Source organism: Candidatus Saccharibacteria bacterium (genome assembly GCA_016700015.1).
Lineage (GTDB): Bacteria > Patescibacteriota > Saccharimonadia > Saccharimonadales > Saccharimonadaceae > Saccharimonas.
On sequence record CP064995.1, the window covers coordinates 857,363 to 972,705 of the forward strand.

Consider the following 115,343-nt stretch of genomic DNA (forward strand, 5'->3'; position numbering starts at 1 on the left):
TATTCAAGAACAGACCGCAAAGGGTAAGGTTTCGCCTGCCGACCTCGCTACGATGGACGCCGTCGCAATTGGACGCTTTATCAGCTCTATCAAGCACAACCGTCGAGCCGGCAGCACCAATGACGCCGGTATAGCCGTAAACGACCTTGGTCCCACCTATCTCGAAGAGGTGGCGAAGTTAGTCGAGAGCGCCCACGATGCCCTGACCGATGATCGTCTAAAGGGTACGGTAAAGGGCAACGCCAAGATACAGCTCTACAAACTTGAGCACGCCTACCGTACGCTACCAAAGAACACTCTGGGCGATATTGATCTAAGTGGTCTCAGCCTCCACCAAATCCAGAGCCTGTTGCCATAGGCGCTATTGACAAATATAACCATATGGTGTATAATGAAATTATAACCATACTCGTGTAGTAAATTACAAAGGAGAATGCATAATTATTATGGTAAAACGTGATCCATCACCACGAAAAGGTAACTTTATGAGTCGCCGCGGCTTCTTAGAGGTAGGCACACTCCTCGGCATTACGGCACTCGTATCTGCCTGTAGTCCCTCGGGCGATAAACAAGGCCCAACCCCAGCGCCAACAACCAGCTCAGCTGATAAAACTCCTGGAACAACCTCTGTGGCTACAGAATCAGGAACAAAGACTCCTGAAACAGGTGCTCGTGCAGTTCGCAATGCGACGATAGACAAGCTTGAACATAGCGACCTCTACGCTTCACTTAGTCCCGAAATGAAAAATAAATTCCAGTATCTTCACGATATGGATCTTACTCACTTTGAGCAGCAGCCCCTACAAGATCGCCTAGCCTATGCTCAGTTTGTGTACGATACATACCATGACATGATGAAAGCGCAGGTCATTGCGCGTAAGGGCACCTGGGAAGAACATAGTACTAACCCTGATTCATGGTACGAACCAACCATTCCTTCCGCAGATGATACCGCCAAGAAAATAGTGGTTCAGCATTCCGACACGATGGCAACGTGTGTCTATGCAATCGCTCAAGCAAGTAATGGTCCTTCCAGCCCAAGGGTTGAATCCAAAGTTCTAGACGCTCAAAAATGTTCCGTACTCTTCAATGCAGACCCATCTATGCCTCAATACCGCAGATTTGTTAATGAAATCGCTAGCCAGGCAGATGTTACTAAAGATAATGATGGCTACATCGCACTCTCACCTGATGATGGTTTCAAAACCGCCAAAGTCGTTAGTGGTATGCCAACGATGGAAGTCCGGATGGACTACCTTGCTGCAGGCACTACTGCAACACACAGGAAAGTTTTCTTCGAATTTACTGACCTGCTTGGTGCCAAGCGCGGCACATGGTCAAGTACTAAAATCGTATAGTTAGTCATCCATGTAATAAAGCGACTGCTCAACAGAGTGGTCACTTTATTTTTACGGCATTCTGGTGTTAAATGATAAACGTAAGTATGATAGGTATTCGACTGCGAGCATGGGCATTAGCCGTAATACTTGTTGCATCAATTGTAGCTGGTCTGTTGAATAGTACATCGGTTTCGGCAGCAGGCGAGAAATACCAGTATGACCTGTTAGAGCGAAGCAAAGCATACGTTTGGGGAAGCTGGTTAGTAGCTTGCTATACAGGTATGTCGGGGTTTGATATGAGCTCTAGTGGCGCAGGAGATGGTACGATTTATGCAAAACTTACCGGTAAGTCATTCAATCTAAACCCTATCCTCAGCCCCGATATCATAACGCCAAACTGTAACGATAGCAACAAGATCAAGCAAGCACTCGACTATTTTGGCATCAGCACTTACGACTTTATCTGTGATATCCTCGGTGGTCAGCGCCACAACGGAGCTGACTGTAAAGACACGGGCAGTACTGCAGACTGGACAATACCTACACCTGATGGGACTAAGGTAAAAAATGGAATGGTATCAAAAGTTGGCTTTGATGTGTTTAACGTAATTGATGCGCAGCGTTATGTGTTTTTCCGTCAAACGTTTATTGCTGGCTGCGAGGTAAAAGATCCTGCCGGCACAGCTTTGAGTGCAATTACCAACCCCAGCGACGCCGCCGTTGGAGATTTGCGCTACCAAATAAAATCTCCAAATGCCGATGCAAGCGCACTTGAACCATATGTTTTTAATACAGGCAAGGGTGGTAAGGTAAATATATCGTTTGTTGCAAAGACCAATCCAGTAGGGTTTAGTAGTGAGTATAATTGTGAGACCTTGGCTAAGAATGCCAATGACTACGCCGATGCGTATCTTAAGTTTTTAAAAACATTACCTACTTGTGATAATCAATATCAGAGAGATGGTGTAGACGTAATCGCCGCTTGTCAGTACGGATTCAGCCAAAAAGGTTCAGGCGACCCCATCCAAATATGTGCCACTAAGTATCCGGCCCCAGATGGTCCTGGCGGTCCCAGCTATAGCCGTGATCCGCGACAAAAAGCATTTTATGATGCTTGTTATTGGGGAGCAACGAGTGCTTATGCGGCCAGCCTTAGTGGTGCTGTGACGCTACAAGATGGCGCGAAGGGTAATCAGGGCAATGTAGCTGCTAAGTCAACCTGCGGTATCACCGGTGTCGGCTGGATTATTTGCCCTGTTATGACATTTCTTTCGGAAGTAATGGACAACACCTTCAAGTTCCTCGCCGATAGTTTCTTGTCGACAGACCCAGAGGTGTTTAAAATTGGTTCGCCCACGCAAAAAGCCTGGTCAATATTTCTAAGCTACGCCAATGTTGGTTTTGTCATTGCTTTTATGATTATTATTTATTCGCAGATCACAAGTGCCGGTATTAGCAATTACGGTATCAAGAAAATGCTGCCAAAACTAATTGTTAGTGCAATATTGGTCAATATTTCGTATTATTTATGCCAAGCGGCGATCGATCTGAGTAATGTGCTTGGCTATAGTATTATGAATTTATTTAGTGCTATTGCAAAAGACCCGTCAATCGCTAGTTCGACTGCTGCTACGCTTAACTGGAATGGTACAATTACCGCTATTTTGGCTGGTGGTGCTGCCATAGGATTGCTCGTTGCTGTCGGCGGTACATTTTTACTGGCAGCACTTTTAGCTGCCGCAACAGTGGTACTTATTTTACTGGCGCGCAAGGCACTTCTTATTTTGCTTGTTGTGCTGGCGCCGCTAGCGTTTGTCGCCTATTTATTACCAAACACTTCGAGCTTATTCACAAAATGGCGCAAAATGTTCACTTCGCTACTGCTTGTTTTTCCGATCGTCGCCTTACTGTTTGGTGCTAGCAAGCTTGCAGCTGCAATTATATCTTCGTCCGACCCAAGCAATACTGTGGCTCAGCTGATGGCGCTCGCCATAGCCGTGATTCCGTTGTTTGCAGTAGTGCCACTTCTTAAAGGCGCAGTGAATGCCATTCCGGTAGTTGGTAGCAAATTGCAGGGCTGGGGAAACAAGGCAACTGGACGAGCTAGTGCTGCCGGGAAAAAGGGGCTGGGTGATGCCTATCAAAACTCAACGCTCGGTCGCTATAACAAATATAAAGCTGGGGAAAAATCAAAACGAAACTCTCTAATACAGGCCGGGGTCTATAAAGGGAAGGGTGGTGTATTCAACCCCCGCAATCTACGCTCTAAATCCAGGAATCGATTTAATAACTCTTGGGTAAGTGGTGGTTTCGGTGACAAAACTGCTGCTGCAGGAGCGGCGGCGGCAAGCAAAATCGAGCAAGAAGAGGTTGATAACGAAGTAACAAAAATGGGTAAGAGCTTTAATGGTCCAGATCAAGAGCTCAAGGAGGCTACCGATGCTTACAATGCGGCGCTTCATTCGGGAGATGTAGTGCGTGCACGTGCAGCACAAAAAATATTGCTTAGTAAGGGGTCTGCGGGCGTACAGGCAATCCGGGATGTTGTAGGTGGAAAGAAAGACTCAGCAGGCAACGAAATATACAAAGGACTAAGTGGTATAAAGAATGGTGCCGTCTCATACGCTCGAAGCGACCTAGCTTCTGCTGGCATAAAAGGGAAAGATGCTGGCTTAAATACCTGGAGCTACGACGATAAGAATCGAGATCTGGCAGATGTTGATGCTAGTGCCAGTACGTATACTGGGCTTACCGATAGTGAACTTGCCGGCCAAAGTGCAGCTGTTCTACGAGCAGCGGTGGCCGCAGGGCACATTGACCGTGCGCGCCGAGATGCAATGCTTGCAAACCAAACAATTGAGGCGCAGTTGTCTGAAGACAAGAAGGCCATACTACGATAATGAGGGTGTTTATGGTATATGGCAGTCTATAAAGTAGCCCAAGACGTAGAAGCCGACGACAAGCTCATTGGCCCGTTTAGCTTTCGGCAATTTGTATACCTGATTATTGTTGCGCTGGCGATTGCTCTTGCGTGGGGGCTCAGTCGGCTGTTCATCGGGCTTATTGTTATACCCATGCCGATTATTCTGTTTTTCGGCGCACTGGCGTTACCGCTACGCAAAGATCAGCCAATGGAGATCTATATGGCGGCCATCGTATCGTTTTATCTGAAGCCACGCAGGCGCCTGTGGATACCAGATGGAGTTGAGTCCCTAGTTGAAATTACTGCACCAAAAGTCATCGAAGTGCAGCGTGTAAAGGACATTTCACAAACAGAGGCCGAGCGCCGGCTCGGCTATCTGGCCGATATTGCCGATACCCAGGGATGGGCCGTGCGGCATGTGGCACAACCGGCGGGCAGTTCTATGGTAACTGACGCTTTCTACGCCGCCCAGCAGACCGAGGACATTCTCGACGAAAGCGGCGGACTAGCTTCGAGTATCGACACTATGATGGCACACGCCGACGAGCGTCATCGCCAAGAAGTTGTCGAACGCATGAAAAACCCAGCCCCCACTGCTCCGCAACCAGCCCCAGTTGTTGACCCTATGGCTACTACTCCCATACCCGCAACCAGTGCGATGAATGATCCGCTAGCAGCTCAGTATGCTACTAGTTTTAGTTCTCCTGTCGCTCAACAGCCCACCGCCGATGACATAGCAGCCCTTCAATACAATCCGTATCCGACAGAAATTCACCAGATGGTTATCAATCCACTCGAACCAGCTGAGGCACTCGTAGCGTCAGCGCCAACCGTGCCCATACAACAGCCAAACAATAACACGACAAGCACTAGCGAAACTACTGTCTCACCTGATATAATTAATCTTGCAACTAATCCCGATTTATCTATCGAGACAATTTCGCGTGAAGCGGCGAGGATCCAGAAAAAAGCCGACGAAGACGCAGGTGAAGAGGTCTTTATCTCACTCCACTAGTTTCGACGATAGGTTGGCATAAGGGAGTGGGGAGTGCCACCAAACAATCAAATGCCTGTTAATCAGCCACCGCAAGTTCCAGCGCCCGCCGCTGGTGGTTTTGGTGGGGCTACAGCAACGAGTCCCGACGCCAAACAGCCCGAGAAAAAGGCTGCTAGTACACAGAATAGTCTGTTATTGTCTGAGCTTCGTGACGGTATGATTATTATGGCCGACGGAACATTCCGAGCGGTAATCGCCTGTAAATCGATTAACTTCGATCTTATGAGTAGTCGCGAACGCGAAGGTGTAGAATTTAGTTACCAGAACTTCTTGAACGCTTTGTATTTCCCAATCCAAATTTTCATCCGGAGTCAGCGCGTCGATATTGGCCCGTATCTTGATCGGCTCGAAGAAATCCGTCGCAACCAAGATAATATGTTGCTCAATGTCCTGATGGATGACTATATTCAGTTTATCGACGTACTGTCGCAAGAAGCCAATATTATGGATAAAAGTTTTTTCATTGTCGTACCATATTTTCCGGCCGGTGACGTGAACAATGTTGTCGACCAAGGGAAGGGATTCTTTAGTAAAATCTTGGGGGGTGGAACACGGCAAACGCAAGTGACCCGTATCGACAAAGTGACGTATGAGAAGGCAAAAGAAGAAATTCGCAACCGTGTCGATAGTGTGATCAGTGGGCTCACTCAGGTTGGTGTGCAGGCAGTGCAGTTGACTACCAAAGAGCTCGGCGAGCTGTATTATAATGTGTATAACCCTGATACCGCGGTGCGCGAACCACTTGGCGACTTTGACAGTATCACGAGTACCTATGTTCGCAAAGGTGGAGCACCACTAGCAGCACCAACAGCTGCACCCGCAACCCCCATACTACCGCCAGCGCAAACGGGGGGACAGTAATATGGCAAAGAAGCTCGATCCAGTCGATATCGCCGCCGCCCAGCGCGCTCGTGAACAGGCCGAGGTAGAGCAGGCTTTCCTAAAAGGAATGACCACGCTACGCGACCTGATTGCACCTAGCAGCCTCGAAATTCACAGTAGTCACTTCCGGCTCGGTACTAAGTATGGTCGCACCCTGTATATCTATGGCTACCCCCGTGAACTGTACACCGGCTGGCTGAGTGGGCTCATCAATATTGATCAAGTGCTCGATATCAGTATGTTCGTTTACCCAGTCGAGACCGAAGTTGTGCTCAATAATCTCCGTAAAAAGGTGACGCAGCTCGAAGCTGATATGTCAATTAGTGGTGAAAAAGGGAAAACACGCGATCCGGCCCGTGAAGCGGCCCTCGCTGACGCCGAAGAACTCCGCGACCAACTACAGGTAGGAGCCGAGCGATTCTTCCGCTACGGACTCTATGTCACCATATATGGCGAAAGCCTCGAGGAGCTCGGGTTTGTGCAGCACAGCCTCGAAACATTGTTCGGTCAGCAGCTTGTCTACAGTAAGGTTGCGAGTAGTCAGCAAGAACAGGGTCTTAACAGTACTGTGCCACAAATGACCGATCAGCTGCAAATTCGTCGCAACATGAACACTGGCGCTATTAGTACAAGTTTTCCGTTTACGAGCGCTGACCTAACACAAGAAAAGGGTGTGTTGTACGGCATCAATATGCACAACAATGGTCTCGTCATCTTCGATCGCTATAGCTTGGAAAATGCCAATATGGTGGTATTTGCCAAGTCGGGTGCTGGTAAATCATTTGCTGTTAAGCTCGAAGCGCTTCGCAGTATGATGACAGGTGCCGATATTTTGATCATCGACCCAGAAAACGAGTACCAAAAACTAAGTGACGCGGTTGGCGGAAGCTATATTCGTCTTAGCCTAAGTAGTGATACTCGTATCAACCCGTTTGATTTGCCGCGAGTTATTGACAGCGAAGAGGCTGAAGATGCGCTCCGTGCTAATCTTGTCACACTACACGGACTACTAAGACTGATGCTCGGTGGCACCATGGCGGGCGGGCAAGCCATCGGGGCTTTATCACCAGCCGAAGAAGCCGATCTCGATCAAGGACTGATTGACACCTATGCCAGAGCTGGTATCACCAGTGATCCACTAACGCATAATTCTAAACCGCCGACCATTGGCGACCTGTATGACACCCTGCTTCATATGGGTGGCACCGGCCCGGCACTTGCACAACGACTGCGCAAATACACTAGCGGCACCTTTGCAGGCATTTTCAGCCAACAAAGTAATATTGATATCAACAACAACATGGTCGTGTTCAATATTCGTGATCTTGAGGACGAGCTTCGCCCGGTAGCGATGTATATCGTACTGTCACATATTTGGAACATTACTCGCACACAACAGAAGAAACGAATGCTTATTGTTGATGAAGCGTGGCAGTTGATGAAATATGACGATAGTGCAAACTTTTTGTTTAGTCTTGCGAAAAGAGCTCGTAAGTACTACTTAGGCCTCACCACCATCACTCAAGATGTAGAAGATTTTATGGGGAGTAAAATGGGGCGGGCAATTGTTGCTAACTCCAGTATGCAGCTACTGCTCAAACAGTCGAGTAGTGCTGTCGATGTACTTGGTGACGTGTTTAAACTCACCGAAGAAGAACGTAAACGACTATCAAACTTTCCTGTAGGGCAGGGGCTGTTCTTTGCGGGGCAAAACCATGTACATGTGCAGATTATTGCCAGCGAAACCGAAACTGGACTCATTACCACCAACCCGCAGTCCGCACTCCAACAACAAATCCAGCCAAGTAACCAACCACCACAGGGGTAATAGGAGTATACTGATAACATGCCCGTAAAGGTTGACGATCCCACTGATATCCAAAGCGCCTACGACGATTTCGGTGCTTCTTCGCTTCACAAAGCCGAGACGAGTGGGGCGCTCGACGGGTCACACGACGCAATTCCGGGTTACGACCGCTCGTCTGACGGCTTAGATGACTTAGAAAGCCAATTTGGCAACGAGTCTGAGGCAGCTACAGTACGCGATGCTGAGTCGGAAACTTCTGGTGCTTGGCAAAACAATGTCCAAGAATCTCCGCAGAAAAGTGGTGGTAACCGGCTTGTTAGTGGCCTCAAAAAGAGCGGGCCAATTGGTGGTATTGTTGGTGTTTTAATCGCGCTTTCTTCACTAGTGAGCTTTTTTGGCGGGCCCGGACTATTACTTGTTCATATTGCCGAAATCATTACCGAGAAAACTAATCTTCAGCTCGCCTCACTCGAAAAACGAAAGACACTTCTGCTTGAAGCTAAAATTAACAATACTACTGCCGGTTTCTGTAAAGGCGCTGTTAGCGTGCGTTGTAAGTTTGGTACTATGTCTGACGCTAATATACGAGCGTTCAAAAATGCTGGTATCGAAGTGGTCACTGACGGTAAATCAGTAATCGGTCGAAATAAAGTGTCTCATATGATATTTACCGATGCTGGTGGTAATAAGGTCCGGATCGATCCAAAAGACTTTAGTAAGTTTTCGCGTACTAATGCTACGTTCAGCCGTGCCCTCTTGACGGCGTATAACAGTAATTTTTTTGGTCTACACGACAAAGTACTACACAAATCACTCTCACGCAGTAAGACGTCAAAAGCCAGCCCGTTTGAAGGGATTAAGGGTGAAGACGAAGAAGCAAACAAGTCTCGCCTAAAAAAGTTGATTGATATTACCCGCTACGGCATAAGTTTCACAAAAAGATCTACGGTGAAACAGCCTGATAGTTGTGACGCAAAATGTGTCGAGGATACAAAAAAGCAAAACGCGAGTATTAATGCCGAAAATAGCCTTGGCACCAGTGCAGAAGATGTGGCTAAAAACAATCTCAAGGCGGTACAACCAAATGGCTTTAAAGCCGTCGTGGGCGCGGTCAATGCATTCAGTGTGCTCGATAACGTTTGCATGATTCCAACTATGGCAAATGCCATCGGTATGGGAGCTAAGGTTATTCGGTCTCAACAAGAAATTCGCTTTGCAATGACGTTTCTGGCAGTCGCAAGTATGATTAAGGCAAATAAAGCAGTTCCTGGTGATGTGAGTTTCCAGGCAACACTGCTGACTAAAACGGTAAGTTATAGCAATGGAACAAAATCACTTCCTTGGGACAGCTCGACCGCCTGGAAGCATGTCGCCTACGGTGACAAGGGTATTGGTAAAGACGCAACACCGTTTCTTGTTGGTGGTGGACTGGGTGGGGAGTTTAGCGGCGTAGCAAGCGGTGTGCTAAAAGCAATAGGGGGCGGTGATGCAAAACGCGGTAAGACCGCGTGTAATATAGCTGGTAATGCAATCACACAAACAGTTGGTACTGCAATTTCATTCATCCCCGGTGTTGGACAGGCCATCAAAGGCGGTGCGGCCGCCGCCAAACTCGCAATAACGCAACTACTCAAGGTACTTCTCAGGGACGTTGTCAAGGGTGCGGCCGAAGGTGCCGCAATGGACTACGTACTAGGCTTTCTCATCGCTATCGCGACCGACATGGTCGCAGGTATTATTATTGACGAGAATACCATTGGCGATGCAGCTGGCAGCGCATTTACTATTGGAGCAGCAGATATGCTTAGCCAGACAGCCGGGTTTGGTGGGAATGGCGTGTTAAGTCCTGCTCAGGCAGTGGTTTACAACGACCTTAATAACCAGATTGTCGCACAGTATAAAGACGTCGAGCGCGCTACCAAAAGTCCATTCGACGTCAATAGTACCGCGACATTTATGGGCTCTCTTTATACCGGTCTCATGCCCTACCTTGGTCGTTCTAGCTCTATGACCGGGGCAATATCGTCAGCTGGGGCAATTGTCACTTCGACATTTGGCAATTTATTCGGATCGACAAAAGCTTCTGCGCTATCAGAAAGTGACTATACCCAGTGTGAAGACTATGAATATCGCGATCTCAACGTCGCAACTTCGGCAACCTGTGTTGTCCAACGTGGTATTCCTGTCAAGTACCTAGACATTGGTCCTGAACAAGTTAATGAGGAATTAATTGCAAAAAATCACATCAACCCTGAATCGCTTGAGCCGGTGAGTGATCAATATATGAAGTGGGTGCAGGCATGTACAACAGGGGCTATCGTTGAAGATGATACCTGTATGTATGGGGGGAGTGATGAGCGACTCAAGGCACTGTTTAGCCTCCATTTTGTCGACCTTCGCGTACAGGATGTACTCGAAAATGGTACTGAAGATACATCTGATTTAAGTGGTGTTAGCACCCCCCAGTCAAGCTCTGTAATCCCTGCGTCTGGCAATGATCAGGAACTTGCCAAGCAAATTCTTGCTAACAAAAGTATCACCATATCGTCTAAGTATCGATACCAGTTCGAAGCATACGCCCGGGGAGAATTCGGATGTCGTATTGATTCCGGTATCCTGAAATTAATCGCAAGTCTCGGTACCACACGATCAATATACATCTCATCACTTAACAGGCTATGTACTAATACCTTCACTACATCGACTAGCCTCCACTGGGTAAACGGTGGTGGTAGTGCTGTTGACATTGCAATTGTGGATGGCGCAGCTTCAACTGGCGCAAGACCTGCAGATATTAAAGTTTACCAAGATGCACTTACAATCTTGCCAGATAAAAAATTGCAACTTGGACAGGTTGACTGCCGTGCTGCAGACGCTGTCATCATCCCACCTGGTAATAGATCCATACAAATTTCCGACACATGTAACCATGTTCATATCGGTATTTACCCTAACTAGAAATATTATGAAAATACTCGCAATTAACCAAACTATTTACACGAAACACTCTTACACAGTTAGTGTGGTTAGGTGTATCGTACTCAAATCTAACCACATCAATTTACGTCGGGTTATGTGTGTTAGCCTTAGTATCGTCCTTTCTATCGTGACATCAATCATGCCACTTCAAGTCGCCCGCGTATATGCACAATCAGACACTTGTGATTTGAAGGGTACAAAGGAAGATAAAGAAGCTTGTTATAAATTCTATAGCGACAATAATATCCTTTATTACGATCCCTATGCGCAGCGGTGTAGTATGGGTGGTACAAATGAGTCGATAACAGCGGGTAAAATTACCGGCACACAGGAGACTTTTGTCAAAGCATATGTCGACGCAGCTTACGCGGTTGGGCCAGCGCAGGGGATACCCTGGGAGATTATTCTTGCACAGGGCGGTCATGAGTCTGGATGGGGGGGATCGAAGCTCACCACCCAGGCAAATAACTTCTTTGGCATAAAGGCGAGTAGTGGGTGGACAGGCCAAACTATTACAATGCCGACGAAAGAGTTCGTCAACGGCACATGGATAACTGTCAATGCAAGTTTTCGTGCTTACCCAGATGCACAGGCAGGATTTGCTGGATATGCTGACTTTATTCACAGTAATTCACGGTATGCTCCGGCACTGGCTTATCCTAATAATCCAGATGAGTATATACGAGCAGTTGCTAAAGCGGGCTATGCAACAGACCCAGCCTATGTCACAAGTGTTATTCGAGCAAAAGAAGCCGTTATTAAAATTCTAGGCTCCGACTACGGCACTAAATACCAAAAATCGTCAGATGTTACACCAACTGTAACACCAGCCGTAGGCAGTACCGCTTCGCAGCCTAGTGCAACCGATGGATTATCTGCTTGCCAATGCCCCACATCTGTGACAAACAATAGTACAAATATTGGAGTGGGCGAGGGGTCACTTGTTGGCAATAATGATGCGGAGAAGGCGTTTAATTTTTTCTTGAGTAAGGGGATTAGTAAGGGTGGGTCAGCGGGAATTGTTGGTAACTTGATGCGTGAGACAGGCGGAGATACCTACACGCTCAATACAAGAGCGAGTAATGGGAGTCACTGGGGAATTGTGCAATGGGATAGCGGAAGATGGAGTAACCTCAAGAACTTTGCCTCTTCAACCAATGCCGATATCTACTCACTCAGCGTCCAACTTGCATTCGCGTGGAAAGAAATGTCAGAAAGTAGTACCTACCGCAGCGTAATACCCCTACTAAAATCGGCACTCAATACACCAGAGGGAGCCGCCCAGGCGGCTGTCGATTACAGTCGCATTGTTGAAGTTAGCGGCGAGTACAGCCTCACCGGTCCGCGTGCGACGAATGCTCAGCGTGCACTCGTCGACTTTCAAGACAACGAAGCGCCTGGTGCTAATTCAACATCCGGTAGCTGTGGCAGTGCGCTTGATTCTGGGTACAAGAACCCCTATCGAGATGTAGCTGGCCTTTGGTCTATGCGCATAGACCAAGGGATCGACATGGGAGGGGAGGGGCCGATTTATGCAGTAGGGCCAGGTGTCGTAGAAGTAGTAAGAAAAAACAAGGCCGAAAGCGGTTGGCCTGGCACTCCTGGTTCATTCATGACATACAAACTAACAGCCGGTCCTGCCGCTGGTAAATCAATATTCTTTGCAGAGAACTGCGTCATTACGGTTAATGTAGGAGATATAGTTGATGCAAATACAAAGATTTGTGATCTACACGGTATGTTTACCGCATGGTCAGAGAGTGGCTGGGCGGTCAATGGGCGTACGGCTGCAAAAGTCGTTGGCGGTGGCTACTCGGAAGGACAAAGAACTGCAATGGGACAGAATTTCTCAGACTTTATGAAAAGCATAGGGGGACCCGAAGGCACGATCGGCGGGCGACCACTCACCGGTACGGTACCATCTGATTATCCATCATGGAAATAAGGAGGAGTTGATATGGAAGACATACTAGCATCATTACGCTCAGACCGTCGTATACGTATTGGGTTAGTAGTAATTTTATTGGTCATTGCTTTCTTTACTTTCCTAAGAATCTCAGGCTATGGCTATGTGAGTATTAAATCCGACAATGGGGTGTTATTGAGTGCAATGCCAAGCGGAGGTGTAATCAGCGTCCTACAGGGGACCGGATCAATCTCTGGTTTCATACCCACCGGCTCATACACCATCAGCGCATCAAAGTACACTAATACGCAACAGAAGGTCTATGTAGTAAAACCTTTTTTCAACTCTGAAATAAGACTTGAAGTACCTGAAAATGTCACGGTTAAACCAGTACCCGTAGCACCGATTGAAGTGCAAAACGGAGGTTTTTCTAATACAACGGTTAAATATCTTGGTATAAACGGCAGTATATCGATATTAAGTAATGATACAAGCATAGTCCCCGTAAGTATCGAACCAAATCTTACATTTGATTCTGGCTATTGGGCTGATAGCGACCACGCAATCTTCCGCCAACCAGATACGTTATCATTCTACTACTACAACGGGAAAGAAATTATTAAAATAGAGCCACCTACAACTTTCAAATTCGATGCAAATACTCTATACACAATTGACACGAACGGTCGTATACTCTTTGCTGATAGGGGCACAATCTATACTACATCTAATATCGGAAAAACATACAGGAAAGTATATAGAAGCGACAGTAGTAGCATTACTATTAGTTCAACAAAAAATGGTGATTACATCGCCATCCTCGAAAGTAGCCCAGAGCAACGAGATGGCGTGTCTAAAGAAGAACCAAAGTTAGTTATTATCACACTTGACGGCAAAAAGATTGCTACTAAGCAAGATGTCGATGCGTATGAGATCGTCCTCTCGCCCGATGGATCTAAGATCGCGATATCTGGTGACTCAATGAATGAAGTGTTACGTATACCAGACATGTCAACCATCCTCGTTCTACCGGCAGGTAATACAAATCAGTTAACATGGAAAAATTCGTCACTACTTGTATATAACGATCAGCGCAATATATGGGCGCTAGATATAGAAAAAGGACAATCACGGCTAGTAAGCACCGTGCCATCTGGTCAATCTATTTCATATATCGGCCTTGGACAGGACGATATCTATTTCAATTCTCGAGTATCCGGTGATCTATACCAGCTTTCAAAAATATCTTTATCTAGCCCAAAACCAAAGAACGATATTGTTTATCGACTTGCACGTTTTCTTCCAACCGTCATAGATAGTGCATGCTTCATTACATACAGCAATGTTACCCAACCAAGAGTATCTATTAGTGGTATCAACGACAATCCAGTTAGCAACTGTTTGGACGAATCAAAGCAATATCTGCAAACAAATGGTATAGATTTGAATCAGGTTGAATTAGTAGTGGAATAGAGTGTAATTGTTTTAGTCGCACGATGCTTATTAGTTGAGGAAATAATAACTTGGTTATGAACAAAGAACCTAAGAAGATTTTTTTGTCTTGCAGTATCAAGTTCACCAAATACATCATCGAGTAGTACAAGTGGATATATGTCAGTGTGACGATGAACAATACTCGCTTCAATATATTTTAAAGCCAAGACAATAGTACGAACCTCGCCACGCGAGGCAGTGTCCGAGGCATGGCTTGTATTGAGTTCAATCATAAAATCATGGCGATGAGGCCCAACCGATGTTGTACCTAATAAGTGATCGCGAGCAAAATTTGCTTCGTATTGCGCAAGTAGCGTAGGGGCAGCCAATACAACATGAGTATAGCTTGCACCAAGTATGTCGCTGCCACCAGCAATTTGTCGGTAATAGCTCGTTAGCTGCTGGTTAATGATCCCAACAAAATTGTGACGTGCCGCTATGATCTGCGCACCAGTTTGACTGAGAATGATATCCCAAGAAAATAACATGTCTTGGCTAACATCGGGTCGCTTGAGTAATTTATTTCGCTGTAACAACGCACGTTCATAGCGGCGAAGATTTGCTGTATAGGTGGTGTCATATTGGCCAATGACTGTATCGAGATATTTGCGGCGGCGGGCCGGAGAGCCGCCAATGAGGCGCAAGTCATCAGGGGTAAAAAGTATAATCGGGAATTTATATTTTACCGGTAGACGCAGCGACTTCTTACCATCGACAATAAATTGTTTTATCGACTTATCACTCCTATTATCAAAGAGTATAGTGCGCCTAACCATATCGTCAGCAGTGTCAACCCGGTACCATTGATGACGAGTATTTAATATATTTTCGTCACTACCGCGAAACGAAACGCCACGATATGTCTCATAAATTGCTTCTAGTAGTGCAGTTTTTCCACTGCCGTTTTTTCCATATATCAGCGTTGTCGTAGGAGAAAAATCACAGATAAAGCTATCGTGGTTACGAAAATTCTGTACCCGCAATGTTTTCAACTTCATTCTATACTACCTAGCTTTTGAGCGGCATTATAATGTGTATGTAATTCGGTTTCTTTGCACTCACGCTAAGTACAGTAGGCGAAAGCTTGCCGCTAAATCGAAATTCTACCGTGTCACCATCGAGCACACTAAGCGCTTCGCTAATATAGCGTGAATTAAGTGTCACCTGGCCGTCGCTTGTTATGACCGCCTTTGCACTACTGGTATTTTCACCAAGCTCACTAGCAATGGAATGAACTCTGACCTCCTGGGCTTCGGCACTTGCAGTGATAGTAATACTACCGCCAGATTCACGCGCAAAAAGTCCGGCTATTTTTACCACGCGCGTTAATTCTTCGGTACCGATAGTAATGGTTGTTTCTGACTCTTTGGGAATAAGCTGGTGATAGTCAGGATAGTTACCATCAATCAGGCGACTCGTAATCTCTGCTTCTCCAACCCGAAAACGCACCTGGGTATTATCGAAAAGTACTTCAACTTCGTCGACCGTATCGCTCAGTGTACGAAGCACTTCCTGAAGACTTGATGAAGGGACGATTGCAGCAATTTGACTCTTCGTTGCAAGGAGTTTTCGTTCTGCAAGTCGATACCCATCAGTAGCCGCAAGGTAGAGCGAGCCGTCAACTGAATGCCAGTAGACACCAGTTAGGACCGGGCGCGTCGCGTCACTACTACTAGTTATAATAGTTTGATTGACTGCTTGCTTAAAGTCGGTAGCTGCAATAGTGTAACTAACCGATTCTGTTTCATCGATTGCTGGTAGTTCGGGAAACTCATCAGCCTCAATACCGTGAATAACCGAGTTATAACTACCAGAGCTGATTGTCATATGCGCACCTTTCGCAGATAGGTTGACTGTGCCTTTTGGTAGACTACTAACAAATTCACTAGCCAGTCGTGCTGGAATAGTCACCGATCCTTGCTTGGCTACTTTTGCACCAATATGATACGTACTAGCAATCTCAAGGTTTGTTGCCGCTACGAGTAGGCGATTACCTTCTGTACGAAGCAGGATATTGCTAAGAATCGGTAAACCTGTCTTATTACTAGCGACTCGGCCAACTGCCGTCAGTGCACGAGCGAGATTTTCTTGTGTTACAGAAAGTTCCATTGTAATTATAAAATCCTTTCTAACCAAAGGTGGTTATTATTATAGGTGCTGTGGAAAGTGGGTAAAAGTGATAGCGGAACAGGGGTGGGCTAGCTAGACTAACTGTGGAAAAAAGTGGTGATGAACCAGGGAATAGTATGTGGAGAAGATTGCCAGTTCTCCACATAACACTAGGCAGAATGTCTTTATGTACACAGTGGGTTGATAGCTGAACACATTTTTTACCTAACCAAGACCACAAGTTTTCCAGAGATTGTACACAGGTGAGAGGGAAATTATACATATAGCTTCTCTCTTATCTCTGCGACTTGTTCGCGGATGAGGAAATCTAGTTTGATTGATTTCTCGATTTTCTCGACAGAGTGAATTGCGGTGGTGTGGTCTTTGCGACCAAGTTCACTGGCGATTCTTGGAAAGCTAAGGTGAAGTTCGCTACGCAGTAGATACATGGCAACTTGGCGGGGAACAACGATATGTTTATCGCGTTTACTACCGCAAATTTCTTTACTATCAATCTGGAAGTGTCTGGCGGTTTTTTCAATAATCTGTCGGGGGGTAATATGTTGAGGTCGACTATGGCGAACAATACCAATTAGGCCTTCAGCCGTATGGACATCAGGCGAGATGCCGCGCATCTCCGCATAGGCAAGGAGTTGATTGAGAGCGCCTTCGAGCTCGCGAATATTTGTCTTGATATTTTTGGCGAGGTATTCGACTGTTTCACGTTCGAGTGATACACCAGACTGTGCCGCTTTTGTCTCGACAATAGCGCACCGTGTCTCAAAATCAGGCATCTGGATATCGATCGCCATACCCCACTCAAACCGACTACGAAGACGCTCGGTGAGAGTTGGAATGCTTCGCGGCGGCTTGTCGCTACCAATGATGATAGCTTTATTTGCTTGATGAAGCGCATTGAATGTATGGAAGAATTCTTCCTGAGTCTTCTCTTTACCAGCGATAAACTGCATATCATCGACAATGAGGACATCGACATTACGATAGCGGTCACTAAAACCAGTCTTTTTGAAACGAATACTATCTAAAAATTCTTTTACAAATGTTTCACTACTTATATAGGCGACTTTTGTAGTAGGACTCTTGGCGATGATTTCATTGCCAACGGCTTGTATGAGATGAGTCTTACCTAGTCCCACACCACCGTAGATGAACAGAGGATTATATTTGATGCCAGGATTAGCAGCTACCGCCTGACAAGCAGTATAGGCGAGATCATTACTGCCGCCAACAATAAAGTTTTTAAATGTATAACGAGGGTTAAGTGTTGTAGCCGGGGTTTTTGTGTTGGTACGGTTCTGAGTGATAGGGGTGATAAGTTCGTCGGCGGCTGTTGTGCCGGTCGTCTCACGGCTAATCACCCGTTTTTTTGCAGTCTTTACTTCATAGCGAATCATTTCAACACTCACGCCATTCCTTTTTAGGATATCGCGAATTTGCTGGTCAAACTTAACTTCAAATTGACGCTTGGCAAAGATATTGGCTACGCCAACGGTGATTGAAGAAGCATCCTGATCAACAATGTCGGTGTTCTTAAACCAGGTTTCAAAATTACCGTGCGAAACAGAGAGCTCTATTTCACCCAAGACACTCTGCCATAGCACATTATGCATCCCCTAGTTCTCCCTCATGTTTTGATGTCTAACTACCTATTATTGTACCGGAGTAAAATGTTTTCCACAACCAGCCGAGTGTTGTGGATTTTTTTTCGTGCTAGCAAATAACCCACGGGGGAGAGTTTATCCACAACTACGTACTACCCCTGTTTTTTCTGTGGATATAAATCGATAAAATGTGGAAAAGTAGTATAGGAAGGATACATTCTTGTAAATCAGGCAAGAAATATTGATTAAAGTGAGCTATAGAGGTATAATACTAAAGATATGCCAAAACGAACCTACCAACCACACACACGTCACCGTGCTAAAACCCACGGTTTTCGCGCTCGTGTTGCGACAAAGGCGGGCCGCGCTGTACTCAAGCGACGACGCGCAAAAGGTCGCGCTAAAGTTGCGATTTAACGGTTAACCGCCCCAAGAGTCGGGGCGGTTTTGTTATACTAGAACAATGATTGCCAAGCACCTCCGTTTCCATGGGTATGGAAGCCTTCGCTACCTTTATAAAAACGCCGATGCGGCTCGGTCGCACTATTTTATTGTTAAAGCAATTGCTAATCCTCATCGCAAATCATCACGTCTTGCAGTGGTAGTGAGTAAAAAAGTACACAAGAGTGCCTTTGGCCGAAATCGTATTCGTCGACGTCTTTATGAGGTGCTTCGCCAAGAGCTACCATCTATTACGACGGCACATGATATTGCGGTGATTGTGACAAGCGCTGAAGTCCTATCAGCTGAACACAAGGAACTGGTAACTGTACTCCACGAACTCTTGCAGCGAAGCCGTGTTATCACCTAGTGTGTCGGTGCAAGAGGTGGTATAATAACAGAAAGTCTAGGAGTTTTTGTAATGTTTGATACACTGATTGTTCACCCTATTTTCAACGCATTAATGCTACTCTATAGCATCATTCCTGGCGGTGATTTTGGTATCGCGATCATCCTTTTTACTATCATAGTACGCACACTTATGTATCCGCTTGTGCGCAGTCAGTTGCATCAGACAAAAATGATGCGCAAAATGCAGCCTGAACTGAAAAAAATTAAAGCTGCTGCGGGTGGCAATAAGCAACTTGAAGCATCGCAGCAAATGGAACTATACAAAAAATATGGTATTAACCCGTTCCGGTCGATTTTAATCCTATTAGTTCAGTTACCGATTTTTATTGGACTCTACATGGTTATTCAAGTCATCACAATGCACCGTGATCAAGTGGCGAAAAATATGTATGACGGACTAGAGTCTATACCCGCTATTCAACAAATTATTTCTGATCCGAATAATTTTAATCATTCAATGCTTGGATTTATCGACATCACTAAAACTGCTTTTAGTAGTCAAGGTGTTGATATCGCATTGCTGGTGCTAGCGATTATCGCTGCAGTGACACAATATATTATGACCAAACAGACCTCGCCAACCGGTAAGTCAAGTAAGCGGTTTAGGGATATTATGGCCGATACTGCCGCCGGTAAAGAAGCTGACCCCAGCGAGATGAGTGCTGCGATGATGGCAAATATGATGAAGATTATGCCAATTATGATGTTCTTCATTATGGTAAGCCTACCGGGTGCGCTAGCACTCTACTACACTGTTTCCAACCTTGTTGCGGTTGCGCAACAACACTACCTACTTGGTAAAGATAGTGAAGAACTTGAAGGGATCGCCGGAGAAACAATACCAGGAAAGACCCCGAAGACATCACCTGTCCCGAGTGGGGTAGCGCGAGCTAAAAAGGCCCAGCAAGGCAACATCACCCGTATCAAAGCCAAAGATAACCGCAAGGTGAAAGGTAGGTAAGTATGAACCAACAAGAATCAATTGAATTTGCACGCAAGTTTCTACAAGACATCGTATCGTTTTTCGGCGAGAATATTGAAGTTACCGCAACAAACGAAGAAGACATCATCGAACTCCACGTTGAGTCAAGTGACTTAAATAGTATATTGATTGGTCGTAATGCCGAAACGCTGCGCAGCCTGCAGTTTGTTATTAGTACGGCGCTACGGAACCAGGGGGCTAGCCTAGTGCGAGTCAATGTCGATGTTGCCGACTATAAAAAGCAGCGTGAAGAAAAAATTGCCGAAAAAGCTCGTGGCTGGATCGAGGAGGTTCGTGCAACTGGTGATAGCCATATTGCTCGTATTAATGCCGCCGACCGTCGCATCGTCCACCGTGTTGCTCAGGAGTATTCCGATATTCAGACTTTCAGTGAAGGCGAAGGTCGCGAACGTCATATTATCATTGCTCAGAAGAGTTCATAGCAGCATTAATTATGACGCAGCGCGTCAAGGTAGGCGGCGTGCGTTTGTTCAGCTGTTCGTCGCCACGAATATTTTTTTACCTGACTATATCCGCGCGCCACTAACTGTGAGCGAAGTTTTTTATTAGAAATAATTTGTTGCAGCGAATGGACGATGTCGTCGATACTATAAGGGTCAAAATAGAGTGCGGCATCGCCAAGAATTTCAGGAATACAAGTTGCGTTACTCGCGACGACCGGGGCACCATGGGCCATAGCCTCAAGGCCTGGTAGGCCGAACCCTTCCATAAGGCTAGGGAAGCAATAGGCCTCGCAGTGCTGGTAAAGCCAGTCGCGCTGCTCATCAGACACATAATCTGTAAAATGAATATTCTTATACCCCTGCTTTTCAAAGTAATTTCGGTTTGCCTTCGCATCGTCCTTTAGTCGCCCGGCAAGTACAAGCCCGAGGTGAGGATAAGCAGCTAGTAATTTTTGATGAGCTGCAGCGAGGCGACGAATATTCTTGTAGTCAGGCTGCTGACCAACATACAGCAGGAAGTGCTTGTAGGGCAGGGGGTATGGTTCGGCTTGAGTAGGGGTAATGTCGGCCGCTTCATAGGTTACGGTAATTTTTGTGGGCGATACGTGACTAAACTGCAACAAGTCTTGTTTCGTATACTCAGAAGGGACAAGTAAAGCAGTGTTTTTACGAGCTACATAGAAAAACACAAGGCGACCAACAAGCTGTTTTATATGGTAGACAATCCAATTTTTATCACTGTTCCATGTTTTTAGGAGGGTGAGATCGTGGAATGTAGTGATAGTTTTACCTCGGTAAAGAACCGGCTGTTGTGGCATACAAAAATGCACAAGGTCTGGCTCGAGTCGTTCGAGAAATTTTTTGAAACCGAACTGTTCGTTGAATGAATAATTAGCATAATCAGCCGCTTGAAGGGTGAAGTTTTTGGCGGTTGGCTGCCAAAATGACATGTCTTTAGATGGTACAAGTACCGTGTAGTGATTGTCGTGATCGATTGTTTGTAGATAGGTAAGTAGCCGCTCGATATAGCGGCCAGTCGAACTGTTGATAATCCGTGCATCGATAACAATATGCATATTGCTAGTATACGGTATTATAATAGATACCATGAAACAGCAAAGTGAAAAAAAGGAACCATCTTTGTCGGTTAAGGCTATTGCTGCCGTAGAGCTGGGTAAGACCACCCCTTTCCGTGTCTTTATATGGCGGCTACGGCGCGGGTTGCGCGATGCGCTTGGCGGAAAAGATTTATTGATTGTTGAGTCGGAAGCACAGAATGCTCGCTATAAGGCACGTGAAGTATACCGAAGTGTTAGTGCCTTTATGGCGAAGAACTTTCCTAAGCTGGTCGTCGATACTCCTATAGAGATAGCGCGCAAAATGGTGCATGACCGGATAAAGGAGCTTGGCTATTATATCGTTGAAGAAGATTTGAAAAAGCCGTGGGGTGCATACTACCGTATGGCAAGTGATGATGCCGAGCGTTTTGTTCAGGAATTTTTCCCAGGGCTTAGTCTTGTTGAAGCTAAACTTGGCCGCAAAGATGTCGAGCTGAGCCCAAAGTTCCTACTAGTGGCACCAGGGCATCGGCTTAGTTGGCAGTACCATAGTCGGCGAGCGGAACGCTGGCGATTTTTGACCGCTGGCGCCTATTATCGTAGCCATGATGACGCTATGCCTGACATACTGATTCATGGCAGGGCTGGACAAGTCGTGCAGTTTGATGCGGGGGAGCGACACCGCCTTTGCTCGGAGCCCTATAGTAAAAACTACACACTGGTAGCTGAAATTTGGCAGCACACTGACAATAGGCATCACTCAGATGAAAACGACATTATACGTCTACAAGACGACTATAAACGTTAGTGTTTTCTAAACACTAATTTTGCATAGAAAATATAATTCCAAACTAGTGATACACAGGTAGCGAGGAGTTTTGCTAACAACAGCCCCGTATCTGTATGTCCAGTTAGTACTGAGAATGCTGGCAGACTAAGTTGAATGACCACTGTTTGCAATACCCATAGCCCAAATAGTGTCACAATAACAAAAAGTAGCATTTCGCGCACAATATTGGCGCCGCTCGACTTGAACGTATAGCGCCTATTAGCAAAAAAACTGAAACTAAAAGCAGCGCTTGTCGAAATGATATTAGCAAGCCCAACTGGTAAGCCAAGGAATTTTAAGATAAATAACACGCCAAAATCAATGGCGGTATTGATGATACCCACCAGCCCAAAACGTCCTATCTGGCGGCTATTTTTTGTCACGAACAGCCTCGTGATACTCTTCGACGAGGTAGAGCGGCCGGTTCTTGGTTTCGTTAAATATCCGGCCAACGTATTCGCCAATAATGCCAATACTCAGTAGCTGCACGCCGCCCATGAACAATATAACTGCCATAGTCGAAGCGTAGCCGGGTACTGTTGGTACACCAAAAAGGGGCCGTAGTAGCAGATAAATAATATACACAAACGCAATCAATGAGATAATTGCTCCAATGAACGACGAAATCCGTAGCGGTGCAGTAGTAAAGCTGGTGATACCATCGATAGCCAAATTGATGAGTTTGGCGTAATTCCATTTTGTTTCGCCAGCCGCCCGCGGGTCGCGGTCGTAGAGAATTTCCTTTTTCTTATATCCTATCCAACTGAACATACCTTTCGTATAACGCTCGCTCTCTCGGAATGAGCGTAACGCCTCGATGCAGCGGCGGTCGAGAAGGCGAAAGTCACCAGTATCGACCTGTATCGGGATGCGGGTACTTGATTGAAGAATTTTGTAATACCACCTACTAGTTTGCTTTTTTAGTATACTCTCGCCCGCCCGGCTACGACGACGCGCAAAGACATCATCATAGCCCTGCTCCCAATACTCAATCATTTGGGGTATGAGCTCTGGTGGGTCTTGCAAATCAGCGTCGATGATCACAGCAGCATCACCCTTGACGAAGTCGAAGCCAGCACACATCGCGACTTCTTTGCCAAAGTTGCGGCTGAAGTTGACGTAACTAATACGTTTGTCGCTAGCGGCGTATTTTTTAATCAGTTCAAGTGTGTTGTCGCGGCTACCATCATTGATAAATAGAAATTCAAAATCATAACTACTATTTTCGTGAGCGAGCTTGCCAAGCCGCTCCATCAGCATTGGCAACACTTCTTCTTCGTTGTAGGCAGGAATAAGGATAGAAATAAGCTTTTTCATTACGATCTATTATAGCGCTATTTTACCTTTGCGATAAGCTCGGTAATGCTTTTGGCGGTGTGACAGCCCTGTTCGGCCAGATAGGCAGTTTTGGCGGCAGCAGTTTCGAGCTTGTTGGTGCCTAGGATCGCACCGGCGTGACCCATTTGCACCCCAGCTGGGGCCGAGTGACCGGCGATATAGGCATAGACGGGCTTGCTGACATGCTCGCGAATATAGTCGGCAGCAGCAATTTCTTCAGTACCCCCGATTTCGCCGATCATGATGATGCGCGTGATGGCGGGGTCGTTTTCGAACAGTTCGAGACATTCCGTGAACCCAGTGCCACGTACCATGTCGCCGCCGATGCCAATGATGTATTTTTGGCCGAGCCCGTGGCGTGTCAGTAAATCCATGGCTTCGTAGGTGAGCGTACCGCTACGGCTGACGACGGCCGTGTCGCCCTGGCTTGCCAGCGCGGCCGGTATGATGCCGAGCAAATTGCTGCCCGGCACTAGCACGCCCGGGCAGTTGGGGCCAATGAGCGTCGACCGACTTCCCTCTAGTTTTTTTCGCACGGCCAACATATCGTGTACCGGGATGCCTTCGGTAATACAAACGATCAGCGGCACCTCGGCGTCAATTGCTTCAAATATCGCTGCTTTAGCATGAGCGGCTGGGACAAACACGACACTTATATCGACAAGCATGTCGCGCTGAATGTCGACTATGCGAGCGTACACTGGAATCGTGTCATCGAACAATGTACCAGCTCTAGTAGGCGACGTGCCGGCGACAATAGGCGTGCCGTAGGCAATCATGTTGCGGGTATGAAAGGCGCCGTGGGTGCCGGTGATACCCTGTACAATGACGTTTTTACCGGTAAACACGGTAGGGCTCATGATTTCATTGCCTCCAAGCAACCTTCGAGGGTAGCGTATAGCGTGAGCTGCTCGGCAGCTAATAGTTCGGCGGCTTCCTGGCTGCGGTTACCGCTTAGTCGTATATAGAGCGCGGGTAACTCTGGCAGCTGGCGCTTTGCTTCAATAATCGCCTGCGCCACCGTGTCGCAGCGCACAATTCCGCCGAAAATGTTGATAATGATTGCGCTGACGTGCGGGAACTGAGTGATGCGCCGAAAGCTTTCGACTACTTTTTCAGTTGTGGCGCCGCCGCCAATATCGAGGAAGTTGGCGGGGGTGAGCCCGGCGTCTTTAACAGCATCGACGGTGGCCATCGCCAGGCCCGCGCCATTGGCAATCGTCGCCACGGTCCCTTCGTGGTTCAGTGTCACAAAATTAGAGTCGGCCGGTTTGTCCTCAAAGTCCCAATCCAGGTGCCGGAACATAGCCGCATCATCGAGTAGCATTTTGCAGTCGCCCGCCACCAGCTTGCCATCGTCCGTTAGGACCAAGGGGTTGATTTCGAGCAGAGTCGCATCGTTAGTAACAAAACAGCTATAAAGCTCCTCCACCATAGTTTGCAACACAAACGATTTCTCGGGCAGTTCTAAGTAGTCGGCGAGGCTGTCGCCAACCCCTTCGCAATTATCGTCATCAAGCTTGCGGCGAAAGAATTCGTCTGTCTGGTGCGACTCAACTTCCACGCCGCCCTCGCGATGTGCTACTAGTTCAATGGTGCCTTGCTCACGATTGATGACAAGCGACAAATAGTATTCGTGTTTAATAACGAGCAACTCCTCAATTAATAGTGAGCGCGGGCGGTAGCCCTTAATCTCAAGTTCGAAAATCTCATTGACCACTCGGTGAAGCTCATTTTCATTCTTTACTACCCTTACTCCACCCGCCTTGCCGCGCCCACCGACGGGTACTTGGGATTTCATCACCGCAGGTAGGCTAATTGTACTAAGATTACGACTCGCCACCACAACAATTCCGTTTGGAACCTTTATTCCCGCTGCTCCAAGTAGATTTTTGGCTTCGTATTCGAGTAGTTTCACTAGCTCTTCCCTGTAAATAGTTTCCTAAATTTCCGCAGACCAGTTTGTTCGGGCGGGATATCGTGCAGAATAATGCTGTCTATGTAGTCATCGCTAACCCGGCGCGATTTCTGAATTCGCCAGCGCTCTTTGAACATATGCGGGATGAGTGTCCAGCTAAGCAGGAAGCCTTTTACTGCCGGCCCGCCCCGTCCTTTTACGACGGCGTGGCCGAGGATTAAAAAGTAAGCGAGAACGAACCGAGGGTATATGTGGAGGCAAAGGTAGAGGGGCACGTTTTTTGTCAGCAGCATCGGCAGGTTTTTAAACGTTTGGGTAGTCGCAAGACCAGGCACCTTATTGGTACTGGCACTGATTTTATGATACGCAACTGCTTTAGGAGTGTAGCGAACCTTGTAACCTGCAAGTTGAGCCCGAAAACTCAGGTCGACATCTTCAAAATACATAAAGTATTTCTCATCAAAAAGCCCAATATCGCGCAGCATACTAGCCCGCGCAACAAACCCCCCGCCGGTCGAACCAAATATGCATTCGGCATCTTTTGGTGCATCTACTAGCTTAGTATTGCGTCCGCGCGGACCAGGGATACCCCAAGTAGTGTAGAAATCACCCGTACTATCAACATGCTCATGGTCGCTTCGGGCTAGAATGCCAGTTACAATACCCGCTTCTGGCAGCTGTCCGAGCTCTCTAATCAATGAATCCGTCCAGGCTTTATCGGCGACTGCATCGGGGTTGAGCGTACCAATGAATTGGTACCCCGCCTCTAGCGCAGCAGTAAAACCAAGGTTGTTTCCCCCAGTGTATCCATCGTTTTTCGGGCTTTCGATGAGCCGTAAGTGGTCGGTATCCTTGGTTACGATATATTGTCGAATTTGTTCTACCGAATTGTCGCTTGAGGCATTGTCAACGATAAATATATCTGGCTTAATCGACTCCTGTGTAAGCAGCGAATCAACGCAGCGGAGAGAATCTTCGGCGCAGTTCCAATTGAGAACAATAATTGCAAGTCTGTTTTTCGTCACCTTCTTATCATATAATGGACCCTATAGATATGAAACTATCCAATATTGCGAGTAGGAAAAATCGGATCCTATTGCGTGAGCTTGTTGTAACTGACTTCAAGTTACGCTATCAGGGATCGGTACTTGGGTATGCATGGAGTGTGCTAAAGCCACTATTTCTTTTCGTGATTCTTTACATTGTATTCGAGAAGTTTCTTCGCCTTGGTAGAGATATCGAACACTTTCCAGTATACCTTTTGTTGGGTGTGGTTTTGTGGGGATTCTTCACAGAGGCGACTATTCAGGGTTTGCAATCTATCGTGTCGAGGGGCGACCTTATACGGAAGATTAATTTTCCAAAGTATATCATTGTGATATCGGGCACGGTTTCAGCGCTCATAAACCTCGCTATCAATATGATAGTGGTCTTTATATTCAGTTTACTGAATGGCGTAGTGATTACTTTTGACGCACTGCTCGTATTTCCGCTACTAATAGAGCTTTATGTTTTCTCCCTCGGAATAGCCTTCTTTTTAGCAGCGATAAACACAAAATATCGCGATGTCGGTTATCTATGGGAGATATTTCTACAGGCGGCATTCTATGCAACACCCGTGCTATATCCTTTACAGATGGTTATTAAAGAGGCGCCGGCAGCAGCGGGTTGGATTATGCTAAACCCTGTCGCGCAAGTTATCCAAGATGTCCGACATGTGCTTGTGACAAATCAAGCAGTAACGCTTTATCAAGTTGTGGCCGACTGGCGTATCGCGATTCCCTTCATCCTAATTGGCGGCGTAGTCATGATGGCCTCATACTACTTCAGGTCTACTCAAAAGTATTTTGCGGAGATGATCTAGATGCAAACAAAGCAGGCTGCACTAGAGGTTCAGAATCTTAAGAAGTCTTTTAAGATTCCCCTAGAAGCAACTAGTGGATTAAAGCAGAAATTGATAAATACCATGAGAGGACGTAAGGGCTATCGGGTTTTTACGCCACTGGATGGAATATCTTTTGAGATTGAGAAAGGCGACTTTTTCGGCATAGTTGGGCGAAACGGGTCTGGTAAAAGTACGCTACTAAAGACGATAGCGGGCATTTATACACCGAATGAGGGAAGTGTAAGTATCACAGGGAGCCTGATCCCGTTTATTGAACTAGGGGTTGGTTTCAACCCGGAGTTAACCGGCAGGGAAAACGTATTCCTAAATGGGGCGCTCCTCGGCTTTAGTCGCAGCGACATGCTAGATATGTATGACGACATTGTTGAATTTGCTGAACTGCACGATTTTATGGATGAGAGGCTAAAGAACTATTCAAGCGGTATGCAAGTTCGACTTGCGTTCTCTATAGCTATTAAGGCTGAGGCGGACATATTGTTACTCGATGAGGTATTGGCTGTTGGTGATGCGGCATTTCAAAGGAAGTGCTACGACTACTTCATGTCACTGAAGGGAAAAAAGCAGACAGTAGTACTGGTTACCCACGATATGAATGCGGTTAGGAGATACTGCGATAAGGCAATTATGCTTGAGAAGGGTAAGATAGTAAAAATAGGCAATGTTGATGATGTTGCGCAAGAATATCAAAAATTATTCATGCAAGCCGACGAATCAACTGTTGAGCAATCGAAAGATATATGGGGAGAGGGAGGTCTGAGGCTGTATAATGCCGAGGTAAAGGTGGGTACAGAACGAGTTACGATCAAAACCACATATATGGCAAACAAGAACCTACCGCCGCCCGTGTATGGCATTACTTTGTATAATAATGCTGGAACAAACGTTCTTGAAGCAAATACGTTAAAGGAAAATATAAAGACCAAGCCAATACAAAAGGGTGATAAAGTGAGTTTAGAGTGGGAATTTCAGAATATCTTATCAGATGGTAGCTATAATATTAGTGTTGCCTGCTGTGATCTATCTGTTACACGCTACTACCAGTGGGTAAATAAAGCGGTCTCATTTAGCGTAAAGAAACACGAAATAACAGGCGGGGTGGTGGACCCGCAGATATCAGTTGTAATGAATGAGGTGATAACATAATGCCAAAAAGCAACAACACACTAGTAAACGATTATGAGCGCATGGTGCCAGAGTTCCATAAAGACAAGCTGATATATGCGGAACACGTCACTCGCTATATTGCCGCAAAGCAAGTTGTATCGGGTAAAACAGTACTCGATATCGCAAGTGGCTCCGGGTATGGTACTCAAATGCTGGCTGAAACCGCCAAGTTCGTGTACGGTGTTGATATCAATAAAAATGCGATAGGCTATGCACAGGAGTATTTTAGCGGTAAGAATATTGAATACCGCCTAGGTGATGGTGAGAGTATTCCTCTGGATGACGACAGTGTGGATATTGTAGTGACGTTTGAGACGATTGAGCATATAAAAAACTATAGGAAGTTTCTCGACGAGGTTCGTCGGATACTTAAGCCTGACGGCTTATTGCTGATATCTACACCGAATGATGTTGAATTTGCCGAGGGTAACCACTTTCATCTACATGAATTTAAATATGATGAGCTAGTGAAGCTCCTCAAGCAATACTACAAAAACATTGATTCATACTTCCAATCGACATGGAAATATGTTGCCGTTGGTTCCGAGCATGACCTTGGCAGTGACACTGCGACGAAGGTGCTTAATCTTACTAAGAAAACGCGAGATCAGCACCTCTACTTCTACCTACTTTGTAGTAATCGTGAAATTACGGAGACTGTCGAATATATCGCCGCGGTAGGTGAGCACTATAGTGATAGAGAGCTGCAGACCAAAGATTATAAACAGTGGAAGCAAAAAAAGAAGCTTGAAGAAGAGAATAGCGAACTGAAGTTGCTTGTTGCCGACAAGAGTCGACACGTAGAAGAGTTAAAAAATGTTAATAAGGAAAAGGACAGAAGAATAGCCGAGATTACTGGGTCGAGGGGCTACCGGTTGCTCAATAAGGTTCGTACAGTCAAGCATCGCGTCACAAAATCTCCACACAGTCCACGCTAGATTGCGATTCTTCCTTCAAGCCTTCCATTTGTAATGTAATGCAGATAGTATGGCTTTAGATTGTTGCCAAATGCAGCCTGAAGATCGGGATAGCGCGCCCTATAGATAAAAACATTGAAAGTAAGACTTGCCACCCTTCCCTCACTCATCCCGTAATTAACAAAATGGCTTAGAGAGCCGCTATCATTGAGCGTTGTGCCAAAAGCCGCCATCAGATCGGCATTATAGTGTGAGTATGTGTCGAAGGAGTAGACGGGTGAATAATCGATACCCGTTAGCTTTGTTATACCACCGAGCGTATCGTTATTACCACTACGACCCTCTCGCCTGCAATTCGTAATGTAATGTAGGTAGTATGCGCGGATATTTGCTCCAAATGCCAGCCGTAGATCGTAGTAGCTAGCGCGGTATTTTGTGACATTAAATGCACTGTTTGCTTGTCTACCCTCGATGATACCCTGTCCAACAAAATGCTTTATCGCTCCCACATCGTTATCTGCATATGCTTGAGCCAGATCTGGGTAAAGAGAGAGGTATGATGCGAAGTCATATACCGATGAATAGTCAACGCCACCATACTTCGTTACGGGTGTCATCTGCACGTTGCCTGTAGTAATCCGTCCCTCATTCTTACCGAATAGACTGAAATGAACATAGTACGCAGGCAAGTTTGATTCATAAATAAGACGCAGGTCAGCATTGGCATTACGGTAACTATTTATATTGAAGTTTGCTGACCCTATTCGTCCTTCGCGCATGCCGTAAGTAATAAAATGCTGAAAGGCATAAGCGGCGTTACCGCCCGTTGCCTGCATAACATCAGGATTATTTTCTAAGTAGAAGGTTGCGTCGAAGACTGGTGAATAATCGACACCATTATGCATTGCTCCTATTGTTGTGCCAAACCAGTTAGTAAAATATAGCCAAAAGTTTCGATTACCATAGGCACTACAGTAGTCACCCGTTCCATACCCAGCATTTAACGCTGCCGCATTTGGTTGATACGGTGTGTAGTCGTATAGCGCAGCAGTTGACCAGTTCTGAATGTTGACCGTGGAGCCACCGCAGGCTGCATTGGGATTCCACTGAATATAGTTAGCACCCTTTATATATGGTGAGTACCAGCTAGGGCTCTGGTCGATAACCGACCTAAAAAGTCTAGCAGCCCAGGTCACTTGATTTGTAAAACCGCGGTATGAAGAGTCGCATACGCCAGGCGTGCTATCTGGACAGCCATATCCAGTGGCGGATCTATACTGCCAATCTAGCGGCCAGGTGTCGGTGATGAGACCAGACTCCTTCTGTAATAGAACGAGGAATACCTGTGGATTGATTTGGTACTGCTGAGACACATCGTATAATATTTGCGCGCTTGACTTGCTGTTTTCAGAAAAATTTTTCAAACATATATACGGTGGTGATTGCCAGCCTCGCGATGATGCATACTGTGCGTGTGTTAGGTCTGGCCTCCCAAAGTCTGAAGCGGGGAGGGTGCCATCCGTATCACAGATAGGAACTTTGCTGTTAAGAAAATCTTGGATTTGGGTGACGTTCATAGTGGAGCTATTGGTAAATATAACATCGTCGATTATTCTGCCCGGATCGAACGCGATAGCATTTGCCTGTCCCGATACGGATGCCGAAGCTAGTGTCGCGAAGACCAAGGCGGCCAACATTTTTCTCATCACAGTGTAGCCTCAGCTGTTGCCGAGCCGTAAGCACCGGCGCTTTTGACACTAATAGTGATGGTCCACTTACCCGAGGATAGTTCAGATAGTGGCACGTTAAAGCCCTTACAAGTAGAGGTTGATGACATTGCCTGGATTCCTGTCGAACCACGGTATGTTTTCCCGTCTGGGCCATTCATATTTAATACGCAGGTTCCTTCTGTCGCTATAATACCGATTGTAGTACGGATTAGTACCGTATCGCCCGGCTGAATAGCCGTTATGACAACGGGGATACTACCATCATTTGAGTCACCAGGAGTCGAGGTGCTCTTGTTCACAACTTCCTCCTTTGCCAAACTGCCCGTGCTTTGTTGGCTATTACTCGGAGAGTCAAGGGCTGTATTATTGGTCTCGGACGTCTCTCGCTGTTGATTGAATGGTAGGAGCTTGGCTGAATAGGCGTAAGTAGCCAGGGTGCACCCAACCAAAACAATCAAAACAAAGACCACTGTTTGTCTTCTGTGTGGGAATTCTCTCTTTTTTAGCTGTATCATGTTGGTTTATCGGATTTTAGTACTAGTAGTATTTAACCATAATCCACATGAAAAATGCAATATCGCAGCACATGTCTTGGATTACTTACAAGTATAGCCTAGACTTGTACGCCAAAACTGTCACTATTTAGACTGGCCCTGATAGATCACTAGCCCAAAACTATGTTAAAATATAAGGTGTTATGCACGAAAAAATTGTAAAGCTTAAAAACCGGATTGTTCCCATTATTGATCATGTACCATATGCACGAAAACTTACCTATCCAACATACCAATTGACAAAACAGCTATACAAGCGGGTGACTGGTAGGCCAAGGCATCTCATTGAGAACAATGCTACTGACGATACGACCGTACCACAGCACTATCTCAACGTAAATCTTGCAGAGAGAGCGGCTGAGCACCAAGCGAGAGTTAATAATCGAAAAATACTTTATTATGAAGCCGAGGCAGAAGGCTCGTATACACCAGCCAAGGGCGACCCTAGGCTAATTGCGGTGTATCTGCCCCAATTTCATAAGATACCGTTGAATGAGATCTCGTGGGGCAAGGGCTTCACTGAATGGACCAACGTTGCTTCTGCAGCCGCAGGCTTCGTTGGGCAACAACAGCCGATACTACCAGCGGATCTGGGGTTCTATGACCTTGATCGACCGGCAAAGATTAAAGAACAGATAGATCTTGCTAAGAAATATGGTATTCATGGCTTCATGTTTTACTACTACTGGTTCAGCGGAGAAAAGATACTGAACAATCCAATAGATACCTTTCTAGAAAATAAAGATTGGGATTTTAATTTAATGATCTGTTGGGCTAACGAGAACTGGACAAAACGCTGGGACGGTATGGACAACGAAATCATCATAGGTCAAAAATATAATGACGATGATCCGCTGAAGTTCATTCAAGACGTCGCTCCGATACTGAGCGACCCAAGATACATCACTATTGATGGTGAAAGGCCAATCCTGGCAGTGTACAGGCCGTCTACCATCTCGAACATTGATGAATATGCAAAGATTTGGAGAGATTACTTCAGAGATAAATTTAACAAGGAGCTCTTCCTTATCGTCGGCAATAATCACACCGACGGTGATCCACGTGAATACGGATTTGATGCGCTATACGATTTTTCTCCGGGCTCTGTAATATGGGGCGGGGCAGCATCGGAGTATGCAAATGTTAAAGAAGTCAACTATGAACCATTAAAACTCGATCCAAATTTCTACGGTTCACTGGTTGACTACCGGGATATCGCGCTTGATGACAGACTGGACGCTATAGATAGATACTCATTTCCAACATTCCAGGCAGTTTTACCTCATTGGGATAACCATGCGAGAAAGAAGGGTAGGCATACCCACGCACTTATTAATTCGACGCCGGAGGTATATGCTACGTGGCTTGATCGGGTTTTAAGCAAGATGGTGAAGAAACAAAAAGCACCACTCGTGTTTCTTAACGCATGGAACGAATGGGCAGAGGGGGCGATGCTTGAGCCAACTCTTCATCTGGGACACGCGAACCTATTAAGGACAGCCGAGGTGTTATCGAAGTATAGTGGCAATAGGGCTAATCGTATAACTTTTCCAGAGATGGGACTACAAAGGAAAGATTCTGTAAGAATCGCGGTTGTTTTACATCTCTTTTATCCGGAACTTTGGGAAACACTTACAAGTGACCTACGATATATTTCCGAGGAGTTTGATATTTTTGTTACCGTCCCCGAGAAACATAAAAACATCAGGCTCGAATACAATGATCACAAAGTGACAGTTATTACTGTTCCAAACTGGGGAAGAGATGTCCTGCCGTTTCTCCATGTTCTGAGAAAAGTACGAGCAGCCGGCTACGAGTTCATACTCAAGCTACATAGTAAAAAATCAAAACAAATACCGCGCACCAGCGCCTCCTATTGGCTAAATACGACAATAGCGGCACTACTGCCGGGTAGCCAAGGCGTTGACAACATACTTAAGAAAATGAGTAAATCAAGAATTAAGATTATTGGGGTCAAGGAGTTCGCGGTGAGGATGTCACTAGGGGGCGAGCCCACTCTTAAAAAGCGACTACAACAGTATTATCCGAAAGAAGCAGCAAAAAAAATTAGCAAAGATATTGATCAGTACATGTTCAGTGCAGGATCTATGTTCTGGGCGCGCGTAGATGCATTTGATGACATACTTAGCCGGCACATCGTCGCCGATGATTTTGAGCTTGAGTACGGGCAGGTATGGCAGACCAGGGCGCACTTCCTTGAAAGAGACATTTGGGTAAATATTGCATTCCACTTCGGCAAAGATGCTGTTGCATTCGCATCGGTCGATGGTAAGTTGCGTGCCGCACCATACCTTCTAAAAGAGGCGAGGGGTGACCTGGAGTTTCCGCAAGTTCTGCGCGAGCTAAGCATCAACAGTGGGCCTGCCGTAGCAGCGAAAATTGAGAGTCGCGTGTCCATTATTATTACAAACTATAACTATGGCAAGCACATAGGAAGCGCAATAAAGAGTGCGCTTCGACAGACACATAAGAAAATAGATATTCTCATCGTCGATGACGGCTCAACAGACGGTATCTCAGAAAAAGTAATTGCTAGATATGAGAGTAGATATCCCTCAAGGGTGACCGCCCACCTATTACCCCACCAGGGTGTTGTGGCAACTAGGAACTATGGTCTCAACAATGCTAGCGGCGACTACATCATTTTTCTGGATGCTGACGATATCTTACCAAAAGACTATGTAAAAAATATGCTCGAGGAAGCAACCTATGGGAATTTTGATGTTGTCTATGCAGATATGCACAACTTCGGAGCGAACTACAAAATACAGTTCATGCCAGAATTTAACAAAGCACAGATGTTGAAGAGCAATATTGTTAACATGTCGGCTATGGTCCGAAGAAGTGTGATCGGAGATCAGCGCTTCGATGAATATTTGAGTGAAAGAAAGTTCGAAGACTGGGATTTCTTCCTTGGGTTGCTATTGTCAGGTGCCACATTCAGTAAAGCGCATACTACAAATCTAAAATATCGCGTCCACCAAGGACAAAGAAACCATAATCTCAATAGGGACAAAAAGTTTTGGGACGAGGCGGCCAAGACAACCGATTATATACGGCAAAAATACCGAAAACTCTATCCGCACGAAAATATACCCGGATAAGCAATAGTGAAGAAAACCTACAGATATATGTCATCCTCCGTGTTGGTTCTTGCATCGACTATTTCACTATGGTTCTTCATAGCAAACATTCAACAGCTGCAGCCGGCGTCATATGTGTTCGTTTTATGCATCTTGTACGCTATATACCTGCTACTTAAAAATAGCACTAACGTAACGTATTTAATAAAAGTGAGTGTAAAAAAGTTGACAACACGGAAGCATTTTGGGATTGTTTTAGTGGCGCTAACTGTAATTGCCGGACTGCTATCAAGGCTCTACTTCTACTTTAAGTTTTCTTATAATCCTATTTCCGATCCAATGACGTTCTATGACACGGCAAGAGCTATTGCTGCTGGCCAGAGCGTACATGGTGATGGGTATGTCGCACAGTTTCCATACCTTGCAGCTTACAATAACCTTCTCGGCGTGGCCATGAAGATCATTCCAGACCCATGGCTCGCGACGATACTTCTAAACACCCTATTTGATGTGCTGGCAGCGGGTATTATATATATCCTACTTAGAAAAATCTTAAGATCCGGATCTAATATACCTTTAATCATTTTTATAATATGGATACTAAATCCAGCAAACGTACTGTATTCTTTACTATCCATACCTGTGATAGTCGTTAATTTCTTGATTGTAGCGGCGATATTAGTCGCACATAACTTATTGCGATATGCGCTAGAGTCGAATACAAAATGCACACTGCTGTACTCTGTGCTTTTTGGGTTATTAATTGGGTACGGTAACAGCTTTAGACCCATATTTGTTGTTGCAATAGTCGCTGTCGCATTGGTATATGTCATGAGCTTTATGCGAAGGGGTGGATCTGTCAGATTACTTAAGCTACCTACCGTGAGCTTACTAATAGTGTTGGCGATATTCTTAGGCGCTCAGAAAATTAACACGAATATTGTCTCTAACCAGATCGGTATACAGGTTGCAGAGAATCCCAGCGGTGTCAGTCTATATGTCGGTTCAAGCTGGGAGACTACCGGCCAGTGGAAGCCATACATGAATAGTGAAATGATTGAGATTTGCAAAGAAAGCTTTGCTAATCTCAAGTATGAAGAGTGTCACGCAAAGCTAAGACAGGTGGCTGTCGAGCGATATAAAAATTTGGGAGTGATAAACCTTGGCTTTCTATTTATTAGCAAGCTATACCACCAAGCGGAGCTGCAAAACTATATCTATAACGCGTATCAATCTATTGACGGTTACGAAAAATCTACGACAGCTAAACTCATGAATTTTCTCTTGGTGATGTATGTCACTGTGCTTTTTCTGCTTAGTACAGCCTCGCTATATTGGCTCTCTCGGTGCACACCACACGATTTCGCAACGCACTCAACGGTGATATTCTTGGCACTTACATTGATTGGCTGGTTTCTATCCTTTATGGTAATGGAATCGGCGCCCCGGTACTCGACTATCCTGTACCCAATATTTATGGTGTTTTTAGCAATTGCACTAGATAACAGTAGCAGGCTAAAATGGATCAATAGATAGTCCTATCACTAAAATGCAACAGTAATCGGAGAATTCATATGAAGACAGTAGAGTATGCCACTATGGCAGAACGTGAGCAGACATATTGGTGGCACCTTGGCCGACTACAGATCATCAGTTCCTATATGTCTAAGGTCGTAAAAGATAAATCAATCCGCAAGATTGTCAATGTCGGCTGTGGGACTGGCGGTACCGTCGATATGCTTGAAAGCTTTGGTGTTGTAGACAATGTTGATATCTCAGATGAGGCAATACGCTTTATGAAAAATCGTGGGTACACTAGACTTACTAAGGTCGACAGTACCAAACTCCCATTTAAAAGCAAGTCTTATGACATTGTCGGAGCCTTTGACGTTCTTGAGCATATTGACGACCATGACAGGGCTCTTGGGGAGTGGGCTCGTATACTGAAAGATGATGGCGCAATAGTCCTCACCGTACCTGCATATCAATGGTTATGGACCGACCACGATGTTTCCTTACATCACAAGCGCCGGTATACCATAAAGAGTCTATGTGATGTTGCAACACAGGCAGGTTTAACCTGCGAAAGTAAGTCGTATGCTATTGTATTCTCATTGCCACTCGTGGTGGGCTTTCGCTTTCTTAATAAAGCCCTAGGACGTAAGGGAGACTCTGAAACATCATATGTTCCGTTGCCAAAGTGGGTTAATGCACTGTTCACCAACCTCCTGTATGTGGAAGCAAAAATACACAGAGTGATGGCGCTTCCGTTTGGGACATCGATTATTGTTATATTAAGAAAATCAACAATGTAATAAACATTAGCTCAAATGGCTAATGTATCAGTTTACCATACCCAGATTTCATCAAACCCAACGCCTGTTCGTACAATTGTTCTTCCGTAATAAAGCCTTGTTCGAAAGCTACTTTTTCGGGGCTGCCGATGATTTGGCCGGTACGGCGCTGGATGACGCGTACATAGTCGGCGGCGTCGGTGAGACTGTCGATGGTGCCGGTGTCGAGCCAGACGTCGCCGGCTGCTAGGGAGACGACTTTTAGCTTCCCACGCTTCAAATACTCCTCATTGATTGAGGTAATCTCAAGTTCGCCCCGTTCGCTCGGCTGGATGTTTTTCGCAATTTCTACGACATCGTTGTCGTAGAAATAAAGCCCTACGACTGCATAGTTTGACTTCGGATTCGCCGGTTTTTCTTCGATAGACACAGCATTTCGGCTCTCGTCGAACTCCACCACGCCATAGCGCTCTGGGTCACTGACTTCATAGGCAAACACAATGCCGCCTTCGGGATTAGTACACTGTTTAAGTGAAGCATCAAGCTCGTTGCCATGAAAAATATTGTCTCCGAGCACAAGTGCGACTTTATCGTCACCGATGAACTTTTCGCCGATGATGAATGCCTGCGCGAGCCCATCAGGACTGGGCTGTACCTCGTATTGCAAGTTGATGCCCCACTGGGAACCATCACCCAGCAAGCGCTGGAAGCCAGCCTGATCTTCGGGCGTCGTGATGATGAGCGTGTCGCGAATGCCCGCTTGCATGAGCGTCGTGAGGGGGTAGTAAATCATCGGTTTGTCATAGACGGGCATTAGCTGTTTGCTGATAGCCTTTGTAATTGGCCAAAGCCGCGTGCCTGATCCACCGGCGAGTATAATTCCTTTCACTGCTGTTTCCTCCTCAAATCCAATAGGATAACTGTGTGGTTCATATTCATTTTTCCCACCCCGAACTGTTTCGGGTCGTCTCATGGTTCCTCGCTTTATCTGTTACTAGTATATCATCTCATTCATGTGCCTAGTCGTCGTATAATTGAACGTATGGAATATTGCACGCATTGTAGCGGAAAGCTGACAAAGCATTCAGAGACATCATATGAATGTGGCGCTTGCAGCCACAGACACTACCGCAACCCAGTTGCAACGGTTGGGATTGCACTCCACAAAGGTGGCGGCGTGATTGTTTGTAGCCGGCGTAAATACGAGCCTTTCAAGGGGCGACTAGACTGTATAGGCGGATTTGTGGACTATGGTGAAAACAACGAACAAGCGCTTGAACGAGAGCTAAAAGAAGAGGTTAGTGTCGGATTAAATGACTTAAGTAGGATCCGCTACCTTAATAGTGTTCATGCAATCTATCCGTGGATGGGTAAGGAAGTGTCACTTGTTTGCGCGTTATTTATCGCGGACATAAAACCAGGTGTGAAGTTGGTGGCGGGAGATGATGTAGCAGCACTCGAGGAGTTTGATTTACATCAGACTCTTCGCAAAGAAGACTTCGAAGACGACTGGATGTATGTTCTATTGAGTGCGGCTAAAGCGTATCTAAATATTTCTTAAGCTCGTCACGCCAATCTGTAGGGATAAAGCCGGTTGCTTGGATTTTCGTAAGGTCGAGCTCGCTATGGGCTGGCCGAGGGGAGCTGAGTTTACCAGCAAAATACTCCTCGGCAGTCGTGTTACCTACCGTCAAATCGTCACGTCCAAGCAATGTGTATATTTCGCGAGCGATATCTGCCCAGTTAACCACACCGCCGCTATTGCTGAGGTTGTAGGTGCCATAGGGAGCCTGCGTGTCGACGAGGTGTTTGATACCGGCAGCAAGTGTAGGGGTAAACGTGAGCCTGCCAAATTGATCGGCAACGACATTGGGGCTGATATTGCGTTCGGCGAGACCAGCGATCGAGCGGACGAAGTTGTTGCCTTTACCAACCACCCAACTTGTACGCACAATGTAATGGCGCGGGGCAGTAGCTGCGGCTACATCACCGGCGGCTTTGGACTGCGCGTACACACCGAGCGGGCTAAATGGTTCGTCTTCACGGTGAGGGCTGACGGTACCATCGAACACATATTCCGATGAAACATGAACTAACGTAATGCCATATTCGGTGGCGATACGGGCAAGGTTGCCAACCGCGCGTGCGTTGACTGCCCAGGCGTCGCGGCGGCCTTCGGGTGTTTCGGCGGCATCGACAGCTGTGTAGGCAGCAGCATTCAATATTTGCCCGTAATCACGCCAGCGTCGCGCTGATCGTAGAGCTGCTTCATCAGAGATATCAAGCATGTCTCGGTCGACACAGTCAGCTTCTGGGTAGAGCGCGCGAAGCGCTCGACCAAGCTGCCCATTCGCACCGGTGACCATTACCTTCTTTGGCTTGAGCGGTGTGACTGATTTGAGTAGTGGGTGAGCTTTGTCTTTGTCGGACATCTCGGCTTTGTCAAGAGCTATCGGCCACGTAATGCCAAGCTCGGGATCAGCAAGATTGACGAATGCGTAGTCGGCATCGGGCGACCAATGGTCGTTAACGAGGTACATATACACCGTATTGTCTTTAAGCGCCTGGAAGCCATTAGCAACACCACGGGGAACAAAAATAGCTCGCGACGGGTCCATCTCGAGCGTATATACTTTGCCATAAGTAGCGCTACCTTCGCGTAGGTCGCACCAGGCGCCAAAGATTTTGCCATGACCGATGGAGACAAACTTATCCCATGGTTCGGCATGGAGACCCCGGGTGACACCTGCCTCAGCATTGAAGCTTACATTGTTTTGCACCGGTCCGAAATCGAGTAGCCCGCACCTGAGCATCTTTTCGCGCTGCCAGTTCTCTTTGAACCAGCCTCGACTGTCACCGTGGACAGGTAGGTCGTACCACACCAGCCCATCGATAGATGTTTTGTGGGCTTCGAGGTTCTTACTGAACTCGAGAGTTTGCGATTGTTTTTCTACCATAATTTATTGTCCCTGCTTCGCGTAATTCGCCTCAGTTGCTGCTTTGTCGGCGGTCCACCAGTCGCGATTGTTAGTATACCACCGAATAGTAGCGAGCAGGCCTTTGCGCATCCCACTCGTGTCGGTGTATTGTGGTCGCCAACCAAGTTCCTGACGCAGCTTGCTGGAGTCCATAGCATAGCGCATATCGTGGCCCGGCCTGTCATTAACGTGCTCGTACCAATCAGACGGTTTGTCCATGAGCTCGCAAATCATTTCGATAACCGCTTTGTTGTTAAGGTGGTCGTTGTCGGCACCAATAATGTAGGTTTCACCCAGACGGCCTTTGTCGAGTATCAGATGAACGGCGGAGTTGTGGTCATCGACATGAATCCAATCGCGGACCTGCTCGCCAGTACCATAGAGTTTTGGTTTGATGTCAGATAAGATGTTGGTAATCTGACGCGGGATGAACTTTTCGATATGTTGATAGGGGCCATAGTTATTGCTGCAGTTACTGATAGTGGCCTTGACACCGAAGCTCCGTATCCAGGCGCGTACCAGGTGGTCGCTGCTGGCTTTGCTGGCAGAGTAGGGGCTAGAAGGGTCGTAGGCGGTCTGCTCGTTGAACTTATTTGGGTCATCGAGTTCGAGATCACCAAATACTTCATCAGTACTTACGTGGTGGAGGCGCTTGTCGTGTGCGCGCACGGCCTCGAGAATGGTGTAGGTTCCAATAATGTTACTTTGAATGAACGGCCACGGGTCGCGGAGGCTGTTATCGTTGTGACTTTCAGCGGCAAAGTGAACGACTACGTCGGTATCGCGAACGAGCCGGTCCATCAGTTCTTTATCGCATATGTCACCAGTAATGAACTGTATCTTGTCGAGCACAGTCTCTAGGTTGGCGCTGTTGCCGGCGTAGGTGAGCTTGTCTACTACTGACACCTCGTACTCAGGATGATGGGCAAGGGTATAGCGCACGAAGTTTGCTCCAATGAACCCCGCTCCACCCGTAACAAGTAGTTTAGTCATAGAGTATATTATATGACCAACCCTCTCGCTACGTCTATTGTAGAAAGCGACAGAATCAACAAATGTAAATAGCACAACAGAGTATAATAGAAAAAGCTAAACAAATAGGAGGAATATGAAAGTAGTTATTGTGAGTGGGTATTTCAACCCACTTCATGGTGGACACATCGACATGATTGAGGCTGCGGCAGCGCTTGGGGATTGGCTGATTGTTATCGTGAACAACGACACGCAGCAGTTGCTGAAAAAGGTAAGATTATCCTTGATGAGAAAAATCGCCTTCGACTGATGCGTGCGATCAAAGGTGTGGACCAGGTAGTGTTGTCGATCGACCAAGACCCGCCCGTCATCAATACGCTCGAGATGATCGCCAAGCAACATCCGGGTGATGAACTACTGTTTGCCAATGGCGGTGATCGTTCAAGCGGCAAGGTTGTTCCCGAGACGGAAATTTGTGAAAAATACAACATAAAAATGGTATTTGATGCCGGCGGCGATTCAAAGAGTGATTCATCGACACGTATCAATCAAGCAACTGGTCACGAACAAGAATAAATAGTTGTAATTTATACATTTTGTCAAAAATTAATATTTTCACGCTATGATAAAAGCATAGGCGCACTCTTTTGCGCCACATAGCGAAAGGAAAACTCAAACTATGTGCGGAATCGTTGGCTATATTGGCAGTAAAAAGGCTCAACCAATACTACTGGCTGGGCTCAAGCGCCTTGGAATATCGTGGCTACGACAGTGCCGGCGTGGTGACACTAGACAGCAAAGGCAGGGCTACGCTACTGCGTGCCAAGGGCAAAGTGGCAGAGCTGGACGCAAAAGTAGCGGAACACAAGACTCAGTGACATGGTGGGCATCGGTCACACACGCTGGGCAACTCACGGCGCACCGAGTAAACGCAATGCCCATCCGCATGCTGCGGGCGATCTACACCTGGTGCACAATGGCATTATCGAAAATTATCTTGAACTGAAAAGCACGTTGCAAAAACGCGGGTATGATTTCAAAAGCGATACCGACACCGAAGTGCTTGTTGCATTGATTGATTCGCTGTATCAAAAAAACCAGAATTTGCTCGAAGCGGTGAGCGGGGCGCTGCAACTGGTGGTAGGTGCCTATGGTATTGCCGTAGTGAGTGATAAAAACCCTGACGAAATTGTGGTGGCGCGTAAAGGCAGCCCACTCATAGTAGGCCTCGGCGAAGGCGAAGTATTTGTGGCAAGTGACGCCAGTGCCCTCGTAGGATATACCGACAAAGTACTGTATTTGCACGACGGCGAGATTGGTGTGTGCACACGCGAGGGTGTGCAGCTCTATGACACTGAGGCGCATGCAGTGCCTGCTGAGGTTGAAAAGCTCGAACTCGATCTAGAAGCAATTCAGAAAAAAGGCTTTGCCCACTTCTTGCTGAAAGAGATATTTGAGCAGCCAGAGAGTTTGCGGGCTACGCTCAGTGGGCGTGTCGATGCCGATACCTTGCGTGCCAAACTTGGCGGCATCAATATGACCGACGCCGAACTACGTGCAGTGAAGCATGTCATGGTGATTGGTTGTGGCACTGCCTACTATGCCGGGCTGATGGCCGGTTACTTTATTGAACAATTTACTACTGATGTTGTGATGAGCTCGCATGTTGCGAGCGAGCTACGGTATCGATCGTTTGCCGTACCAGATAACACGATTGCATTGATTGTCAGCCAAAGTGGCGAAACGGCTGACACCCTTGCCTGTTTGCAAGAACTGAAGCGTCGCGGCGTACGCTGTCTTGGTGTGGTAAATGTTGTGGGTAGCACGATTGCGCGCGAAGTTGATGGTGGCGTGTATGTACATGTTGGTGCCGAGATAAGTGTAGCGAGTACCAAAGCGTTTACGTCGCAAGTTGTCGCGATGACGATCTTTGGGCTTATGCTGGCGCAGGCTAAGGGCACGAGTTTGCAACAGCTCAGCGATTATATAAACGAGCTTGCACTACTACCAAGCGAAATCGAAAAGACACTTGAAAAGCAGCAAGCGACCGTGAAGAAACTCGCGAAAAAATACGCTCACTACGATCATGCGCTCTATGTGGGGCGCGACACACTCTATCCGATTGCGCTCGAAGGCGCGTTGAAGCTAAAAGAAGTCAGCTATATTCACGCTGAGGGTTACGCTGCGGGCGAACTGAAACATGGACCGATCGCACTGATCGACGACAGATTCTTTGAAGTTTGCTACTTGCAGGATAACTGGCTGTACGAGAAGACTCAAAGTAACCTGATAGAAATGAACGCTCGCGGTGCGCATGCTATTGTCATTACCGATACCGACAAGCGTGTGTCTGCAGAAGTGGTGGTACGAGTGTCGACCAAACTTAAACTACTTACACCCCTAGTATTCAACGTAGTGTCTCAGCTTTTTGCCTATCATATGGCCGCACAACGTGGTAATGATGTCGACCAGCCCCGCAACCTAGCGAAAAGCGTGACAGTAGAGTAAGTCTGGCACTATTGCTAACGCTTTTTCACTGAACTACACTTAAACTAGGAGTGTAGAACCATGAATAAAGATTTGGAAGAAAGTATCGATAGCGCAGTTGATGCGATTGATGAGAAGGAAGTTGCAGAAGAGGAAACGCCAGACGCCGACACTTCGCCTAAAGCAGATGACGATGCGAAGCCAGTCGATGGTGCCTTAAAGTTTGGCGATAAGTCAACGCGCCGTTTGCGCAAAAAACGACTTATCGTAGCTGGCGTAGTAGTAGCGGCGGTTATAGCATTGTTCTCGGTTGTGCCGTTTCTGCGCTATGGTGTAGCAGGTATGGTGGTAAGCAAGCAGGTGGTACTAACCGTGCTCGACACGGCAACGCAAAAACCAGTCAGCGACGCCATGGTATCGCTTGGGCGGTTTGACGGCGTGAGTGATGGCAAGGGTAAAGTGGTTATTAACGGTGTACCGGTGGGAGAATATACACTGGTGATTGAGAAGAAAAACTATGAGACGCTAAAAAGCAGCCACATAGTTCCCATATTCATGCTGGCAAAAAATACTTCCCTCAGCATGAAAGCTACCGGGCGAACTGTTACGATGACAGTGACGAATAGTCTGACTGGCAAGCCGATTGCAGGGGCGAGAGTGGATATAGAAGGCTCGACGGCCGCTAGCGATGACAAGGGTGTAGCGAGCGTAGTGCTACCAGTGCGTAGCGATGAACAGCAGGGTACAGTGAAGGCGGATGGTTACAACGATCAGGCCCTGACAATAAGTATGAAGACGAATGACGACCAAAAGGCGGAAGTTAAACTGACGCCCGCAGGCAAGGTGTATTTCCTTAGCAAGCGCACTGGCATGATAAATGTCATGAGTGCCAACCTAGATGGCAGTGGCCAAGCAGTAGTGGTACAGGGTACCGGCAAAGAACTCGACAACGAAACTTCCCTGTTACCATCGCCCGACTGGAATACGCTTGTACTTATCACTCGCCGTGACAATGAGCGCAGCAAGCTATACGCTGTTTCGACGGCTAGTCCTGAGCCGAAATTGGTAGAAAGCGGCGATGTGTCGTACGAACCAATTGGCTGGGTTGGCGGTAAGTTTTTCTACAAAACCCGCAGCAATGCCGGTACCATATATAGCAACGAATATATACAGCTCGTGAGCTACGATAGTGCAACTGGTAGTCGACAAGTTGTCGACAAAACAGTGGGTATTGGTACAAATTGGAATGACTATTCGGCACAACAAATGACAGCAGGCTACATAATAAATGGTCGGGTGGTATACATGAAGTTTTGGCAGTACGGTACTGCAGCTTCCCCAAAGAATCGCCCATTTGAAGTTATGAGTATTAACCCAGTCGGCAATGTAAAATCGGTTGTGAAAACGATTGCTGCTGAGGGTGAGTTTTATGGTGACGCACTCATGAGGCGCCCTAATTCCCTCATGCTACGCCAAGGTGCAAGTGACAATCAGGCGACCTATTATGAGTATAGCGACGGCAAGGTAGTGTCGATCAAAATGGAAACCGCCGACTTTTATGCCGCCCAGCCAACCTACTTTATGTCGCCGAGTGGCGAAAAGGCGTTTTGGCAGGAATCAAGGGACGGCCGGAATGTGCTGTTTGTGGCTGGCAAAAATCTAACCGGTGGCAACCAAGTGAGTACCGGTGACTATGCAGCCTACGGATGGGTGAGCGACGACTATGTGCTCTACAGCAAAAACCGCAGTGAACTCTATATTGCTCCGGCGGGCACAGCATTTGCTGGCGAACATAAAATAACTGATTACCACAAGGCGATGGCATACCCAGGGTACGGCTGGGGTGCGGGCGGCGCAAACTAGCGGGGCAGTTGGTCGGCTACAACTTTTCGTAATTTCGTAATAAAGAGCGATTTGTCGAAGCGGCGGGCGGTACGGTTAAGCTTGCTTGGGAAAAACTGTAATCGCTCAGCACGAGTAATGGCAGCGATAACCGCGTCAACTGACTGTTCGCGAAATAGGACACCGGTTTCGCCGTCGGTCACAATGTCCAGTGTACCGGCTTTGCCGAGTGCAATAACTGGCGCACCAGCAGCCAGGGCTTCAACTTGCACAATGCCGAAATCTTCTTCGGCTGCATAAATAAATCCTTTGGCGGTATTGAGCGTGGTATCGACTGCCGTGTCAGAAGCATCGCCGAAACGGTCGGTGCAAAATGTTATGCCAGGACCCGCTATCGCTACCAGTTTTTCGTGCGCGGGGCCATTACCAAAGACATACAGTGGTACCCCGAGTTTTGTACAAGCCGCGACCACAAGGTCGTAGCGTTTGTAGGGCAGTTGGCGACCAATTGTCACGTAGTGGCTGCCACGTTCACGTGCTGGCGCAAAGCGTTTGGTATCGACAGGCGGGTGAATGACAGTGCTTTTGCGGCCATAGTAGCGCTGAATACGCTCAGCGGTTTCAGATGAATTGGCAATATAAACATCGACTTTTTGCGCCGCTTCAAGGTCAAGCTTGCGTTGGCGCGGTACCACCAGCGGCATCAGGGTACGAATGACTGGGTTTAATTTGCCAAAGCCCGGGTCGCGGCGGTACTCATCGTAGTGGCTCCAGTAGTAGCGCGGCGGCGTGTGACAATAGGCGATGACTACTTGGTCGGGGCGTGACTTTGTAACCTGGTGTCCGTGCAGGTATGTACTGGTGACGATGATGTCATATTCCGATAGGTCGAGCCTTCGCATAGCGCCGACAGCCATGGTGGGAAATAATTTGTGATAGCTGCGGAGTCTTTTTGGTAGTTTTTGTAGGCTTGATGTACGAACATCGAGTTTGGCAAATGCCGGTACTTTATTGGGGTTATAGAGCGCAGTGTAGATTGGCGCATCCGGAAACGCTTCGTGCATCGCCAGCACAACATTTTCCGCACCACCCATGACGGTCAGGAAATCGCAGACGATAGCAATGCGGGGTGTCTTCATCATAATGTAATTATACAACCATGTGTCACTTATGCTTGTGTTCGACTAATGTAAGAAGTATGATACGTCCAACTATGAGGCGTAAATATGTACGGTATATTACGGTTGTCGTCTTTGTTTGTTTTTGTACGACGACACAAGTTTATGCTGGTAGTACCGCTCCGGACTGGATAAGTGGTCAGCTATATATTACCTCTACGCAACCTAACCAGACCAAGGGCTGCTTTAATGGAACAGAAAAACAAACTGTTAAGTTAGTACGCAAAGACGCTACTACCGACAATAAATATGTCGAGCTTGTTGAGTGCGTTTTGCACGGTAAAGGCTTTGATCTGCTGTACGGTGTAACCTACGTCGGCAACACAGGGATTGTTGGTATATATGCTATTAAACTTGAAGGTGATGACGTATTCCGCTACCTACGGCTACAACAGTATTCGTATAGGATCGCAGAAGGGACCGATAAGCTTTTCGTGTACGACTCATCGTATGGTCAGATGCATGTTCTGCGTGGCGTGGCGTCGGCCCTCGTGGTATCTGTAAGTTCGTCGGGTGGCGAAGTCATCGAATATACTCCTAACACCCGGATGGATAACGGGCATCACTATTGGATTAGTGGTGCAAGCGAAATTACGATAGATCCGAGCGGTACTTACCTAGTATATGCCCATTACTATGATGATACTTTGGCCAAGATCAACACGGTCGATGACACTCAGCAATTTATTCAATTAAATCCAAGGAAACTGGGCACAACACCATATGTTAAAGCCGTTTCCTCGGATGGTCGTTTCGTATATATAAACGGTATTGAGCGCATTATTGATACAGACAGCTGTGTTACGCCAGACGAGGTGTTTTTCTCTGTATGTAAGGAGAGGGATATCGGGACGCCCCTTATGGGTTATATGGGGGATAATTTTGCGGCGGGTGATGCCATATTTTTCGATGACAACTTCTCACTTAGGTTCATCGGCATCCCTCGTGACTATACACATGTGACGCAGGAAATTACGGTGTCGCTTAGGGTTGATATCAGCAAACTAACCTACCTTGCGCTTGGGGATTCATACACGAGCGGAGAGGGGGATTTAGAGAAAGATGCAAACGGTATAACCCATTATTTGCCGCTTACTGACATCGGCTCTGACACGTGTCACATCAGTTCACGGTCATATCCATTTTTACTACGCGACGCATGGGGAGTTGAGCCGAAAAATATGCACTCGGTGGCATGCTCGGGTTCATGGTTGATAAAAGATTATATGGCTGATCCACAGACATACCTCGGGCAGGGTGATCGGTTGAGCACACACGAGGACGATTTAGATACAGTCCGGCAGACAGCACTTGAAAAGTACATTCCTGGGAGAGTTCCGCAGATTGAGTTCGTGAAAAAATACAAACCGGACATCGTCACTTTTACTGGGGGTGGTAACGATGTCGGTTTTGTCGATATACTTACGTATTGTGCTTCAAGCGTGGAGTCCTGCGGCTATGTCAAGGGGGGATATGGCTCGATGCACGACGACCTCATGGCTTCAATTGACGATCAATATGGGTACACTAAGTTGTTTATCAATAAATTGAAAACTGCATCACCAGGTTCGCAGGTATATGCGATTGGGTATCCAAAGTTTGTTTATGAAGATGCGATTTGTGGCTTAAATGGTGCGCTGCTTGATAAGAAAGAACGCCAATTGATTAATGAAGCCGTTGATCGACTTAATGCAGTAATTGCAAGAGCAGCGAAAGACACGGTTACACCATACCTCGACATAACCACAGCGCTCTCAGGCGGAAGAATATGTGAAGGGTCGGCCTATGTGACAGATTTCTTAAGTGGCTTTCTGGCATCTCAGCGTTTGACGGATCCAAATATGTTTCACCCAAACGCAGCCGGTCATGCAAAAATGGCTGAATCGATTATTGAGGCAAAAAATAGAGTTGAACAAGGCGTGGGTACAATTGTCCCCACGGTGCCAAGTGTGGAGCGAACATACAAACTATATCGCCAAGACATAACTGCTCGAGACCTGGTCGCTGGCAGCACGACAATTATTTCAACACCAGACGGTATGTTTGCACCAAATTCTGGAGTTTCGATCGGTGGCCAGTCAGAACCAGTATCTATTGCCGATGTAATGGCAGATGCTAACGGAGCGATACATTGGGTGGGTATGCTACCAAGAGCACTAGCGGGTGGTGTGCATTTACTGACTGCGACAGGCTATGGTACCGATGGTACGCCGATTCAGCTTCAACAGTTTGTGACCGTATTCTCGTCTGAAGCGGCCAAAACGAATGCTAATATGTGTGACGCGATACACCATTGGTATAGAGATGACGGCTATGATGTATGTTCAAATTCAGCAGAGACCGTGGTAAGCGCCCCATCGAGTTCGAAGGGTAAAGTGGCGATATCGACGAAGAATTCGACAAATCTTCCTCAACTATCAATCGAATCCTCCAGTATAGCTGCTAATAGCTTGTCAGAGAAGGAGACTACGCGCGGAGGGTCGAATGTTGCTACCACTACTATCACCACTAGTTCGAGTGATACCAGTGTGAATTTTGGAACCGTCATCGTGATCACTTTGGGTATTCTAGGTGTAGTTGGTATACTGGTAATGGTAGTAAAATTCTACGGAAGAGCAAATGGCAGATAATAAACAACATAAGAAAAGAAAACAACTTCTCATAGCGGGAGCAGTGATAATATTGGCCGTACTGCTCTATGACCTTAGCCCTTTTGGGGGCAATATTCGTTTCTACGTCAAGTGGGCACAGTGCGGTAGCCGTCCTGTAGAGACCGCGGGGCTACCAGGTATTAACTGGTATCAAGAAGCGCCAATTTACGCACCAATACGAACTCAAGTTTGGTATTGTACCCCGCTTGAGGCAGAGCAGGCTGGTTACTCCGCTAGTGCAACAACTTGGACATTTCCTCACCTCCACAAGAATTAGTTACTTCGCTCCGGTTTTGCGTAGTACCACGCCGACCGTTTTGAAAAGAATTCGCAGGTCGAGCCAGAAGCTCCAGTTTTGGGCGTAGTAGAGCTCGAGCTCTATGCGCTCGTCGAAGCTTAGTTCGCTTCGGCCCGACACTTGCCATAGGCCGGTTACGCCGCTTTTGACGCTATGTAGCAGCGCGGTGCGGGCGGGTGCAAAGTCGACTTCTTGTGGCAATATCGGCCGAGGGCCGACAAGGCTTAGATCGCCGCGAATGACATTGAAAATTTGCGGCAGTTCGTCGAGTGAGGTCTCGCGTAGAAATTTGCCCAGCTTTGTAATGCGTGGATCATCCACAACCTTGTGATTCTTTTTATACTCTGCCGCTAAGTCGGGACGACCCATGTCGATAAATTCCAGGCTCGCGTCTTTTTTGCCGTACTGCGAACCCATGGTACGGAATTTTATAAGCCGCACCGGCTTGCTAAATTGGCTCAGGCGCTTGCTCACGTAAAATACCGGTCCTGGCGCAAATAGTTTTTGCAGCAGGGCGATGATGAGTAAAATCGGGCCAATAGGTACAAGGAGTATGATCGAGACGATGAAATCAAAGATGCGTTTGACAATAGCACCCCAGCCAGTAAGTGGCGTCTGGCTAACCGTTATCATGGGGTAGCCGAGGAACACATCGACAGTGTTTTTGCCTGTGTAAAATTCTGGCTCACCCGGAATAAAGTTGTACTGAATGTGGTTTACCTGCGCAGCGCCAAGAATTTTGTGGTTGCGGTCTTCGCTATCGTACAGGTCGGTTTGAATGATGGTATCGATATGCAAGCGATTAATTTCACGAATCGCTTCTTCGACATTGCTATAGTGCCTGGCGCCAATTTCGACAGGCAGCAAACGAGCCGGGCCGGCCATCGCTACTACCTGGTAGCCAGAACGGGAAGTCGAGCTGAGGCTACGAATAATATCACGCGTAGCGGCAGAGTTGCCGATGACAAGCACGCGGTTGACACCGCGACCATAGCGGTACAGTTCGGCACGGGTGGTACGCACAAGTTCGCGCGCAAGAATGATAGTGAATATCGAGCCGGCGAGTACATACCACGTGACCAGACGAGCGGGAAAAATATGAACACTTGTAGCGTATTCCCAGCCGATAACAAGTAGCACGCCAATAAACGACCCGAGTGCAATCCGTGCCCATTCAACTAAACGGCGATTATAGACGCCCGGACTATACAGGCCTAAATTGGCGAAAATAAAAATCCACACGGGGGCAACGGCCAAGAAGCCGCGGATGTAATCCCATTTATACACTGGGTAAAGCAGATCGCGCTGGTCAAGCTGAGTACGAATATAGTAGGCTGCGAAAAATACTGCCGCCAGAATCGCGAAGTCGATGGCGATGAGTAACAGGCTGTAAAATTTGGTGTGTTTCGAGGGCATAATGTAGCTATAGTATACCATTTTTTAGTACAATACGGGGTATGACACGTAACGCGCCGACGAGGGTACTTGAGCTATCAGCCGCATGGCTGCTGCTTGTCGTACTAGCTTTCATTGTGCTGCATGCGCCGCTTAGTGTGTATGTCGGCAGCAATTGGCCGGCGCTAGAACTAGTGGTAAAAGCCTGGAAAGAACTGCTTATGAGCCTGGCTGCGGTACTACTAGCGGTGGAAGTGTCACGGCAGCATGCATGGCAGTTATTTACGCGCGACAAGCTGTTCTGGTGTGTGGTTGGCTATGCGGCACTCCATTTTGTTAGCCTACTACTGCGGCCGACCGACGCACTGGTAGCGGTTGCCGGTATTGCGATTGATCTGCGCTATATATTGTACTTTGCGCTCATCTATGCATTTTTGCGACTCTACCCAGGCTACGTACGGTCGTTTTTGAAAGTAGCGGCTATGGGGGCATGTATTGTTGTTGGTTTTGCGGCCTTGCAACTCGTACTTCCGCCCGACGCGTTGCGGGTATTTGGCTACAGCGACACGACGATCCAACCATACCTCACTGTCGACGAAAACCACGATTATATACGACACAACAGCACACTTCGTGGTCCTAACCCGCTTGGCGCCTATGCGCTGATGGTACTGGTAGCGGTGGTCGCGGCAGGTATGCACTATGGTAGGAGGCTCACTGACGCGAGGCGAAAACTACTCCATGCTGGCCTAGCAATTGGTGGTGGTATTGCGGTGTGGATTAGCTATTCGCGCAGTGCCGTGATTGGTTTGCTGATTGCGCTCGCGCTAATTGTTGGTGTGAAACGGAAAGTTCGTGCGACAAAGAAAAGCATTATGGTCGCGGTGATTGTGTTAACTGCACTTGGCGCCATGTGGTACATAGTGCAGGGCACGAGCTTTGTCCACAATGTCGTGTTGCATGACAACCCCAGCACCGGTGCGTCAGTTGATTCGAATACTGGCCATGCGGTTTCACTAGCTGATGGCCTGCAAAGCGCGCTTATCCAACCACTTGGTACGGGAGTGGGCAGCACGGGATCGGCATCGCTTTTTGGCGATGCGCATACCATAATTGAAAACCAATATCTAATGGTCGCTCACGAGACGGGCTGGGCGGGCTTAGCTTTGTTCGTTGTGATTTTTGTTAGTGTATTGCTGCGATTATGGAAGCTGCGTAGTGATTGGATGGCACTTGCAGTGTGGGCGAGCGGTATTGGACTTGCGACTATTGGCCTTTTACTGCCTGTGTGGGTAGATGATACGGTCAGTATCGTGTGGTGGGGGTTGGCGGCGGTGATACTAGCGAAGGGAGCAGCATATGGAACAACGTCCAACAAAAAAGCAGCGTGAGCTACTGAGTTTCATAGACGGATTTATAAAAGGCTACGGCTATGGGCCGAGCTACCGCGAGATTATGCGGGCACTCGACTACAAAAGCGTGTCAACAGTCGCCACGCATGTGAATGGGCTGATTGCTCGTGGTTGGTTGGTCAAAAAAGACAACTCGGCACGCACACTCGAAGTGGTTCATCCTAGTGAAAGCGCAGTGCTGAGTGTCGGCACGGTCGCTTCGACTGCCGAGCAAACGATTCTGAAGAAAATTGAGGAACTGCGTGGTACCGACAACGATGCTCACGCCAAAGACATCGCAACGCTCACTGATACCTTGCGCATCTTGGGCTACGACACCAACGGTGGCAAAACCATAGTATAATAAAAACTATGCATAAGCTAAAAGCAAGAGCTGTAGCGCTCTTGGCACGAGTTGATTGGAAAAAGTACGGTACATACATTGGGCTCAGCACTGTTGCTGTGTTGTTGTTGGTGCAGCTATTCTACCCAACTGATCGGCTACTTCCATTTACGCGCATCGACAGTGTTGCGGTTGGTGGTATGACGAAGGCCGAAGCGACGGCCAAAATAAACAGTGCCTACAAACAATACAAAGCTGACATTTATATGGGCGTTGACACCAAGCCGTTTGTGTCGCCCAAGCTCGCCGATATCGATGTTGTTGTTGACAACACGGCGCGCATAAAAGCACTCGACTACCCGTTTATTGTCCGGCTTATACCCACCTCGCTATTTTGGGCGGGCGCTAAGCAATCGGTGGTGCCGGCGCCAGTTTTTGGTAGTAAATTTGAAGTGTTTGTCGACGCATCGCTCATGAAAGAATGCACCAAGCAGCCGGTAAACGCGACACTGAAGGCTACCGGCGAGTCGCTCGATGTTGTTCCGGCGGTACCTGGCGGGCAGTGTGACCGGACCGATGTACTAACAGCGCTTAAGAAAATGCAGCCTAAAGTTGGCACAGCGACTGTGGTAAAAGTAGGCCAGAAAGTTATTCAGCCAGCAATTACTGACGTGGCCGCCCAGGCACTGGCCAAGGCGCTCAACGTCCGCTTGGCGCGCGGTATCCAGCTACAAGTGGGCGATAGTCAACAGACACTACCTGCTGGCGATGTGATGAGCTGGCTTGATTTTATAGTAGACGGTACCGAGCTCGCGCCAACAGTGAACACCGACCGTGCCGGTGCTTATTTGTCGAGCAATATCGCGCCAAAAGTTGCGGTGAAGCCAGGCGTATCATATATTACCACCGTCGATTTCACCGAAACATCTCGGGTGAACGGTACGAACGGTCAGGCACTCGATAGTGTAAAAACGGCCAAATCGATCGAGGCGGTGGTAGATGGCAGCGCACAGACGGCGATTGCGCTCACCACTATGGTGCCGCCGACTGAACAATACACACGCAGTTATAGCCCGACCGATGCTGGGTTATCGGCTCTACTTGCAAACTATGCCAAAGACCACTCGGGCACATTTGGCATTTCGCTGGTCGAACTCGACGGCAAAAAACGTCGCGCCAGTAGTGACGGCGACAAGAAGTTTGTGACTGCGAGCACCTATAAATTGTTTGTTGCCTATAGTGTGCTGAAGCGAATCGATGAAGGCACGCGTAGCTGGGACACCGATGGCGCGTGCTTTAACAAAATGATTAGCAACAGCGACAATGCTTGCGCCGAAAGTTTGCAAACGTCGCTCGGCGGCGGATCGATCAGCAAAGGCGCGTCGCTTATTACCAAAGACATTAAAGCTATTGGCCTAAGCAATAGCAACTTCACCGAAGCAGGCGGGCCGTTTACCACAGCGAACGACTTAGCGCTGCTGCTCGGCATGTTGCAGAGCGGGCAAAATTTTAGCCCGACCAATCGCGAGCGACTGATCAATGCCATGCTGGCCAATGTGTACCGCAAGGGCATTCCGGCTGGCGCTAGCGGCAGTGTGGCCGACAAAGTGGGCTTCATGGACGGCCTACTGCACGACGCGGCTATTGTATATAGCCCCAGTGGCACCTACGTGCTGGTAGTTATGACTAGCGGTAGTAGCTGGGCAACCATCGCGGATCTTGCGAGCCAAATCGACACGCTTCGAGCTAAATAGAATACTACTATTGACAAAAGCACAAATAGTAGTATTTTTAAGATTAGTTAGCTAAGAAATTACTGAAGGAGTGTTTCACACGATGGCAACGCTATTACCTATAAAAGAAAGAACTACCAATACGCGGGAAGAGCAGCTCATTTCCCATAAGCACGAGCTCGAGATTACCGATGATTCGGCGCGATGGTTGGAGCTTGCTGAGCGCTACGAGGTGCCCGTAGAAGAGGTTGCGCTTATTGATTTCAATCGCAGCGGAGTGGCACTGCCAAACGGTGAAGTACCCGTGAATTTTCGGGTGCGTTTTAAGGGAATATTGATGGATGGAGCGGGTGGCTCATCGTGGTATGCGTTGCCGGTTCGCAGTGAAGGCGATACAAATTTTGTGGCAATTGACGATGGGTTACAGTTCGGAGGGCGACCAATTGGTACTATCGAAAGCCTCATGCTCGATACGTGCGAAGCATCGTATCAAAGGGGTCCGCACCTGCTCAATCTCAATAGCCGTAGCCGCAGTAACTGTGGTGGTTGTCGGGCATGTGTGCACAATTATAAGAATCTTTACGATGAAACTGTTATTCGTGACCAAGACCAACTAATGACCGAGGCTGATTTAGAGGCATTTTTCGATGCAAAAACAGCAGATGGACTTGATGTTGCTGCATTGCAACAAATCGCGGTAGTAACTGGACTATTTGGCAGTGAACAGGCGGTCGTAGACCACATGAAACTAGTAGCCCACGTTGCGGCTAAGCGCGGGTTTGCGGGCGAGTTAATGTATTTTGGCTGCGAAGTTAATTCAGAAGCGGCGCTTGAAGAGCTCGCCGGTCTTGGCAACTTCGCTCTCGTATACGCTATCGACAACTTTACTCATCGTGACAGGTTGCTCACCAAAACAAAATCACTCATCACCCTTGAAGATGCGCGCCGAACACTTGAACTCGCGAAGTCGAAGGGCATCGCCACCAACTTTGCGTATATTGCTGGCCTTGACCCAATCGAGGACATGACTGCTGGTTTTACGTATCTTCGCGATTCTCTCACGCGCTTTCCTATCGTCAACGTGTACCAGGTGCAGACTACCAGCCAGGTAAAGGCCATGGATCCTGCGGCAAAGGGCCTCGAGTACTACGTGCAAGCTCGTAAAGCGATCGAGTCAGCTATGCAAGGAAGCGATTTACTACCAGTACGCTGGGAAAATTACCGTCCATTGTGGTACAACTGGTATGATGGTGAACCACTTGCTACAAAACCGTATGGAGACTAAATGCTCACTCTTCACGCGAGCGATTCAAGCGCTGTAGCGCTATTTCAGCGCACGCATGCTCAGCTGGCAACACTATTGCCGGAAGCAATTTCAATTGAACATGTGGGCAGCACTGCGGTGCCTGGCTTAGCTGGCAAAGGCATTGTGGATATTGTCATTGGACTGGCCGACGAGCAAAGGTTGAATGATGCGGCGGCTATACTAACACGGCACGGTTACTATGCTGCACGTGACGCAGCCAAGCGCACTGACCGCGTATTTATGGCATCTCGGCAGGAAGAAACTGGTCCCGGAGATATTCATCTTCACCTGGTGTTGCAACCAAGCACAACCTACGATGGTTTTATTGCGCTTCGTGATTATTTATGTGAGCATCCGCAAATAGCCGCAGATTACTATGAAGCCAAACAGCGCTTCGCCAAACAATCAGCATACGACCGCGAAACGTACAAAACGCTCAAGGGTGAATATGTATCGGAATTACTAAAAAAAGCGCTTGAATGGCGCAAAAGACCTAGTAACGGGCACTAGGTGTATACGGGTGTTTACACCGAAAGGTATATAAGCTAAAATAACACCTGTATCTGCGCGCTTTATGCGCGCAGAAGCACCTGGTAAATATATTCCGGCATAGCTCAGTGGTAGAGCGGATCGCTGTCGAAGTTGGCAGCCCGCGCAAGCGATTGTGCGGTGACAATGGGGTGAATTGCGGGAAACCTGCGGTCGCGAGACTATGGTAATCCGCAGCCAAGCCGAAGTTGGGTTAAAAGACTTCGGAAGGTTCAGAGACTAGGACATGAGCCCAACAATACGTGTCCATTAGCGCCCCACATCCCACGTGGATGATGAGATAGTCCGTTTCAGTGCGAAAGCAATGAGTAAAAGTAACGATTAGGTCGCTGGTTCGAGCCCAGCTGCCGGAGCCAAGCTGAGCAGGCAAATACCCTGACCGGTTCTCATGACCGACAGGAGGATTTACCTCTTCAGCTAGTCAGTGATGATGAAGATCATCAAAACAACACCAAACCGAAAGAACCGTCCAAAAGGGCGGTTTTTGCGTATTTACCTCTGACATTTAGTCCTAAACCCGACTAGTTCCCTGTATGGCTGTTAAGTAGCGAAATACCCGACTGGTTCCCATGACCGGAACGTTCTGACCTCGAGAATAACGCGCTCAGAAGGTGATTTTTATGCTATTATTGAAGGGTCTAGATTTAAACAACAAGCTGGTCCATTTGCGGACTGTTCGTGCTTATAAACGGGCAGCCACAAATAATCAGCCGAGCGCGAGCTTTGTTGTTTAGGTCTAGACAGCCAGTGGCTGTCCTTTTATTTATCGACAGCCATACGGAGAAAAGTATGGCAATAATAGTATCTCAGAACAACCAAAACGCACGACGTATCGAAGAATCGGGGTTCAACCTTGAGGATAATCTTCAGGAGTACGTTATTAATAACCCCGAGATTATTCCTATATACGATATTGACGCAGATGCGCGACTCTTTGTTGCAGCGCGTGAGTTTGGGACACAGAGTGGCCCTATTGATGCACTTGGCTTTGATGCAAGAGGCAACATCTACATTATTGAAACGAAGCTATTCAAAAACCCAGATAAAAGGACGGTTGTTGCACAAGCGCTCGATTACGGTGCTTCAATGTGGAGACACGCAACCGACTTTGATGCATTCATCGCTCAACTTGATGCTCACACACAGAAGCAGTTCGAAGCTACATTCAAAGATAAGTATCAGGCATTCTTTTCACTAGATGACGCATCGGATAATTTGCTTACAATCAAAGACAATCTTGCCGAAGGTAATATCAAATTTGTTGTCCTAATGGATTCGCTTGATGAACGTCTCAAAGATCTTATCATCTACGTGAATCAGAACAGTAAGTTTGATATTTACGCAGTAGATTTTGAATACTACAAACATGATCAATTCGAGATAGTCATCCCGAAACTATATGGTACAGAAGTGAAGAAGACGGTTGCGAATAAGTCCGCAATACGCAGACAGTGGAATGAAGCGGAGTTCTTCAGGGTCGTTGATACCGACAGGACTCTTGTAAGCGAAGCGCAGAGCGAGGTTGTTCATAAGTTGTGGGATTGGGCGAAAGCGCAGGGCGCACAATTCAGCTGGGGAACAGCATCAATTTACGGCACGTTCAACCCATTATTTCCGGAGCTTTTCAATCGTTCTTTTGTAACTGTTTCGCTTGATGGCTATATCCGCATTAACTACGGACATCTCGATCAATATCCTGAGGCACGTCGACATTTGCGTGATGTGCTTGCAAAACACCTCGTGGGGCAACCTCTTGATTCAGTAACATTGCTATCTGACGAAGAGCTGACGCACAAATTCCCAAGTATTTCTGCCGCGGGGATGCCGCGATATGTTGATATGATCACTGCCGCCTTTGACGAATTTATGGAGTGGGCAAGGAGCAATCGTGGAGATCAATAAAGTTGCGCTACGCGCATTTTACGAAACACATAAAGACAACTACTATACTCGACGTGATTCGAATGACGTCGGGTTATGGGACGAACAGTACAAGTGGGCTATATTGCCATCACTCAACGCACAGCTTGCAGACTTTAGCGACATTAGTCGAGCAAATGTCGCGAATTTTATCTCGATTATTAATAGCAACTCAAACAAAAGTAATTTCACTCACTGGATTGACATGGACGACCTTACGTCACTTGCGGAATTACCTTACGGTAACCAGATACTAGATATTGTCTGGAGCACAAAGCCTAGTAATGTAAGTGAAGCAATTGATACAGCCAACAATATATCGAACTCATTCGCTCCCCACAAGAAGTTCAGCCCATCAACGTGGGGCTATATTCTTGCCGCAAAAGACTGCTCGTCATTTGCCGTTTATCGGGAAGTCATAATGAAGAGACTTGTCGATATTAACCAACCGGCAAAGGCGAAGGGTCTGACTCAGGGCGAAAAGTACGAACTACTTAATGCATCAGCTAGGTTTCTCGGCGAGCTGATGTCTAGCGATAATGGTGATGCATCGTATCGGTATCAGGCGCTTAATGGGCAAGACTTTCTGTGGGTCACTTTGACCTACGCTACTTAAACGACTTTTAGTGTACCGTTCTTGATGGCAATCTTGTCATGAATGCCGCCCGCGAACGCAGTCTTTTCTGTCTCAGTCCCATCACGAAGCACGTAGCGCGAGTATTCGACAAGTGGTGAAGCAAGTGTGACCTCGACACCATGCTGTGTTAGCACGCTGCGAGATATCATGTGATGTTTTTCGATTTTCCCTTGTAGCTTAGCACTAACATGAAGGCTTCGAGGATGTTTAACGATGAAATCCTCAAGCAGTTCACAGACGACGTCCTGGTTGAGGTATTTTTCGGTGCATTTCGTATTTATCTTACGAGTGCAGTTGTAATATACGAAGCGTTTGTATGCACCTGTTTTCTTGATGAGTTTTATTTTTTCCTGTGCAGTCATTTCCGACCCGCACTGCCCACATTTTAGTAGTCCTCGAAAGGCGAATGTTTTTGTGCCCCATTGACCACAATATGTTCCTCGCGATTGTTGCACCTCATCCCACAACTCCTTTGTGACGAGTGGCTTGTGCGCTCCGTCGTACCAAGGGTTGTCCGGACCTTCTGGGTACTGAAACCTGCCGTAGTAGAAGGGGTTAATGAGCATGGCGAGTATGCTACTGAGCGGTACCGACTTTCCGGTGCGGGTCGTAATATTTTGCGAGTCTAACCATACTTTCAATTTCCGCCCGCTCCAGCCCTGTGCTGCTTTATGGAACATCTCTGTGATGATTTCAGCACGTTCAGGGTCGGGGATGATGTCGGCAACTCCCCCGAATGATCTGTTGATATACCCGAGCGGTGCTGTGCCCGGTCGCCACCCCATTTCGCATTTCGTCCGTATGCCTCGTTTCACGTTTATACTTTTATTATCGTTCTCTAGCTTGGCCTGCGAGCAAAGAATCATGAGCAAAAACTTTTCATTTGGACTATTCGTGAAGGTTTGTGAGTAGGTGCGGATGTGAAGCAGCTTGTGCTGATCCATGAGATCAACAATTGAGCCAAGGTCACCAGCGTTGCGGCTTAGTCGATCTGGTGCCCATGTAAGAATTGCGTTATATTTCTCACTTTCTATTTCTGCGAGCATCTCATTATATAGTGGTCGCTGTCCGGAGTCTTTCGCTGAGTGGCTTTCATGTTTTTCGCATACTACGTTTAGGCCTTCTGCTTCTGCGAGTGCACGCATTTCGTTAATTTGAGAATCGATTGACATTGCCTGTCGCTCGTCGCTCTCTGAGCTTTTTCGAGCGTACAGACAATAGGTGAGTTGGTTGTTCTTTTCCATTGCAAGGTACAAGGTACCGCGTAACAGAGGTAAAGTCTAGTATAACGTGATACAATAGGAGGCATCTATGAGTTTATATGCAGTATCGGGAAATTCAGCCAAACGGGTTAAACCGCTTATCGATCGCAATGGCAAAAAGATCGTAGAGCGTGATATTCAGAATATATTTGAGGCCAGTCTCGATGAGATTTTGAACGTTACGTTTCTTGCAAGTGAATACTCAACGAGTTTCGGCGGTCGGATGGACACAATTGGAATCGACAACGAAGGTAATCCGTGCATTATTGAGTACAAAAAGGGTCACAATGAGAGTGTTATTAACCAGGGCCTGTCATATTTACGCTGGTTACTTGATCATAAGGATAGCTTCGAAAAACTCTGTGGTTCAAAAGGCGTAACAAGAGCGATCCAGTGGGATTCTCCTCGGGTAATATGCGTAGCTGAAAGCTATAACAAGTTCGACACCGATACTGCCGACCTGCTGCCAATTAACATCGAGCTCTATCGCTATAAGCTGTATGAAAGCGGCTTGCTAACAGTGGATACGGAGAACTATCAAAAGGTCAAGATTCATAACGTTGCGAGGGTTATGAATGGTGACAAAAAGAAGCCTGAGAAGTTGCAGGAAATATATTCACTCGAAAGCCACTTGGCGCTCGCAAATGATGCAACGAAGGAACTATTTGAAGAGCTGCGTGAGCGTATACTTTCTATCGATAAGGACATCTCCGAAGAGCCAAAGAAGCTTTATGTTGCGTACAAAACGACACGCAACTTTGTCGATATTGTTTTCAAGAAGACAAAGCTTAAGATAGCGCTTAATATAAAGTCGGGGACGATAGATGACCCGGAGGGTCTTGCTCGCGACCTTGAGTCGCCAGTGCACGTTGGTCACTGGGGCAACGGCGATTACGAAATTGAAGTTAGCTCCATGAGTGAGCTTGACTATGCTATGAAACTCATCCAGCAGAGTTACGATATCAATCAATAACTCGCTTAGGCGCCGCCGCTATTTGTTCGAGAATGTGCCTGAAGCTGTCAATGTTCTCGCCACCCACATGCCATTCGCGTATCCTGACAACATCTAACCCATCTTTCTCGCAGTATTTTCTGCCATCTTTGTAGTTATAAATTGTGGCAATACCAAACGGCGTTACAACCACCCATTCCGCATCAGTCTTGTGATCGCTAGGGTTATGTATCGGCTTGCCGTATAGCGCAACCAATTGTTCGTATCCGGCCAGTAGGCTACCCTGATAGCTTGTGCCTTCTCGCTTCTTCAACATATCTTTTATTGTGCTCATTTCGTGTCCTTTCTCTTGTAACGTAACAAGGTACCGCGAGGGGTGGGTAAAGTCTAGTTACCTTGCGCCTCATCTCGATGTACCCTTGTTCGATATTCTTGTTTTTGTTCGGCTATCTTTTCCTTAGCACCTGGAAACGCTCGATAAAATTCTTCTGTGTATACTCTGCCAAAAGCTTCAATATCAATCGGCGCATCCGGATTATACATCCCAGCATCTATTTTCGCCGCCTCAAGCTCTTGGCGGATACGGAGCCTCTCAATCATCATGTCCAGTGCCTGGATGTCCGTACTGAAATACATTGAATCTACGCCGACAGGAAGATGTGTCATACGGCCTACGCCACGTCTGTCAAAGTATTCGCTCTCTACCCGGTTCGATGCATACTTCTGACTGTTGTGTCGTAAATAAAATTCAATTGATCTTGGAACGCCATTGCGAGCATTCTCTATCAGTTTGGATTCCACATAGTCATTCATCGTATCTTGCCCGATTTCCTGCGCGTCGCGTACGGCATCACGAAAAGTCGTGTCGCTCTCCATCCACCGGTAAAGTGTGCTACGAGCAATGCCGATTGTTTTGCAGGCGCGCAGCATATTCGGATTTTCCTCAAGCAGCTTGAGGAGCTGTTTCTTAATTGCTTTCGATATCCTCATGGGCTGCACCTTGTGATATCAATTGTCGCTTCAAGCCGGTTTCGTTTTCCCAGCGCTTCATGATCACCTCTGCGTAGGTCGGCACCTTTTCCATGATGAAACACCTACGATTCAGTTTGGTCGACGCAATGAGCGTACTACCGGAGCCACCGAACGGCTCAATCACAAGCGCATTGCGTTTCGTCAGTACCTTGATGTAGGGGATGAGTATGTCAATTGGCTTTGTGCCAAATATCACGCCCTGGCCTGAATGTTTTTCGTCGCTGGCGTTGAACTCAATGAAGTCAGTCGGCATATATCGTTGTCCCTTTTCATAACCCTCCCACTGCGGCTTGCCTGATATGGCAAACAAGGCTGTTTCGTACAACTCTTGTAGTGGACCTTCCTCTTCATCGGTGTTGTATTTTACATCACCCGAACCACCAACCATAGCGATATCGTGCTTACTAAAGAACTTGTACTTTGCACTAAATCCCTGATGTCGGTTTGGCAGGTGCCAGACAATCATATTCTTAACCTTCCAGTGCTTTTCCATCTCTTCCCATATGATGCGCAGATTCTTCCAGTTCTCGTAGCAGATGATGGAGAAGTCCACTTGTGAATGTCTGGCAACATTGTCCATCCATAGCTCGGTGAAATTATCGGGTAGGCTTTCTGTTTCGAGGTATATCCTGTCTTGTTTTGACCCGAAGCCTTTGACTGGCTTGCCGCCGCGCTTTGCATGAAGATAATCAAGGATATAAGGAGGATCTGTCATGCACATGTCGGCCTTTTCGTCTCCCATGAGCTTTTGAAAATCCTCCACAACAGTTGAATCTCCGCACATAAGCCGCGAATCACCCAGCTGATAAATATCACCCTTTTGAACAGATACTGTTTTTATATCAAGTTTTTTCAACTCTTTCTTTAGGTCAAAAGAGTTTTTCTCGTCCATATCTTCTATGTCAAAGATTTTGTCGATCTCTTCGGAATCAAATCCGATATCAGCAAGGAGGCTCTCGTCGAACTCTTTTAGCAGGTCATAATCCCAGTTGCCGCCAGTACGATTGAGGCGCACACTTAAGTCACGCTCCTTCGCCTCATCGAGAGATATGTAGACAATTGGCACTTCGTTGAAGCCGAGGTTCTGCATGGCCTGTAGGCGCATATTGCCTCCAATGACAACGTTTTGTCTCTGACTGTAAGCATTGACGATGAGTGGATCCACAACGCCATACTTCTCAATGCTTTCGCAGAGCTTCTGCATCTGCTCGTCGCTCCACTTACGAGGGTTATACTCGCTTGGCTTCAACTCGCTTATTTTGAGTTGCCGAATCTGCAACTTTCCACTAATAGTAGCCATGGGGGCACTATTCCTTTCTTTTGTGCCCAAACAAAAGGCACAACGTTAGATTGATAAAAGTAAATGAATAACGAAAAATCCACACTGTGGTTAGTTAGGATTTTCGCCTCCTTTTTATGCAATCTTGGTTGTGCCTAAGATTTTCAATAATTCATTTAAGGTTCACTTACGATAGGTAAGCAATACCAGTATAGCAGGCAGTATTTGACAATGCAACATATTTATTTGGTAAAAAGTAGTATAAAGGGGACAATAACGGTAGATAGTGGTTGCTGCTGTGCGTGAGTTATCTCAAGAACTAAGGTATAATATACGTAGTTACTATGAACAAAAGCACGCTGACTGAAGCAGAGATACGCACACGCTACATTACACCCGCCATTCTGGCCGCCGGCTGGCCATTAGACGCTGTCCGAGAAGAGTTTGTTTACTTCACGAAAGGACGCATTGAGGTTCGCGGCAAATTATCCGTAAGGAAAGATGCAAAACGCGTTGACTATCTACTCATGCGCAACGATGGCACAAACACACCCCTGGCAGTTGTAGAGGCTAAAGACAATAAACACGGCGTTGGTGACGGCATGCAGCAAGCAGTCGAATACGCTGAGTCACTTGACGTACCTTTTGTGTTTACATGTAATGGAGATTCCTTTTTGATGCGCGATCGGACGGGGCTGTTGACGTCTGCAGAAAAGGAGATTGCCCTAAATAACTTTCCATCACCGGCGCACCTAGATAGTCTGTATAAACAGTGGAGGGGAATAGAGAGGGCCGATGTCCAAGTCCTGAGCTCACCGTATTACGAAGATGGCAGTGGAAAACAGCCGCGCTATTATCAAAGGGTTGCCATTAATCGTACAATTGAGGCGATCGCAAAGGATCAAAAACGGATACTCCTCGTTATGGCCACAGGGACTGGCAAGACCTACACGGCAGCACAGATTATTTGGAGATACTGGAAGGCACCATCTCAAAGTAGCAAGCAGAAACGAATTCTATTTCTTGCCGACCGCAACATTCTCGTAGATCAGACTAAGACAAACGATTTTAAACACTTTGGATCGGCCATGACAAAAATTACTGGTCGTAACATCGAGAAGGAGTATGAGATTTACCTAAGTCTCTATCAGGCCATTTCTGGTAGTGACGAGGCGAGGAACGCATATAAGGAATTTTCCCCAGATTTTTTTGATCTCATCGTTGTAGATGAATGTCACAGAGGCAGTTCGAAAGAGGACAGCAGCTGGCAAGAAATCTTACGCTATTTCAACAGTGCTACACAGGTGGGGCTTACTGCTACGCCAATTGAAACCAAAGAAGCCAGCAACACACATTACTTTGGCGAACCGATATACACGTATTCACTGAAGAACGGCATCGACGACGGATTTCTCGCGCCATACAAGGTTATTCGTGTTGCAACCGACGTTGATACATTTGGGTATCGTCCTGAAGAAGGCGAAGTCGACGATGAAGGTAACGAAATTGAGGATAGGGAATATTCCACGAAGGACTTTGATCGCAGGATTATCCTGCCTCAACGCGACCAAGAGGTGGCTAGGTATTTAACTAAATTTCTAGAAAAAACAGATCCATATGCGAAAACTATCGTATTTGCCCGTACGATCAATCATGCGGAACGCCTACGCAGAGCACTCGTTAACATCAATGCTGAAAAAGTACGTGAAAGCAGCAGATACATTATGCGCATTACGGGAGACGATGAGCTTGGTAAGGCACAGCTTGATAATTTTATTGATCCTGAGTCACGTTATCCTGTCATTGCCATCACGAGCAAGCTCATGACGACGGGCGTCGACGCACAAACATGTAAGGTTATTGTTCTTGATAGCAATATCGAAAGCATGACAGAGTTCAAGCAAATCATTGGGCGTGGTACTCGCGTCCGCGAAGATTATGGAAAAACCTACTTCACCATTTTAGACTTTCGTAATGTCACTAAGCTTTTTGCTGACCCGGACTTTGACGGTGACCCCGTAAAAGTATACGAACCTAAAAATGAGGAAGAGTTCAATGACACGATTGACGCTATAGATGAGTCAGTCGATGAAGCTACATCAGGCAGCGATGATGCCGCCATAGATAGCTTTGTAGATGGGGCTATTTACTACCCAGATCCCAAGGATGGTAGAAGTGACCGACCAGTTGTCCATACTATAAGCAGTCAGAAGGTTACTATTATCGGTGACAGTGTACGTATTATGGACACAGACGGGAAGCTTATAACAGAGAGCCTAACTGACTATACGCGTAAAAACATTCTCGGCGAATATGCAACTCTTGATGAGTTTTTACAGAAATGGTCATCGGCAAAGCAGAAATACTTTATTCTAGACGAGATGGCCGAAAAAGATATTCCAATCTATGAGCTAGCAGACGCTTACGGCAAAGATGCTGACATGTTTGACGTTGTCACGAGTATTGCGTATGGACAAAAGCCGCTAGGGCGTAAGACTCGAGCCGAGAAGGTTCGTCACAGCAGGTTTATTAATCAGTACCAAGGTAAAGCTCGTGAAGTGCTGGAAGCACTTGTAGATAAGTACGAATCGACGAACTTAAAAGCAATTGAGGAGCGGGAAATCCTCAAGGTGCAGCCGCTTGACTCTTTCGGAACACCAATCGAGATTGCTAACTTGTTTGGAGGCATTGATGGTTATGAAGAGGCGGTCGGTAGACTCGCAGGTGAATTATATGAGGTAGCAATCTAATGTTAGGCGCAGGATTCATTAAAAGTATTCAAAACGAAATGCGTAAAGATAATGGTGTCGACGGTGATGCCCAGCGCTTGAGTCAGCTTGTGTGGCTTATTTTCTTAAAGATTATGGATGATAATGAGCAGCAAAAAGAGCTACTCGACAAAAAATATGTAGCCGCAGTTCCAGAGAGATATCGGTGGAAAAATTGGGCTGCTTCTCCCGATGGTCTTACTGGCGATCGTTTGCTTGAATTCATCAACAGAGAGCTGTTTTCAGATCTGAAAAATATTGAGATTAAACAGGACAATCGCCGAACCGCTGTTGTGCGTGAAGTATTCGCTGAGTCTACAAACTTTATGAAAGACGGTACGCAGCTTCGCAAGGTCATTAATATTATCAATGGCATAAACTTCAACTCTTCCGATGATCGACACTCATTTGGGGATATCTACGAGACGCTGCTTGCAAGCCTTCAGTCCGCAGGTAACGCAGGAGAATTCTACACCCCAAGGGCGGTTACAAAATTTATTATTGATCGTATCAACCCAAAGCTTGGCGAAAAGGTGCTCGACCCAGCTGCTGGTACTGGGGGGTTCCTGACGGGTGCAATTGACCATATTCGCAAAGAGGTTGAAACTCCAGAAGATGATGAGCTTTTACAGAAATCTATCTACGGGGTGGAGTGGAAACAGCTACCGTACTCGCTCCTGATTACTAATATGATCTTTCACGGTATTGAAGAACCTGACAACATTCGTCATGACGACACTTTGTCTAGACCATACATTTCATATGGTCCAGAAGATTATGTTGATTGTATTGCGGCTAACCCTCCATTTGGTGGCGTAGTAAAAGACGGTACTGAGCATAACTTTCCTTCAAGTTTTCGCACCAAGGAAACTGCAGACCTATTCCTGATTTTGTTCATTCGCTTGCTGAAGCAAGGTGGTCGTGCAGGTATTGTTTTGCCAGATGGTTTTTTATTTGGTGAAGGTGCTAAAACTCGTATTAAGCAGCATCTACTCGAGGAGTGCAACCTCCACACAATTATTCGTTTGCCCGGTAGTGTGTTTGCTCCATATACATCTATAGCAACTAACTTATTATTCTTTACAAAGGGCGAGCCAACGAAAGAGATTTGGTATTATGAGCATCGGCTACCTGAAGGAGTAAAGGCGTACAACAAAACCAAGCCTATTCGTCTCGAAGAATTTGACCCTATCAAGGAATGGTGGGACAACCGCACTGACAGCGACGTCGCCTGGAAGGTTAGTGTCGATGAGATTAAAAAGCGTGATTACAATCTCGATATTAAGAATCCAAATGTTGTCGAAGTCGATGAGCTGAACCCAGAAGAGGTGCTCGAGAGCTATCGGGCGAAGCAAGCAGAAGTTAAAAATATCCTGGAACAGATTAAGGTAGAGTTAACTGAGGCGCTGTCGCATCATGACAAGTAGTGTTAAGGATTTGAGGGTACTCGTCGATAATCTCGATGAGTATATTCGCATACCTGGTGGCGTAGATCGTCTTAAGAAGATGATACTGCATCTCGCCGTATCGGGTCAGCTTGTACCCCAGGATGCAGGCGAAGGTACTGGCGAGCAGCTATATGAACAGATTCGCGAAGTCTATAAGCCGAAAAAATCACTGCCAGAAGTTGACGTCGCTCCATTTACTATACCGATGAGCTGGCGATGGACTAGGCTAGGTGATCTGTTTGATATAACATCTAGTAGGCGTGTTATGCAGGCTGATTGGAAGAGTTCTGGAATCCCGTTTTTACGGGCTCGTGATTTAGCTAATGCCGTAAAGACTGGCCGTATTGAGGCAGAAGTATTTGTTAGTGAAGAGTATTATGGCGAGGTAGCTAAGAGTAGTGGCGTACCTGTTCCTGGAGATATAATGGTTAGTGGCGTTGGTACTATCGGTATACCATATATAGTCAAGATTAGTGATAGGTTCTACTTCAAAGACGCGACTATACTTTGGTTTCGAAATCCAGCAAAAGTCCTTGCTGATTTTGTTGAAATTGTTTTTCATGCTGAGTTCATGAAGAATGTCATCATTAGTCAATCACAAGGCACGACAGTAAGTACTTACACAATTGCTGATGCGCGGCTTAATATGATGCCGTTGCCCCCACTCGCTGAGCAGGAGCGGATCATAGAGAAGAGAGATGTCCTCTTTGCTTTGATAGACGATTTGTCAAAAAAATATGCCGAAGAAGAGGCGCGACGCAAAAAACTAATAGGTAGCTTGTTGGGGGCATTTTCGGATAAAAATAACAGCAAAGCACTGGAACTATTATCAGAGCTGGTCCGATCTAAGGAGGATATATGGTGGCTGAGAAACTTCATTCTACATCAGGCTGTTTCTGGTAGGCTTACACAATCAGATCCAAGCTCTGAAGGTGTGCAAGTGCTATATGAAAGAGCACTTTTGGAACGTGCCAAGGTGCAATCGGGTAGCCACAAGCCACTACCGATCATCGAGAAACATGAAGGTGACTACGAGTTGCCAGATACCTGGCGTTGGGCTCGTCTTGGTGAGGTTACCAACTATGGGAAAACAGAAAAACGTAAGCCGGTAGATATTTCGGAGGAAACCTGGCTATTGGAACTTGAAGATATAGAGAAGAATTCTTCAAAGTTAATTTCAAAAGTCACGGCAAACGAAAGAAACCCTTCAAGCGACAAAAATATATTTCGTAAGGGCGATGTATTATATGGAAAACTGCGTCCGTATTTGGACAAGGTTATTGTGGCGGATACTGATGGCGTGTGTTCAAGTGAAATACTTCCAATTAGGGCCTATGGTGATTCTATCCACCCCGAATATCTACTACTCGTAATGAAGTCTCCAAACTTTGTAGCGACAGTTAACGAGATGACGTACGGTGTAAAGATGCCGAGACTGGGCACTGAAGACGGTCGAAAGATGCTGATTCCACTTGCACCTTACGCAGAGCAGCTAGAGATAGTTGAGAGAACAAAACGACTACTTAGCCTGGTTGCTATGCTTGAGTCTGTATTTGACTCTCCTTGTATACCTATAGAAAGAGTATTAGTGAAAGACAATAGGTGGTGGTTTGCCCTTAAACAGGGCATTGGATCTGTGTTAGACAAACTTTCTAAAACACAGTACGAGCGTGGCGAGATGGTCATTGCAAAGTACATGTATCTCCTACAAGAAGTTTATAAAGTACCTTTCGGACTTCAGTTTGTTAAGCATCAGTTTGGACCATATGATCCTGATATCAAGAAGGCTATTTTAGGTAGTTCGTTCAATAAAGATAAGTTCTTCACGGTTAAAGGGTCGGGTGTGAAGCAGGTCTATAGTTTGGGCATGAAAAGCGATACACTTATGAAATACTCCTCAGATATCCTCACATCTGCACAGTCGTCACTAGATGAGTTGATGCAATATACTGCGAATGCGAAAAGCCGCGACATTGAGCGACTTGCAACGGTCTGTAAAATCATTCAAGATAGCCAGTCAAATGATGAGCGGGTTGTGATAAATGAGATGAAAGCCTGGAAGAATGATAAATTCCCACCAGAAGAGGTAAGAAAGACTTTAGCCTTTGTTCATCAAAAAGGGTGGGATTCCAAGTTAATAAGAGGATCTTCGGTTTAACAATGGCACACGTAGCCCTTATTGACATGACGGCCGTCGAAGCACGAAAAGTCCTGTTGAAAAATGATAGCTATATTAACTTTGATTTACCAAATTATTTTAACTTTAGTCCTTTGTTGAACGCGATATCTACTAAGATGACTGGTAGTGTTTGGCAGGAGTTTCAAGGTATCGTCATTGACGATGACGGAAAGCCAAAGACAGCAAAAGATGGTAGTGAGATTCGAAAGAATCCGGGCTATCAATTTGGCGTTAATCATAGAATTGTTGTTAACAAAAACTCCAATCTATCATGGAGACCGCTTGAACTGACACATCCTGTCCTTTACGTTGCTTTGGCGCATTTATTTACCGACGAAGAAAACTGGAAGCTACTCACAGAGCGGTTCAAAAGTTTCAAGAGAGATACGATTGAAGTTGCCAGTATCCCCCCGGTAAATCATTTGATAAGAAATCAAATAAGGCAGAACAGATCAGGAAGTGGTGGGAGAAGAGCGAACAGCGTAGCGTCGAACTTGGACTAGAGTATAGCTATATTAGCGAGACAGACATATCGGACTGCTATAGCTCAATGTATACGCATTCGGTTGCCTGGGCTATACATGGCCGCGATGAAGCCTTTGAGCAACAGCGCAATAAAGAACTGCTTGGAAATAAAATCGATGACATTTTGATGGCTATGCACCATCGGCAAACCAATGGTATTCCGCAGGGAAGTGCGATGTACGACTTTATTGCCGAGCTAGTACTGGGCTATGTTGATACATTGCTAGTTGACGCAATAAGCAAGGAAAGCATTGAAGAGTATCGGATCATTCGATTTAGGGATGATTATAAGATTTTCACCAAAAATCCAACAGACGGAAAGAAGATCCTTCGAGTTATTAGCGATACGCTTATAGACTTCGGTCTTAGGCTAAATGCGACGAAGACTGTCTTTGGCCGAAGTCTCATTGATGCATCGTTCAAGGCAGATAAGCTTGACGGGCTTTTCGTTCCCAAGATCGAAAACAACTACGCGAAACACCTGATGCAAATCCATCAATTTTCTGAGAAATATCCAAATTCTGGTCAAGTTTCTAGGATGCTCAACATTCTCCACGATGATATGTATGCACGGTTAGGGGGTGGGTTAAAGAAGGACCTGAAGGATTACGAGAAGCCAAAAGTTATGATCAGCATTCTTGTTGATATGTGTGCTAAAAATCCAAGATTCTACAATATCATCGCCGCCATGATTAGTCTTCTTCTTTCGCAGCTGTCTGATGAAGACAAGGTTGCGACGGCACGTATTGTTCATGATCGGCTTCGAGCATTGCCAAACACGGGGCTACTGGATCTATGGTTGCAACGAGCTGTGTACAAATACGACCAAACTTTGTCATTTGGTGAACCGCTAGCACAAGTCCCAATACTGCATGACGGAAAGCCTGTTGGGATATGGAACAACGAGTGGCTCAACCAAGAGGCGATAGATCTAATAATGTCAGCAACGGTTGTAGATGTAGACCTCTACGCGAATAACTCTGCAGTTACGACCCGTGGTGAAGTCGATGAATTTAGGGATATACCGAGTTAACTATGATTTCAAAATCCGACTACATGCTCTTCCTCAAACATCCAGCCTGGCTCTGGGTGAAGAAGCACGATCCTGGCAGGATTCCACCTGTAGATGATGCAACGCAGGCGATGTTTGATGCCGGTCATGCATTTGAGCCGTACGTTGAGTCTCTTTTTCCCGAAGGTGTGACGCTTGGTTTCGGTGACTACGATGAATATCTATCATTACCGGTCCGCACTCGGCAGGCGCTCGAATCGGGGGCGCGGATTTTGTTTCAGCCTCGATTTGAATGGAAAGACTTTACTTGTATATCAGATATCGTGTCGGTTGTAGAGGGCAACACTGTTGACCTATACGAAATTAAATCGAGTACAAAAGTAAAACCCGAGCATCTGTATGATCTGGCATTTCAGAAGGTAGTGCTAGAAGGCAATGGGTTATCAGTTCGCAATACATCGGTAATACATGTCAATAATCAGTATGTACGGCGTGGTGAAGTTAATCCACGCGAGCTTACGGCTTTTGAAGACGTGACCGGTAAAGTAAATGAAATTGCCGCCAAGACACCCGGCTATATGCAAGTGGCGGCACAGGTGGTGCAGTCGACGACAATGCCCGACCCGAATCCAAATCTCACGAAGCTAGGAGCAAAGGCAGAGTGGCTGCAAATTTACGAAAATATCTTCCCGCCTGAGCCGAAAGTATGGCCAGAAGATACCGCACCGACGATTGATAAACAGGCTATCGCTGGTTTCTTGAACGACTTAACATACCCACTATACTTCCTCGATTACGAAACAATGTCTGGAATTATTCCGCATTTTGATGGCCAGCGCCCGTACCAACAGGTTCCCATGCAGTATTCATTGCATATTTTGCAAACACCAGATGGCGAACTCGAGCATCGCGAATTTCTACACCGCGATAATTCTGATCCAGCACGTCCGCTTGTCGAGCAACTAGTGGGCGACGTCGGTACGGAGGGTTCAGTTATTGTATGGTTCGAAGGCTTTGAAAAATCGCGTAACGCCGAACTGGGTGAGATGTTTCCGGAGTATAGAGTGGCTATGGCAGCACTCAACGATCGAGTGGTCGATTTGATTATTCCGTTTAAAAAGAAATGGTACGACGATCCTCGGTTTGAGGGGAGTGCGAGTATCAAAAAAGTGCTGCCCGTACTGTGTCCTGAGCTGTCATACAAAACCTTGGGCATTCAGGAAGGTGGTTCCGCTCAGCGATTGTGGATGGAGGCGGTACTAGATGGCACCCGCGAAGCAGAGAAGGAAAAGATACTCGCTGATTTACTGGAGTATTGCGGGTTGGATACGTTGGCGATGGTCGAGATATATCGGAGATTACGTGAACAATGAGAGTAGCATGCCCTAGCTGTGGTTCGACAAACACGTGTCGCATTCAGTATGGCATGCCTGATTTCACCGAGAAGCTTGAGCGAGATGTTGAAGCCGGAAAAGTTCACTTAGGCGGGTGTGTCGTATTAGGAGGTGACCCGAATCGTTACTGTAACAACTGCGAAATAGACTTCGATACCAATGCTACAAGTATTTATCTCGACATCGACGGCGTGCTACTCGCAAATGAAAAAACCGCCGCTAATTATGCCAATGAATTCATTCAGACTGTTTTAGATCGGTATCCGTATACGACTTACTGGCTCACCACCCACTGCTGGAGGGGCGAGAATAACGCTAAGGAAGTTCTGAGCCCTTATCTGAGACCAGACATACTCCCACTACTCGATAAGATAAAGCCGACCGAGTGGGGAGAAGAAAAGACTGACGCTATAGACTTCAGTAAGCCGTTTAAATGGTTTGATGACGACCTGTACGAAAAGGAGCTAGCGGTGCTTGCGGAAAATAATGCACTTGAGAGCTGGGTAGAGATTGATTTATCTAAGGATCCTGACCAGCTCGCGCAGAGTATCTGTGACCTACAGAACGAGGCGTGGGCAAAATGAAGAAACGAATCACGGATGACTACCTTGCGATTATCGACGGAGAGCCAAGTTTGCGCCAAGACCTATGGTTTTATATTCAGGTAGGTAAGATCGTAGGTCAGGTCAACTCGATCGAGATGTACATAAATGGCGTCATCGCGAGTTACTACAGTAGGCAGGATATTGATTCCCAAGAAAGGTTGAAGAGGGATATCGTCCAACCTATGACGCTTGACACTAAAATAGGTCTCGTGAAAAAGATAGCTATAAATCTCAGGCTTGGATTCTCGCGTCAGAATAAAAGTGATTTGTACAGATGGAAGGACATCAGGAACGTTGTAGCCCATGGAGTTCCTTTGCATGTATCTAGGCCGGACGACCCGATCGAACTCGTGTTGGTGTATAACAATGACTTCTATGACGTAGGTGTGCTCACTGAGGAGTTCTACGAAAGGCAGAATAGATTAACGAGCTACCTGACCTCCATCCAGGAGTCTATAGAAGATTAATCTTAGATAGGCGAAAAGTTCACTTATCGTTTCTGGGGTGGCAAAATGGATCAATGTATGAAATGCCGTGCTCCTTCGTGAATATGTCAGCGATATATCACTATATGTTATTGCGCGGAGGTTGAGCACGTTGTAATTGATAGCTTACGACTCTATAATGAGCTTATGAGCAAGGGAAGCCCAGAGGATAAACGAAAACACCTGGAGATGATCCAGGCTGTTATATCGCGTATGGGCTCGAATTCATTTCTATTTAAGGGGTGGTCAATAACCATTATCGCCGCAGTTTCTGCGTTCGCAGGCAAGGAGAGCGACCACACTTTGATGCTCATTCCTGTCGTTTCAACACTTTTATTTTGGGCTATTGATGCTTATTATCTTATGAATGAAAGGGCATTTCGTAAGTTATACGAGAAAGTAGCGGCGACCGACCCAAGTGACATAGACTTCGCCATGACTCCCGCAAAAGAATATATCGGTTTCAAAAACTGGCTGAAGACGCTAAAGACCACGATTCTTAGTCTATTTTACGGTGTCGTGCTCATGTTATTGATATTCTTAATCTTCGCAATAAATAACATAAGCTTGGAGGTGTTGATACACTATGGTGCGTAAGGTATTTTTTAGTTTTCACTACAAACCAGATAATTGGCGTGCAGCACAGGTACGCAGTATCGGCGTAGTCGAAGGTAATAACCCTGTTTCTGATAACGACTGGGAGGACATCGCAGATGGTGGTGACGATGCAATTGAAAAATGGATAAACGACCAGATGTCTGGAAAAAGCTGCGCAGTAGTCTTGGTTGGGTCAAACACCGCTAATAGAAAATGGATAGACCATGAAATCAAGAAAGCTTGGAATGACGGCAAGGGAGTCGTCGGGGTGTATATCCATAACCTTAAGAATAGTGCGGGCGATCAGTCGACAAAAGGCGCAAATCCATTCTCCGGTTTTAATATAGATGGCGTCGCCCTAGACTCGATTGTTAAGGCTTACGATCCGCCCTATACGACGAGCACTAACGTCTATGACCATATCAAAAACAACATCGAAGATTGGGTTGAAGAGGCGATAGAGATCAGGGGCAGGTACTAGACGTTCCAAGTGCGATTGTCTCGACCTGTAGGTTGGGATTATCTTTCCGTAGTATCATATATGGTCCGCCCGGTATCTTTCGTCCAATAATTTTACCTTCTCGTATCTGTTTTCGAATCGTGTGTACACTTACACCTAATTTCATTGCGAGGGTGGTGTCTGGTATAGATTTCTTGTGCCGCCAGTCGCCACAAAGCGACCCAGGTATCTTGCGTTTATTCACTGCATCCTGGCAATTCCTACATTTAAAGCCCCATTTATCAAACCATCCGTCCGTTTTATCCCATACACTCATGCCGCACAGCCCACAATCTCGACCTTCACCTGCCATAGCGAATCCATTAGGTTCGTCTTTGAGTCGTGCAAAACGAGCCTTTTCCTTCTGGTCAATTTGTATCAAAATGTCCATAAAATCAACCAATCTTTGCCGCTCTTCCTCCGTGAATTCGTGCGGTTTTTGTTCCACTTTTGCCATATTACTACCTTCCTTTTTCGCCTTATGAGACACTTTTGATTCTATACTTTTTGTGTCCCATTTGTAGCGTACAACCCCCGTAAACGAGTTCGCGACAGGTATGGGGAGCCAGGCATAAGCACTTTGCGCGAGCAAGGTGTTTTTGTTTTGCAAGGGATGCCCTATACTTCCTTATATGATTGAAGCGCGCGCATTTAAGATAGATATTGACTCTATAAGGTCCTTCCTCATCCATGACGGTGCCGTGCTAAAAGGAAAGTATGAAATCATTGATACGATATATGCCAAAAAAGATGCGTCGGTCAGTCTCGGCGATGAATTTCTTCGACTTCGAGTAATGCCAAAAAATATTTGGGATGAGAAAGACGTGATAGTGTCAATTAAGCAAACGACACCGCGTAATATTGGTAAGGTGTCTGCGATTCCCGCCAGAGTGGAATTTGATAGCGAGGAAGATGCGGTAAAGTATGTTAATGATATCCATCTTAGCGAATATCAAAAGGACTTCACTTTCTCACGGGTGGGGTGGCAGTATCTTCTGTCAAAAGGTGATGTTGTTGATCTTGAGATTATCGCGCCAGACTATACGAGCGTGGAGATAAAGTCCGATACGGATGATGGTATAGCAAAACTTGCAAAACAACTTGGAATCGATAGCGCATCATTTATAAGGGGGCCATCGGTTGTCGAAATAAAGAAGCTTTTGTTTTCTTGATTGTTGCAAGCTGCATCTGCTAGTGGGAGCCAAAAATAATAATCACTGAAGAGGTGATTTTTATTTTTGGCCAAATTTTTGATGAGTATCTATTTGAATTATGCAACTTATTTAATCCGTTCAGGGACTATCCTTTCAAGTTCCCGAACGCTTCGTAGCATGTTCAGGACTTCAAGCTATACGAAAACAAGGTGTTTTGTCGTAGGATACTTCGAAAACTAGGACTTGAGCCGGTATTTCTACATGCAGACATTAGTAAAATTTTCAGTTAATTAGTGGCGATGCAAGGAAATTATCTGTGGAATGAATCACATACTCCACTGGGTATGATAAGACAGCCATGCTTGCAGGTCACCTACGTGATGGATACCATTGATTTATATGAGTGAGAATTTAGTAACACGTGAGGTGGTTAGTCAGCGACGCGCAGCGGAGCTCGAAATCATCGCGGCAGCTTATTAGTGAGGGTCGCTTAACGGTACCTGCTATGCGCGTGGCGGTTCGTTGCTATTGATTAGCTTGATATATTCAGTGCAGTAGGGAGCGAAACCATATTTTTCATGGATTGACGCGGAAGGCCTGTTATTACTATAGATATTGGCTTTAACACGATCGACCTTCATGATGTCGCTTGCCCACGCTACAGCCTCTCGCATGAGAGTAGCACCAATACCCTGATTTCGAAACTTTGGGTCAACATATAAAGCCTCAAGTGTGCATTCACGGTTGTGCGATGATAGATAATCTAAAACTGTAACAAAACTGTACTGGTATCCTACAATTTCTTTGTCTACAACCGCAATGATAACGCGGGCATCTGGGTTAGAGAGTTCGTTTGCATAGTGCCTATATGATTTATCATAATTAAAAATGAGTTCTGGTTCGTATGCTTTTGATTCATTTTGCAGCATCTCGCCCATCTCAATAATAGTGGGTAGGTGGCTCGGGGTTGCTTCGATAATATCCATGGTAGTAATATAGTAGCCCAATAAGCGTACTAGCTCAATAAATTATTATGAACGATGATATTAAAATATAGACACAAAATGAGTTGTTGTGAGATCTAGTTCAACTGGCAATTGAGAATTTTTCTGAAGCTCGTCTAATAACGTGAGCCAAAATAAGAATCATCGAATAGGTGATTTTTATTTTTGTCTAACCTCTCGTGCGAGTGTCTATTTGAATTATGCAAACTTATTTCATCTAGTATGAAACTATCCTTTCAAGTTTCTATCTAGATCTTTTCCGCACTATCTGTGTCGGCTTCTATAATCACTTCGTTTTGCCTATCACTTTTGTAGCGCCCTCTCGTCCAGTAGTGAATATCATCAAGGAGAGGAAATATTCTTTCAAGTACGGCCATACTATCCAAAATGTTACAATACGACTATGCAAAAGATACTTATCACTGGGGGGTCGGGCGGGATTGGTTACGCGTTAGCGCGGGTCGCTGCAGCGCATGGTCATGACATCGTCCTCGCGGCACGGAATGTCGAGCATCTCGCGCTCGCTCAGCAAACACTGCAAAAAGACCACAAGATAAGTGTTGACATTAAACAAGCGGATTTATCAAAACCGGGCGCAGCACGAAAACTTTACGACGAGCTAAAGAGTGACGGTATCGAGATACTCGTCAACAATGCCGGCTTTGGATTGGTCGGTGATTTTTTCAAAGAAGACATCGCCGATAACATAGACATGGTGCAACTAAACGCCCAGGCATTAATGGAACTGACGCACTATTTTGGTAATGATTTCATAAAGAAAAAGCGAGGGAAGATCCTGAATGTTGCGTCAGTCGCAGCATTTGTGCCCGGCCCGAAACAACCGGTGTACTATGCGACAAAGGCTTTTGTGAGAAGCTTCTCGCGAGCACTTGCTCTATGGCACCTCACGGCGTGACGGTGACAAACCTCAACCCCGGTGCGACAAAGACGAACTTTTTTGTGCGGGCAAAGGTGGGCACAAAAGAACGTGGCGTCTCCGCTGATGCGGTCGCTGAGGCGGCGTATGCAGCGATGATGAGCGGAAAGTCAGAGATCACCTATGGATTCACAAACAAGATCCTTACTAACTTCCTCGTGAGGATTGCACCCTACCGCGTGCAAGCAGCACTAATCGACAAGAACTCTGAAGTATAGTTGAAGTTGACCAATGAGATAGGGGTTCTGCTACTATATAGCCATGCCCTCAACACTCATTATCATTCGCGGAAATTCGGGGAGCGGGAAGACGACTGTCGCCAAAGAACTGCGCAGTAGAATTGGTGACGGTTTGAGCGACAACACCCTGCTTGTCCAGCAAGATGTGCTGCGACGTGACATGCTGCGAGAGCGCGATATGCTAGAGAAACGCTCGGTGATTGAGCTAATCGAATTGGTGGTAGAGTTCGGCCGTAGACAAGGGAGAACTGTGATACTCGAAGGGATACTTGCTACAAAAAAGTATGGTCCAATGCTTCAACAATTAGCCAGTCAGTTTGATGAAGCACATGTGTACTACCTCGACATACCGTTTGATGAAACGCTGCGAAGGCACGCCACTAAACCAAATGCCCACGAATTTGGAGAAAAAGAAATGCGCGAATGGTGGAACGAGAAGGACTACCTACACATAGATGGCGAGAAGCTACTCGATAAATCTAAGAGTGTCGAAGATATCACTACTCAAATTATCGCTGATGTTGGTAATGCGTAGCGGCTGCAGGGCGAGTTAGTGCACCACATGGGATCGGGCAGGTATAAGCGCCAAATTGTTTATGCTATGATGAAGCTATGACGAATATCACACACGCAGCAAAACAATCACTTCGAAAACTCAATATCGCCGCCGCGGTGTTTCACCTAGCGCTAGCACTATTTGTGCTGTACTGCTCGAACTCGTTTTCACTGCCGGTGACAGCGACGTACCTGGCGGGCCCTCCTGGCTCAATGTATACAGACCCAGTCACGTTGTTTGATGTGCGAGTGGGTTACGCCGTAGCGCTGTTTTTGGGGCTGTCGGCATTTTTCCACGTACTGGTGGCATCGAAGGCGTTCTTCGGGCGCTATATTACCGGTCTTAGCAACACAATCAATGTGTTTCGTTGGGTTGAGTACTCGATCAGCTCGACACTGATGATTTTGCTTATCGCGCAGATTACGGGGATTAGTGATTATGGCGCGCTTCTCGGCATAGCTGGGGTAAATGTATCGATGATCTTGTTCGGCTGGCTGCAAGAAAAGTATACGCGTCCAGGCTCACGTGAATGGCTGCCCTTTATATTTGGTTGTATTGCAGGAATCGTGCCGTGGCTTATCGTGCTTATTTCGGTACTATCACCCAACTCGCCGTCTGACGCTACACCGCCAGCGTTTGTCTACGGTATTATTGTGTCGATATTCCTTCTGTTTAATTCATTCGCACTGGTTCAGTACAAGCAGTACCGAGCACTCGGAAAGTGGAAAGACTATTTGCGCGGTGAGCGTGCGTATATCGTACTAAGCTTCACTGCCAAAGCAGCACTGGCGATTCAGATCTTTGCCAACACGCTAATCCCGAACTAATAGTCTGGCAAGTTGTTGACATAGCATATTTTTCGATTGTCTGATATACTAGTGATAGCAAGTTATTCTACTCCTTAACCAAGCGTACAAGTGTGGCACCAAACTCATTTTATTCTCGGCTACTGCACTAGACCCTATCTCGCACAATATTAGCTGATAGAAAGGTTCATGTACCCATGGCAACAAAATTATATGTAGGAAAATTGTCCTTCAATACCACAAATGATAGCTTGAACGCGCTGTTTGCGCAGTTCGGCACCGTAGTCAGTGCCGAAGTCGCTACCGACCGAGAAACTGGTCGCTCGCGCGGCTTTGGATTTGTCGAAATGGAAAACGACGCTGATGCACAAAAAGCGATTGAGACACTTGATGGTAAAGACTTTGAGGAGCGTACCATTGTGGTGAATATCGCTAAACCGCGCGAGGATCGTCCACGCCCACAGGGTGGCGGAGATTATCGTGGTGGCTTTGGTCGTCGCTAATACCCAGGAGTATCAATACTCATGTCACTCTATGTAGGTAGCTCAAAAAACGGGCATCGTGTTGAAGTTGACCTGGCAAGCTCGTACGCCGCCGAGGCAATCTCGCGGCACCCGCACCTGGTTACACTGGCTGGTGAGGCACTCCGAACCATCACACTAAACGGTGAGCGCGTCGTAGTGACACATGATATGCAGCACACTATCGGCTATGATTTCGTGATTGAAGCTGTCAACAGGGATAGTGTGTTTTATGCACAGCTAGCGAAGGAGACGGTGTATGTTCCCTTCACGAAAATCGATAAACCAATACCCACACAGTTGATAACGATGGTGTTTGTTCGTAGCCAACTCGACAAATGCTACTACGCAGACGATATTTACATGGGCACACCGAAGCCCGCGCTACCAGGCAGCCTTAACGAATCGTCTAAGAGTAAGCCCTATTGGCACAAGCACGCCTATATTTATGGTAATCAGCTCATAAAAGCGAGCACGATTACGCGGACATCTCCGTACTAAGCGTCACCCCTAAATACTCGTCGACATTAGATTAAAGAAAGGACTAGTATGATTTCATTTGTATGGCCACCTGGTGAGCCAATGCTTGGAGGTACCGGTGGTTCAGAGACCTACACGGCGGGGCACGTTCGTGAGCTGTTGCGGCGCGGTATCGATGCACAGGTGGTTACAATCGGTCATGGCATCAAAGACGGCCGTCAGGACTTTCGTGACGTGCCGTTTGTGTCGTTTGCAGACGAGAAGTCTATAGGTCAACTGGTCGGAACTGTGGTTTTTGTGAACAAAGCCTATCACGTTCCAACCCAACGCAAGTCGGCTATTATTCTACACTGTTCGATACCTAAGGTGACAGATCGACAACGGTATCAATCCTATATTGTCGATAAGACAGTTATCGCCACCAGTGTCTACAGTGCGCAGCAATGGGCACTTTATCTCGATATACCGTATGCTCGTATCAATGTCGTCTTGCCATTTGCCGACCCAAAGTATGGTGCTGTGATACGTCATAAGCCGTCAAAATATACGCGCATTGTCTATGCTGGCAGGCTACATCCCGAGAAGGGTATATACACAATACTTGAAATGATGCACCAGCAGGACATGCAGAATCACGAATATCGACTAGCTATTGTTACAGCAGGACAGCACGTAGCGGTTGGTCGCGAGATTGCGCGTATGTTGCAAGGACATCCTTTTGCACGGCTTATTCCTGCAAAGAAATCGGTTAATGAGATGGCCGAACTACTCGCACACGTCGATGTACTACTCATGCCATCGGTGTTTGCTGAACCGTTTGGGATGCTTTCGATCGAAGCGCAGCATGCCGGGTGTCGTGTTGTTGCGAGCAATGTAGGGGGTTTGCCAGAAACCAATTGTGGATTGCTCACTCTCGTTGAGCCGCGAAGCCCACTGGCTCTTATGACCGGTATCAAGCAAGCGCGTGCTCTCGGGAGCGCGACCAGAAGAGAGCGTGACCAAGCTAGGCGTGAATTTCGTCTTGATGATTCAGTTGACGGACTGCTGATGGCGTTGAAACACAACTAATATTTTTATTATGTCAGCTATACTATATACGCCAGCCAGAAAGTTTTGTATAACTAAGAGTACATATAACCATAGGAGGATGTTTGCATAATATGAGAGGCAAATTAAATATTACCAGTGTAGTCTTAGCTGTGCTTGTAGCAACTCTGGCGGTTATTGGCGCTTCATTTCCGGCTAGCGCTGCCGTAAAAGCACCCGCTAAACCTTCACTAACCGCAAGCTCCGTGTCAATTCTGCAGGGAGAGAGCGTGACCCTGAGCTGGTCGAGCCAGCGCGCATCATACTGTACACTCTTTCCAACTGGAAAAACGATTATGGGCTCGTCTGCGAGCTATACAATCAATAACCTAGTTGGCACAACTGGCTTTTATGTGACTTGTGTAAATAGTTCTGGAAGGGCGACTTCTAATGTCGTGACAGTATCGGTGGCGTCTTCAAATACACCCATGATTACCGCGTTCGTTGCGAGCCCAAGCTCCATCCTCTACGGAGAGTCAACCACACTTAATTGGTCCACGGTCAATGTTGTTGACGGGGACTGCTCGCTGAGCTCGCATGGGGTTTCGGGCCTTCCGGCGTCGGGTAGTTACACAACTGGACCACTTAAAGAAACGCAAACGTATACACTAACATGTACTAATGGTTCGGGCACGTCTAGCCAGACCATTACTGTTTTCGTAGTTGATGTGATCGCACTAGGTTTCTAGTATCACAAAATACCTCGCCCTGAAATTTGGCGCTACATCCAGCTGGTATGGAGTGGTCGGCCCTCGTCATACCCGGCTGTCGATTGAATGCCAATGATGGCATTTGCGCTAAATTCGTCGAGAGTTGCTGCGTCTGAATAGGTCATGGCGCTGCGTAGCCCTGAGGCGATTTTGTCGAGGATATCTTCTACCCCTGGGGCAGATGGGTCAAGATAGATGCGTGATTCCGAGATACCTTCCTGAAACAGTTCTTTACGGGCTTGATCAAACGGTGTTTCACGTGCATTACGATTTTTGACGGCACGATGTGATGCCATGCCGTAGTTAACCTTATACAGCCGCCCCTCATTATCGCGTATCATATCGGCGGCACTTTCGTGGGTGCCGGTGAGCCAGGAGGCAAACATAACTGAACTAGCGCCAGCCGCGAGAGCGAGCGCAACATCACGAGGGTGGCGAATGCCGCCGTCGGCAACGACGTGTTTGCCAAGGGAGCGAGCAGCCTGGGCGCACTCATAAACAGCCGAAAACTGTGGGCGTCCGACGCCCGTCATCATCCTTGTTGTGCACATAGCACCTGGTCCAATCCCGACTTTGACGATATCGGCACCGGCATTCAGCAGTTCAGTGGTCGCCTCCGCAGTAGCGACATTGCCGGCAACAATCGGCACTGACGGCAGCGCGGCGCGGACGGCACCAATGGCATCAATCATCTTTTGCTGATGCCCATGGGCGGTGTCGATGACGATAATATCCGCACCGTGCTCGACAAGAAATTTTGCTTTAGCGACAACATCTCCATTGATACCAACCGCCACCGCAACAAGTAACCTGCCTTTTGCATCGAGTGCCGGTTTATACAAGGTCGAGCGCAGTGCAGACTTTTTTGTGGCACATCCTACTAGCTTGCCAGAACGATTGACAACCGGCACAAAGGTAAGTCGGTGCGTATCTAGTGTTGTGTAGATAGTGTCAGGCTTGGCAGTATCGCGCACTGTGATGAGATGGGTTTGCATGATATCGCCAAGGCGGGTAAAACGGTCGAGACTACCGAGCATACGCTCGCTAACGACCCCAACAGGCTTACCATTCTCGACAATAATCGCATGACCATGCGACCGTTTTGGGATGAGGCTCAGCGCGTCATTGACGGTCTGAGTGCGGGTGAGTGTGATAGGCGTATCGAATACTGGGTGACACGACTTCACGTAACTAATCATACTTGCAAGCATATCGGGTGGCGTGTCTTGTGGGAGTACTGTGACGGCACCGCGCCGTGCGGTCACCTCGGCCATCCGTTTTCCCGCCACTGCCGTCATATTTGAGACCATGATCGGTAGCGGTAGGGCTAATGGGTCGGGTGTTGTTAGGCTAACATCTTGGCGTGACGAAATGGTGGTTTTGCGTGGCACCAAAAACACATCATTGTAGGTGAGTTCGGTTGTCGGTGGTTGGTCATGGAGAAACTGCACTCGGGTTATCCTCAGTTATATTATCTCAGTTCCTATTGTATCGAGTATGCAATGATCTACAACCATAGACAAGATGGCAACTCTCTTATCAGTGGCGACGATAACACCTTTAGTATACAATGAGGCCCAATGAGCACAGTTGTATTGCGGGATAAGGTTTTGCATGCAGTCGATGCGTATATCAAGCTACTTCTCCAACAGCGGCGTGACCGTGCTGTGAGTATTGGGCACTCATACGAAGCACTGTGGTCGCATACTAGTAATATGGTGATGAATGGCGGAAAACGGATCCGACCATACCTTACGTTTGTGGGGTATGGTGCGTATGATGAGCGACTGGTGCCAGTTGCGGCTGCTCAGGAACTCGCGCATGTCGCAATGCTAATGCATGATGATATCATCGACCAGGACGATGTCCGCAGAGGAGTGCCAAATATGAACGGCATCTATAAATCGCTCTATGGTGGTTATCTCGATACACAACTCTCGACACATTACGCACACGCGGCGGCAATGCTAGCGGGCGATGCGCTGCTGTCTGAGGCCTATCGTTTGGTGTATAGTGCCGGCTATGACCAGGCAGTGACGACACAGGTTGTCGCTCAACTTCATGAATCGATCTACGAAGTTATTGGCGGTGAATTGCTTGATGTCGAAGCCGGGTTTGTGACCGATACTGTGTTTGATCCGCTGATCGTCTATCGCTACAAGACATCGAGCTATAGTTTTATCGGGCCACTGCTGTCGGGCGCGTATTGTGCCGGTGTTGACGAGGCAACCATTGAAACACTTCGACAATATGCTATAAACGTCGGTATTGCGTTTCAAATCGAGGACGATTTACTCGGCGTTTTCGGTAATGAATCAGCGACGGGTAAGTCGAACGAAACAGATTTGCGAGAAGGCAAGTTGACCGCTCTTATCACCTATCACAGAGAAGGTATGAATGATGAGCAGCGGCAACGGTTTGCCGTATTCGGCAACGCCGATGCCTCTTCGGCTGAGTTAGCTGCTCTTAGGGTAGATCTTGAAGCGTCGGGCGCGCGTCAAAAAACACGTCAGCTCGCTGAGCGATATTTCACTACTGCTATGCAGCACTTGCAGGCACTTGAGCCAGGGCCGCGTCGCACGGAACTAGAGCAGTTTACACGGCAGCTCAGAGGTAGGCAGGTCTAGCAACTCCGTACCTCATTGCCCTCACCAAGGCTCGTCAGCTGGTGTGCATGAGTATTTGTGTATAGGGATGCTCGGCTATATGGCGCTAGTGTTGACGCTCTGAGTAGGTGAAAGCATCGCACGGATTAAGGTTAAGTTGTAATAATCACAACGGTATGTACGTGACACTTGCGATCCGGACGCCTGCTATAATGAGGCTACCAACAGGAGGTGCTATGAGTACATCGAGCGACATTAAAACCAAGCCAACTGACGTCAGTGTCGATGAGTTTATCGACGCAGTAGCGGAGCCGCGCCGGTCAGAAGCCCGGCGGGTACTGGCAATTATGAGAGAAGTGACTGGGGTTGAACCAGTCATGTGGGGTTCGAGTATGATTGGCTTTGGCAGCTATCATTATAAGTACGAGTCTGGTCGTGAGGGCGATATGCTCAAAGTCGGCTTCTCGCCCCGTAAATCCGCACTGGTACTCTATGGACTGGTTTTCTACGACGAAAACGAACCAAACAACAAACTTCTCGAAAAGCTTGGTCCGCATACGCGCGGCAAGGGTTGCCTTTATATCAAAAAACTTTCCGATATCGATGAGTCGGTCTTGCGTACCATGATCAAAAATTCATATTCTCATACAACTTCAGCCGCATCATGACAGTTGACGACTATATCGGACAATTCCACAGCGACGTACGTGAACGGCTTGAAACCATGCGCCGAACTATCCGTGAAGTTTCACCAGGCGCCGAAGAATCGATGGCCTATGGCATGCCAGCATACAAACTACACGGTAAGCCGCTTGTTTACTTTGCTGGGTATAAAAACCACATCGGGTTCTACGCTACACCAAACGGTCACGAAACCTTCAAAACTGACTTTGCGAAGTATAAACAAGGCAAGGGTTCTGTGCAGTTTCCGCACGACCAACCATTGCCAGTCGATCTCGTGAGGCGAGTGGTTGTATATCGTGTCAAGCAATTAACAGTATAATAAGGAGGGATATGAAACAATCAGACAAAGTGTGTAGTTGCGAATACGACCACCACAGAAAGAGCAGGCGAAACTATAGCGGTAGCGGCAACGCCGTCTACAGCCTTGGTGTGCTCGGTGCATTGGTCTACTATATCTCGACAGCCAGCGGTTTCTGGGTAGGCGTGCTCGGTGTGTTCAAAGCCATAGTCTGGCCAGCTTTTGTGGTATACGAAATAATGAAAATGCTGCAGATGTAATATGAGGGCGCAAGAAGGATATAGCGGTATGCCGCTTCTGCAAAAACTCGGCTACAAACCAGGAAAAATTTCGTATGTCGATAAGGTAGCACCGTATTATACCCACGTTTGTGACGACATAACACTTGGTGCGGCAGAGCCGTATGATTTTATTCATATCTTCGTGAGAAACCATGACGAGCTTGTTCGTTCGTCTGGCCAAGCATTGCCGCTCCTGGCCAAGACGGGCAAATTGTGGGTGTCATGGCCTAAGCAGTCCGCCGAGGTTGCGACCGACCTGACCGGCAATACCGTCCGCGAATATATGCTGACTACTGGCCTTGTTGATGTTAAGGTTGCCGCCATCGACGCTACGTGGTCGGGTTTGCTGTTCGTCTACCGTGTCAAAGATAGATAACGCTCATCATGGCCAACTGATATACTAGGACAATGAAGAATTTCTATCGTCTGCTAGTCAACACGCTCATCGCCAACGTCACGACAAGTTTTTTGTGGTTTGCGTTGACATTTTGGGTATATTTAGAGACAAAAAATGTTATGGCTACGGCAATCATCGGCGGTAGCTATATGTTGATGCTGGCGGTCACCGGGCTATTTTTCGGAACATTGGTTGACCGCTTTCATAAAAAGCATGTTATGACGGTCGCATCTGCCATAACGGCACTTATGTACGGTTTAGGTGGCGCTATCTATGTATTTGTGCCTCATGAGCAGCTGCTTACAATAGGTGGTCCGTGGTTTTGGTTGTTTACAACGATTATTTTGTGTGGCTGTATCGTTGAGAATAGCCGCAATATTGCCCTGAGTACCTGCGTGACAATTATGGTTCCTGAAGATAGGCGCGCGAACGCCAACGGGCTCGTCGGCATGGTGCAGGGTCTGGCTTTTATGATTACGTCGATATTTAGCGGGTTGGCCATTGGCTACCTCGGCATGGGTTGGACGCTGGTGATTTCAATCGCACTGACAGTTTTTGCACTCATCGACTTGCTATTTGTAACAATCAACGAAAAACAGATCGTACACGACCCCAAACTCCAACAGAAACTGGTTGATTTCAGAGGCGCATGGTTGGCCATACGGGCCGTGCCGGGCCTGCTGGCACTGATATTGTTTGCAACATTTAACAATCTAGTCGGCGGGGTCTTTATGACATTACTTGACCCATATGGATTGACACTTACCAGTGTGCAGATGTGGGGATTTGTCTATGCAATTTCGAGCCTCGGGTTTATGGTTGGTGGGGCACTCGTTGCTAAAATGGGGTTAGGTAAAAACCCGCTACGCGTACTATTGCTTGGTAACGTCGTCGTCGGGATCATTGGTTTTGTTATGGGTATCCGTGAGTCGTTGTGGTTACTCGCGGTCAGTATGTTTGCCTATATGTCGACGGTTCCAGTTATCGAAGCGGCCGAGCAAACGACATTGCAAAGAATCGTGCCGCTCAAAAAACAAGGTCGGGTGTTTGGGTTTGGGCAAAGTGTCGAAGCTGCGGCCTCACCCGTCTCGGCCTACATGATTGGTCCGATTGCCCAGCTGTGGATCATTCCGTACATGGCAAGTCCCGAAGGCAAGGCGACCTGGGGCTGGCTGGTTGGGCAGGGCGAAGCGCGCGGTATGGCCCTTGTATTTATGGGTGCAAGTCTCATCATGCTCATTGCAGCCCTCATGGCATTTCGATCGCGCGCGTATACGTCGTTGACTCACGAGTACAGGACGGATGAACGATGACTTTTTCGGTTTTCGACTGATGACAGCGAGGCATCACTACGGGTATAAGTTACATGTGATATTACGAACGGTTACATAATAACAGAGGTAGCAAAAAGCAAATGGTTACATATTAGTATTTCTTGAGTTACAATTGAGGGTATGATACATATACCGGCGCCAGCACACAATTCGAAACTGACTAAGCTCGTTGTCGAACTGAGTAGTCTCAAAGATCATGCAGTAAGCGGCACTACTCCTGTGTGGATATTTTTCGAGTTAAAAAATTTGTTTCATATCGTCGAGGCACTTTCTTCTGCGCGCATAGAGGGTAACCATACGACACTTGCCACATTTGTCGAGAAAAAACTTGACAAGTCTGATACAAAAAACGAAAAGCTGATCGAGATATCTAATCTTATTGAGGCGCTCAGTTATATAGATGGCTCAATCAATGAGGCAGTGATAGATAAGGATTACGTGTTTGCACTACATCGCATAGTTGTACGCAATCTGAGCGTAGGAACAGGCTGCGAGGGCGATAAACGGCCCGGTGCCTATCGGCGTGAAAATAGAGCTATTGCAAAGTCAAGCCTAGTGCTGCCACAACACTATGATGTCCCAGATCTGATGACAGAATTCTATGACTTTTTGCAACGCCCGGAGTTGCCCCAGGACGATTTGTTGAAAATTGCCATCGCGCATCACAGATTTGTACAGATTCATCCGTTCGGCAATGGTAATGGTAGGGTTGTGCGACTACTGACGTACGCCATGCTGTGCAAGAAAGGATATATAATCCCTGGTTCTGCCCGCTTATTTAATCCAACAGCAGTTTTTGCTGGAGATCGAGACAGGTATTATGAAAAGTTGAGCCAGGCAGACAAGGGGGATGACGCAAGCCTGGCAGCATGGTGTGAGTATGTCCTCGACGGGCTAAAAACCGAGGTTGAAAAATCTCAAAAGTTTGCAGATCACAAGTTTGTACAAGATAACATACTGCTGCCTGCCTTCAGCTGGGCATTAGAAAAAAATGTTTTTAGCGAGTTGGAATATAAAATTCTTGTACGCCTCGCGAGGAAATCCAGCATAAAAGCTGGCGATATTCGTGATCTGTGGCCGGCAGACTATTCTCACGTTGTTGTATCGAAACAACTACGCAAGTTGAGGCGGCAGGGGTTTATTACAACGCTTAAGCCCAAGGGGAGATCTTATGTTCTGAAGCTAACAGGCAACAAGGCAACCAGAGGGATATTAGACCAAATGGACGCCCAAGGTTTACTGCCGATTCGCGTAGACGATGTTGAGCATGTATAGAGTTCGATGTTCCACACGAATTTTCTAGGTTTTCCAGCGCTCGAGATGGGGAAGTTGTTTTTGGGCTAGCCAGCGCATCAGTCGGCCGCTGCCATTTTCGACCAGCGCTTTGTCGACGATTGTTCTCATCTCATCGAGGGTGCAGTCGGGTCCAATAAACGTACCGTTTTCGTAGCAAAGGCTACACCATTTTTCACTCTTGGTGCCGTCTGCTTCTGTGCCACGGCAGTCACCTGCTTTTTTGGTACTTAGCGGCATCCCGCAGCTTTGACATTGTTTGCTCATATCATGTACCTCCTAAGGTAATTATACTCCTGGTAGGGTTGGCGCTAAACACCCACACCCATTAATGTATTATTAGGGGAAGGAGAACTTATTTATGAAGAACGAAAAGAAATCAACTCAAAACACGGGGCCGCAAGTTGACCCGATTCTCGTCATCGGAATTGCACTCGTACCCATAGGGATTGCACTCGCGAGCAGCGAGGCGAAAGCTGCCGGTTATGTCTCTCTGTTTTTTGCGGCGGCCATGATGATAGGCTCTGTTGCAAAACAGGCAAAGAGAAAATAGAAATTCACAACTGGCTCGGGCATGGTTGGAAACACCAGAGTATACTGACTCTATGAAGTATGTTGTATTATTGAGGGGTATTAATGTCGGTGGAAACCGCAAGGTGCCGATGGCGGATTTGCGGGCGGTTTTTGAAGGTATGGGGTTCGCTGACGTAGTAACATACATAAACTCTGGCAATGTGGTTTTTTCGGCACAGACGGCTCCAGTAGCAAGTGCCATTAAAGCACGGCTGGAGAAAGCTTTTGGCTTTGACATCGATACGCTGGTGTTATCTCAGGCGGAAGTCGTATCTGTTGCGAAGGCTATCCCAGACGAATGGTTGAATGACGCGGAGCAAAAGAGCGACGTACTGTACCTGTTTGCGGACATTGATTCGTCAGATATCATGAGCAGCATTGGCTTCCGCCCAGAGTTCGAAACAATCCATTACGTGCCGGGCGCACTCATCACGAATGTGTCGCGCAAATACCAGTCAAAAAGTAGCCTGCTCAAACTGGTCGGCACGCCACTGTATAGGCGCATGACTATCCGTAACGTCACGACTGCCCGCAAACTTGCTGAATTGGTACAATAGCGTCATGACAGCAGAAGACGTAGTGTCCGAAATGCAGAACTATGCTAGTGATGCCGATGCGGTGAATCTGCAATGGTTTTTCAAGACGGGGCCGGGGGAATATGGTGAGGGTGATCAATTTATCGGCGTACGCGTGCCGATGATTCGGAAGGTTTGCAAAGAGTTTCGGCAATTGTCACTTGCTGAGGTACAAAAACTCATCGAAAGCCCGTTTCATGAGCACCGCATGGCAGGGCTCATCATATTGACACTCCAATACCCGCGTGCGTCAAATCAAGCGAAAAATGACATACTTGACCTCTATATGCAGGAGCTAAAGAGGCGAAATATCAATAATTGGGACCTTGTCGACGTCACGTGTCGCCACATCGTCGGCGAACATGTGCGAGATAACCGTGAAGTGCTATTCGAACTTGCGAAGAGCGACAACCTCTGGGAGCGTCGCGTCAGTATCATCAGTACCTTTGCCTATATCGCCCATGGTGATGCGAGTACTTCGCTCGAACTGGCCGAACTGCTGTTGCATGACCACGAAGACCTGATGCATAAAGCTGTTGGCTGGACACTCCGCGAAGTCGGCAAACGCTGCGACGAGCAACTGCTGCGTGATTTTCTCGACCGTCATGCCCACGACATGCCACGGACTGCGCTACGTTACGCTATAGAGCACCTGCCAGAAATCGATCGGCAGTACTACTTGTTATGTAAAGATACTGCATGAGCTCGTGACAGTTGTCGCGCCGGTATGCATGGGTGGTGATTGTGAGATCAGTCACAGATAGTGGTATGATAGCTCTATAGGGCGAGTGCCCACAAAGGAGGCATTATGGATTTGCTACTTTCTGTCTTACGCATGATTGGCGCGTCACTAATATTTGTGGTGGCTATCGGTAGCCTTGTGACGTGGGTTATGACGCGTGCCAAGCTGGCTCAGATGCGCGTAGCAGCACAGCAGCACAAGACGCAGCAAGATTTGTCTCAAGATGAGAAAAATCGACTTAATCGCCAATACAATCGTACGGCCACTATCAAGCGACTCAGCGGTATTACTACGCTCATCAGCGGGATAGTGGCGGTGGCACTACTTGCGCTACTAGTGATCATGCCATATCAGATGATGCAGTTTCTTGGCGTGCCCACTGCACTTACTCCCAGGGGCACCACCGGTTCGCAGCGTTCGGGTGACATTTCGGTTATGCAACAACGGTTTAAGGATGCACTGATGAGCCAAAATCAGCAGAATGTAGACGCCCTCGCTTGTGGTACGGGTGACGCGAATCCACTTGATATGTCGTTCCAGGCTGGCAAGTATGCGGTCGAGGCTATGGAAGACGTCACACTGACGATGAGTCGTGAAAAAAGCTCGACTGACCCCTACAAATTTAATGTCAATGCCATTGCTGCCATCGCAGGAATGCGCTTTAAGTACACCTACGATGTCTATGCACGCAAAGACTCGTTTGGCAGCTTCTGTCTACTAACAATGGGCGCAATCGTTGATCCAGTACTAGTTGGTGCGCGAAACGATACCTCATTGAAGCGGATTGACGGACTCGAAGTTGACCGAGAGACATGCGGGATTAACGCCGCTGCACTGCTTGACGGGGTCAAGCAGTTCTGGAAAGCACGGGTAGATACGGAGAAAAAGTACTACATAGACAACCCAATTGCGTCATTTGCGCCACTGGCGTACTGTGCTCCTGGTAAACAAGAAGAGATCTATCGATTATTCGGTAGTGCTGATGCGGTTCGAGCGTATGACGATACCTTCGATATCGGTAATTGGGATTATAGCGAGGCTGCAGTTAACGAGCCGGTTAGTTTTTCGAGCCGCCCATACTTCACGCCGAAAGCACTCGGTGACTATTCACCACAGACAAAGTGGAAGCTCACCGGCACACTTGTGGCAGATGCTACCCAGCCTGGGCATTACGTACTGGGTGGTGTTAGCTATAGCGGGGTACAAAAATAATGGCAGATCTATTCAGCGACAACACGATCAATGACGCAACAAATAGTGCGCGATCAAAGCGGCGTAGCATAGTAATGGTTGCAGGTGGGTTACTGACGGTAGCCCTTATTGTGGGCGGGCTACTGGTGTATCGTTCGTGGTACCAGAGCACACAGGGTACGAAGGCGACGTATCAGCAAGGTTTGATCGATCTCAGCGGGCTGACGCGCGCGATTAGCGAGAAAAAACGTGATGACGTACTCGCTTACGCGTCTGGCCAGGGTCGTGAAGCACTGGCCCGCTGGTACGACAACATGCAAGTAATTGGCTATAGTTATGGTGGTATGGTGTTCCAGCGGGATGGCTCACTCCAGTACTACGACCCTACAAGTACGAAGACCCATACGCTTGAGGTACTTGCGGGCACCGCTAAGCCAGGTGCGATGAGCTTTGCTGCATTACCTGGAAAAACAATCGAACCCGCCGTTACCACAACCTCGACCTATCGGCTAACGATCAACACCGGTCCAAACTATCACGGTGGGTTTGTGATTACCACCATGGAGGGACTCGATAATCCGCCATGGGACAATGCCGACCTCGAATCAATCAAAGATGGTAATGTGACGGTTGTGGGTGTTAAAGGTACCGCAGACGCACTGCGCCAGGTGATGCCTGGTGCAAAGTTGGCTGCTGTGTTCTTTCAGCATTTATATAGTACGACACAGCTCGATAATCTTAGCAGCAGCTACGTACGGTCGTATTTGATATTTGTCAGCCCCGATTTCAAAACCTACCAGAACTATTTCAAACGACCCGACGGTAAATACGCTGTCATCAGTGAATCACTGGCGGTGACCAATGTATTTCCGGCTATTGACATTGGCCAAGCATTCCGTGGCACATCGCTCGATGGCATTGCAGCACCAAAGAATGCTGCCGGTAGCGGGGTTGCGGTGATGAGAGATGTGGAGGGGCTCAGGCAGTACAGTTACGGGCGTGATTTTGACTCATTTGTGGCCGGTATCGCAGTGCACGAATGGACGCACCAGTATTATGAGTATTTCTCTACAATCGGCGCTCGTCCAAGAGTGTGCGCCATCGAGGGTATTGCTCGTATGTCGGACGGTATGTTCACGCAGGGTGAGACAGACTGGCGGAAAGCTAATTTTGCAAACTATGCCGCACACCACACCAAGCCGATTTTTCCTGTGGCAGAACCAAGTCAGACGGAGATCTATGGCAGCGACGGCGCTGCATGGTATAGCACCTGCGCCTCACTGTTCTATTACCTTGCGAGCAAAGGCCACAATCCGTTCGAGGTTGCACGTGAGGTGTATCGCCAGGCCTCTCCAGTCCTAGCGGGAGGACTCGATGAGTCAACTAGTGTGTTCGAGCAGATCCCTGGGGTGACAGATACTAGTGCGCAGGCTGCACTGCGTGGGGGCTGGGATACATGGGTGCGCAGTTTTTATCATTAAATAATTTAAAAAGGGAGTGTATATGCGATATGTAATGCAACTACTAGTAGCCGGTGGGGTCATGGGACTATTGGATTTTGTGTGGCTCGGCTACATTGCAAAGCGGCTGTACTACAGCGAAATGGGGAACATACTACTTGAAAAGTTCAACATGGTGCCAGCACTGCTATTTTACGTGATTTATGTCATTGGCGTGGTGGTATTCGTCATCAATCCCGCGCTGGCTAAGGGATCGCTAGCCTATGCGGCTGGCTATGGTGCACTCTTTGGACTTGTTGCCTATGCGACCTATGATCTAACTAGTCTCGCGGTAGTCAAGGGATTTAGCACAAAGATTGTGGTGATAGATATGGTGTGGGGGATGGCGCTGACAGCCGTTGTTGCATCAATCGCCTATCTCGTGGTGCACAAATGGTTTTAGGCGATATTTTACCTATGTTCGTGGCGGCATTGGTCGGGGCACTGTGCCTTCAGCTGCTGGCATATGCACAGTACCTCCGCCACAGCAGGGTCGACGTCGTCGATGTTGCTTGGGGGATGACGTTCGTTGCGGCGGTTGTTGCCATGCAGATCCACAGGCCCACACTTGCACCAAGCGTGCTACTGGTCGATGGGCTGGTACTGGTGTGGGCTGCCCGACTATCGCTCCATATTTACCAGCGTTTTGTGCGCACGAGCCGTCAGGACGAACGCTACACTACTCTGGTGGCGCGGTGGCCTCGGCGACATATGCGACTACAGGTACTGACAAGGATTTTTATGGTACAGGCGCTACTTGCGGTCATGGTGAGTGCGCCAGTAGCCATAATTCATCATTACCAGCCGTCACTTACAACCTTGGTGTGGTGTGGACTGGTGATATGGACAGTGGGGTTTGTGATCGAAATGTGGGCCGATCGCCAGCTGACAGTCTTTTTACGTACCGCCAAGCCAGGTAGTCTAATGCAGTCGGGGCTGTGGCGTTACTCTCGGCACCCGAACTATTTTGGCGAGATTACTATGTGGTGGGGTATTGCAGTGATGGCAGTCACCACGCCACTCTGGTTGGTCGGACTGATGGGTGCTGCTACGATTACAATTTTGATTTGCTATGTGTCGGGTATCCCACTTGCAGAGCAGCGCGCATCTGAAAAAAGAGAATGGGAAATATATCGAAAAACGACAAGTGTACTGGTGCCGCTACCGCGACGTGAGTAATGTGAAAATTAATAGCTCGGTCTAATCGACCGAGCTATCTCTACACAACCCTAGTTTAGCTGCCGAAGATTGTAAGGTAGTTTCCGTTGCCCCTATACATACGCGCACCGGCTATAGGAACATTTGGATCAACATTAGTCCATTTGACTATAGGCCCACAAGACACTGCCTTCCCTGAGCTAGTATAATCGCTATCGGCAAGCGTACCTGGCCATGATTGACCAGACACCCTGAGTCGGATTTCGACACAGTAGCCATCGGTTTTTATATCATCAACCTCACCAAAAGCAAACCAGCCAGAAGGCCATGTATCATCAAAACCTATCCACGCAGCTCCCCAAGAGCTATATTGCCATGGACTCCTCCATGCGCTTGCAGTGTCACCGCCAAATAGCGAGAAAGCCGTCATCAAAACGACAGCAAACACTAGTGTTAGTTTTTTATAAAGTTTCATACGCACCTCCTTGTTAGGTAGTTCCCACTATAGGATAGTAGAGCGAGCCACACAATTACAGAATAGCAACTAAAGATAAGAAAATGATGTTATAAGTACAACAGTAATGATTTTTATCTACGAATATAGCCGTGTGCTGGTTTTGTGCGGTGCGGACACCCCGACCAGCAGCATGGGCGACGCTCGCCACGCGAGAGCTTGTCGATAGCAACATGTATGCGCCTAGTGCGGGTTTCGGGTTTTTTGGCTGATGTGATCCAGCAAATAAATTCGCTTCGGGCTAGAGGCGTGATATCGTTCCATGCATGGTGGAAACGCGCATCTGTGGTGAGCATGGCACGTAAGTCTTGGGGGATTCTGTGAATAGAACCTTGAGCGAGTGATCTGTCCTGCATGGTACCGATTTTAACTCAAAGAATGCGTTATGAGAATGCGGCAGTGGTAATCGGGCAGGGTGGCACGTATACTATTGGTATGAGCGAGATTATATATGTGTTAACGAACGAAGCGATGCCAGGCTATGTAAAAATTGGCAAAACCACGACCAGCCTTGAGCAACGTATTCGCGAACTGAGCGCTTCGACCAGTGTACCGATGCCATTTACTGCTTATTATGCTTGTACCGTACATGATGCTGGATTTGTCGAGCACCAGCTTCATGACGCATTTGGCGATAACCGCACGAACCCACGACGGGAATTTTTTGCGATCGATCCTGAACGCGTGGTGGCGGCGCTCAAGCTGGCGCAAATAGAAGACATCACACCGCGGCATGATATCGTCGACTCGCAGGAGGATCAACGGGCCCTGAATGAAGCCAGGCAAAAACGCAGCCGATTTAACTTCGATATGGTCAGTATTCCGCTTGGTGCCGAGCTACAGTTTAGTCGCGATGAATCGGTCACGGCGCGCGTAATTGGTCGCACCGGGTCAGAAAGTATCGAATTTCGCGGTGCCCCTACTAGCCTTTCGGCTGCAGCTCAAGAAGTGCTGGGATACCAAAATGTGGTGTCAGGTACTGACTACTGGATGTACAAGGGCGAGACGCTTGATGAGCGCCGCCGCCGGATGGAAGAAGCCGAGTGAGATTATTGCTCGAAAGACCCGCTTACTACAACAATACTATATAAAGGGTAAGCGCTGAGCATCAAAATTGTGACATTGATCACACCAATCTCGCCGCTCGTGGTGCTATAGTGCAGCTATGAAGGCAACTAATATACGACCGATTACCATTGTCGAGATTATTTATAATCCCAACAGTACTGGTGATGGTGAGAAAAATGCCCGCGAGTTTGCTGAAAAGCTAAAGAGCGTCGGGCTGACGGTGAAACTGCAACCCACCAAGCATGCGGGACACGCGGTGACACTGGCAAAAGCGTTTGCTGATGCTCATCCAAACGGGATGGTGATTTCATCGAGCGGCGATGGCGGGTACCACGAGGTTGTTAACGGTGTGCTTTCGTCGAAAAACCCCACGGTTGTGACGGGCGTTTTGCCAAGTGGCAATGCTAACGACCATTATCACTTTGTGCACCACGGCGATACGATCAAACGCATCGAACGCTCAGCCATAGATACGATTGATATAGTGCAGGTCACAACGAGCCAGTGGCAACACTCGGCCCACTCATACGTGGGGCTGGGCATGACGCCGCAGATCGGAGAGCAGCTCACGAAAGCCAAGCTCAATACCTGGGTCGAAGCGTGGTTAGTCATCACTCATTTGTTTCGTATTCGGTCTGTAAAACTGAAGATAGGCCGTAAAGTCAGACAGTACGACCATGTTGTTTTTAGTAATACCGGTCGAATGTCAAAGTATCTCACGCTTGCCACCGACGCGGCAATCGACGATGGACTGTTTGAGATAACCAGGGTGAAAGCGGGCTCGCTGGTAAGATTACTTGCACACATTTGGCAGGCGGTGACTCGACAAACTGACGTCACACCACGCGCTAACAGGTTTGATTTTACGGTACTGCGGGCAACCACGATCCAGCTTGACGGAGAAGTCTATCCGCTGGCTGCTGGTGAGCGAGTGACTGTCGTCTGTAAGCGGCGAATGCTGAACTGTATCGTGTAGTGATAGTGAAGCATTTAGGCCTGTGTGACGCGCGCGAGGTGTCCACAGTGGGGCTATGATATGATTAACAGGAAAAGGGAAAAATTGATCAATGCGCAAGACGATCCAAACTTCGATTAAAAAGATTTCACCGACTTCCAACCATGAGATCTCACAGTTAGTGTTTGCGCTTCTAGTCGTTTTAGTTGGTGTTGTTGTGTCGTACGTGATGTCCATGGCTGTCGCACAGCAGTCGGTGCGTGATCAGCAGGCAGCGACTACTGCGCAAACGACAGCAGTACGGACCTATCTTACTACACAGCTCCACTCTTACGAGCAACTTCTTCATTCGGCATCGGCGGTGTTCGCAGTGCGGCCAGACCTAAGCAGGAATGAATGGCGTGAGTACTTACAGAAAAGCCGGACCTTTCAAGATTATCCAGCAATTCTTGGCATAGGCTATGCGCAGGTGGTAGCCGGAACAGATATTGCTCGTCACGAGCAGACTATACGTCAGGATCCTGGACTCGCCGACTATACTGTTCACCCAGTAGACCAACGAGACATGTATACTGCGATCGTGTATCTTGAACCAGCGAATGACAGCAATCGTAGAGCAATGGGTTACGACATGTTTTCCGAGCCGGTGAGGCGTATGGCGATGGAACATGCACGTGATAGTGCCAATGCAGCCATGACGGCTCCCGTGCGCCTTGTCCAAGACCAGGACGATCCTTCCAAGACGGGTGTTCTATTGTACTATCCAATGTATCGCACCGTGACTGTCCCAACGACGATCGAAGAGCGTCGTGCAGCACTGACAGGCTATGTCTATATTGCAGTGCGCCCGAGCGATATCATAGCCAATACGTTTGCTTCTGAGGATAATTTACGAAATATGTCGTTTACTCTTAGTGATGTCGATACACAGCAAGTCACCTACCTTCAGACCCAACCAAGTAATGGATTGCGTGTAAAGTACGAAGATGACGCGCAAATGGCCATACTTGACCGCAACTGGCAGGTAAAGCTGGTGTCATACCAATCAGTTCTGCAGCGCTATACGGGTCCTGCGACTATTTTCCTACTTGGCGTTATTGTTAGTACGATTGCAGGGGGTATTATGTATATTTTGCTAATCGCACGTCTCCGTCGTATTAGTAGCGACATGGACCAAGAAGTAAAACGGGCGAAGGATGATATTCTTGCTTTGACATCTCATCAATTGCGCACACCAGCCAGTGGTGTTAAGCAGTACCTTGGTATGCTAAAGCAAGGCTTTATGGGACCGCTTACGACCGATCAGCAGCAGATAGCCGAAAAAGCCTACCATGCAAATGAGCGACAGCTTGAGATTATTGACCAAATGTTGCATGTTGCCAAAGCCGACGCTGGTAAACTAAAAATGGTCATGACGGCAGTGACGGTCGCTCCACTTGTACACGAAGTACTCGAAGCCTTGGCTAGTGACATCCGCCGCAAAAAGATTACTCCCGTGCTTAGGCTGGCGCCATCAGCGACCGTGCACGGGGATGCGCGGTACGTCAGAATGATTCTCGAAAACCTGATTTCCAATGCCATTAAGTATTCGTATGACGATAGTTCGATTACTATCACTGTAAAGAAGCATCAGCGGAGCGTGGTTATTATCGTAGCCGACAAGGGAGTCGGTATCGCAGAACCTGATATCGCTAAACTATTTACAAAATTTGGCAGGCTAAGCAACGAACTATCGGTAAAAGAAGGCGGTTCGGGCCTGGGTTTATTTTTGGCCAAGCTCCTCGTCGAGCGTCATCATGGCAAGCTACTTGTTGCTTCTAAGCTCGGCCGGGGGACGACGTTCACCTGCAGCTTGCCCAGTGTTGCCGCCGATTACCGAGGTGTATAATCAGGCTATGAGCGCAGTTATTGAAATGCACGAGCTAACCAAAAGTTATGGACAAGCCCGAGGTATCAGCAAACTTTCCCTGCAAATCGAAGAGGGAGAAATTTTCGGATTTATCGGGCCAAATGGGGCTGGGAAAAGTACAGCAATTCGTACGCTCCTAGGGCTTATTAAACCGACTAGTGGTACTGCAACGATTTTTGGCAAAGACATCGTTACTCATGGTCCTGAAATTCGCGAAGAAATAGGCTATTTACCAAGCGAGGTGTTTTACTATGACAACATGCGAGTGATTGATCTCCTGCGCTACTCGGCCAGCTTTTATCACAAACCAAGGCGAGAAATGGATGCTCGTATGAACCAGATCGCGAAGCTTCTCAATCTCGATCTTCATAGAAAAATCGATGATCTCAGTTATGGTAACAAGAAAAAAGTGGGCATTGTACAAGGACTGCTGCATAGCCCGAAACTTATAATCCTAGACGAACCAACAGGCGGGCTTGACCCACTCATGCAGCAAACATTTTTTGATTTATTACGCGAAGAAAACAAACGTGGCGCGACGATTTTGTTCAGTAGCCATATTTTGAGTGAAGTTCAGAAAATGTGTGACCGTGTAGCCATCATCAAAGATGGCCGACTTGTGAAAGTTGAAAAAATGACCGAGCTTCGGAGTAATAATTATCTGCGCTGTCGCTTTGAACCTAGCGGCGAACTACAAAAAGCCACGCTGAAGCTGCCTGGAATTAGCAATGTCCAAGTCACGGGGCGACAGGTAAGTTTCTTGTATCGCGGCGATGTGCATGTTGTACTCGGCCTGCTCGCTAGGCTGAAGCCACGTAGCGCCTGGATTGAAGAACCCGAGCTAGAGGAGATCTTCATGCATTACTACGAGAAAGCGCAGTAGCATATGAACGTGCTGCGTTTTGAGCTGCGAGCGGCTCGCACCACGACAGCGTTGTGGATAGTTGCGATTTTGGCGCTGACATCGATGTACCTTTCGATTTACCCTGCTTTTAGCAGTGATGCCGATCAGCTAATAAAGACACTTCAGCACATTCCAGCGGCCATGAATCATATTCTTGGTATGGGTGGTGACCTGCGGCTATTTAGTTTCTTTGGGTTTTTTGGCAATGTATTTCCGTTTGTCACCCTCATTGGCGCCATTCAAGCGACGGTAGTTGGGCTCGGTATTCTTTCCAAAGAGCCAGCTACCAACACGACTGATTTCTTGTTATCAAAACCAAAAACCCGCACTGCGGTGTATGGCGAGAAGGTAGCGGCGAGCTTAGGGCTATTAATTGTTACGGAAATTGTGGTCACTGTGAGTGCTTATATACTAGCAAAAGCATTCGGTTCGGGCGATATTGACGGAACACAATACTTGCTGTTCTGGGGAGCATTTGCGCTTATTCAATGGTGGTTTTTTGGCCTAGGGCTACTACTCAGTCAATTAGTGAGAAAACTTAAATCCGTAACACCACTCGCGATTGGGGTTAGCTTCGGATTTTTCCTGCTGGCAATTTTTGGCATGATTGTTGGTGATGATGCAGTGCGCTGGATGACGCCGTTTCGATTTATCGATTATAAAAAAATCGTCACTGATAGCGCCTACGACCCGGCCCATATTGTCTATGGCATAACGCTCACTATCATTTTTGTGGGTATCAGCTACATTATCTACACCAGAAAGGATATTCCGGCTGCCATATGAATCTATTTCACCGCGAGTTACGGTCTCATCGTGTCCACCTGATTGCGTGGAGTGTAGTCATGATTATTTTTATGTATATTAGTATGGCAAAGTATGCAGCACTGGCGACCGACGCAGCAGCTTCGCAGGACCTTCTGAAAGTATTGCCCTCAACACTCCAGGCTGTGTTTGGGATGACCGGTCTTGACCTCACTACAATTGCGGGTTACTACGGTATTTGCTTCATCTTCATCGCAGTGATGCTTGCAATCCACGCTGGCATGTTGGGAGCGGACCTCGTGGCAAAGGAAGAGCGTGACAAAACCGCAGAGTTTTTGTATGTGAAGCCGCGGCAGCGGGCATTTTTGCTGACGATGAAGCTACTGGCCGGTGTGGTGATTATGGCTGTGTTATTTGCGGTGACGGCCGCTTCGACCTATGGCTCGATTGCGTCAGTGAACCAAGGGAGCGTACCTACCGCTGATCTTGTGCCGTTCCACTACGCCATTCTTGTCATCCAAGTGCTGTTCTTCAGTATTGGCGTAGGGTTTGCGGCTGTGCTGCGCCAACCAAAACGGGCAACAGTGGGTGTCGCTGCTCTGGTGTTAGTTTGCTACATCGCCGACGTGCTACAAGGGCTATCGGGTTCGTTTGCGTGGCTAAAACAATTGACACCACTCGGCTACTTTGCGGCCCGTGATATACTTGCCGCGAAGCAAGTTGACACTACATATGTAATGATCTCACTATTACTCGCAGCCATAGTACTCATCATCAGTTATCTAAGCTTTAGCAACCGCGATTTGAAGATATAGCAAGAAAGTGCTTGCGTATTACCTGTAAGTGCTGTATAAAAGGGGTATGACTGCTATTCGTCATCAACAAATTCTCACGCACCGCCGAGCGGTTGTTTAAGAAGCTGTCGAAAACAAACAGAACATTAACCCGCCGCTCACTCGAAAAGAAGCGGCATTTTTTGTTCCAAAATAGTAGCTCATGTATCGCTTAATCGGGGGTAGACTAAGCGGTAGGTCACTTGCCTTTGAAGCAAGTAATGGAGGTTCGAAACCTTCCCCCCGAGCCAAACAACATTAGTGCGGTCTGTAAAGTACCGCAGGAAGAAATGAGGTGCCACCATGGCAGAAGGACTATCACTACACGGCAGGAAAGAGCGACTCGCAGATGCGACCGACCTTACATCCGACGAGCTTCGTATGCACCAAACAGAGCTGGAAGCTCAATTGGCTGAAGCGCGAGAGCGTAAGATCACGCGTTGGCAAGAAGCAATCCCTGGTCTGCTGGCACTCATTAGGTTTGAACTTGATATGCGCGACCTAGATTCGCTTGATGATGTAGGCGTAGAGATGCCGGTGCCTGAACTGGCTAGGGTGTAACAGACGGAGCATCGACAGGGGTCGCACTGACAGGTGCGGCCTCTTTTATTGGCAAGGGGGCTACAGGCGCGCCACGAGCTTTGTCGCGCTCATTCATTTCGCGTAAGATGTTGCGCGACTCGATAATCGCTTTGTTGGCGCGCCATTTTTCGATAAGACTGACAAGGTAAAGGAACGTAATGATAATGGAGATAATTGTCAGTGCAATCAGGTAAGGCATGAGTGGCTCTATCAAAGCTTTGACATCGAACATTGAGCTGAGCGAGCCTGACGAAGAAGAGTCTTTCGAGGCACTATCGAGGAGAGATTGAAGTGTTGCAGCATCCATATACGTAGCATACCATAAACGCTATACAAAGTTTGCCGATACCGATTCGTTGTGGTAGATACTGCGGATGGCTTCGCCGACGAGCGGTGCGACGCTAATGACATCGATTTCCTCTGGCGGCATATGAGAGGGCAGTTTGAGCGTGTCGGTAACGGCCACTCGCGCGATTACTCCGCTGCTTTTGGCGTGCAGTAAGCGTTCTGTTGCAGGGTCAGATAGCACACCGTGGGTAGCGACGACAGTGACTTCCTTGGCACCTTGTTTTATGAGCGCCTCGGCGCCTTCGACGATCGTGCCTGCGGTATCAATCATATCGTCAATGACAAAACAGCGCATGCCAGCCACCTGCCCGATAATCGCCATAACCTCTGCTTTATTAGCGCCAGTGCGCATTTTGTCGATGATAGCCCGCGGTTTATTAAAGCGTGCCGCATAGCGACGGTTGAGTTTGGCACGGCCCGAATCGGGTGATACGATTACCACATCGTCCGGGTCACCGCCATCTATTAAACTGCGTAAATAATCCTGGATGGCGGGGTGAGCGGGGATAGCAGTGTACTCTGTTGTAAAGTCTGCTAGAAAACCAGCCGATTGACCTGCGTGAGGATCGACTTCTAAAATACGGTTCGCACCAGCCATCGCCAGAAACCGCATGGCGAGCGGACCCATATAGGATTCATGAGAATTATCGGGTCGATCGGCCCTACCATAGCCGCGGTAGGGAACGACAGCAGTAACATCTCGTGCTGAAGCGCGACGGGCAGCATTGATAATAGCTGCTTGCTCCACCAGATGTTCATTAACAGATGCACCGTGAGACTGAAACACAAACACGTCTGCGCCACGTACTGTGGGTACCTCGACTTTAAGTTCGGAATTTGCAAAGCGAGTTAGCCGTACATCGTGGACGTGCAGATGCAGGTAATCACCAACCTTTTTAGTGAATTCAGGGCTGTAGCTTCCGCTCAGCAAAACAGGTCGTGTGCGTATCTTACGTTCTTTCATACCACTACTATAGCAGATAGACTTATAGTGTAAAATAGACACTTAGTCAAATCAATTTGACGACGATGACTCCTATGGTGTATTGGCAGCCCATACCACTTATGGTATGATGTACTACAAGTAAGCATATAGGGAGATCTACATGGAGACATTTTCTGGGCGTGGCAGTCGCCAGCCAGTACCACACCGCGAACCAGCTACGCATCATGAACCCGAAATGGCAGTTCCTGAGCCTGCCGCACCACAGCATTCATACGTACCGCGTAGCCCACGAGTGACTGAAAAGGCCAAGAAGAGCTGGCTCATGAAGGCGGTTATAGTCGTTGTGCTCTTGGGCGTGCTTGCCGCAGGTGTTTGGGGATACAATACACTCACACAGGGTCAACTGATTGATACTGGAAAGTATCAGGCGGTATTCTTGACGAATGGCCAGGTATATTTTGGCAAGCTAAGTCGAGTGAGCGGTGATACCTATAAACTTAACAAAATCTTCTACCTTCAGGAGAATCAGACTGCAAGTGATTCTAATAACCCACAGAAAACCAGTGCCACAAACACCGACGTACAGCTCATTAAGCTCGGCAATGAAGTACATGGGCCAGATGATCAGATGGTCATCGATAAATCCCAAGTTCTGTTTTACGAAAATCTCAACAAAGATGGTAAAGTCAGCAAATCGATTGCTGAATACTACGCCAAGAAGTAGCGATGCTGCGCGAGCTAAAGGGCGGGCCATCCACCCATAAGGGTCAGAAGCGCTATAAACGCCGCCGGGTGCTCAGTACGGTCATTATCACGCTAGCGACTATTATGGTAGTTGGCGCCATACTAATAGCGGTATACCTATGGTACCAAGGCCAGCAGGCGGACGTAAAAGTAACTGACCCTGCACCGAAGGTCACCAATGTTATAAAAGAACCAGTGCCGATTGCAAAAAATCAAAAGACGGGTGTGTATATTACTGAGCTGACAAGTCCTATTACAGCTGGGTCAAATGCAACGGCCAGTATCCGTACTTTACCGCAAGCCGCCTGCAGCATTGAAGTGATTTATGACAATCTTAAGAGTACTGATACCGGACTGATGCCAAAGACTGCTGACGAGTATGGGGTGGTTCGCTGGAGTTGGAAAGTCGAGCAGGGGCAGCCGGTGGGTAAGTGGCCGGTCAACATTACGTGCGCACTCAATGGGTCGTCTGGTTATATGCGTGGCGAACTGGTTATTCAGCGCTAGTGTCCGGTGTTATTGCAAGGCGGCGATATAAGCCACCCACTGGTCATTACTCAGTTTGGTCGAAGATTTAATAAGGAGTAGTGTCTTGTCGATAAAAAAGAGCAGTGATTGCGGCCCCTTTGAAGATGTCCCAACATAGACGGTGCGATTGTTGACAGTGATATGTTCGTTGGCGCCATAGTTTTGCGCCAGCTCTTTTAACTGATCTTCGGGGTCGTCTTTGAATGAGTCAGGCATAGCCTGCTGGCTGACGATGAGTTGAATCGCACCGATTGTATCGGTGTAAGCGTAGACTGGGTTGCTAGACGACGGACTGACGCGCGTCCAGCCCCCCAGTTGTTCGATCGTTTTGCCTTTGGGAAGGTAGGTTGTATAGCTGGGTGTTCCCTTTTCGAGTGGCGAGCCATTGCTTATGCTGTGTGTCTGGTTTGAGTGCGGTGGCGAAGTTGAGGGCAAGGCTGGCCGGTTTAGTTGTGCAATTGCAAACCACGCCACAGCTATACAGACAAGTCCGATAACAATGCGGCGATGGTGCCGCACCCAGGCGGCAACCACTCGCAGTCTTGAGATGAGATTGCGTCGTGGCGTTTGGTACAGTTGCTTTTTGACCGGCCTATGCGGTTGCGATCCATACGAGGGCATGGATGGTTCTTTGGGGCTGATTCTTCGGGGTGTAAAGTCTATCATGGTTCCTTAGTTTTTATAATAAGGTGTATCAACGGGCATTTGGAGGCCGCCAGTAAAAGTGCGCCCGTGCATGAGGCGTTTGCTTGGGTCGGCGGTAAACTGGAGTGTCAAGTCGGTGATGGTCGGGCCGCGGCTGACGTCATCGGGGTAGCCAAAGGCCTGCGAACTGTCAACAGTCACGTTAAAGAAGAAATACCGTCCGCATTTGATGTCGGTGCCGCTACCATCTTTCACCACGTACGACCCGGGCGTCCCAAGTGTGACGTTACCGAAGTTTGTTTCTTGGCCCCACGTACTCATAGTCGCGCAGCGGTTAGCGGCAGTAATGTTTTGGTTGGCCATACTGCGGTATTTGAGTTGCCAGCGAGCGCCGATAGAGTTGTCGACACCATTTAACAGCCAGGCATTGGGGAAGACATCTGAGTCGGTATCGATCATGATGGAGTACTTTGCGACTTGAGGCTGAGATAGCAGAGCGGTCTGCTGGACAGTGTTGGCTGAAGCGGGGTAGCTCACGGTTGTGCCGCATCCGCCGCCGAGCACATAGAGTTTGCCGTCGCTATAGGCAGCGGCAGCACCGTAGCGGTTTCCGGTGAAGCGCTGGTTGGTTGTCGACCACTCGCCGACGCCGGTCGGGTTGTTGCCGCTGGCAATGGTCGTGTTGGCACTAACTGGTGCGAGGAGTGTGCTGGGCGCGCACGTCGTGGCACTATCGCGTCCGCCGATTAGGTAAATATATCCATTTGCCGCGACGGCATCAGCTTGCGACAATGATTTCGGCAGGCTGGTGGTATAGGTCCAGCTGCCAGTGATAAGGCCGGCATTTGCCGGGATACTACTTCCGCTGTCGATTTGAGCATATTGGACATCGCTCAAGTAATTGGTGCCATCGAAGCCGCCAAATACGTATAAGTTGTTGGCGTAGGCGACCACGGCAGCTCCGCTCCGAGCAACGTTGATACTGGTACTAGCCGTCGACCAGGCGCCGGTGATGTCACCACCATTGTTGAGTTGGGGACTGACATAGACGGTCGCGGTATCAGTGTAATTGCCATATCCGATCACGACCGTGCCATCTGTGCCATTGGTGCCGGTAGCTGTAGTCGTGCCGGTACCGCCAACACCGGCGTTTCCTCTCGTTGCATCAGTGCTATTACCTGGAGTTGTGCCACTAGCAACCGTTTGGGTCGTGCCAATACTTGAGCCACCACCGCCACCACCGCTACCACGGTTGGTACCAGACGCAGCACTACCACCGCCACCACCACCAAAGGCACCGCCACCACCACCGCCACCACCGACACATATCACCGCGCTACCTCCACTACCGCCCGCGCCAGTGCCGCCGTTGCCGCCACGAGTAGTAACGGCAGTTGGACAGGTTGCCGCTGAGCCGCCCGCATCGCCACCAAGATTTGCCGCACCTGAATTACCAGCTGTACCTGTTGTACCTGCTGCTCCGCCGGTACCGCCAGTGGTGAAGCCACCACCACCGAAGCCACCACCGCCAGTGCCACCGCCAGCCGTTCCGTTGCCGGCTGTCGCCGACGCGCCACCACCTGGACCACCATTACCACCCGCTGCTGTGCCAAAGGCGCCACCGCCCCCACCCCCACCACCTGCTTGCAGTAAATATGTCGTGCTGCGTAGGAGTGCCGAAAAGCCCCCACCCCCACCACCATTACCGGTTGCTTTGCCAGCCGTTCCGACGTTGACAGTGAGTGTTTCACCAGAAGTGACGGTAATCGTTGATTGGCTAAAGCCACCCCCACCACCATTACCGCCCGCGCCAGTGCTACCACTTCCGCCACCCCCGCCACCCCCAGCTCCCCATGCCTTCACGGTCAATGAAGAAACACTGGTCGGTACTGTGTAGCTGGCAGTTCCAGCGGTATTATAAATTACTTGGTTAGCTGTGCCAGTATTACCAGCGACGACATAGAGACGATTATTCCAGACCGCTGCCCCAAATTGTGTGCGCGAGGCGGGTAGACTAATAGTAGTGGTCGACCAACTAGGTATACTGCCTGTCGATGGAGTGGCGTAGTAGATGGTCGATTGACTGGCACCGTTGGTGTCTTGGCCCCCTACATAGTAAAGTGAACCACCGGCAACAAGTAGCTTGCCCCATGCACGTGCACTAGGTAGAGAAGCTGTACTAGTCCAGCTACCAATGTTGCCATAGGCGTCGAGCTGCGCATACGACACATCTGCGGTTGGTGATGTGCAGTCAGACGTACCCGTACACCCCCCAGCGGCGTATAGGTAACCATTTGCAACCACGCTACTCACCCCTAGGCGATTAGGACTGGTAGCGTAGGTGTTGGCGGCGTTGGTGTAGCCAGCGGGTGTGCCGCTATCGTTGTTGTATATCTGAAAAGTTTGGATGACGTCGGTACGGGTTGTGCAGCCGCCTGGGCTAGCACCGGCTGTACAGCCGCCGATAACGTAGGCGTAGGAGTTGGAGATTGGTACGGTCAGTCCCCAGCGCTGGTTGATTTCGACGGCCGAGACAACCCAGCCACTCACGAGCGCGCCGGTACTGACGTCAATTTTGATAAATTCGATATCGGCGAGGACACCGATCACGGCTTCGTACCCGCCGACAGCGTAGAGGTAGCCGTTGTAACCGAACGCCGCTGAGCGGCGGCGGCCGACTGCCATTTGGTAGGGTGATTCGGTCCAGCCGCCGGCTCCGGCAGTGACGATATTGTTGTTGCTATCGATTTTGGCATAGCGGACGGTTTTGAGGTCGACAAGATTTGGTGAAACGCCGCCAATGAGGTAGATATAATTTGCATAGACAGTTCCGCTCATAATACCAAGGCCGGCAGCAGTGTCGCCTGGCAAAATGCCAATCTGCTGCTGACCAGTAGTTGTGCAGCTGGCGATTGTACCGGCGGCCTGGATGTTACATTTATAGACATTTTGGCTGTAGGCAGTACATCCCGCACTCGAACTTGAGCTGCACCCCCCGAGGATATAGAGATTACCGGGATTGTTGGTTGCATCGGCTGGATTTGCGCGGGCGAATGAATACAAGTACGAAACGCTATTAACTCCAAGACCTGTCAGTGTTTGGGTTGACCAGGTACCGAGGCTGCCGTCCGCTTGGTTGATGTCGGCACGTAGCAAGTCATTGGTATTGGCACTGCCGTCGAGTCCGCCGACAATGTAGATGCGTCCATTGAAGACAACAGGACTGCCAGCGGCAATATTGGTGGGAGTCGTGTTGGTAGTGTCAACGCACCACATGCCACCTTGAATTGTCCGTGGTGCCGGGCACGTGGTGGGTTTGCTCATCGTGCCGGTAGAGGAAATCGCAGCATAAGCGGTTGTGTTGAGGGTTGTGCTACACGTGTTGTTGGTGCAGCCGCCAATAAGATAAAGATACCCGTTTGAGATAAACGATACTGTGAGCATATTGCCGATGTAAGTGGTACCCGGTAGATTACACCTGCTTGGTGATCCGCCGCTACACGGCGCTGTACCGTTCGCAACTGACGCGCCAACTGTGCTCGCATCACCATCTTGATTGATCGTGCCGTATGAAACGGCATTGGTCGGTGTTGTGCAGGCACCGGTCGTAGTATTTTGCGTCGTACAGCCGCCGACATGGTAAATAATATTACGCCAAGCCAAAAGACTTTGACCCGTGCGCTGGTCGCTGAGGGTACCGATGGCATTCCAGGTATCGATGCTTCCATCGGCGTTGATACTTGCAACATCTGAGTCGGACAGGATGCTTGTACAGTATCCGCTGGCGTTGACAGTGCCACAGCCTCCCGAGGTGTACAAGTAGGCTCCCCAAACTGTGGTGAAAGTACCGCCATTGCTCATTCTGCCGCTACCCATGCTCGTCGTTTGAACCCAACTATTGAGCGTGCCGGTGCTATTGATCTTGTTGAAATAGACGGTGCTGAGCGGCGCACCGCCGACCGAACTAGCGCCGCCAACGATGTAGAGGCGGTCGTTGTAGACAAAGGAGCCGTGATTGTAAAGGTTGTAGGGGAGTGTCGCCGAAGTGCTCCACGAGCCAAGTCGGCCAGTCGGCTGGATGTCGGCGATTTCAACCGTATTTACCACGGTGGTGCCGGTGGTGCGGCCGCCAATGATATACATACGGTTATTGTAGGCGATAGCGGTGAGTCCAGATCGGACGGTACTAAGACCGGTGTCGGTATACCAGTAGCTCCACGTTGTTTTGTTTGGATCGGTTGCTGGGTCCCAAGTTGGGTTCCAGAGTTGGGGCTCGCCGCTGGCACCAAGTTTTGCAATGTAGATGGTACTTTGTGGAGAGCCGGCGTTGTTGAAACCGCCGACGACATATAAGAAGCCGTTGTAAGCCACCATGCTGAAATTAGTTCGCGCTTGTGGCAAATTGTAGGCCGCGTCGGTACACCAACCGCTACAGCTACCATTACCGGGATTAGGGCTCACGAGGGTGCCATCGGTTGTGCTGAGCTGCATCCAGTTGACAGCGGCCGTTGGCGTCGTGCCGCCCGCGCCATAGTTAATCACGACGATACCGTTACTACCGCCAGTACCGGTACTACCAGTTGCTCCTGCGTTACCACCCTGACCAGCACCGGCGCGGTCGGCATCGGCTGAATTGCCCGGTGTCGCACCGCTCCCCGCGTTAAGCGTGAGGCCTGTGCCATAGCTTGAGCCACCACCTCCACCACCGGCACCAGAGCCGCTTGATGAGCTTGAGCCACCACCTCCACCGAAGTAACCCGCTCCACCACCACCTCCACCAGCACGACTGGTCGCGATAGCTCCACCACCGTTACCACCACTAGCAAGACCACCGCTTGCGCCACTTCCGTCGGTTGTGCCGCTGGTGCGGCCATCACCACCAAGACCACCAGTTAGTGAGCTACCTGCCGAACCGGCATTTGTCCCACCGGTACCACCTGCGCCGCCAGCTGATTGGGTGCCAGCACCACCGCCACCACCAGCACCAGATGTTGAACCAGCAACACCAGTTGTACCGCCACCAGCCCCACCAGCCCCACCGGTGTTACCGGCGGAGTTACGGCCACCACCACCACCTCCACCACCGGCAGCGATTGCCAGCGCTGTTGTGCCTCGGTAAATGCTTGAATACGCCCCACCTCCACCTCCACCACCGGCAGTGTTGCGAGTACCGGCTGAACCACCACCACCAACATAGACAGTTAAGGTTTCTCCGGGGGTAACACTGATCGTGCCAGTTGCTTCACCAGCCCCGCCACCCGTACCACCGGCAGCAGCTGAGCCGCCAGCCCCACCTCCACCACCACCACCCCATAGTTTGACAGTGAGCGAGGTGACGCCACTTGGCACTGTAAAGCTACTTGCTCCCTGTGTCGTATAGACTTGGCCGTTTTGCGAAATACCACCGGCTGAATAGAGGTAGCCACCGGCGATAGCGGTACCGCCTGCCCAGTTGGACTGCGATAATTGCGTCGTCGCATTCCAGCTATTGAAGCGGGCGCCAGTAGTCGGACTCTTACGGATCAGCTTGTCGGCCACGTCAAAGTCGATGTTGGTTTCGTTGTTACCATTCATAAATTGCTGGGCGGTGACAATGTAAATGCTTGGGTCGATGGAAAGCGGGAAATTGGCTTTTGCGAGGCCCGTCGCTCGAACGGTCAGCGTGGTTTTGTTGAGTTCAAACTCGGCTTTTACGACCGAAATTTGTCGACCTGATTCGATAACTATTGGTTTGGGGATGACAAAGAGCAGCAGGTTTTTTGCGGCATTTGCACGAGCTTTTTCGAGGAGCGACGCATCGGCATCGGTCGCGGCCGTGATATTGTTCATAAAAACTTGGTTACCATAGATACCAATACTCCCATCAGCTTCTTTACGAGCTTCGGTACCGCTAGGTAGCGTGAGCTTATACGATAACTGGTAGCTATCGCCAGTTGCGTGTGTCAAGACGATATCCTCTTTGACGCCGGTGCCGCTGGCGGTGTAGATCAGCCAACCGCTATGGTCACGGAATGGATACACCACGCGATTTTTACCTTGTTTACCAGCAGCGACGGATGCGTGCGGCGACATCGTAAGATCGACTTTGTAGTTTGGGTCAGTGACCGTCAGGCCCTTGCTGGCGTCAACAGGCAGCCGCGCAGCGACAAGCGTCGCACCAGTTTGTTTTGATTGGCTCGTGTTGGCACTGCCATGGGCAAAGGTATAGACTTGTTGCTCGTTGTCGAATGTTAAGTCTTTAGCCAATATATCGCTGGGGGTGCCCAGCAACTTGTCAACTGAGCTTACACGATAATCATGAGGGCCAAAGTAACGATAGAGTTGGGAGCCGATGATCACTGCCGCCGCCAAAACGACTACGGCGATAGCGGCACGCAGGAGGCCGCGGCGAGTCGGCACGGGTATGACGAAATACCGCCTACCCCCTTGTGTCGATTTAATCCAGCGTCGCTGCAACAAACGAACACGGTCAACAAGCGCCTGCCACCAGTTGCCGCGCGAATATGCTTCATGTTTGGTTCGTATTTTTCTCTTCATACTCTCTACTGCCACTAAGATAGCTTCTCTGTTATTGTACCATAACCGAGATGGGGCTACTACTTGTTACTGAAGGCAAAGTTGAGGTTACCGACGTAGGCATTGGCGTTTTTGCTGGTAGTCATGTCGATCTTGAAGACGATACTGTTGCCAGGCGCAAAGCCACAGGTCGATGGGTCGGCGGCACCGGTTGCGTTCCCGATTTGCCACGAAGTCTGTGTGCCGGTCGATACGCTGATGGTTGACCCGCAGGCGGTAAGGCCTGTGCCGCTGTTGCGGTAGATCTGGTATTGCACCGTCGCCGAACCACCATTGCTGCCGTTGTCGGTACGGCCCATGAGCGATGTCTGACCTGAGTTGAATTCTTTGAAGGTACTTGGTAACTGGTAAGTAACGTAGATTGCATAGGTCTGTGCGGTCGCCTGCGGGCTGGTCCATTTGTAGAAGTTGTAGGTCTCGTTGGTACCGCAAATGGTTGGTTGTGCAGGGCTGCCGCTGCCGTCGTTGATGTTGAGGTAGTCCGAGCAGAGGTCGCTCGTCATGGTGCCGATACCGGTGCCGTGTAGCACTGCGTTGGTATACTCTGGGCTGATAGTGACAATGTTGTCCGGGCTCGAACCACAAGCACCCCAGCCGTCTGCCTCGTAACACTGCAGCTTGCCGAGCGTTGTGTCGTAGTACATGCTCCCGAGCAAAGCGTCGTTGTTGCTGGCGATGGGCGCACTGGCGCCTTTGTCGAGTGTGAAGAGTGTGGTTGGGCCACCATTGATACCACCGCCGACCTGAACATTTGGTGTCGTGATGCTGGCGAGCGTCATACTGAAAGAGTCAACAGCGAAGGTGCGTACGCCCGAAGCGGCCTCGACGAAGTAGACATAGGGGTTAGTTGCGGTATTGGCGTCAGTCTGGATGTAACAGGTGACCTTTGTCCAGGCAGTGGTGACGAGCGTCTGTGTATTGTAGTCAACACAATCGACGTAGTCGCCAGCGGTAGTTGAAGTGCTGCCAAGATAGCTATAGCGGACCTTAAAATCGGTAAATGCGGCGCCAGAGATGAGTTTGCCATAAACGGTGACGCGGTAGAGTGTCGAGCTCAGTGGGTTCGACGACAGTTTGTTGCGGATGCCGGCGTTGGCAGCACCAGTGGTGACGGCAGCTTGTGCACTGTCGCTAGCGTCGTTGCCATCACTTGTGATGCGGGAGCTCGTCACGGTACCCTGGCCAGAGTTGGGCCAGTTGGTAGCGTAATTGCCTGAGTCATTCACGCTACCATCGGTCGCAAAGTTATAGTCAGCGGCAATAGTGACACTGAGATTGTCAACGTAGAAGCTACGTGTCGCACTGGCAGTTTGGCGAATGAGGATCGCGTTGCCGCTGGTGATACCACTAGCGGGCGTCGTGAAGGTGCAGTTGACCTTGGTCCAGATACTTGTGTTGACAGCTGAGGTGGCACCACAAGCAGTGAGGAGGGTAGTGTTGCCATCAGCCGAATATTGCACGTTGAGGTCTGTAAACGTACTTGAACCGCTGGTGAGACGAGTAGTGAAGCTGACGTTGTAGGTAGTGTTGGCTGTCAAGGCGGCGGCGCTACCACTGCTATTGATGAGTTGGTTTTTGGCACCACTGTTAGCGGCGGTTGCGGCAATCGATACAGAACCTTGACCAGTGGCGATATAGCTACCGGCGACATTTTGGCGGGTGACCGTGGCAGTACCGGTGCTACTCCAAGTGCTGGCCGGGAAGGTTGTGGCACTGGCACCAGCAGTCTCTGCACCGGCATTGCTGGCATATTCAGTGACATTGCTGTTGACCTGGAGCAAGCCTGCCGCGCTTTTTGTCTGGACGCTGAGGAGCGTACCATTCACAGGGTTGGTAGAGCTATCACGAATGGTCAGACCATTGGTCGCACTGGTTTTACTGACGACGAGTTCGGCGCCACCGGCGCTCTGGAGTGTGTTGTCGTAGGCAGCCTGGAGGGTAGTCGAGCTCGATGCACCCGCAGCCGTCCAATCAGCGCCATTCCAGATCATCGTTGCGGTTGTATTCTTACGCATTGCAATCTGATTGCCTTGGCCGCCACCATTGACACTCAGTGTAAAGTCCTTTGTGAGATTTGATGCAGTCACGTAAACGACGCGTCCAGCAGTTGCAATACTTGGATCTGGGAGGGTTGCTGTTTGTCCATCCTGGGTAAACCCGACGATGACAGAAGCATAGTTGTTGACGGATGTCTGAGCGACAGTACATCCAGATGATGAGGTTGATTCAGTGCCACTTGGGAAACAGTTGGCATCATTGGCGATCGTCTGGAAGGCTGACGTATTGAGTATAACAAGACCGTTTGATGTGGTACCGGTTCCACCGGCCAGAGTGAGGTTGCCGCCAGTCGTACCAGTTGCGCTATTACCACCCTGGATGAGCACTGCACCACCCACTCCAGTTGTACCACTGGTAGCACCCTGGATGGTGAGCTGCTGCCCAGCTTGGCCGGCAGTGGTTTGTGTAGTTTTTTGGATAGTGGTTGTGGTGGTGGCATTACCAACCATTATCTTGTCCGAAACAAGCTTAATACCATTGGTTGCACCGGCAGTCAGTGTGACGGTGTTAGCAGCGCTCCCGGCATTTCCTATATTGACATCACCATTGACGGTTGTTTGGAGGTTAACCGCACCTCGCACCCCTGAACCTGTTGGTGCGCCACCGATAATGTTAACCGCACCACCGGCTTGGTTAGTGCCGTTACCACCACCACCTTGTAACGTTAGGGAGCGTCCCGCTCCTGTGCTCGTGTTTGTATTGACCCCGATGATCCGATCAGTTCCACCGCCGAAACTGAGGTCATATGATGCGGTTTCGCCGTTTGCTAAGGCTATACCGACACGGTTATTTGTCGTATCAGCAAGCAGGACACTCGCTTGAGCGGCATTTTGAACACTAAATGCGCTCGTCGAATCGATGCTATTACGAAGGGTCAACCGTCCGGTGTTAGTGAGTT

Annotated in this window: 103 protein-coding genes, 1 tRNA gene and 3 pseudogenes (2 of these 107 running past the window's edge); 76 read left to right on the plus strand and 31 right to left on the minus strand. The window is 48.0% G+C overall.

The window, feature by feature from the left end; genetic code table 11:
* The 9 genes and pseudogenes from IPM09_04760 to IPM09_04800 all read left to right on the plus strand — a co-directional run.
* A protein-coding gene (locus IPM09_04760; protein ID QQS21794.1) for an oligosaccharide repeat unit polymerase crosses the window boundary here: on the plus strand, positions 1-358 show its 3' end. It extends 2,693 nt beyond the left edge of the window; the window shows 358 of its 3,051 coding nt (coding positions 2,694-3,051); its start codon lies beyond the left edge, outside the window; it ends in the stop codon at positions 356-358.
* An 88-nt stretch (positions 359-446) separates the two neighbouring features.
* The gene (locus IPM09_04765; protein QQS21795.1) at positions 447-1,358 is read left to right on the plus strand and encodes a hypothetical protein; all 912 of its coding nucleotides are present in this window, start codon (positions 447-449) and stop codon (positions 1,356-1,358) included.
* 71 nt (positions 1,359-1,429) lie between these two features.
* Positions 1,430-4,240: a hypothetical protein gene (locus tag IPM09_04770; protein QQS21796.1), complete on the plus strand. Its 2,811-nt coding sequence runs from the start codon at positions 1,430-1,432 to the stop codon at positions 4,238-4,240.
* A gap of 18 nt (positions 4,241-4,258) precedes the next feature.
* The gene (locus IPM09_04775; protein QQS21797.1) at positions 4,259-5,278 is read left to right on the plus strand and encodes a PrgI family protein; all 1,020 of its coding nucleotides are present in this window, start codon (positions 4,259-4,261) and stop codon (positions 5,276-5,278) included.
* Positions 5,279-5,713: 435 nt separating this feature from the next.
* Positions 5,714-6,106: pseudogene (locus IPM09_04780) on the plus strand (hypothetical protein).
* Positions 6,107-6,182: 76 nt separating this feature from the next.
* On the plus strand, positions 6,183-8,030 hold the full coding sequence (locus IPM09_04785) for a DUF87 domain-containing protein (protein ID QQS21798.1): 1,848 nt from the start codon (positions 6,183-6,185) through the stop codon (positions 8,028-8,030).
* Positions 8,031-8,048: 18 nt separating this feature from the next.
* Positions 8,049-10,967, plus strand: coding sequence for a hypothetical protein (locus IPM09_04790; GenBank protein ID QQS21799.1), 2,919 nt, complete (start codon positions 8,049-8,051; stop codon positions 10,965-10,967).
* Positions 10,968-11,175: 208 nt separating this feature from the next.
* Positions 11,176-12,933, plus strand: coding sequence for a glucosaminidase domain-containing protein (locus IPM09_04795; protein QQS21800.1), 1,758 nt, complete (start codon positions 11,176-11,178; stop codon positions 12,931-12,933).
* A 12-nt stretch (positions 12,934-12,945) separates the two neighbouring features.
* On the plus strand, positions 12,946-14,367 hold the full coding sequence (locus tag IPM09_04800; protein QQS21801.1) for a hypothetical protein: 1,422 nt from the start codon (positions 12,946-12,948) through the stop codon (positions 14,365-14,367).
* On the opposite strand, the gene recF is transcribed toward IPM09_04800, so the two are convergent.
* The 3 genes from recF to dnaA all read right to left on the minus strand — a co-directional run bounded on the left by recF (position 14,343) and on the right by dnaA (position 18,128).
* Positions 14,343-15,386: a DNA replication and repair protein RecF gene (gene recF / locus IPM09_04805; protein ID QQS21802.1), complete on the minus strand. Its 1,044-nt coding sequence runs from the start codon at positions 15,384-15,386 to the stop codon at positions 14,343-14,345. The two genes, IPM09_04800 and recF, sit on opposite strands and share 25 nt — an antisense overlap.
* 10 nt (positions 15,387-15,396) lie before the next feature.
* Entirely contained in the window at positions 15,397-16,497 is a 1,101-nt protein-coding gene (gene dnaN, locus IPM09_04810) for a DNA polymerase III subunit beta (GenBank protein QQS21803.1), read from the minus strand.
* A 275-nt stretch (positions 16,498-16,772) separates the two neighbouring features.
* Positions 16,773-18,128, minus strand: coding sequence for a chromosomal replication initiator protein DnaA (gene dnaA, locus IPM09_04815; protein QQS21804.1), 1,356 nt, complete (start codon positions 18,126-18,128; stop codon positions 16,773-16,775).
* Between the two features lie 270 nt (positions 18,129-18,398).
* Between dnaA and rpmH the strand changes: the two genes are divergently transcribed.
* From rpmH to IPM09_04835, 4 genes are read left to right on the plus strand one after another with little or no spacing between them, the layout of a single operon-like run.
* Positions 18,399-18,536: a 50S ribosomal protein L34 gene (gene rpmH / locus IPM09_04820; GenBank protein ID QQS21805.1), complete on the plus strand. Its 138-nt coding sequence runs from the start codon at positions 18,399-18,401 to the stop codon at positions 18,534-18,536.
* Between the two features lie 46 nt (positions 18,537-18,582).
* Positions 18,583-18,930 carry a ribonuclease P protein component gene (gene rnpA / locus IPM09_04825; GenBank protein ID QQS21806.1) on the plus strand — a complete coding sequence of 116 codons (348 nt, stop codon included), beginning with the start codon at positions 18,583-18,585 and terminating at the stop codon, positions 18,928-18,930.
* Between the two features lie 51 nt (positions 18,931-18,981).
* The gene (locus IPM09_04830) at positions 18,982-19,932 is read left to right on the plus strand and encodes a YidC/Oxa1 family membrane protein insertase (protein QQS21807.1); all 951 of its coding nucleotides are present in this window, start codon (positions 18,982-18,984) and stop codon (positions 19,930-19,932) included.
* A 2-nt stretch (positions 19,933-19,934) separates the two neighbouring features.
* Entirely contained in the window at positions 19,935-20,396 is a 462-nt protein-coding gene (locus IPM09_04835) for a KH domain-containing protein (protein ID QQS21808.1), read from the plus strand.
* A gap of 5 nt (positions 20,397-20,401) precedes the next feature.
* Here the strand turns inward: IPM09_04835 and IPM09_04840 are convergent, their stop codons facing one another.
* Positions 20,402-21,493: a glycosyltransferase family 4 protein gene (locus IPM09_04840; GenBank protein ID QQS21809.1), complete on the minus strand. Its 1,092-nt coding sequence runs from the start codon at positions 21,491-21,493 to the stop codon at positions 20,402-20,404.
* A 31-nt stretch (positions 21,494-21,524) separates the two neighbouring features.
* Here IPM09_04840 and IPM09_04845 point away from each other — a divergent pair, with 31 nt between their 5' ends.
* Positions 21,525-22,283 (plus strand): hypothetical protein, encoded by a 759-nt coding sequence (locus IPM09_04845; protein ID QQS21810.1) that lies wholly within the window; start codon positions 21,525-21,527, stop codon positions 22,281-22,283.
* On the opposite strand, the gene IPM09_04850 is transcribed toward IPM09_04845, so the two are convergent.
* Genes IPM09_04850 through IPM09_04870 form a run of 5 tightly spaced genes read right to left on the minus strand, consistent with a single transcriptional unit; the run spans position 22,280 to position 26,585 of the window.
* Positions 22,280-22,648 (minus strand): GtrA family protein, encoded by a 369-nt coding sequence (locus IPM09_04850; GenBank protein ID QQS22475.1) that lies wholly within the window; start codon positions 22,646-22,648, stop codon positions 22,280-22,282. The genes IPM09_04845 and IPM09_04850 overlap by 4 nt on opposite strands.
* A 25-nt stretch (positions 22,649-22,673) precedes the next feature.
* Positions 22,674-23,621 carry a glycosyltransferase family 2 protein gene (locus tag IPM09_04855; GenBank protein QQS21811.1) on the minus strand — a complete coding sequence of 316 codons (948 nt, stop codon included), beginning with the start codon at positions 23,619-23,621 and terminating at the stop codon, positions 22,674-22,676.
* Between the two features lie 17 nt (positions 23,622-23,638).
* Positions 23,639-24,502 (minus strand): succinate--CoA ligase subunit alpha, encoded by an 864-nt coding sequence (gene sucD, locus IPM09_04860; protein ID QQS21812.1) that lies wholly within the window; start codon positions 24,500-24,502, stop codon positions 23,639-23,641.
* The gene (locus IPM09_04865; GenBank protein ID QQS21813.1) at positions 24,499-25,560 is read right to left on the minus strand and encodes a hypothetical protein; all 1,062 of its coding nucleotides are present in this window, start codon (positions 25,558-25,560) and stop codon (positions 24,499-24,501) included. The genes sucD and IPM09_04865 overlap by 4 nt, the downstream gene beginning before the upstream one ends.
* Positions 25,560-26,585: a glycosyltransferase family 2 protein gene (locus IPM09_04870; GenBank protein ID QQS21814.1), complete on the minus strand. Its 1,026-nt coding sequence runs from the start codon at positions 26,583-26,585 to the stop codon at positions 25,560-25,562. Before IPM09_04870 ends, IPM09_04865 begins: the two co-directional genes overlap by 1 nt.
* A 29-nt stretch (positions 26,586-26,614) precedes the next feature.
* Here IPM09_04870 and IPM09_04875 point away from each other — a divergent pair, with 29 nt between their 5' ends.
* Genes IPM09_04875 through IPM09_04885 form a run of 3 tightly spaced genes read left to right on the plus strand, consistent with a single transcriptional unit; the run spans position 26,615 to position 29,568 of the window.
* The gene (locus IPM09_04875; protein QQS21815.1) at positions 26,615-27,424 is read left to right on the plus strand and encodes an ABC transporter permease; all 810 of its coding nucleotides are present in this window, start codon (positions 26,615-26,617) and stop codon (positions 27,422-27,424) included.
* On the plus strand, positions 27,425-28,609 hold the full coding sequence (locus IPM09_04880; protein QQS21816.1) for an ABC transporter ATP-binding protein: 1,185 nt from the start codon (positions 27,425-27,427) through the stop codon (positions 28,607-28,609).
* Positions 28,609-29,568 (plus strand): class I SAM-dependent methyltransferase, encoded by a 960-nt coding sequence (locus IPM09_04885; GenBank protein QQS21817.1) that lies wholly within the window; start codon positions 28,609-28,611, stop codon positions 29,566-29,568. The genes IPM09_04880 and IPM09_04885 overlap by 1 nt, the downstream gene beginning before the upstream one ends.
* Here the strand turns inward: IPM09_04885 and IPM09_04890 are convergent.
* Together IPM09_04890 and IPM09_04895 are read right to left on the minus strand one after the other, a co-directional pair.
* Positions 29,565-31,253 (minus strand): hypothetical protein, encoded by a 1,689-nt coding sequence (locus IPM09_04890; protein ID QQS21818.1) that lies wholly within the window; start codon positions 31,251-31,253, stop codon positions 29,565-29,567. The two genes, IPM09_04885 and IPM09_04890, sit on opposite strands and share 4 nt — an antisense overlap.
* Positions 31,253-31,576 (minus strand): hypothetical protein, encoded by a 324-nt coding sequence (locus tag IPM09_04895; GenBank protein QQS21819.1) that lies wholly within the window; start codon positions 31,574-31,576, stop codon positions 31,253-31,255. Before IPM09_04895 ends, IPM09_04890 begins: the two co-directional genes overlap by 1 nt.
* Before the next feature lie 398 nt (positions 31,577-31,974).
* Between IPM09_04895 and IPM09_04900 the strand changes: the two genes are divergently transcribed.
* The 3 genes from IPM09_04900 (at position 31,975) to IPM09_04910 (ending at position 37,250) form a co-directional block, all read left to right on the plus strand.
* Positions 31,975-34,956 (plus strand): glycoside hydrolase family 99-like domain-containing protein, encoded by a 2,982-nt coding sequence (locus IPM09_04900; GenBank protein QQS21820.1) that lies wholly within the window; start codon positions 31,975-31,977, stop codon positions 34,954-34,956.
* 237 nt (positions 34,957-35,193) lie between these two features.
* Positions 35,194-36,471 carry a hypothetical protein gene (locus IPM09_04905; GenBank protein QQS21821.1) on the plus strand — a complete coding sequence of 426 codons (1,278 nt, stop codon included), beginning with the start codon at positions 35,194-35,196 and terminating at the stop codon, positions 36,469-36,471.
* A 38-nt stretch (positions 36,472-36,509) separates the two neighbouring features.
* Positions 36,510-37,250 carry a class I SAM-dependent methyltransferase gene (locus tag IPM09_04910; GenBank protein QQS21822.1) on the plus strand — a complete coding sequence of 247 codons (741 nt, stop codon included), beginning with the start codon at positions 36,510-36,512 and terminating at the stop codon, positions 37,248-37,250.
* Positions 37,251-37,269: 19 nt separating this feature from the next.
* Here the strand turns inward: IPM09_04910 and rfbA are convergent, their stop codons facing one another.
* On the minus strand, positions 37,270-38,118 hold the full coding sequence (rfbA, locus tag IPM09_04915; GenBank protein ID QQS22476.1) for a glucose-1-phosphate thymidylyltransferase RfbA: 849 nt from the start codon (positions 38,116-38,118) through the stop codon (positions 37,270-37,272).
* Between the two features lie 153 nt (positions 38,119-38,271).
* Between rfbA and IPM09_04920 the strand changes: the two genes are divergently transcribed.
* Positions 38,272-38,790 (plus strand): NUDIX domain-containing protein, encoded by a 519-nt coding sequence (locus IPM09_04920; protein ID QQS21823.1) that lies wholly within the window; start codon positions 38,272-38,274, stop codon positions 38,788-38,790.
* Here the strand turns inward: IPM09_04920 and IPM09_04925 are convergent.
* Together IPM09_04925 and rfbB are read right to left on the minus strand one after the other, a co-directional pair.
* Complete coding sequence (locus tag IPM09_04925) at positions 38,765-40,186, minus strand: bifunctional dTDP-4-dehydrorhamnose 3,5-epimerase family protein/NAD(P)-dependent oxidoreductase (GenBank protein QQS21824.1); 1,422 nt, start codon at positions 40,184-40,186, stop codon at positions 38,765-38,767. The genes IPM09_04920 and IPM09_04925 overlap by 26 nt on opposite strands.
* Before the next feature lie 3 nt (positions 40,187-40,189).
* Entirely contained in the window at positions 40,190-41,200 is a 1,011-nt protein-coding gene (rfbB, locus tag IPM09_04930; protein QQS21825.1) for a dTDP-glucose 4,6-dehydratase, read from the minus strand.
* A 115-nt stretch (positions 41,201-41,315) separates the two neighbouring features.
* Between rfbB and IPM09_04935 the strand changes: the two are divergent.
* From IPM09_04935 to IPM09_04945, 3 genes and pseudogenes are all read left to right on the plus strand, one after another.
* Positions 41,316-41,755, plus strand: a pseudogene (locus IPM09_04935) (adenylyltransferase/cytidyltransferase family protein).
* A gap of 103 nt (positions 41,756-41,858) precedes the next feature.
* A pseudogene (gene glmS / locus IPM09_04940) lies at positions 41,859-43,687 on the plus strand (glutamine--fructose-6-phosphate transaminase (isomerizing)).
* Positions 43,688-43,747: 60 nt separating this feature from the next.
* On the plus strand, positions 43,748-45,529 hold the full coding sequence (locus tag IPM09_04945) for a carboxypeptidase regulatory-like domain-containing protein (protein QQS21826.1): 1,782 nt from the start codon (positions 43,748-43,750) through the stop codon (positions 45,527-45,529).
* On the opposite strand, the gene IPM09_04950 is transcribed toward IPM09_04945, so the two are convergent.
* Positions 45,526-46,650, minus strand: coding sequence for a glycosyltransferase (locus IPM09_04950; GenBank protein QQS21827.1), 1,125 nt, complete (start codon positions 46,648-46,650; stop codon positions 45,526-45,528). The genes IPM09_04945 and IPM09_04950 overlap by 4 nt on opposite strands.
* Before the next feature lie 71 nt (positions 46,651-46,721).
* Here IPM09_04950 and IPM09_04955 point away from each other — a divergent pair, with 71 nt between their 5' ends.
* Positions 46,722-49,316: an SGNH/GDSL hydrolase family protein gene (locus IPM09_04955; protein QQS21828.1), complete on the plus strand. Its 2,595-nt coding sequence runs from the start codon at positions 46,722-46,724 to the stop codon at positions 49,314-49,316.
* A gap of 298 nt (positions 49,317-49,614) precedes the next feature.
* Here the strand turns inward: IPM09_04955 and IPM09_04960 are convergent, their stop codons facing one another.
* On the minus strand, positions 49,615-51,051 hold the full coding sequence (locus IPM09_04960) for a sugar transferase (GenBank protein QQS21829.1): 1,437 nt from the start codon (positions 51,049-51,051) through the stop codon (positions 49,615-49,617).
* A 41-nt stretch (positions 51,052-51,092) separates the two neighbouring features.
* On the opposite strand from IPM09_04960, the gene IPM09_04965 reads away from it, so the two are divergent.
* The 7 genes from IPM09_04965 to IPM09_04995 all read left to right on the plus strand — a co-directional run bounded on the left by IPM09_04965 (position 51,093) and on the right by IPM09_04995 (position 58,888).
* Complete coding sequence (locus IPM09_04965; protein ID QQS21830.1) at positions 51,093-52,421, plus strand: O-antigen ligase family protein; 1,329 nt, start codon at positions 51,093-51,095, stop codon at positions 52,419-52,421.
* Complete coding sequence (locus IPM09_04970; protein QQS21831.1) at positions 52,390-52,785, plus strand: hypothetical protein; 396 nt, start codon at positions 52,390-52,392, stop codon at positions 52,783-52,785. The genes IPM09_04965 and IPM09_04970 overlap by 32 nt, the downstream gene beginning before the upstream one ends.
* 8 nt (positions 52,786-52,793) lie before the next feature.
* Positions 52,794-54,518, plus strand: a complete 1,725-nt coding sequence (locus IPM09_04975; protein QQS21832.1) for a serine hydrolase — start codon at positions 52,794-52,796, stop codon at positions 54,516-54,518.
* Positions 54,519-54,600: 82 nt separating this feature from the next.
* A complete protein-coding gene (locus IPM09_04980) occupies positions 54,601-55,782 on the plus strand; it encodes a hypothetical protein (GenBank protein QQS21833.1) in 1,182 nt (393 codons plus the stop codon).
* Positions 55,783-56,313, plus strand: coding sequence for a GrpB family protein (locus IPM09_04985; GenBank protein QQS21834.1), 531 nt, complete (start codon positions 55,783-55,785; stop codon positions 56,311-56,313). It begins immediately after the preceding gene.
* An 828-nt stretch (positions 56,314-57,141) separates the two neighbouring features.
* The gene (locus IPM09_04990; GenBank protein QQS21835.1) at positions 57,142-58,254 is read left to right on the plus strand and encodes a hypothetical protein; all 1,113 of its coding nucleotides are present in this window, start codon (positions 57,142-57,144) and stop codon (positions 58,252-58,254) included.
* Positions 58,241-58,888 carry a hypothetical protein gene (locus IPM09_04995; GenBank protein ID QQS21836.1) on the plus strand — a complete coding sequence of 216 codons (648 nt, stop codon included), beginning with the start codon at positions 58,241-58,243 and terminating at the stop codon, positions 58,886-58,888. Before IPM09_04990 ends, IPM09_04995 begins: the two co-directional genes overlap by 14 nt.
* Here the strand turns inward: IPM09_04995 and IPM09_05000 are convergent.
* Positions 58,885-60,153: a recombinase family protein gene (locus IPM09_05000; protein QQS21837.1), complete on the minus strand. Its 1,269-nt coding sequence runs from the start codon at positions 60,151-60,153 to the stop codon at positions 58,885-58,887. The two genes, IPM09_04995 and IPM09_05000, sit on opposite strands and share 4 nt — an antisense overlap.
* Before the next feature lie 67 nt (positions 60,154-60,220).
* On the opposite strand from IPM09_05000, the gene IPM09_05005 reads away from it, so the two are divergent.
* Positions 60,221-61,144 (plus strand): transporter, encoded by a 924-nt coding sequence (locus tag IPM09_05005; protein QQS21838.1) that lies wholly within the window; start codon positions 60,221-60,223, stop codon positions 61,142-61,144.
* On the opposite strand, the gene IPM09_05010 is transcribed toward IPM09_05005, so the two are convergent.
* The 3 genes from IPM09_05010 to IPM09_05020 are packed head-to-tail and all read right to left on the minus strand — an operon-like array spanning position 61,134 to position 63,455.
* Positions 61,134-61,457 (minus strand): hypothetical protein, encoded by a 324-nt coding sequence (locus IPM09_05010; protein ID QQS21839.1) that lies wholly within the window; start codon positions 61,455-61,457, stop codon positions 61,134-61,136. The two genes, IPM09_05005 and IPM09_05010, sit on opposite strands and share 11 nt — an antisense overlap.
* A 53-nt stretch (positions 61,458-61,510) precedes the next feature.
* Positions 61,511-62,113 (minus strand): hypothetical protein, encoded by a 603-nt coding sequence (locus IPM09_05015; GenBank protein ID QQS21840.1) that lies wholly within the window; start codon positions 62,111-62,113, stop codon positions 61,511-61,513.
* A complete protein-coding gene (locus tag IPM09_05020; protein QQS21841.1) occupies positions 62,091-63,455 on the minus strand; it encodes a DNA modification methylase in 1,365 nt (454 codons plus the stop codon). The genes IPM09_05015 and IPM09_05020 overlap by 23 nt, the downstream gene beginning before the upstream one ends.
* Positions 63,456-63,778: 323 nt before the next feature.
* Between IPM09_05020 and IPM09_05025 the strand changes: the two genes are divergently transcribed.
* The 10 genes from IPM09_05025 to IPM09_05070 all read left to right on the plus strand — a co-directional run bounded on the left by IPM09_05025 (position 63,779) and on the right by IPM09_05070 (position 74,928).
* On the plus strand, positions 63,779-66,184 hold the full coding sequence (locus IPM09_05025) for a DEAD/DEAH box helicase family protein (GenBank protein QQS21842.1): 2,406 nt from the start codon (positions 63,779-63,781) through the stop codon (positions 66,182-66,184).
* Positions 66,184-67,629 (plus strand): SAM-dependent DNA methyltransferase, encoded by a 1,446-nt coding sequence (locus tag IPM09_05030; protein QQS21843.1) that lies wholly within the window; start codon positions 66,184-66,186, stop codon positions 67,627-67,629. Before IPM09_05025 ends, IPM09_05030 begins: the two co-directional genes overlap by 1 nt.
* Complete coding sequence (locus IPM09_05035) at positions 67,619-69,808, plus strand: restriction endonuclease subunit S (GenBank protein ID QQS21844.1); 2,190 nt, start codon at positions 67,619-67,621, stop codon at positions 69,806-69,808. Before IPM09_05030 ends, IPM09_05035 begins: the two co-directional genes overlap by 11 nt.
* 2 nt (positions 69,809-69,810) lie before the next feature.
* Positions 69,811-70,332 carry a hypothetical protein gene (locus tag IPM09_05040; protein ID QQS21845.1) on the plus strand — a complete coding sequence of 174 codons (522 nt, stop codon included), beginning with the start codon at positions 69,811-69,813 and terminating at the stop codon, positions 70,330-70,332.
* Positions 70,281-71,387: an RNA-directed DNA polymerase gene (locus IPM09_05045; protein QQS22477.1), complete on the plus strand. Its 1,107-nt coding sequence runs from the start codon at positions 70,281-70,283 to the stop codon at positions 71,385-71,387. Before IPM09_05040 ends, IPM09_05045 begins: the two co-directional genes overlap by 52 nt.
* 2 nt (positions 71,388-71,389) lie before the next feature.
* Positions 71,390-72,739, plus strand: a complete 1,350-nt coding sequence (locus IPM09_05050; protein ID QQS21846.1) for a DUF2779 domain-containing protein — start codon at positions 71,390-71,392, stop codon at positions 72,737-72,739.
* Entirely contained in the window at positions 72,736-73,344 is a 609-nt protein-coding gene (locus IPM09_05055; protein QQS21847.1) for a hypothetical protein, read from the plus strand. Before IPM09_05050 ends, IPM09_05055 begins: the two co-directional genes overlap by 4 nt.
* A complete protein-coding gene (locus tag IPM09_05060; protein QQS21848.1) occupies positions 73,341-73,832 on the plus strand; it encodes a hypothetical protein in 492 nt (163 codons plus the stop codon). Before IPM09_05055 ends, IPM09_05060 begins: the two co-directional genes overlap by 4 nt.
* Positions 73,833-73,997: 165 nt before the next feature.
* Positions 73,998-74,447: a hypothetical protein gene (locus IPM09_05065; GenBank protein ID QQS21849.1), complete on the plus strand. Its 450-nt coding sequence runs from the start codon at positions 73,998-74,000 to the stop codon at positions 74,445-74,447.
* The gene (locus IPM09_05070) at positions 74,437-74,928 is read left to right on the plus strand and encodes a TIR domain-containing protein (protein ID QQS21850.1); all 492 of its coding nucleotides are present in this window, start codon (positions 74,437-74,439) and stop codon (positions 74,926-74,928) included. The genes IPM09_05065 and IPM09_05070 overlap by 11 nt, the downstream gene beginning before the upstream one ends.
* Here the strand turns inward: IPM09_05070 and IPM09_05075 are convergent.
* Positions 74,912-75,403: a helix-turn-helix domain-containing protein gene (locus IPM09_05075; GenBank protein ID QQS21851.1), complete on the minus strand. Its 492-nt coding sequence runs from the start codon at positions 75,401-75,403 to the stop codon at positions 74,912-74,914. The two genes, IPM09_05070 and IPM09_05075, sit on opposite strands and share 17 nt — an antisense overlap.
* 175 nt (positions 75,404-75,578) lie before the next feature.
* Between IPM09_05075 and IPM09_05080 the strand changes: the two genes are divergently transcribed.
* Positions 75,579-76,118 carry a hypothetical protein gene (locus IPM09_05080; GenBank protein ID QQS21852.1) on the plus strand — a complete coding sequence of 180 codons (540 nt, stop codon included), beginning with the start codon at positions 75,579-75,581 and terminating at the stop codon, positions 76,116-76,118.
* 485 nt (positions 76,119-76,603) lie between these two features.
* On the opposite strand, the gene IPM09_05085 is transcribed toward IPM09_05080, so the two are convergent.
* Positions 76,604-77,086: a GNAT family N-acetyltransferase gene (locus IPM09_05085; protein ID QQS21853.1), complete on the minus strand. Its 483-nt coding sequence runs from the start codon at positions 77,084-77,086 to the stop codon at positions 76,604-76,606.
* Between the two features lie 421 nt (positions 77,087-77,507).
* On the opposite strand from IPM09_05085, the gene IPM09_05090 reads away from it, so the two are divergent.
* The 8 genes from IPM09_05090 to IPM09_05125 all read left to right on the plus strand — a co-directional run bounded on the left by IPM09_05090 (position 77,508) and on the right by IPM09_05125 (position 82,418).
* The gene (locus IPM09_05090) at positions 77,508-78,020 is read left to right on the plus strand and encodes an SDR family NAD(P)-dependent oxidoreductase (protein QQS21854.1); all 513 of its coding nucleotides are present in this window, start codon (positions 77,508-77,510) and stop codon (positions 78,018-78,020) included.
* Positions 78,002-78,259, plus strand: a complete 258-nt coding sequence (locus IPM09_05095; GenBank protein ID QQS21855.1) for a hypothetical protein — start codon at positions 78,002-78,004, stop codon at positions 78,257-78,259. Before IPM09_05090 ends, IPM09_05095 begins: the two co-directional genes overlap by 19 nt.
* A 43-nt stretch (positions 78,260-78,302) precedes the next feature.
* Positions 78,303-78,815: a kinase gene (locus tag IPM09_05100; protein ID QQS21856.1), complete on the plus strand. Its 513-nt coding sequence runs from the start codon at positions 78,303-78,305 to the stop codon at positions 78,813-78,815.
* Between the two features lie 77 nt (positions 78,816-78,892).
* On the plus strand, positions 78,893-79,663 hold the full coding sequence (gene heR, locus IPM09_05105) for a heliorhodopsin HeR (GenBank protein ID QQS21857.1): 771 nt from the start codon (positions 78,893-78,895) through the stop codon (positions 79,661-79,663).
* A gap of 176 nt (positions 79,664-79,839) precedes the next feature.
* Positions 79,840-80,145 carry an RNA-binding protein gene (locus IPM09_05110; protein ID QQS21858.1) on the plus strand — a complete coding sequence of 102 codons (306 nt, stop codon included), beginning with the start codon at positions 79,840-79,842 and terminating at the stop codon, positions 80,143-80,145.
* Between the two features lie 21 nt (positions 80,146-80,166).
* Positions 80,167-80,664, plus strand: a complete 498-nt coding sequence (locus tag IPM09_05115; protein QQS21859.1) for a hypothetical protein — start codon at positions 80,167-80,169, stop codon at positions 80,662-80,664.
* 48 nt (positions 80,665-80,712) lie between these two features.
* Positions 80,713-81,711 carry a glycosyltransferase family 4 protein gene (locus IPM09_05120; protein QQS21860.1) on the plus strand — a complete coding sequence of 333 codons (999 nt, stop codon included), beginning with the start codon at positions 80,713-80,715 and terminating at the stop codon, positions 81,709-81,711.
* Positions 81,712-81,803: 92 nt separating this feature from the next.
* Positions 81,804-82,418 (plus strand): hypothetical protein, encoded by a 615-nt coding sequence (locus IPM09_05125; GenBank protein QQS21861.1) that lies wholly within the window; start codon positions 81,804-81,806, stop codon positions 82,416-82,418.
* Positions 82,419-82,450: 32 nt separating this feature from the next.
* On the opposite strand, the gene IPM09_05130 is transcribed toward IPM09_05125, so the two are convergent.
* Positions 82,451-83,890, minus strand: a complete 1,440-nt coding sequence (locus IPM09_05130) for a GuaB1 family IMP dehydrogenase-related protein (GenBank protein QQS21862.1) — start codon at positions 83,888-83,890, stop codon at positions 82,451-82,453.
* A gap of 129 nt (positions 83,891-84,019) precedes the next feature.
* Here IPM09_05130 and IPM09_05135 point away from each other — a divergent pair, with 129 nt between their 5' ends.
* From IPM09_05135 to IPM09_05165, 7 genes are all read left to right on the plus strand, one after another.
* The gene (locus tag IPM09_05135; protein QQS21863.1) at positions 84,020-85,066 is read left to right on the plus strand and encodes a polyprenyl synthetase family protein; all 1,047 of its coding nucleotides are present in this window, start codon (positions 84,020-84,022) and stop codon (positions 85,064-85,066) included.
* A 215-nt stretch (positions 85,067-85,281) separates the two neighbouring features.
* Entirely contained in the window at positions 85,282-85,713 is a 432-nt protein-coding gene (locus IPM09_05140) for a DUF1801 domain-containing protein (protein ID QQS21864.1), read from the plus strand.
* Positions 85,710-86,048 carry a DUF1801 domain-containing protein gene (locus IPM09_05145; protein ID QQS21865.1) on the plus strand — a complete coding sequence of 113 codons (339 nt, stop codon included), beginning with the start codon at positions 85,710-85,712 and terminating at the stop codon, positions 86,046-86,048. The genes IPM09_05140 and IPM09_05145 overlap by 4 nt, the downstream gene beginning before the upstream one ends.
* A gap of 29 nt (positions 86,049-86,077) precedes the next feature.
* Positions 86,078-86,287: a hypothetical protein gene (locus IPM09_05150; protein QQS22478.1), complete on the plus strand. Its 210-nt coding sequence runs from the start codon at positions 86,078-86,080 to the stop codon at positions 86,285-86,287.
* Position 86,288: 1 nt separating this feature from the next.
* A complete protein-coding gene (locus tag IPM09_05155) occupies positions 86,289-86,684 on the plus strand; it encodes a DUF3052 domain-containing protein (protein QQS21866.1) in 396 nt (131 codons plus the stop codon).
* 32 nt (positions 86,685-86,716) lie between these two features.
* Positions 86,717-88,018 (plus strand): MFS transporter, encoded by a 1,302-nt coding sequence (locus tag IPM09_05160; GenBank protein QQS21867.1) that lies wholly within the window; start codon positions 86,717-86,719, stop codon positions 88,016-88,018.
* Positions 88,019-88,159: 141 nt separating this feature from the next.
* Entirely contained in the window at positions 88,160-89,314 is a 1,155-nt protein-coding gene (locus IPM09_05165) for a Fic family protein (GenBank protein ID QQS21868.1), read from the plus strand.
* 24 nt (positions 89,315-89,338) lie between these two features.
* Here IPM09_05165 and IPM09_05170 read toward each other — a convergent pair whose 3' ends face one another.
* Positions 89,339-89,599, minus strand: coding sequence for a zinc ribbon domain-containing protein (locus IPM09_05170; GenBank protein QQS21869.1), 261 nt, complete (start codon positions 89,597-89,599; stop codon positions 89,339-89,341).
* 94 nt (positions 89,600-89,693) lie between these two features.
* Here IPM09_05170 and IPM09_05175 point away from each other — a divergent pair, with 94 nt between their 5' ends.
* From IPM09_05175 to IPM09_05205, 7 genes are all read left to right on the plus strand, one after another.
* Positions 89,694-89,885 (plus strand): hypothetical protein, encoded by a 192-nt coding sequence (locus IPM09_05175; GenBank protein ID QQS21870.1) that lies wholly within the window; start codon positions 89,694-89,696, stop codon positions 89,883-89,885.
* A gap of 52 nt (positions 89,886-89,937) precedes the next feature.
* Positions 89,938-90,462, plus strand: a complete 525-nt coding sequence (locus IPM09_05180) for a DUF1697 domain-containing protein (GenBank protein QQS21871.1) — start codon at positions 89,938-89,940, stop codon at positions 90,460-90,462.
* A 4-nt stretch (positions 90,463-90,466) separates the two neighbouring features.
* Complete coding sequence (locus IPM09_05185; protein ID QQS21872.1) at positions 90,467-91,183, plus strand: DNA alkylation repair protein; 717 nt, start codon at positions 90,467-90,469, stop codon at positions 91,181-91,183.
* Between the two features lie 105 nt (positions 91,184-91,288).
* Complete coding sequence (locus IPM09_05190; GenBank protein QQS21873.1) at positions 91,289-92,434, plus strand: hypothetical protein; 1,146 nt, start codon at positions 91,289-91,291, stop codon at positions 92,432-92,434.
* The gene (locus tag IPM09_05195) at positions 92,434-93,894 is read left to right on the plus strand and encodes a hypothetical protein (GenBank protein ID QQS21874.1); all 1,461 of its coding nucleotides are present in this window, start codon (positions 92,434-92,436) and stop codon (positions 93,892-93,894) included. The genes IPM09_05190 and IPM09_05195 overlap by 1 nt, the downstream gene beginning before the upstream one ends.
* 22 nt (positions 93,895-93,916) lie before the next feature.
* Positions 93,917-94,315, plus strand: a complete 399-nt coding sequence (locus tag IPM09_05200) for a DUF2177 family protein (protein ID QQS21875.1) — start codon at positions 93,917-93,919, stop codon at positions 94,313-94,315.
* On the plus strand, positions 94,306-95,091 hold the full coding sequence (locus IPM09_05205; protein QQS21876.1) for a DUF1295 domain-containing protein: 786 nt from the start codon (positions 94,306-94,308) through the stop codon (positions 95,089-95,091). The genes IPM09_05200 and IPM09_05205 overlap by 10 nt, the downstream gene beginning before the upstream one ends.
* Before the next feature lie 55 nt (positions 95,092-95,146).
* Here the strand turns inward: IPM09_05205 and IPM09_05210 are convergent, their stop codons facing one another.
* Entirely contained in the window at positions 95,147-95,545 is a 399-nt protein-coding gene (locus IPM09_05210) for a hypothetical protein (protein QQS21877.1), read from the minus strand.
* A gap of 113 nt (positions 95,546-95,658) precedes the next feature.
* Positions 95,659-95,940: a YdeI/OmpD-associated family protein gene (locus IPM09_05215; GenBank protein ID QQS21878.1), complete on the minus strand. Its 282-nt coding sequence runs from the start codon at positions 95,938-95,940 to the stop codon at positions 95,659-95,661.
* Between the two features lie 79 nt (positions 95,941-96,019).
* Between IPM09_05215 and IPM09_05220 the strand changes: the two genes are divergently transcribed.
* The 8 genes from IPM09_05220 (at position 96,020) to IPM09_05255 (ending at position 102,579) form a co-directional block, all read left to right on the plus strand.
* Complete coding sequence (locus tag IPM09_05220; GenBank protein QQS21879.1) at positions 96,020-96,631, plus strand: GIY-YIG nuclease family protein; 612 nt, start codon at positions 96,020-96,022, stop codon at positions 96,629-96,631.
* A 118-nt stretch (positions 96,632-96,749) separates the two neighbouring features.
* Positions 96,750-97,628 carry a hypothetical protein gene (locus IPM09_05225; protein QQS21880.1) on the plus strand — a complete coding sequence of 293 codons (879 nt, stop codon included), beginning with the start codon at positions 96,750-96,752 and terminating at the stop codon, positions 97,626-97,628.
* A 91-nt stretch (positions 97,629-97,719) separates the two neighbouring features.
* Positions 97,720-99,495, plus strand: a complete 1,776-nt coding sequence (locus tag IPM09_05230) for a CHASE domain-containing protein (protein ID QQS21881.1) — start codon at positions 97,720-97,722, stop codon at positions 99,493-99,495.
* Between the two features lie 7 nt (positions 99,496-99,502).
* Positions 99,503-100,399: an ABC transporter ATP-binding protein gene (locus IPM09_05235; GenBank protein QQS21882.1), complete on the plus strand. Its 897-nt coding sequence runs from the start codon at positions 99,503-99,505 to the stop codon at positions 100,397-100,399.
* Between the two features lie 3 nt (positions 100,400-100,402).
* A complete protein-coding gene (locus IPM09_05240) occupies positions 100,403-101,206 on the plus strand; it encodes an ABC transporter permease subunit (protein QQS21883.1) in 804 nt (267 codons plus the stop codon).
* A complete protein-coding gene (locus tag IPM09_05245) occupies positions 101,203-102,000 on the plus strand; it encodes an ABC transporter permease subunit (GenBank protein QQS21884.1) in 798 nt (265 codons plus the stop codon). Before IPM09_05240 ends, IPM09_05245 begins: the two co-directional genes overlap by 4 nt.
* A 194-nt stretch (positions 102,001-102,194) precedes the next feature.
* A tRNA-Gln gene (locus IPM09_05250) sits at positions 102,195-102,269 on the plus strand.
* A gap of 52 nt (positions 102,270-102,321) precedes the next feature.
* Entirely contained in the window at positions 102,322-102,579 is a 258-nt protein-coding gene (locus tag IPM09_05255; protein QQS21885.1) for a hypothetical protein, read from the plus strand.
* Here IPM09_05255 and IPM09_05260 read toward each other — a convergent pair.
* On the minus strand, positions 102,569-102,907 hold the full coding sequence (locus IPM09_05260) for a hypothetical protein (GenBank protein ID QQS21886.1): 339 nt from the start codon (positions 102,905-102,907) through the stop codon (positions 102,569-102,571). The two genes, IPM09_05255 and IPM09_05260, sit on opposite strands and share 11 nt — an antisense overlap.
* A gap of 21 nt (positions 102,908-102,928) precedes the next feature.
* Positions 102,929-103,912 carry a ribose-phosphate pyrophosphokinase gene (locus tag IPM09_05265; GenBank protein QQS21887.1) on the minus strand — a complete coding sequence of 328 codons (984 nt, stop codon included), beginning with the start codon at positions 103,910-103,912 and terminating at the stop codon, positions 102,929-102,931.
* A 142-nt stretch (positions 103,913-104,054) separates the two neighbouring features.
* Here IPM09_05265 and IPM09_05270 point away from each other — a divergent pair, with 142 nt between their 5' ends.
* Together IPM09_05270 and IPM09_05275 are read left to right on the plus strand one after the other, a co-directional pair.
* Positions 104,055-104,618 (plus strand): hypothetical protein, encoded by a 564-nt coding sequence (locus IPM09_05270; protein QQS21888.1) that lies wholly within the window; start codon positions 104,055-104,057, stop codon positions 104,616-104,618.
* A 2-nt stretch (positions 104,619-104,620) separates the two neighbouring features.
* Entirely contained in the window at positions 104,621-105,145 is a 525-nt protein-coding gene (locus IPM09_05275; GenBank protein QQS21889.1) for a hypothetical protein, read from the plus strand.
* Between the two features lie 9 nt (positions 105,146-105,154).
* On the opposite strand, the gene IPM09_05280 is transcribed toward IPM09_05275, so the two are convergent.
* The 3 genes in view from IPM09_05280 to IPM09_05290 are tightly spaced (at most 59 nt apart) and all read right to left on the minus strand, a layout consistent with a single transcriptional unit that may run on beyond the window.
* Entirely contained in the window at positions 105,155-105,832 is a 678-nt protein-coding gene (locus tag IPM09_05280) for a hypothetical protein (protein ID QQS21890.1), read from the minus strand.
* A gap of 6 nt (positions 105,833-105,838) precedes the next feature.
* Complete coding sequence (locus IPM09_05285) at positions 105,839-112,348, minus strand: hypothetical protein (protein ID QQS21891.1); 6,510 nt, start codon at positions 112,346-112,348, stop codon at positions 105,839-105,841.
* Positions 112,349-112,407: 59 nt separating this feature from the next.
* Positions 112,408-115,343, minus strand: partial view of a hypothetical protein gene (locus IPM09_05290; protein ID QQS21892.1) — the 3' portion only. 1,909 nt of this gene lie beyond the right edge of the window; the window shows 2,936 of its 4,845 coding nt (coding positions 1,910-4,845); the start codon falls outside the window, past its right edge; the stop codon is at positions 112,408-112,410.

Bases quoted from the DNA above. Each gene is read 5' to 3' on its own strand.
- IPM09_05070 (QQS21850.1), top strand. From the start codon at position 74,437: ATGGTGCGTAAGGTATTTTTTAGTTTTCACTACAAACCAGATAATTGG.
- IPM09_05000 (QQS21837.1), bottom strand. From the start codon at position 60,153: ATGGAAAAGAACAACCAACTCACCTATTGTCTGTACGCTCGAAAAAGC.
- recF (QQS21802.1), bottom strand. From the start codon at position 15,386: ATGAAGTTGAAAACATTGCGGGTACAGAATTTTCGTAACCACGATAGC.
- IPM09_05065 (QQS21849.1), top strand. From the start codon at position 73,998: ATGAGCAAGGGAAGCCCAGAGGATAAACGAAAACACCTGGAGATGATC.
- IPM09_04830 (QQS21807.1), top strand. From the start codon at position 18,982: ATGTTTGATACACTGATTGTTCACCCTATTTTCAACGCATTAATGCTA.
- IPM09_05215 (QQS21878.1), bottom strand. From the start codon at position 95,940: ATGCAGGACAGATCACTCGCTCAAGGTTCTATTCACAGAATCCCCCAA.
- IPM09_04910 (QQS21822.1), top strand. From the start codon at position 36,510: ATGAAGACAGTAGAGTATGCCACTATGGCAGAACGTGAGCAGACATAT.
- IPM09_05100 (QQS21856.1), top strand. From the start codon at position 78,303: ATGCCCTCAACACTCATTATCATTCGCGGAAATTCGGGGAGCGGGAAG.
- IPM09_04800 (QQS21801.1), top strand. From the start codon at position 12,946: ATGGAAGACATACTAGCATCATTACGCTCAGACCGTCGTATACGTATT.
- IPM09_04980 (QQS21833.1), top strand. From the start codon at position 54,601: ATGGCAACGCTATTACCTATAAAAGAAAGAACTACCAATACGCGGGAA.
- IPM09_05245 (QQS21884.1), top strand. From the start codon at position 101,203: ATGAATCTATTTCACCGCGAGTTACGGTCTCATCGTGTCCACCTGATT.
- IPM09_05095 (QQS21855.1), top strand. From the start codon at position 78,002: ATGGCACCTCACGGCGTGACGGTGACAAACCTCAACCCCGGTGCGACA.
- IPM09_05280 (QQS21890.1), bottom strand. From the start codon at position 105,832: ATGATAGACTTTACACCCCGAAGAATCAGCCCCAAAGAACCATCCATG.
- IPM09_04965 (QQS21830.1), top strand. From the start codon at position 51,093: ATGACACGTAACGCGCCGACGAGGGTACTTGAGCTATCAGCCGCATGG.
- IPM09_04970 (QQS21831.1), top strand. From the start codon at position 52,390: ATGGAACAACGTCCAACAAAAAAGCAGCGTGAGCTACTGAGTTTCATA.
- IPM09_05005 (QQS21838.1), top strand. From the start codon at position 60,221: ATGAGTTTATATGCAGTATCGGGAAATTCAGCCAAACGGGTTAAACCG.
- IPM09_04835 (QQS21808.1), top strand. From the start codon at position 19,935: ATGAACCAACAAGAATCAATTGAATTTGCACGCAAGTTTCTACAAGAC.
- dnaN (QQS21803.1), bottom strand. From the start codon at position 16,497: ATGGAACTTTCTGTAACACAAGAAAATCTCGCTCGTGCACTGACGGCA.
- IPM09_05255 (QQS21885.1), top strand. From the start codon at position 102,322: ATGGCAGAAGGACTATCACTACACGGCAGGAAAGAGCGACTCGCAGAT.
- IPM09_04975 (QQS21832.1), top strand. From the start codon at position 52,794: ATGCATAAGCTAAAAGCAAGAGCTGTAGCGCTCTTGGCACGAGTTGAT.
- IPM09_04790 (QQS21799.1), top strand. From the start codon at position 8,049: ATGCCCGTAAAGGTTGACGATCCCACTGATATCCAAAGCGCCTACGAC.
- IPM09_05110 (QQS21858.1), top strand. From the start codon at position 79,840: ATGGCAACAAAATTATATGTAGGAAAATTGTCCTTCAATACCACAAAT.
- IPM09_05055 (QQS21847.1), top strand. From the start codon at position 72,736: ATGAGAGTAGCATGCCCTAGCTGTGGTTCGACAAACACGTGTCGCATT.
- IPM09_05060 (QQS21848.1), top strand. From the start codon at position 73,341: ATGAAGAAACGAATCACGGATGACTACCTTGCGATTATCGACGGAGAG.
- IPM09_05075 (QQS21851.1), bottom strand. From the start codon at position 75,403: ATGGCAAAAGTGGAACAAAAACCGCACGAATTCACGGAGGAAGAGCGG.
- rfbB (QQS21825.1), bottom strand. From the start codon at position 41,200: ATGACTAAACTACTTGTTACGGGTGGAGCGGGGTTCATTGGAGCAAAC.
- IPM09_04890 (QQS21818.1), bottom strand. From the start codon at position 31,253: ATGAGAAAAATGTTGGCCGCCTTGGTCTTCGCGACACTAGCTTCGGCA.
- IPM09_05230 (QQS21881.1), top strand. From the start codon at position 97,720: ATGCGCAAGACGATCCAAACTTCGATTAAAAAGATTTCACCGACTTCC.
- IPM09_05115 (QQS21859.1), top strand. From the start codon at position 80,167: ATGTCACTCTATGTAGGTAGCTCAAAAAACGGGCATCGTGTTGAAGTT.
- IPM09_04875 (QQS21815.1), top strand. From the start codon at position 26,615: ATGAAACTATCCAATATTGCGAGTAGGAAAAATCGGATCCTATTGCGT.
- IPM09_05025 (QQS21842.1), top strand. From the start codon at position 63,779: ATGAACAAAAGCACGCTGACTGAAGCAGAGATACGCACACGCTACATT.
- IPM09_04900 (QQS21820.1), top strand. From the start codon at position 31,975: ATGCACGAAAAAATTGTAAAGCTTAAAAACCGGATTGTTCCCATTATT.
- IPM09_04960 (QQS21829.1), bottom strand. From the start codon at position 51,051: ATGCCCTCGAAACACACCAAATTTTACAGCCTGTTACTCATCGCCATC.
- IPM09_04840 (QQS21809.1), bottom strand. From the start codon at position 21,493: ATGCATATTGTTATCGATGCACGGATTATCAACAGTTCGACTGGCCGC.
- IPM09_04880 (QQS21816.1), top strand. From the start codon at position 27,425: ATGCAAACAAAGCAGGCTGCACTAGAGGTTCAGAATCTTAAGAAGTCT.
- IPM09_05235 (QQS21882.1), top strand. From the start codon at position 99,503: ATGAGCGCAGTTATTGAAATGCACGAGCTAACCAAAAGTTATGGACAA.
- IPM09_05120 (QQS21860.1), top strand. From the start codon at position 80,713: ATGATTTCATTTGTATGGCCACCTGGTGAGCCAATGCTTGGAGGTACC.
- IPM09_05160 (QQS21867.1), top strand. From the start codon at position 86,717: ATGAAGAATTTCTATCGTCTGCTAGTCAACACGCTCATCGCCAACGTC.
- IPM09_05225 (QQS21880.1), top strand. From the start codon at position 96,750: ATGAAGGCAACTAATATACGACCGATTACCATTGTCGAGATTATTTAT.
- IPM09_05195 (QQS21874.1), top strand. From the start codon at position 92,434: ATGGCAGATCTATTCAGCGACAACACGATCAATGACGCAACAAATAGT.
- IPM09_05175 (QQS21870.1), top strand. From the start codon at position 89,694: ATGAAGAACGAAAAGAAATCAACTCAAAACACGGGGCCGCAAGTTGAC.
- IPM09_04770 (QQS21796.1), top strand. From the start codon at position 1,430: ATGATAAACGTAAGTATGATAGGTATTCGACTGCGAGCATGGGCATTA.
- IPM09_04765 (QQS21795.1), top strand. From the start codon at position 447: ATGGTAAAACGTGATCCATCACCACGAAAAGGTAACTTTATGAGTCGC.
- IPM09_05170 (QQS21869.1), bottom strand. From the start codon at position 89,599: ATGAGCAAACAATGTCAAAGCTGCGGGATGCCGCTAAGTACCAAAAAA.
- IPM09_05285 (QQS21891.1), bottom strand. From the start codon at position 112,348: ATGAAGAGAAAAATACGAACCAAACATGAAGCATATTCGCGCGGCAAC.
- IPM09_04775 (QQS21797.1), top strand. From the start codon at position 4,259: ATGGCAGTCTATAAAGTAGCCCAAGACGTAGAAGCCGACGACAAGCTC.
- IPM09_05020 (QQS21841.1), bottom strand. From the start codon at position 63,455: ATGGCTACTATTAGTGGAAAGTTGCAGATTCGGCAACTCAAAATAAGC.
- IPM09_05210 (QQS21877.1), bottom strand. From the start codon at position 95,545: ATGAAACTTTATAAAAAACTAACACTAGTGTTTGCTGTCGTTTTGATG.
- IPM09_05015 (QQS21840.1), bottom strand. From the start codon at position 62,113: ATGAGGATATCGAAAGCAATTAAGAAACAGCTCCTCAAGCTGCTTGAG.
- IPM09_05270 (QQS21888.1), top strand. From the start codon at position 104,055: ATGGAGACATTTTCTGGGCGTGGCAGTCGCCAGCCAGTACCACACCGC.
- IPM09_04985 (QQS21834.1), top strand. From the start codon at position 55,783: ATGCTCACTCTTCACGCGAGCGATTCAAGCGCTGTAGCGCTATTTCAG.
- IPM09_04945 (QQS21826.1), top strand. From the start codon at position 43,748: ATGAATAAAGATTTGGAAGAAAGTATCGATAGCGCAGTTGATGCGATT.
- IPM09_05200 (QQS21875.1), top strand. From the start codon at position 93,917: ATGCGATATGTAATGCAACTACTAGTAGCCGGTGGGGTCATGGGACTA.
- IPM09_05090 (QQS21854.1), top strand. From the start codon at position 77,508: ATGCAAAAGATACTTATCACTGGGGGGTCGGGCGGGATTGGTTACGCG.
- IPM09_05185 (QQS21872.1), top strand. From the start codon at position 90,467: ATGACAGCAGAAGACGTAGTGTCCGAAATGCAGAACTATGCTAGTGAT.
- IPM09_05080 (QQS21852.1), top strand. From the start codon at position 75,579: ATGATTGAAGCGCGCGCATTTAAGATAGATATTGACTCTATAAGGTCC.
- heR (QQS21857.1), top strand. From the start codon at position 78,893: ATGACGAATATCACACACGCAGCAAAACAATCACTTCGAAAACTCAAT.
- IPM09_05260 (QQS21886.1), bottom strand. From the start codon at position 102,907: ATGGATGCTGCAACACTTCAATCTCTCCTCGATAGTGCCTCGAAAGAC.
- IPM09_05140 (QQS21864.1), top strand. From the start codon at position 85,282: ATGAGTACATCGAGCGACATTAAAACCAAGCCAACTGACGTCAGTGTC.
- IPM09_05050 (QQS21846.1), top strand. From the start codon at position 71,390: ATGATTTCAAAATCCGACTACATGCTCTTCCTCAAACATCCAGCCTGG.
- IPM09_04855 (QQS21811.1), bottom strand. From the start codon at position 23,621: ATGAAAAAGCTTATTTCTATCCTTATTCCTGCCTACAACGAAGAAGAA.
- IPM09_05040 (QQS21845.1), top strand. From the start codon at position 69,811: ATGGCACACGTAGCCCTTATTGACATGACGGCCGTCGAAGCACGAAAA.
- IPM09_05145 (QQS21865.1), top strand. From the start codon at position 85,710: ATGACAGTTGACGACTATATCGGACAATTCCACAGCGACGTACGTGAA.
- IPM09_04955 (QQS21828.1), top strand. From the start codon at position 46,722: ATGAGGCGTAAATATGTACGGTATATTACGGTTGTCGTCTTTGTTTGT.
- IPM09_05165 (QQS21868.1), top strand. From the start codon at position 88,160: ATGATACATATACCGGCGCCAGCACACAATTCGAAACTGACTAAGCTC.
- IPM09_04990 (QQS21835.1), top strand. From the start codon at position 57,142: ATGGCAATAATAGTATCTCAGAACAACCAAAACGCACGACGTATCGAA.
- IPM09_05010 (QQS21839.1), bottom strand. From the start codon at position 61,457: ATGAGCACAATAAAAGATATGTTGAAGAAGCGAGAAGGCACAAGCTAT.
- IPM09_05085 (QQS21853.1), bottom strand. From the start codon at position 77,086: ATGGATATTATCGAAGCAACCCCGAGCCACCTACCCACTATTATTGAG.
- IPM09_04845 (QQS21810.1), top strand. From the start codon at position 21,525: ATGAAACAGCAAAGTGAAAAAAAGGAACCATCTTTGTCGGTTAAGGCT.
- IPM09_04950 (QQS21827.1), bottom strand. From the start codon at position 46,650: ATGATGAAGACACCCCGCATTGCTATCGTCTGCGATTTCCTGACCGTC.
- IPM09_05205 (QQS21876.1), top strand. From the start codon at position 94,306: ATGGTTTTAGGCGATATTTTACCTATGTTCGTGGCGGCATTGGTCGGG.
- rnpA (QQS21806.1), top strand. From the start codon at position 18,583: ATGATTGCCAAGCACCTCCGTTTCCATGGGTATGGAAGCCTTCGCTAC.
- IPM09_05220 (QQS21879.1), top strand. From the start codon at position 96,020: ATGAGCGAGATTATATATGTGTTAACGAACGAAGCGATGCCAGGCTAT.
- IPM09_05190 (QQS21873.1), top strand. From the start codon at position 91,289: ATGGATTTGCTACTTTCTGTCTTACGCATGATTGGCGCGTCACTAATA.
- IPM09_05035 (QQS21844.1), top strand. From the start codon at position 67,619: ATGACAAGTAGTGTTAAGGATTTGAGGGTACTCGTCGATAATCTCGAT.
- IPM09_05125 (QQS21861.1), top strand. From the start codon at position 81,804: ATGAGAGGCAAATTAAATATTACCAGTGTAGTCTTAGCTGTGCTTGTA.
- IPM09_04925 (QQS21824.1), bottom strand. From the start codon at position 40,186: ATGGTAGAAAAACAATCGCAAACTCTCGAGTTCAGTAAGAACCTCGAA.
- IPM09_05135 (QQS21863.1), top strand. From the start codon at position 84,020: ATGAGCACAGTTGTATTGCGGGATAAGGTTTTGCATGCAGTCGATGCG.
- rpmH (QQS21805.1), top strand. From the start codon at position 18,399: ATGCCAAAACGAACCTACCAACCACACACACGTCACCGTGCTAAAACC.
- IPM09_05030 (QQS21843.1), top strand. From the start codon at position 66,184: ATGTTAGGCGCAGGATTCATTAAAAGTATTCAAAACGAAATGCGTAAA.
- IPM09_05275 (QQS21889.1), top strand. From the start codon at position 104,621: ATGCTGCGCGAGCTAAAGGGCGGGCCATCCACCCATAAGGGTCAGAAG.
- IPM09_05265 (QQS21887.1), bottom strand. From the start codon at position 103,912: ATGAAAGAACGTAAGATACGCACACGACCTGTTTTGCTGAGCGGAAGC.
- dnaA (QQS21804.1), bottom strand. From the start codon at position 18,128: ATGCATAATGTGCTATGGCAGAGTGTCTTGGGTGAAATAGAGCTCTCT.
- IPM09_05240 (QQS21883.1), top strand. From the start codon at position 100,403: ATGAACGTGCTGCGTTTTGAGCTGCGAGCGGCTCGCACCACGACAGCG.
- IPM09_04885 (QQS21817.1), top strand. From the start codon at position 28,609: ATGCCAAAAAGCAACAACACACTAGTAAACGATTATGAGCGCATGGTG.
- IPM09_04920 (QQS21823.1), top strand. From the start codon at position 38,272: ATGGAATATTGCACGCATTGTAGCGGAAAGCTGACAAAGCATTCAGAG.
- IPM09_04785 (QQS21798.1), top strand. From the start codon at position 6,183: ATGGCAAAGAAGCTCGATCCAGTCGATATCGCCGCCGCCCAGCGCGCT.
- sucD (QQS21812.1), bottom strand. From the start codon at position 24,502: ATGAGCCCTACCGTGTTTACCGGTAAAAACGTCATTGTACAGGGTATC.
- IPM09_05180 (QQS21871.1), top strand. From the start codon at position 89,938: ATGAAGTATGTTGTATTATTGAGGGGTATTAATGTCGGTGGAAACCGC.
- IPM09_05155 (QQS21866.1), top strand. From the start codon at position 86,289: ATGAGGGCGCAAGAAGGATATAGCGGTATGCCGCTTCTGCAAAAACTC.